This window comes from Citrobacter sp. CRE-46, assembly GCF_059615875.1.
In genome coordinates this window covers 5054852-5170194 of record NZ_CM184341.1, presented here as the reverse complement: position 1 = coordinate 5170194, position 115343 = coordinate 5054852, and the positions used below count along the sequence as shown (strand labels likewise).

Below are 115343 nucleotides of genomic sequence, written 5' to 3'. Positions count from 1 at the left end.
ATCGAGTGGCCGATATAGGTCTCGATTGCAGGTAAATTCAGCGCGTATTCTTCGCAGGCCAGGCTGATAGAGTGACCGCTTGCGCCAGCACGACCCGTACGACCGATACGGTGAACGTAATCTTCACAGTCATCCGGCAGGTCATAGTTAAAGACGTGCGTTACGGCTGGGATATGCAGGCCACGCGCGGCCACGTCAGTCGCAACGAGAATGTCGAGATCGCCACGGGTGAACTCATCCAGGATACGCAGGCGTTTTTTCTGCGCCACGTCACCGGTCAGCAGGCCGACGCGATGGCCATCCGCAGCGAGGCTGCCCCAGATATCTTCACAACGATGCTTGGTGTTAGCAAAGACGATGGCGCGATCTGGCCACTCTTCTTCAATCAGCGTTTGCAATAAACGCATTTTTTCTTCGTTGGAAGGATAGAAGAGTTCTTCTTTGATGCGGTGACCTGTCTTCTGCTCCGGTTCGACTTCCACATACTCAGCGTTATTCATTTGTTCGAACGCCAGTTCGCGGACGCGATAAGAGAGGGTTGCAGAAAACAGCATGTTCAGACGTTGGGTGGTTGGCGGCATACGACGGAACAGCCAACGGATATCTTTAATAAAGCCCAGATCGTACATACGATCGGCTTCATCCAGCACCACGACCTGAATCGCGCCCAGGTTAATGTGGTTCTGCTTTGCATAGTCAATGAGACGACCGGTGGTGCCGATAAGAATATCGACGCCGCTTTCCAGCACTTTCAGCTGTTTGTCGTAACCGTCGCCGCCATAAGCCAGGCCTAATTTCAGACCGGTGGTCTGTGCCAGCGGCTCGGCATCGGCGTGGATTTGCACGGCTAACTCACGCGTTGGCGCCATAATTAACGCACGCGGTTGGTTCACCTTGCGATCGGTAATCGCGGGATGAGAGAGAAGATAATGAAACGTTGACGTCAGGAACGCCATCGTTTTTCCGGTACCGGTTTGCGCCTGCCCTGCAACATCACGACCTGCCAGCGTTAGCGGCAGCGCGAGGGCCTGAATGGGCGTGCAGTTATGAAACCCTTTATTTTCAAGGGCTTCTATCACCTTTGGGTGCAGGGCGAAGTCGGAAAACTTCTGTTCTGTTAAATGTGTTTTGCTCATAGTGTGGTAGAATATCAGCTTACTATTGCTTTACGAAAGCGTATCCGGTGAAATAAAGTCAACCTTTAGTTGGTTAATGCTACACCAACAGCCTACACCAACACGCCAGGCTTATTCCTGTGGAGTTATATATGAGCGATAAAATTATTCACCTGACTGACGACAGTTTTGACACGGATGTACTCAAAGCGGACGGAGCGATCCTTGTTGATTTCTGGGCAGAGTGGTGCGGTCCGTGCAAAATGATCGCTCCGATTCTGGATGAAATCGCTGACGAATATCAGGGCAAATTGACGGTTGCTAAACTGAACATTGACCAAAACCCAGGCACCGCGCCGAAGTATGGTATTCGTGGTATCCCGACCCTGCTGTTGTTTAAAAACGGCGAAGTAGCGGCGACTAAAGTCGGCGCACTGTCCAAAGGTCAGTTGAAAGAATTCCTCGACGCGAATTTGGCGTAAGGAAGTCTCATGATCGGGCGACCATACTTCGAATTGATTCGGATGACTGGACGCCCGACTTGAGTCGTGCTAAGTTAGTGTTGACTTCGTATTAAACATACCTTATTAAGTTTGAATCTGGTTATATCCCATACTTCCCGTAGTTTCTCGCGCGAGAAGTGGACAGATTCAGGGCCTTATCACTCAATCCGTCTTGTCGTTTCAGTTCTGCGTACTTTCCTGTGACCAGACAGCGAACAGACATGAGTCGATGGCCGTAAACAGGCATGGATGACCCTGCCATACCATTCACAACATTAAGTTCGAGATTTACCCCAAGTTTAAGAACTCACACCATTATGAATCTTACCGAATTAAAGAATACGCCGGTTTCTGAGCTGATCACTCTCGGCGAAAATATGGGCCTTGAAAACCTGGCTCGTATGCGCAAGCAGGACATTATTTTTGCCATCCTGAAGCAGCACGCAAAGAGTGGCGAGGATATCTTTGGTGACGGTGTGCTGGAGATATTGCAGGACGGATTTGGTTTCCTCCGCTCTGCAGACAGCTCCTACCTCGCCGGTCCTGATGACATCTACGTTTCTCCCAGCCAAATCCGCCGTTTCAACCTCCGCACTGGTGATACCATTTCTGGTAAGATTCGCCCGCCGAAAGAAGGTGAACGCTACTTTGCGCTGTTGAAAGTTAACGAAGTTAACTACGACAAACCAGAAAACGCCCGTAACAAAATCCTCTTTGAGAACTTAACCCCGCTGCACGCAAACTCTCGTCTGCGTATGGAACGTGGTAACGGTTCTACTGAAGACTTAACGGCGCGCGTACTGGATCTGGCATCGCCGATCGGTCGTGGTCAGCGCGGTCTGATCGTCGCTCCGCCGAAAGCGGGTAAAACCATGCTGCTGCAGAACATCGCGCAGAGCATTGCTTACAATCATCCAGACTGTGTGCTGATGGTGCTGCTGATTGACGAACGTCCGGAAGAAGTAACCGAGATGCAGCGTCTGGTGAAAGGTGAAGTTGTTGCGTCTACTTTTGACGAACCCGCCTCCCGTCACGTTCAGGTTGCGGAAATGGTCATCGAGAAGGCGAAGCGTCTGGTTGAACACAAGAAAGACGTTATCATTCTGCTTGACTCCATCACCCGTCTGGCGCGTGCTTATAACACCGTAGTTCCGGCTTCCGGTAAAGTTCTGACTGGTGGTGTTGACGCTAACGCCCTGCACCGTCCGAAACGTTTCTTCGGTGCTGCGCGTAACGTGGAAGAGGGCGGCAGCCTGACCATCATCGCGACTGCGCTGATCGATACCGGCTCTAAAATGGATGAAGTTATCTACGAAGAGTTTAAAGGTACAGGCAACATGGAACTGCACCTCTCTCGTAAGATTGCTGAAAAACGCGTCTTCCCGGCTATCGACTACAACCGTTCCGGTACCCGTAAAGAAGAGTTGCTCACCACCCAGGAAGAGCTGCAGAAAATGTGGATCCTGCGCAAAATCATCCATCCGATGGGTGAAATCGACGCGATGGAATTCCTCATTAATAAGCTGGCGATGACCAAGACCAACGACGACTTCTTCGATATGATGAAGCGTTCCTGATTCTGGCATCATCTGAAAACGCCACGTTTTTACGTGGCGTTTTGCTTTTACGATTCATCCTAATGTTTGGTCAGATAAAATTGTCAATATTATCGGCGTCATGGATTGTCACATTGTGCGGCATGACCTACAAAAGGTAGGAAGTGTAATGTTTTAGCTGCTCTCTTCAAGGGGGCGTCTTAACGCATTATACTTTAAGGAAATGATATATGCTGAGAACACATACACTGTGAATCTACTTGCTGCTTTCTCTGAGCTAGTTAGTATTTTTTTATTCACAACCATTTTTATTTTTTTGGCGCGAAAAGTAGCCATAAAAATAGGTTTAGTGGATAAGCCAAACTTCCGCAAACGTCACCAAGGGATTATTCCTTTAGTGGGCGGGATTTCTGTGTTTGCAGGGATCAATTTTATGTTTGGTCTTTCGGATTATTACATTCCCCATGCCTCGTTATACCTCTTTTGTGCAAGTGTGCTGGTGTTTGTTGGCGCGCTTGACGATCGTTTTGATATCAGCGTAAAAATTCGGGCAGTCGTTCAGGCGGCGATTGCTATTGTGATGATGGTAAAAGGTGAGCTTTACCTAAGTAGCCTGGGGTATATTTTTGGCCCGTGGGAGTTGTTGTTGGGTCCCTTTGGTTATTTTCTCACCCTTTTTGCCGTCTGGGCGGCGATTAACGCCTTTAATATGGTTGATGGCATTGATGGCTTGTTAGGCGGGCTATCCAGCGTCTCATTCGCCGCGATGGGGTTTATCCTGTGGTTCGATGGTCAGACAAGCCTGGCTATCTGGTGTTTTGCCATGATTGCCGCCATCCTGCCTTACATCATGCTGAATCTGGGCATTCTTGGACGCCGCTATAAAGTCTTTATGGGCGATGCGGGGAGTACGCTGATTGGCTTTACAGTAATTTGGATCCTGCTGGAGACCACACAAGGTGCAACACACCCTATTAGCCCGGTCACTGCACTGTGGATTATCGCCATTCCGTTAATGGATATGGTGGCGATTATGTATCGTCGTTTACGTAAAGGCATGAGTCCTTTCTCGGCAGATCGCCAGCATATTCATCATTTAGTGATGCGCGCAGGGTTTACTTCCCGACAGGCATTTGTTCTGATCACGCTGGCTGCAGCGATTCTGGCCTCTATCGGCGTACTGGCTGAATATTTTCGTTTAGTCCCTGAATGGGCCATGTTGGTGCTCTTTTTACTGGCATTCGGTCTTTACGGTTACTGTATTAAGCGGGCATGGAAGGTGGCGAGATTTATTAAGCGTGTTAAGCGCAGGCTGCGAAGGCACCGCGAAGGCAAACCAAACTTAACCAAGTGAATTGAGGATGCGATGACACAACCATTACCGGGGGAACACGCCGTGAGCGCAGAAAATGAACTGGATATCCGTGGGTTGTTTCGTGCCTTATGGGCAGGGAAAGTGTGGATTATTGGTATCGCGCTTGCCTTTGCGATAGTCGCTCTCGCCTATACATTTTTTGCACGTCAGGAGTGGAGTGCTACGGCGATTTCAGACAAGCCAACGGTTAATATGTTGGGCGGTTACTACTCTCAACAGCAGTTTTTGCGTAACCTGGATATTAAGGCCAGCCTCGCATCTGCGGACCAGCCGTCGGTAATGGACGAAGCCTATAAAGAATTCATCATGCAGCTCGCCTCCTGGGATACGCGTCGTGAATTCTGGCAGCAGACTGATTACTATAAGCAGCGTATGGTGGGTAACAGTAAAGCCGATGCGGCGATGCTGGATGAACTGATTGGTAACATCCAGTTTATGCCTGGCGATGCGTTACGTAATACCAATGACAGTGTGAAGCTGATTGCGGAGACGGCTCCTGATGCCAACAATCTACTGCGTCAGTACGTCGCCTTTGCCAGTCAGCGCGCGGCGCATCATCTGAACGAAGAGTTAAAAGGGGCCTGGGCTGCACGCACTGTGCAGATGAAGGCGCAGGTTAAACGCCAGGAAGAAGTGGCGAAATCACTATTCTCCCGCCGTGTTCACAACATTGAGCAGGCACTCAAAATTGCCGAACAGCATAACATTTCGCGTACCTCCACTGATGTTCCTGCTGATGAGTTGCCGGATTCTGAACTGTTCTTACTTGGACGTCCTATGCTGCAGGCGCGACTTGAAAACTTGCAGTCTGTTGGTCCGGACTTTGATCTGGACTACTTCCAAAACCGAGCCATGCTGAACACACTGAACGTTGGGCCAACTCTGGATCCGCGTTTTCAGACCTATCGTTATCTGCGTACGCCGGAAGAGCCAGTAAAACGTGACAGCCCTCGCCGTGCCTTCCTGATGATTATGTGGGGCATTGTTGGGGCTCTGATTGGTGCTGGCGTCGCGTTAACCCGTCGCCGCGCGATTTAGCAATACCGTTGCAGTGAGGGGCTGGGCCCTCACTGCCAATCCGAAGAGAATCGATGTGAAAGTACTGACTGTATTTGGCACGCGACCGGAGGCTATAAAAATGGCACCTCTGGTTCATGCGTTGGCAAAAGATCCTGATTTTGAGGCAAAAGTTTGCGTCACAGCGCAGCATCGGGAGATGCTCGATCAGGTGTTGAACCTCTTTTCCATAGTACCTGACTACGATCTCAATATTATGCAGCCAGGTCAGGGGCTAACAGAAATTACCTGCCGAATTCTTGAAGGGTTAAAGCCAATTCTGGCTGATTTCAAACCTGATGTGGTGCTGGTTCACGGTGATACCACGACCACTATTGCTACCAGTTTGGCTGCGTTCTATCAGCGCATCCCGGTGGGGCATGTCGAGGCGGGGTTACGTACTGGCGATCTTTACTCTCCCTGGCCGGAAGAGGCGAACCGTACGCTGACCGGGCGTCTGGCTATGTATCATTTTGCGCCGACAGAAAACTCGCGGCAAAATTTGTTACGGGAAGCTATTCCTGATAATCGTATTTTCGTCACGGGCAATACGGTTATTGATGCGTTGATCTGGGTACGCGACCGCGTACTGGCGAGTGATGCATTGCGGGCTGAACTGGCAGAACATTACCCTTTCCTCAACGCTGACAAAAAGATGATACTGGTGACCGGTCATCGTCGGGAAAGCTTCGGTCGCGGCTTTGAAAACATTTGCCACGCACTGGCGGAAATTGCCGCGGCTAATCAGAATGTGCAGATTGTCTATCCGGTACACCTGAATCCTAACGTCAGCGAGCCGGTCAACCGCATCCTGGGGCACGTTGAAAACGTGATTCTGATTGAACCGCAGGACTACATGCCGTTTGTCTGGCTGATGAATCACGCATGGCTGATCCTGACCGATTCCGGCGGGATTCAGGAAGAAGCCCCATCCCTGGGGAAACCTGTGCTGGTGATGCGTGAAACAACGGAACGGCCTGAAGCTATTACCGCAGGCACTGTACGTCTGGTGGGGACTGACCCACAGCGTATCGTAGAAGAAGTCACGCGTTTGCTGCATGACGACAATGAATATCAGACCATGAGCCGTGCCCATAACCCATATGGTGACGGGCTGGCGTGTGGCCGCATTTTACACGCGTTAAAAAATAATCGGGTATCGCTATGAGTTTTACGACCATTTCTGTCATTGGGCTGGGTTATATCGGACTGCCAACGGCGGCTGCCTTTGCTTCCCGTCAAAAACATGTAATTGGCGTAGATATAAATCAACATGCAGTGGATACCATTAATCGCGGCGAAATTCACATTGTTGAGCCCGATCTGGCCGCTGTGGTGAAAACGGCGGTCGAAAACGGATTTCTTCGTGCAACCACCACTCCCGTAGACGCTGATGCGTATCTGATTGCTGTGCCTACCCCGTTCAAGGGAGAGCATGAACCCGATATGGTCTACGTTGAAGCTGCGGCGAAGTCTCTTGCGCCGGTGCTGAAAAAAGGCGCATTAGTGATACTTGAATCGACGTCACCTGTCGGGGCAACTGAACAGATGGCCGCATGGCTTGCAGAAATGCGGCCTGATCTGACTTTCCCGCAGCAGGTCGGTGAACAGGCCGATGTGAATATTGCGTATTGTCCGGAGCGCGTGCTGCCAGGCCAGGTCATGGTCGAACTGATTAAAAACGACCGCGTGATCGGCGGGATGACCGCCGTCTGCTCCGCGCGTGCCAGTGAGTTGTATAACATCTTCCTTGAGGGCGAATGTGTCGTGACCAACGCCCGCACCGCGGAAATGTGCAAGCTGACTGAGAATAGCTTCCGCGACGTTAATATCGCCTTTGCGAATGAATTATCGCTAATTTGCGCCGATCAGGGGATTAACGTCTGGGAACTGATTCGCCTGGCAAACCGTCATCCGCGAGTCAATATTCTGCAACCAGGACCTGGCGTTGGTGGACACTGTATCGCGGTCGATCCGTGGTTTATCGTGTCGCAGAACCCGCAGCAGGCGAAACTGATCCGTACCGCACGCGAAGTTAATGATGGTAAGCCCCATTGGGTCGTCGAGCGGGTAAAAGCCGCTGTGGCCGACTGTCTGGCAGATACCAACAAACGGGCCAGTGAAGTGAAAATCGCCTGCTTTGGTTTGGCTTTTAAACCGAATATTGATGATTTACGTGAAAGCCCGGCGATGGGAATTGCGCAAAGCATCGCGCATTGGCACAAAGGTGAAATGCTGGTGGTGGAACCGAATATCCATCAACTGCCGAAAAAACTGGACGGCATTTGCCAACTGGCGACATTGGACGATGCGCTGGCAAGCGCCGATGTGCTGGTCATGCTGGTCGACCATAATGAATTTAAAGCCATTAAAGGCGATGCGGTTCTTCAGCAGTACATCGTTGATACCAAAGGGGTCTGGCGGTGACAATTCGCGCCAGTATTGAGCCGCTTAGCTGGGAAAATACGTTTTTTGGCGTGAATAGCGCCATTATACGTTTTGACCAACACGCGCCGGTTCTGACGGTGGATGCGTTACGTCCCTGGTCGCGGGTACAGGCAAAAATTGCTGCCGCAAATACCCATGAATTGGATGCCTTGCAGCGGTTGGGTTTCTCACTGGTCGAAGGCGAAGTGGATTTTGTACTGCCAGTGACGTGTGCCAGCGGCAACTCTGACGCGCAGATCGCGCAAACTACGGATATCCCGGCATTACGCTGCCTGGCAGAACAGGCATTCGCGCAAAGTCGTTTTCGCGCTCCGTGGTACGCCGCAGATGCCAGTTCACGTTTTTATGCGCAGTGGATTGAAAATGCGGTGCTGGGGACGTTCGATCATCAATGCCTCGTTTTACGCACGCCGACAGGTGAAATTCGTGGTTATGTCTCGCTGCGTGAACTGAATGCGACCGAGGCGCGAATAGGCCTACTGGCTGGGCGTGGCGCGGGTGAAGAACTAATGCTGGCTGCGCTTTGCTGGGCGCAGGCCCGCGGTAAAACAATATTGCGCGTGGCAACCCAAATGGGCAACACCGCCGCGCTTAAACGTTACATACACAGTGGTGCGAATGTAGAAAGCACCGCGTATTGGTTATACAGGTGACACGATGATTCCATTTAATGCACCGCCGGTGGTGGGAACTGAACTCGATTACATGCAGTCTGCGATGAACAGCGGCAAACTGTGTGGCGACGGCGGCTTTACCCGTCGCTGTCAGCAGTGGCTGGAGCAGCATTTTGGCAGCGAGAAAGTTCTGTTGACGCCATCTTGTACCGCATCGCTTGAGATGGCGGCATTGCTGTTGGACATTCAGCCCGGCGATGAAATCATCATGCCGAGCTACACATTTGTCTCCACGGCTAATGCATTCGTTTTACGCGGGGCGAAAATCGTCTTTGTTGATATCCGTCCGGATACCATGAACATTGACGAAATGCTGATTGAAGCGGCGATCACCGACAAAACCCGCGCTATTGTGCCGGTACATTACGCGGGCGTGGCCTGCGAAATGGATACCATTATGGCGCTGGCCAGCAAACATAACCTGTATGTGGTCGAAGATGCGGCTCAGGGCGTGATGTCGACCTACAAAGGCCGGGCGCTGGGGACAATTGGTCACATCGGCTGCTTTAGCTTCCATGAGACTAAAAACTATACCGCAGGCGGTGAAGGCGGCGCGACGCTGATCAATGATGAAAAATTAGTCGAACGTGCCGAGATTATTCGTGAAAAAGGGACAAATCGTAGTCAATTTTTCCGTGGCCAGGTAGATAAGTATACCTGGCGCGATATCGGCTCCAGCTATCTGATGTCCGATCTGCAGGCTGCCTATTTGTGGGCGCAACTGGAAGCGGCCGACCGTATTAACCAGCAGCGTCTGGCGCTGTGGCAGAATTACTATGATGCCCTCGAACCGCTGGCGCGTGCCGGACGTATTGAGCTGCCTGCTGTCCCGGAAAACTGCGTGCAGAATGCCCATATGTTTTATATCAAGCTGCGCGATATCGACGATCGCACCGCGTTGATTAATTTCCTCAAAGAAGCCGAAATTATGGCGGTGTTCCACTATATTCCGCTGCATGATTGCCCGGCTGGCGATAAATTTGGCGAGTTTGCCGGTGTTGATCGTTACACCACCAAAGAGAGCGAGCGTCTGCTGCGTTTACCGCTGTTCTATAACCTGTCACCGGTTAACCAGCGAACGGTAATTTCGACCTTACTCAATTACTTCTCCTGATATGTCGCTTGCTAAAGCGTCCTTATGGACGGCGGCCAGTACGCTGGTAAAAATTGGAGCGGGTTTGCTGGTGGTGAAACTATTGGCCGTCTCCTTTGGCCCGGCAGGTGTGGGCCAGGCGGGTAATTTTCGCCAAATGGTCACCGTGCTGGGCGTGTTGGCGGGAGCAGGCATTTTCAACGGCGTCACGAAATACGTTGCGCAGCACCATGACGATCCGGCCCGGCTCCGTAAGGTGGTCGGTACATCTTCCGCAATGGTGCTGGGATTCTCTACGCTGATGGCGGCGGTTTTTCTGCTGGCGGCCGCGCCGATCAGTCAGGGGTTGTTTGGCCATACGCATTATCAGGGGCTGGTTCGACTGGTTGCGCTGGTGCAGATGGGCATCGCCTGGGCTAACCTGCTGCTGGCGCTGATGAAAGGCTTCCGCGATGCGGCAGGCAACGCGCTGTCGCTGATTGTGGGTAGCCTGGTTGGCGTAGTGGCTTACTATGGCTGCTATCGTCTGGGGGGCTATGAAGGCGCCTTGCTGGGCCTGGCTCTGGTGCCTGCGCTGGTCGTTATCCCTGCCATTATTATGCTGCTTAAGCGTGGAACTATTCCGCTGCATTACCTGAAGCCCTCGTGGGACAATGGTCTGGCAGGGCAGTTAAGCAAGTTTACGCTGATGGCGCTGATTACCTCTGTTACGCTGCCTGTGGCATACGTGATGATGCGAAACCTGCTGGCGGCACAGTACAGCTGGGATGATGTGGGGATCTGGCAGGGGGTCAGCAGTATCTCCGATGCGTATCTGCAATTTATTACCGCCTCATTCAGCGTTTACTTGCTGCCGACGTTGTCGCGGCTGACAGAAAAGCATGACATTACCCGCGAGGTCATTAAGTCGCTGAAGTTCGTGCTGCCGGCGGTTGCCGCCGCGAGCTTTACCGTTTGGCTATTGCGTGATTTTGCGATCTGGCTGCTCTTTTCCGCAAAATTTACCGCCATGCGCGACCTGTTTGCCTGGCAACTGGTCGGCGATGTACTGAAAGTTGGCGCCTACGTTTTTGGTTATCTGGTGATCGCGAAAGCGTCGCTGCGGTTTTATATTCTGGCTGAAATTAGCCAGTTCATGTTATTGACGGCGTTTGCCCACTGGCTGATCCCGGCACATGGTGCTCTGGGCGCAGCGCAGGCGTATATGGCAACATACATCGTCTATTTTTCTCTTTGTTGTGGCGTGTTTTTACTCTGGCGTAGGCGGGCATGACTGTACTGATTCACGTTCTGGGATCGGATATCCCTCACCATAACCACACCGTGCTGCGGTTTTTTAACGATTCGCTGGCTGCGACGGGCGAGCACGCGCGCACGTTTATGGTTGCAGGCCAGGATGCTGGGTTCAGTGAGAGCTGCCCGGCGTTATCGCTGAGTTTCTACGACGGAAAAAAGGCGCTGGCCCGGGCGGTTATTGCGAAGGCGAAAGCGGATCGCCAACAGCGCTTCTTCTTTCATGGTCAGTTCAACACCAGCCTGTGGCTGGCGCTGCTGAGCGGGGGAATTAAACCGGAGCAGTTTTACTGGCACATCTGGGGCGCGGATTTATATGAAGTTTCCAGTGGGCTGAAATTCCGCCTGTTTTACCCGATTCGTCGCATGGCGCAGAATCGCGTGGGCTGCGTGTTTGCTACGCGAGGCGATTTACGTTATTTCGCTGGGCAGCATCCGCACGTTCGCGGCGAACTGCTCTATTTCCCAACGCGGATGGATCCCTCGCTCAATAATATGAGCAGTGAAAGCCAGCGCAGCGGTAAGATGACGGTGTTGGTTGGCAACTCTGGCGATCGCAGCAATGAGCATATTGCCGCGCTACGTGCTGTTCACCAGCAGTTTGGTGACACGGTGAATGTGATAGTGCCGATGGGGTATCCTGCCAATAATACGGCCTATATCGACGAGGTGCGTCAGGCGGGTCTGGCATTATTTAGCGCGGATAATTTGCAAATATTGAGTGAAAAACTGGAGTTTGATGCCTATCTGGCACTATTGCGTCAGTGCGATCTGGGCTACTTTATTTTTGCCCGTCAGCAAGGGATCGGCACCTTATGTTTGTTGATCCAGGCCGGTATCCCGTGCGTGCTCAACCGTGAAAATCCTTTCTGGCAGGATATGGCAGAGCAAAATATCCCGGTTCTGTTTACGACAGATCAACTCAATGAAGGTCTCGTACGTGAAGCGCAGCGGCAACTGGCGTTGGTAGATAAAAATACGATCACCTTCTTTAGCCCGAATTATCTGCAGCCGTGGCATAACGCGCTGCGCATTGCTTCAGGAGAAACTAAATGAGCCTGATGCAATTCAGCGGACTGCTGGTGGTCTGGCTGCTCTCCACTTTGTTTATCGCCACGCTGACCTGGTTTGAATTCCGCCGCGTGCGTTTTAACTTCAACGTCTTTTTCTCGTTGCTGTTTTTGCTAACGTTCTTCTTCGGATTCCCGCTGACCAGCATCCTGGTGTTTCGTTTTGATGTGGCGGTAGCGCCCCCGGAGATCCTGCTGCAGGCTTTGCTGTCAGCCGCTTGCTTCTATGCCGTTTACTACGTGACGTATAAAACGCGTTTACGTAAGCGCGTAGAGGATAAGCCGCGCAGGCCGCTATTTACCATCAATCGCGTTGAAGCCCATTTAACCTGGGTTATTCTGATGGCGATTGCGTTGGTGAGCGTGGGCGTCTTCTTTATGCACAATGGGTTCCTGCTGTTCAGACTGCAATCCTACAGCCAGATTTTTTCCAGTGAAGTCTCTGGCGTGGCGTTAAAGCGCTTCTTCTACTTCTTCATTCCGGCGATGCTGGTGGTCTACTTTCTGCGTCAGGATAGCAAAGCGTGGCTGTTCTTCCTGGTAAGCACCGTCGCGTTTGGCTTGTTGACCTATATGATTGTCGGCGGAACGCGCGCCAATATTATTATCGCGTTTGCCATCTTCCTGTTTATCGGCATTATTCGCGGTTGGATTTCGCTGTGGATGCTGGCCGCCGCAGGCGTGTTGGGCATCGTCGGTATGTTCTGGCTGGCGCTGAAACGCTACGGGATGAACGTGAGCGGTGACGAGGCGTTCTATACGTTCCTGTACCTGACGCGTGATACTTTCTCGCCGTGGGAAAACCTGGCGCTGTTGCTGCAGAACTACCACAATATTGAGTTCCAGGGGCTGGCGCCGATCGTCCGTGATTTCTACGTCTTTATCCCCACCTGGCTGTGGCCCGGGCGGCCGAGTATCGTTCTCAATTCCGCGAACTACTTTACCTGGGAAGTGTTGAACAACCACTCGGGGCTGGCGATTTCACCCACTTTAATTGGTTCGCTGGTGGTGATGGGCGGGGCACTGTTTATACCGTTAGGCGCGATTGTCGTCGGGTTAATTATTAAATGGTTCGACTGGCTATATGAATTAGGTAACCGCGAAACCAATCGCTACAAGGCGGCCATTTTGCACAGTTTCTGTTTTGGCGCCATTTTCAATATGATCGTTTTGGCACGTGAAGGACTGGATTCGTTTGTCTCGCGAGTGGTCTTTTTCCTCGTGATTTTTGGCGTTTGTCTGCTGGTGGCAAAACTGCTGTTCTGGCTATTCGATAGCGCGGGACTTATCCATAAACGAATTAAATCGCTGCCCCGGACACAGATTGAAGGATCGTAATGACGGATAACACAACTGCGCCACTCTATTCGCTGCGCGGACTACAACTGATTGGCTGGCGCGATATGCAACACGCGCTAAATTACCTGTTTGCCGAAGGACGCCTCAGGCCTGGGACGCTGGTGGCTATCAATGCCGAGAAAATGCTGACGGCAGAAGATAACCCTGAAGTGCGGGATCTGATTAACGCCGCTGAGTTCAAATATGCGGATGGTATTAGCGTGGTGCGTTCGGTGCGTAAAAAATTCCCGCAGGCTCAGATTTCACGCGTAGCGGGGGCCGATCTCTGGGAAGCGCTAATGGCGAGAGCCGGGCAGGAGGGAACGCCGGTTTTCCTGATTGGCGGCAAGCCTGAGGTTTTGGCGCAAACCGAAGCCAAATTGCGTGCGCAGTGGCATGTGAACATTGTGGGTAGCCAGGACGGTTATTTTACGCCGGAGCAGCGTCAGGCATTGTTTGAACGTATCCACGCCAGCGGTGCGCAAATTGTGACGGTAGCGATGGGATCACCGAAGCAAGAAATTTTTATGCGTGATTGCCGGAAGATCCACCCTGAAGCGCTGTATATGGGGGTAGGGGGGACCTACGACGTCTTTACCGGTCACGTTAAGCGTGCGCCTAAACTCTGGCAAAATCTGGGGCTGGAGTGGCTGTATCGCTTACTGTCACAGCCGAGCCGTATCACCCGTCAACTTCGTTTGTTGCGCTATCTCCGCTGGCACTATACCGGCAACCTCTGATGCTCTCTCCTCTGATAAGTAGCGTGATCTGCTAATCACGCTACTTATTCACAACATAATCGCTGCTTTCTCGCACAATCTATTCATTTTTTGAATGCTTTAATTGCCATTTAAGCGATTTTAGGAAACCATTCGCAACAATCATTACAGTGCCGTGGTGTTTTTGGCGCCAACCGTTAAGCGGTCGGTGCCGTATGGCCTGTTATGGAATAACAAGATGTACCCATAACGAGAACCGGTAATACCGGACAGCATGCAAACACATCAAGAGGATTTATGGCCGAGAACAAACCTGAGCTACAGCGTGGGCTGGAGGCTCGTCACATCGAATTAATTGCCCTTGGAGGCACTATTGGCGTCGGACTGTTTATGGGTGCCGCCAGTACCCTGAAATGGGCGGGGCCTTCGGTCCTGCTGGCGTATATCGTCGCGGGGCTGTTCGTCTTTTTCATTATGCGTTCCATGGGGGAGATGTTATTCCTCGAGCCGGTTGCCGGTTCATTCGCGGTTTACGCGCACCGTTACATGAGCCCCTTCTTTGGCTATCTTACCGCCTGGTCATACTGGTTTATGTGGATGGCGGTAGGGATATCAGAGATTACCGCCATCGGGGTGTACGTACAGTTCTGGTTCCCGGAAATGGCGCAATGGATACCCGCCCTGATTGCTGTCGGGCTGGTTGCGCTGGCAAACCTCGCCGCGGTTCGCCTGTATGGTGAAATTGAATTCTGGTTTGCCATGATCAAAGTGACCACCATCATTGTGATGATCGTTATTGGGTTAGGGGTCATTTTCTTCGGCTTTGGCAATGGTGGCCAGGCGATTGGCTTTGGCAACCTGACCGACCACGGCGGCTTCTTTGCCGGCGGCTGGAAGGGCTTTCTGACGGCATTGTGTATTGTCGTGGCTTCCTACCAGGGCGTAGAGCTGATCGGCATTACTGCGGGTGAGGCGAAGAACCCCCAGGTCACGCTGCGTAGCGCGGTGGGGAAGGTGCTGTGGCGTATCCTGATTTTCTACGTCGGCGCGATCTTTGTTATCGTCACTATTTTCCCGTGGAACGAGATTGGCAGCAACGGCAGCCCGTTTGTTCTCACCTTTGCCAAGATTGGTATTACCGCCGCGGCAGGAATTATTAACTTTGTGGTCCTGACGGCGGCGCTGTCTGGCTGTAACAGCGGCATGTACAGCTGTGGGCGTATGCTCTACGCGCTGGCAAAGAATCGCCAGCTACCAGCCGTTGTTGGAAAAGTCTCTCGCCATGGCGTGCCGGTTGCCGGTGTAGCGATTTCTATCGCGATCCTGCTGATTGGTTCGTGCCTGAACTACATCATTCCCAATCCGCAACGGGTGTTCGTTTATGTCTATAGTGCCAGCGTGTTGCCGGGGATGGTGCCGTGGTTTGTGATCCTGATAAGCCAGTTGCGTTTCCGTCAGGCGCATAAAGCGGCGATCGCCAGTCATCCTTTCCGCTCGATTCTGTTCCCGTGGGCGAATTATTTGACGATGGCGTTCCTGATTTGCGTATTAATCGGTATGTACTTTAATGAAGATACCCGAATGTCGCTGTTTGTTGGGATTATCTTCTTACTGGCTGTGACGCTCATTTATAAGGTTTTTGGTCTGAATCGTCATGGCACAGCCCATAAATTGCGGGAATAAGCGACAAAACGCACAAACCATGACCAAACGATAATTTATTTTAAAAAAGCACTAGACAGAAGACCGAGACCTCCGTAATATCCAGCCCCGCAACGGCGCTAAGCGCCCGTAGCTCAGCTGGATAGAGCGCTGCCCTCCGGAGGCAGAGGTCTCAGGTTCGAATCCTGTCGGGCGCACCATTTAGTTAGGTGCCGGAGCTGCGGTGGTTTTAATACCGCGTAAAAGATTTGCAGTGGTGGCTATAGCTCAGTTGGTAGAGCCCTGGATTGTGATTCCAGTTGTCGTGGGTTCGAATCCCATTAGCCACCCCATTAATTTAAAGTTGTGAAATGCGAAGGTGGCGGAATTGGTAGACGCGCTAGCTTCAGGTGTTAGTGTCCTTAGGATGTGGGGGTTCGAGTCCCCCCCCTCGCACCACGACTTAAAGAATTGAACTAAAAATTCAAAAAGCAGTAAAACGGCGAGTAGCGCAGCTTGGTAGCGCAACTGGTTTGGGACCAGTGGGTCGGAGGTTCGAATCCTCTCTCGCCGACCAATTTTGAACCCCGCTTCGGCGGGGTTTTTTGTTTTCTGATTTTCCCTCCTCAGCCCTTATTCCCGCGAATTACCTGATGTCTTAAAAAGTTCGAATCCATAGTTTTTGCAGTGCAATCGTGGCATGCGTTGTGCAATAATATACGGGTAGATGCTCATTCCATCTCTTATGTTCGCCATCAGGCCTCATAAACTCGGGAATGATGCAGAGCCGTTTACGGTGCTTATCGTCCACAGACAGATGTCGCTCATGCCTCATCAAACACCATGGACATAACGTTGAGTGAAGCACCCATTATGTTGTCATACAGACCTGTTTAACGCCTGCTCCTTACCGAGCGGGCGTTTTTTTATGCATATACACGTCATCCTTCAAGCTGCCTCTTTGTTGACTACGTCTGCTCACCCCAGTCACTTACTTATGTAAGCTCTTGGGGATTCCCAGACTTGCCGCCTTGATGCATCTTGAATGATTTTGTGTATACAATTGCCCGGTAAGCGAAGCGCCACCGGGCAAGAGGGAATTACTGCGGGGGATTGTTGTTCTGCAGCGTCAACATCAGGCCATCACGGCGCATGGTGGCGGCTTCTTCCGGCTGATGCAGTCTGTCCAGCGCGTCAGCAAGCCAGGCGTAGTCGTAGGCGTCCGGGCGCTGTTTGAGCGCAGCACGGAAGGCGAGCGTGGCTTCCTGCCATTCACCATGCTTCATTAACGATTGCCCCAGCGTGCTCCACAGCAACGGGCGATCGCCAACGGCCTTAATCTGCTGGCGAAGCACTTTTTCTATCTGTTCCGGGTTGTTGGTTTTCAGGCGCGGGATCGGCAGCACCAGACGGTCGTCATACTGACGTTTCAGACCGTCAATGATGACCTGCTGCGCCGTATCGTGATCGTCGCACTCAATCAGATGTTCAGCCATCGCGACCTGCAGGGCAACCTGATGACGGGTTTTACGGTTCTGGTTTTTCCACCACGTACGTAGCCCCTCACTGCCCTGATCGGCGCGAACCTGATCCATCAGACCCACCCATGCCTGTTGTTCCAGCATTGCGCGGTGCTCTTCATCACCCACATGCGCTTTAGCCATAGTTGGAATGATATCCAGTAACGAACTCCATGCGCCGGTGCGAATGTAGGCTTGCTCAGCCAGACGCAGCACTTCCGGATGACGCGGCGTCACCTCCAGCAGCTTATCTACGCTGTGGCGCGCGGCGTGATTTTCATTACGCGCCAGTTGCAGACGAACGCGAGCGATTTCTACCGGGATCGTATCATTCCCGGCCAGTTCAGCTGCACGCTCAAGGTGTTGATTCGCGCGCGCTTCATCGCCACGTTGCTGGGCCGCTTCTGCCGCCAGCAGGTAATTCACTACCGGTTGTTCAGCATGATCGGCGTTTTTCGACATCAGCTTTTCAACCTGCTGATAATCGCCTTCCGCCAGTTTGAGCAGCGCTTGTTCAGTCTGCTTGCGGGCGCGGCGACGTTTACGGCCGACAAACCATCCGCGGGTATGCGCGCCGGTGCGGAAAATTCGGCGCAGCAGCCATTCAATCGCAAACAGGACGACCATCGCGACGATCAGGATGATCACCAGGCCCGTCACGCTGGTTTCAATGTTGTAATTATCGGTTTGGATCAGCACGTAGCCCTGATGACCGGCAATCATTGGACCAACGACGATCCCGGCAATCAACAGTACAAAGAGTAATAATACTTTTAGCATCATTATTCTCCTTGCGGCGCAGTTGCCGGGGTGTCTGCCGAAGGAGCAGGAGCGGCGGCAACCGGCGCTGTGACAGGCTGCGCCAGTAAATTACGCACGCGGGTCTGCATTAATTTGTCGAGAATAGCCTGGCTCTGCAGTGTTTCTGGCACATCCATACTGATGCTTTGTTGGCTCAGCTGGTCTACCTCTTCCAGGAAAGCTTTGGTGGTTGCATCGTCGGTGTCGTAGTAGGCGCGTACCCAGGTAGAGACATTTTCCAGCGCCTGGCGGTATGTCTCTTCCTGATGACGCGGTACGGCCTGGGCGGCTACTAACAGGCGAGAACGAATGTTCTCACGTAAGTAAACGTCCTGGTTCGGCGCCAGCAGCGGGACGGCGGTTTCATCTCGACGGCGAACAGTGATAAAGCTGTCCATAAAATTCTGCCAGCTTTTTTGCAGGTTGACGCGCCATTCACTAATTGAGCTGGACAGCTCGCTGCTGTCGGAGTCCATCGGTGAATCGTCGGTGTCGTTGTCGGCCAGACGCAGGTTATCAATCTGGTTAGAGAGCTGATTCACTTTCAGGATAATGCCGTCATAGTCGACCTGAGTTACCGCGGAGAGGCTCGCGATGTCGTCAGTAATCGCGCGACGGGCGGCAATTAAGCTCGGGTCGTTCATATCCGCCAGACTGGCGTCGGCGCTTTTCAGCAGCGCCGCAGCGGTGGTAACGTCCTGATCGCTCCATAATTTACGACCAGCCAGTTTTACCAGAAAATCAGCCTGCGCCAGCAGCCATGTCCCAGCATCGCTGCCGGAGATAGTGGCGACTTTTTGCTGTACTTCATCAAGCTGTTTGACCAGCGCGGCTTGCTGGCGAGTGGCTTCATCAAGCTGCGTTGCCTGCTGTTTAATGATGCCTTCCAGCTCAGCTTTTTGGCTTTCTTGCGCTTTTTGCAGCGCCGTCAGCTGGTTCGCCAGCGCATCGCTGGTTGCCGTCTGCGTTGTTGCCTGCTGTTTCCCCCAGCCATACAGACCCACACCTGCTGCCAGCGCAATAGCAATCGCCACCGCGCTCAGAATCAGCGCCGTGCTGTTGTTACCCTTTTTTTCAGTATTGTCTGGCTGTGCTGTGGTTTCCACGGCCTCCCTAGTCTCTTCAACCACGGCGGAGGATTTTTCTTGTTCCGTCATTATGGCATCCCATTATGAGAGTTATTGTAATGCGCGTAGTAGCGCATCGTTGTCGGCGTTATCAGCGACCTTAATATCTTGCCAGCCCAGTTCCCGGGCGAGGTGCGCCAGACGCTCACTGACGACCAGCAGCCGACAGCGTAGTAACCAGTGCTCACGATACCACTGCGGAATGAGCGACCAGAGCTGTTGTAACATCTCACCGCTGGTGACCACCACCGTGGTCACGCCGCGAGATTGCCAGCGCATTGCTTCTTCCGCACCATCGTAATTTTTTGCACTGCGTTGATAACATTCACAAAAATCAACATCGGCTCCGCGCGCCGTCAGGGTCTCACCTATCAGTTCCCGACCGCCGTTACCGCGTAAAATAAGCGCGCGTTTTCCCGCAATATTTTGTAATTCAGGTAATTGTAGCAAGACTTCGCTGATTTCCCGATCCAGAGGATAGTGAATATTGCAGCCGCTAACAGTATGCAGCGCCAGCGCCGTTGTGCGGCCAATGGCAAAATAATGCGGAAGGGAAGGCCAGCTTTTCCCTTGTTGCTGAAGTTCGGCATCGGCAAAGGTGACAGCGTGCTGCGAGAGGGCAAAAACCAGATCGTTATCCGTCAGCGCCGACAGTCGGGAGGCGAGTGTTGCCAGTTCCCGACCCGGGGAAAACTCGATGAGCGGAAAACTCCAGGCCACCTGCCCCAGTGTGCGCAGACGGCTCACTAACTCTTCCCCTGCGGGAGACGGGCGGGTGACCAGAATACTCATGCGGGTGCTTCTCCGTTATAAACTTCAGCCAGAATGGCGCGCGCACCATTCTCCAGGAGCTCTTCTGCCAGAGAGATGCCCATCTGTTCAGCATCCTGCGCGGCACCGCGACGTTCCCCGCATACCATCTGCGATCCGTCAGGCGCGCCGACCAGCGCGCGTAGCCAAATCTCACCGTTGATGAGTTCGGCATAACTGCCGATAGGCACCTGACATCCCCCTTCGAGGCGAGTGTTCATGGCGCGTTCGGCTGTTACGCGTAGCGCGGTCTCTTCGTGGTTGAGCGGCGCTAACAACGCCTGAGTACGCATATCGTCCAGTCGGCACTCTATGCCGACGGCGCCTTGCCCGACTGCGGGCAGGGAGACTTCCGGCGGCAGTGCGGTACGGACTCGCGACTCAAGCCCTAAACGTTTTAACCCGGCGACCGCCAGAATAATGGCGTCATAATCGCCGTTATCCAATTTGCCGAGACGCGTACCGACGTTGCCGCGCAGCGAACGGATGACGAGATCCGGGCGACGCTTTGCCAACTGGCACTGGCGACGCAAACTGGATGTCCCGACAATACTACCTGCGGGAAGGTCATCCAACGTGTTGTACTTATTTGAGACGAAAGCATCACGCGGATCCTCTCGCTCGCAAATGGTGACCAGTCCAAGACCGTCAGGGAATTCAACCGGCACATCCTTCATGGAATGCACGGCGATATCGGCGCGTTTTTCCAGCAGCGCGACTTCCAGCTCTTTAACAAACAACCCTTTCCCTCCGACCTTTGCCAGCGGGGTATCAAGGATCACATCGCCACGGGTTACCATAGGAACCAGTTCCACGATCAGACCGGGGTGATTTGCCATTAAGGCGTCTTTGACATAATGTGCCTGCCAGAGCGCAAGGGGGCTTTGGCGTGTGGCAATTCTCAAAACATTGTCTAACATGCTTGTTACCGTCATTATCAATCATTGACCATCCTAACATCCTTATCAAAGGGATGTCAGCGTTACGCTCAAACGTAAGTGAGAGGAAAAGCTGCTGCATCATCAGTGGCAGTGAATAATGACGAGAAACCTTCCGACCGTATGAAGGAATTTACACGTAACGAACGGTGCTACACTTGTATGTAGCGCATCTTTCTTTACGGTCAATGAGCAAGGTGTTAAATTGATCACGTTTTAGACCATTTTTTCGGCTGTACCGCACAAAAAAATACGGGCGAAAAACAGGTAACGGTTATTTTTGACATACGGTTTATCCGAATTGATGACAATTATTGTGAGCGCTTGCGCCGCAGTAATCGACAACATGACGGATAGCAACATCAGGCGATACGTCTTGTACCTCTATATTGAGACTCTGAAACAGAGACTGGATGCCATAAATCAACTGCGTGTGGATCGCGCGCTTGCTGCCATGGGACCTGCTTTCCAGCAGGTATACAGTCTGCTGCCGACATTATTGCACTACCACCACCCTCTGATGCCGGGTTACCTCGATGGTAACGTTCCCAAAGGCATATGCTTTTACACGCCTGATGAAACCCAACGCCACTACCTCAACGAACTCGAACTGTACCGCGGTATGTCACCGCAGGAACCTCCCAAGGGCGAACTGCCGATCACCGGCGTCTACTCAATGGGCAGCACCTCTTCGGTAGGGCAAAGCTGTTCTTCCGACCTCGATATCTGGGTCTGCCACCAATCCTGGCTGGATAGCGAAGAGCGCCAGCTGTTGCAGCGTAAATGTAGCCTGCTCGAAAGCTGGGCCGCTTCGCTGGGCGTGGAAGTCAGTTTCTTCCTGATTGATGAAAACCGTTTCCGTCACAATGAAAGCGGCAGTCTTGGTGGTGAAGACTGTGGCTCGACGCAGCATATCCTGTTGCTTGATGAATTCTATCGCACCGCTGTGCGCCTCGCGGGCAAACGTATTCTGTGGAATATGGTGCCGGGCGACGAAGAAGAGCATTACGACGATTACGTCATGAAGCTCTACGCGCAGGGCGTATTAACGCCAAACGAATGGCTGGATCTCGGCGGACTCAGTTCGCTCTCCGCCGAAGAGTACTTTGGTGCCAGCCTCTGGCAGTTGTACAAAAGTATCGATTCCCCGTACAAAGCGGTGCTGAAGACGCTGCTGCTGGAAGCCTACTCCTGGGAATATCCCAATCCTCGCCTGTTGGCGAAAGACATTAAACAGCGCCTGCACGATGGCGAGATCGTCTCTTTTGGTCTCGATCCCTACTGCATGATGCTGGAGCGTGTGACCGAATATCTCACGGCGATCGAAGACCCGACGCGCCTGGATTTAGTGCGTCGATGTTTCTACTTAAAAGTGTGTGAGAAACTGAGCCGCGAGCGCGCCTGCGTGGGCTGGCGTCGTGAAGTATTAAGCCAGTTAGTGCAAGAATGGGGCTGGGACGAAGCCCGTCTGACAATGCTGGATAACCGCGCTAACTGGAAGATTGATCAGGTACGTGAAGCGCATAACGAACTGCTTGATGCGATGATGCAGAGCTATCGTAATCTGATCCGCTTTGCGCGGCGCAATAACCTTAGCGTTAGCGCCAGTCCGCAGGATATCGGCGTGCTGACCCGTAAGCTGTATGCCGCGTTTGAAGCGTTGCCGGGTAAGGTAACGCTGGTGAACCCGCAAATATCTCCGGACCTCTCAGAACCGAACCTGACCTTTATCCATGTGCCGCCGGGCCGCGCCAATCGTTCGGGTTGGTATCTCTACAACCGCGCGCCAAATATGGATTCGATCATCAGCCATCAGCCACTGGAATATAACCGCTACCTTAACAAGCTGGTGGCGTGGGCCTGGTTCAACGGTCTGCTGACATCGCGTACGCATTTGTTTATTAAGGGCAACGGTATTGTCGATTTGCCGAAGCTGCAGGAGATGGTCGCCGATGTATCGCACCACTTCCCGCTGCGCCTGCCGGCACCAACGCCGAAAGCGCTCTACAGCCCGTGCGAAATTCGCCATCTGGCGATTATCGTTAACCTTGAATATGACCCGACGACTGCATTCCGTAATCAGGTGGTGCATTTTGATTTCCGTAAGTTGGACGTCTTCAGCTTTGGCGAAGAGCAAAATTGCCTGGTAGGGAGCGTCGACCTGCTGTACCGCAACTCGTGGAATGAAGTACGTACGCTGCACTTCAACGGCGAGCAGGCGATGATTGAAGCGTTAAAAACGATTCTGGGCAAAATGCACCAGGATGCCGCGCCGCCGGATAGCGTCGAAGTGTTCTGCTACAGCCAGCATCTGCGTGGGTTAATCCGTACCCGCGTGCAGCAACTGGTTTCTGAGTGTATCGAGCTGCGCCTTTCCAGTACCCGCCAGGAAACCGGGCGTTTCAAAGCGCTGCGCGTGTCTGGTCAGACGTGGGGACTGTTCTTCGAGCGTCTGAACGTATCGGTACAGAAACTGGAAAACGCCATCGAATTCTATGGGGCGATTTCACACAACAAACTGCACGGCCTTTCCGTCCAGGTTGAAACGAACCACGTGAAACTCCCGTCGGTGGTGGACGGTTTTGCCAGTGAAGGGATCATTCAGTTCTTTTTCGAAGAAACGGGCGATGAGCAGGGCTTTAATATTTATATCCTGGATGAGAGTAACCGCGCGGAGGTGTATCACCACTGCGAGGGAAGCAAAGAAGAGCTGGTACGTGATGTCAGCCGCTTCTATTCATCGTCGCACGATCGCTTTACCTACGGCTCCAGCTTCATCAACTTTAACCTGCCGCAGTTCTATCAGATTGTGAAAACCGACGGACGTGCGCAGGTGATTCCGTTCCGTACCCAGCCGCTCAACCCAGTCCCGCCAGCTAATCAGGATAACGACACGCCGATGTTGCAGCAGTATTTCTCCTGAGGCTTTTCGCCCGGTGGCGGCTACGCCTTACCGGGCCTACTGTAGGCCGGATAAGCAAAGCGTATCCGGCAAAAAATCAACGGAAGCTCACCTCTTCACCCGACTGCTGCGTTGCCGCCTGCTCCAGCAAATCCCAGAACGTTTCGCCGCTACGGTCGCAGATCCACTCGTCGCCTTTCAGGTCAAAGTGGTAGCCGCCTTGTTTGGTTGCCAGCCACACCTGGTGCAGCGGCTCCTGACGGTTAATAATGATTTTGCTGCCGTTTTCGAAGCTGATGGTCAGCACGCCGCCGTTGATCTCACAATCGATATCGCTGTCGCCGTCCCAGTCATCCAGACGCTCCTCAATGGTCATCCACAGGGTGTCGGCAAGGCGATGAAATTCACTGTCGTTCATTTTCTTATCCTGTTTTTCGTGATGACGGCAGTATAACCTGAAACAAAACGCGTTGCAGATTACAGGCTAACTCTTGCTTTTACGCCTTCTCCTGCGATGATAGAAAACAGAAAGCATGAACTTTACAGGCAATCCATAATGAAAAACGTGTTAAAGCCACTCGCTGTCATTTTAACTCTGTTCAGCCTGACGGGCTGTGGGCTAAAAGGCCCGCTCTATTTCCCGCCAGCAGATAAAACCGCGCCGCCTCCGACCAAGAGCGTTCAGCCGCAATCGCAATCCACCACGCCTGAGAAAAACGATCGTGGGATTAGCGACGGCCCTTCTCAGGTGAATTACTGACGGCAGGAATAGATTTACATTTCTGTACCCGCGTGAACGGAGTGAATGATGCAATTCTCTAAAATGCATGGCCTTGGCAACGATTTTATGGTCGTCGACGCGGTAACGCAGAATGTCTTTTTCTCACCAGAGCTGATCCGCCGCCTGTCCGACAGGCATCTCGGCGTTGGGTTTGATCAGTTGCTGGTGGTTGAACCTCCGTATGATCCGGAGCTGGATTTCCACTACCGTATTTTTAATGCCGACGGCAGTGAAGTGTCACAGTGTGGCAATGGCGCCCGTTGTTTTGCTCGCTTTGTTCGCCTGAAAGGGCTGACCAATAAACGTGATATTCGCGTCAGTACCGCGAATGGTCGTATGGTGTTAACCGTAACCGACGACGAACTGGTGCGGGTGAATATGGGGGAACCCAACTTTGAACCTTCGCAGGTTCCGTTTCGCGCCAACAAAGCAGAGAAGACCTATATTATGCGCGCGGCCGAACAGACAATATTGTGCGGCGTGGTTTCAATGGGGAACCCGCACTGCGTGATTCAGGTTGATGATGTTGATACGGCCACGGTGGAAACGCTGGGACCGGTGCTGGAAAGCCACGAACGCTTTCCTGAACGCGCCAACATCGGCTTTATGCAGGTGGTAAAGCGCGAGCATATCCGGCTGCGCGTCTACGAGCGCGGGGCGGGCGAAACGCAGGCCTGCGGCAGCGGAGCGTGCGCCGCTGTTGCGGTAGGTATTCAGCAGGGCCTGCTGGCAGAAGAGGTGAGGGTGGAGTTACCTGGCGGTCGACTTGATATCGCCTGGAAAGGTCCGGGTCATCCGCTGTATATGACTGGCCCGGCGGCACATGTCTACGACGGATTTATTCACTTATGAAGCAACCAGGGGAAGAACTACAGGAAACGCTCATGGAGCTCGACGATCGGGCGGTCGTCGATTACCTGCAACGTAATCCTGAGTTTTTTATCCGTAATGCCCGGGCAGTTGAAGCGATGCGCGTCCCACACCCTGTGCGGGGCACGATCTCTTTAGTTGAATGGCATATGGCGCGGGCACGTAATCATATTAATGTGCTTGAAGAGAACATGGCGTTATTGATGGAACAAGCCAACGCCAATGAAAGCCTGTTCTATCGTCTGCTAAATCTGCAAAGTCGCCTGGTGTCGGCCAGCAGTCTTGACGATATGCTGATGCGATTTCATCGCTGGGCGCGTGAGCTGGGGCTGGCCGGCGCGACGGTGCGTCTGTTTCCGGACCGGTGGCGACTTGGCGCGCCATCCAAATTTACGCATCTGGCATTAAGCCGTCAGGCCTTTGAACCGTTGCGTATTCAGCGTCTGGGGCAGTCGCAGCACTATCTTGGGCCACTCAATGGTCCGGAATTGCTGGTTATGATGCCGGAGGCGAAAGCGATAGGCTCGGTGGCGATGTCGATGCTGGGGCAAGATGGTTCCCTGGGCGTGATGCTGTTCAGCAGCCGTGACGTTAACCATTACCAGCAGGGGCAAGGTACACAATTACTGCAAGAAATCTCGCTGATGTTGCCGGAGCTGCTGGAGCGCTGGATTGAACGCGTATGACCGATTCACCCCTTTCTCAGGATGTGGCGCGCTTTTTGCGCTATCTGGGCGTTGAGCGCCAGCTTAGCCCGATCACGCGACTCAATTATCAGCGTCAGCTTGATGCCATCATCGCGTTAGCCGGAGAAACCGGTCTGCAAAGCTGGCAACAATGTGACGCTGCAATGGTACGCAGCTTTGCTGTGCGCAGCCGTCGAAAAGGGCTGGGAGCGGCGAGTCTGGCATTGCGTCTCTCCGCACTACGCAGTTTCTTCGACTGGCTGGTTAATCAGGGCGAGCTGAAAGCCAACCCGGCAAAAAGCGTTTCCGCGCCGAAAGCGCCACGCCACTTACCTAAAAATATCGACGTCGATGATGTTAATCGTCTGCTGGATATCGATCTCAACGATCCCCTTGCCGTGCGCGACCGGGCGATGCTGGAAGTGATGTACGGCGCGGGACTGCGTTTATCTGAACTGGTTGGGCTGGATATTAAACATCTCGATCTCGACACCGGCGAAGTGTGGGTGATGGGCAAGGGGAGTAAAGAACGTCGTCTGCCGATCGGCCGCAATGCGGTGGCGTGGATTGAGCACTGGCTGGATCTGCGCGGTTTATTTGGCGGGGATGACGATGCGTTGTTCCTGTCTAAACTGGGCAAGCGCATCTCTGCGCGTAACGTGCAGAAACGCTTTGCGGAATGGGGTATCAAACAGGGGCTGAACAGCCACGTCCATCCCCACAAATTGCGCCACTCTTTTGCGACGCATATGCTGGAGTCGAGCGGCGATCTGCGCGGAGTGCAGGAGTTATTGGGTCATGCCAATCTCTCCACTACTCAAATCTATACCCATCTTGATTTTCAACACCTGGCTTCAGTGTACGATGCGGCGCATCCGCGCGCCAAACGGGGGAAATAATGCGTTTTTACCGGCCTTTGGGGCGTATTTCTGCGCTCACCTTTGACCTTGATGACACCCTTTACGATAACCGTCCCGTTATCACACGCACCGAGCAGGAAGCGCTCGCGTTTGTACAGAATTATCATCCGGCGTTGAATTCGCTGCAAAATAGCGACCTGCAGCGCTTACGTCAGGCCGTTCGTGACGCCGAGCCGGAAATCTACCACGACGTTACCCAATGGCGTCACCGCGCCGTAGAACGCGCTATGCTGGAGGCTGGTCTGTCAGCGGCAGAAGCCTTGATGGGGGCGAATGCGGCGATGATGAATTTCGCCAAATGGCGTAGCCGCATTGATGTTCCGCAGGCGACGCATGACACGCTGAAGGCGCTGGCCCGCAAATGGCCGCTGGTGGCGATCACCAATGGTAACGCGCAGCCGGAACTGTTTGGTCTGGGTGATTATTTTGAGTTTGTGCTGCGCGCCGGTCCCGACGGGCGCTCAAAACCGTTCAGCGACATGTACGCGCTGGCGGCGGAAAAACTGAAAATGCCGGTAGGTGAAATTCTGCATGTGGGTGATGACCTGACGACAGACGTTGCAGGCGCTATTCGTTGTGGTATGCAGGCTTGCTGGATCAAACCGGAAAATGCCGACCTGATGCAAACCGCAGACAGCCGTTTGCTGCCGCATATTGAAATTTCACAGTTGGCATCTCTGACCTCGCTGATATAATCACCAGCAGAACTCTGTATATATACCCAGCTTTTTGGCGGATGGCGCTACGCTTCTCCGCCTTACCTACTTTTACGCGGCGGTGCCAATGGACGTTTCTTACCTGCTCGACAGCCTTAATGATAAACAGCGTGAAGCGGTGGCCGCGCCACGCAGCAACATGCTGGTTCTGGCAGGCGCGGGGAGTGGTAAAACTCGCGTACTGGTGCACCGTATCGCCTGGTTACTGACGGTAGAGAACAACTCGCCGTACTCCATTATGGCGGTGACCTTTACCAACAAAGCGGCGGCGGAAATGCGCCACCGTATTGGTCAGATCATGGGAACCAGCCAGGGCGGAATGTGGGTGGGGACCTTTCACGGCCTGGCGCACCGTCTGTTGCGCGCGCACCATATGGATGCCAACCTGCCGCAGGATTTCCAGATCCTCGACAGCGAGGACCAACTGCGTTTGCTCAAGCGCCTGATCAAAGCGATGAACCTTGACGAAAAGCAGTGGCCGCCGCGTCAGGCAATGTGGTTTATCAACAGCCAGAAAGATGAAGGGCTGCGCCCGCACCATCTGCAAAGCTACGGCAACCCGGTCGAACAGACCTGGCAGAAGGTCTATCAGGCTTATCAGGAAGCCTGCGATCGCGCGGGGCTGGTGGATTTCGCCGAACTGCTGCTGCGCGCCCATGAACTGTGGCTCAACAAGCCGCACATTCTGCAGCACTACCGCGAACGCTTTACCAATATCCTGGTGGACGAATTCCAGGATACCAACAACATTCAGTACGCCTGGATCCGTCTGCTGGCGGGCGACACCGGCAAGGTGATGATCGTGGGCGATGATGACCAGTCGATCTACGGCTGGCGCGGCGCGCAGGTGGAGAACATTCAGCGCTTCCTCAATGATTTCCCGGGCGCAGAAACCATTCGTCTGGAGCAGAACTACCGTTCGACCAACAATATTCTTAGCGCAGCTAACGCCCTGATTGAAAATAACAACGGGCGCCTGGGTAAAAAACTGTGGACCGACGGCGTCGACGGCGAGCCGATCTCGCTGTATTGCGCCTTCAACGAACTTGATGAAGCGCGCTTCGTGGTCAATCGCATTAAAACCTGGCAGGACAACGGCGGCGCGCTGGAACAGTGCGCGATTCTGTATCGTAGCAACGCCCAGTCACGCGTGTTGGAAGAAGCCTTACTACAGGCCAGCATGCCGTATCGTATCTATGGCGGTATGCGCTTCTTTGAACGTCAGGAAATTAAAGACGCGCTCTCCTACCTGCGCCTGATCGCTAACCGCAATGACGATGCCGCGTTTGAGCGTGTGGTGAATACGCCAACGCGCGGGATTGGCGATCGTACTTTAGATGTCGTGCGCCAGACTTCCCGTGACCGCCAGCTAACGTTGTGGCAGGCCTGTCGTGAACTGCTGCAGGAAAAAGCCCTGGCCGGTCGAGCCGCCAGCGCCTTACAGCGCTTTATGGAACTGATTGACGCGCTGGCGCAAGAGACCGCCGATATGCCGCTGCACGTGCAGACTGACCGGGTGATTAAAGATTCCGGCCTGCGCATGATGTACGAGCAGGAAAAAGGCGAGAAAGGTCAGACGCGTATCGAAAACTTAGACGAACTGGTGACGGCAACGCGCCAGTTCAGCTACAACGAAGAAGACGAAGACTTAATGCCGCTGCAGGCGTTCCTCTCCCACGCCGCGCTGGAAGCAGGCGAAGGGCAAGCGGATACCTGGCAGGACGCGGTACAGCTGATGACCCTGCACTCGGCGAAAGGGCTGGAGTTCCCGCAGGTATTTATTGTGGGTATGGAAGAAGGCATGTTCCCGAGCCAGATGTCGCTGGATGAAGGCGGCCGTCTCGAAGAAGAACGTCGCCTGGCCTATGTTGGCGTCACCCGCGCGATGCAGAAACTGACGCTCACCTACGCCGAAACGCGTCGTTTGTACGGTAAAGAGGTTTACCATCGTCCGTCGCGCTTTATCGGCGAACTGCCGGAAGCGTGCGTTGAAGAGGTGCGTCTGCGCGCCACGGTTAGCCGTCCGGTGAGCCATCAGCGGATGGGCACGCCAATGGCGGAAAACGATACCGGCTACAAACTTGGCCAGCGGGTACGCCACGCGAAGTTCGGCGAGGGCACCATCGTCAACCTCGAAGGTAGCGGTGAGCACAGTCGTTTGCAGGTCGCGTTCCAGGGGCAGGGCATTAAATGGCTGGTGGCGGCTTACGCCAGACTGGAAACGGTATGATCGCCTGATGTCGTTGCGCTTATCAGATCTACTGACCGGGTAACATTTTGATTTGTAGGCCGGATAAGGCGAAGCCGCCATTCGGCTATCTGCCGGTTAATATTCTGAAATCATAGATAAATAATTCCCCTCTGCTAACCTTTTTGTATAAGGGGAAATTATTACTTTTTCGCCATCCGTTGCGTGTTGACGTCAAAATTTTGCTGGCGTAACATGCGCGCACGATTACGCTAAGAGGACATTCGCCTTGGACACACCCAGTAGATACTGGCTCATTATCCTGTCATCCAGGATCAACTCCTAAGGCTATCCCTTTTTGCTGATAGCCTTCGCGGTTGTCAGCGACCTTCTGTTTTTTCCCGTCGCGCTGAGTCAGGCTGTTTAATGGTCTGAAACCCAATTTGTTTCTGTGTGCCCTCCGAACTGTCCGATAATTTTTTGCATTGGGAGTCCCGGTCATGCTGAGCGCATTTCAACTGGAAAACAATCGTTTAACTCGCCTTGAGGCAGACGAGATCGAGCACCTGGCCAGTTCGGTTTGGGTCGATTTAGTCGAGCCGGATGACGAAGAACGAAACCGTGTGCAAAAGGACTTGGGCCAGAATCTGGCCACGCGCCCTGAACTGGAAGACATCGAAGCATCCGCACGTTTTTTTGAAGACGAGGATGGACTGCACATTCACTCCTTCTTTTTCTATGAAGACGCCGACGATCACGCGGGTAACTCAACCGTCGCATTTACCATTCGCGAAGGCCGCCTGTTTACCCTGCGCGAACGCGAACTGCCGGCGTTTCGTCTGTATCGCATGCGTGCGCGTAACCAGGCGATGGTGGATGGTAACGCCTACGAGCTGCTACTCGATCTGTTCGAAACCAAAATTGAACAGTTGGCGGATGAGATTGAAAACATCTATAGCGACCTGGAAAAACTCAGCCGTGTGATCATGGAAGGGCGTCAGGGCGATGAGTATGACGAAGCGCTTTCCACGCTGGCGGAACAGGAAGATATCGGCTGGAAGGTACGCCTGTGTCTGATGGATACCCAGCGCGCACTGAACTTTCTGGTGCGTAAAGCGCGTCTGCCGGGTGGTCAACTGGAGCAGGCGCGTGAGATCCTGCGCGATATCGAGTCTCTGCTGCCGCATAACGAATCGCTGTTCCAGAAGGTTAACTTCCTGATGCAGGCGGCGATGGGCTTTATCAATATTGAGCAGAACCGCATCATCAAGATCTTCTCGGTGGTCTCGGTGGTATTTCTGCCGCCGACGCTGGTGGCTTCCAGCTACGGCATGAACTTTGAATTCATGCCGGAACTGCACTGGAGCTTCGGTTATCCTGGCGCGATTGTCTTTATGATGCTCGCAGGTCTGGCGCCGTATCTGTACTTTAAACGTAAGAACTGGCTTTAATGGCGGTGTCTTATCAGGCCTACAGATCCCGTAGGCCTGATAAGCGTAGCGCCATCAGGCAAAAAGCCTTCACATCCCCATACGCGTTCTGCGTTGCGTATAAATCGCATCCATCACGAAAATCGCCAGCGCCACCCAGATAAAGGCGAACGTCACCATTTTATCCGCTCCCGGCACTTCACCGTAAAAGGTGATCGCCAGCAGGAACATCAACGTGGGTCCGATATACTGGAAGAAACCCAGTGTGGAAAGACGCAGACGTGTCGCTGCGCCGGTAAAGCACAGCAGCGGAATGGTGGTCACGATACCGGCGGCAATCAGTAGCAGATTGAGTGACATCGGGTTTTGCCCCATATGGCTGGTTGGGCTATCCGCAATGCCAAACAGGTAGATAGCGGCAACGGGTAAGAGCCACAGGGTTTCAATCAACATGCCGGTTTGCGCTTCAACGGCAATCTTCTTACGCACCAGACCATAAAAAGCAAAGCTGAACGCCAGTCCCAGCGCGATTATCGGCAATGAGCCGAAGGTCCACAGCTGTACCAGTACGCCGCAGGCGGCTAACAGTACCGCCAACCACTGCATGCGACGAAAGCGCTCGCCGAGGAAAAGCATTCCCAGCACGATATTCACTAGCGGGTTAATAAAATAGCCGAGACTGGCTTCCAGCATATGGTGATTATTGACCGCCCAAATGAACAGCAGCCAGTTTCCGCCGATGAGCACCGCAGAGAGCGCCAGCAGGAAGATCTTCTTTGGCGTTTGTAGCAGCGTTTTAACACCCGACCACTGGCGGCTGATGCTCATCAGCACCACCATAAAGAAAAATGACCAGATGACGCGGTGCGTCAGGATCTCATCCGCCGGGACATAGTAAATCAGCTTGAAGTAGGCGGGAGCGATACCCCAAATAAAATAGGCAGCCAGAGCGAGTAACACGCCCTGCCGCGTTTGTTTAGCATCCATCGGGAAAACTCATTGCAGAAATGTAACAGCAGTTTACCTTTTTTTAAGCGCTTACCCCACCATATAAGTGGCGGTTGCGCTGGCGATATAGAGCTGTTCTTCGTTATGCAGTTCAACACGCGCAACGGCTACTTTATTACCCGCCCGCAGCAGGCTGCTGGTGGCGGTAAAGCGATTCCCTCTCCCCGGGCGCAGGTAATCAACCCGTAAATCGATGGTGCCCATACGTGACATTCGCTGACGCAGTTCGTCCTCACTGATCGTTTCGTGACGGGTTAGCGTACTGCCTACACACACCAGTCCGGCGGCGACGTCGAGTGCTGAGGCGATCACTCCGCCGTGCAGAATGCTTTGCGCCCAGTTACCGACCATCATCGGTTGATTATTAAACGCTAATTGCGCAAATTCTTTTTCATAGCGTTCCAGTTCCAGCCCCAGCGCACGGTTAAACGGCATATGATAAACAAACATTTCACCCACTAACTTCAGGGCTTCTTCAGCGGTCAGTACAGCAGACATACGATCTTAATACCTTATTGGTTAATGAAATGTTGATATTATGCTTATTATTTGTTGTTTTCTACTTTAGGACGGGATAACTAACGAGGAACGAGCTAAGTATGTAGAATGCTTGTCAGAAAATTATACAATTCATCAATATTTTGGTTCAGGAGAACATTACCGATGCGGGCGATTCTGGGATGGTTACTACCAGCAGTCATGCTGCCGTTGACCGCGTATGCGCAGGAAGCGACAGTAAAAGAGATTCATGATGCACCAGCAGTTCGGGGCAGTATCATCGCTAATATGCTGCAAGAGCATGACAACCCTTTCACGCTTTACCCTTATGACACCAACTACCTTATCTACACCAATACCAGCGACATGAACAAAGAGGCGATCAGCAGCTATAGCTGGTCGGACAATGCGCGCAAAGATGAGGTGAAGTTTCAGCTAAGCCTGGCGTTTCCCCTTTGGCGAGGAATATTGGGTCCGAACTCGGTTCTTGGCGGTTCCTATACGCAGAAATCCTGGTGGCAGCTTTCGAACAGTGAAGAATCTTCACCGTTTCGCGAAACCAACTACGAGCCGCAGTTGTTCCTTGGTTTCGCCACCGACTATCGCTTTGCCGGGTGGACGCTACGTGATGTCGAAATGGGTTATAACCATGATTCCAACGGGCGCTCCGACCCCACTTCACGTAGCTGGAACCGCCTGTATACCCGCCTGATGGCAGAAAACGGCAACTGGCTGGTGGAAGTAAAGCCGTGGTACGTCATTGGCAGTACCGATGATAACCCCGACATCACCAAATACATGGGCTATTATCAGCTGAAAATGGGGTATCACCTGGGCGACGCCGTTATCAGCGTGAAAGGTCAGTACAACTGGAACACCGGCTACGGCGGCGCAGAGTTAGGGGCAAGCTATCCTATTACGAAGCATGTTCGTCTCTACACCCAGGTCTACAGTGGTTACGGAGAATCGCTGATTGACTACAACTTCAATCAGACCCGTGTTGGCGTGGGTGTAATGCTTAACGATATCTTCTGACAGATATTGAGAGTATTTTAATCATTGCAGTTTCTTTCTCAGGCGCTGAAAATAGCGCCTGTTTTTATTTCAGGTTAATGGGGTTAATGTGGCGCAGGCGGAAGTGTTGAATCTGGAAATGGGCGCTAAACAGGTTTTACAGGAAACCTTTGGCTACCAACAGTTTCGCCCAGGCCAGGAAGAAATCATCGACACCGTGCTCTCTGGTCGCGACTGTCTGGTCGTTATGCCCACCGGTGGCGGCAAATCCCTGTGCTATCAAATTCCCGCATTATTACTCAACGGACTCACCGTTGTTGTTTCGCCGCTGATTTCCCTGATGAAAGACCAGGTCGATCAACTGCTGGCCAACGGCGTGGCGGCGGCGTGCCTGAACTCCACCCAAAGTCGTGAACAGCAGCTTGAGGTGATGGCCGGCTGCCGCAGCGGGCAGGTTCGCTTGCTGTATATTGCCCCTGAGCGCCTGATGCTGGATAACTTCCTTGAGCATCTTGGGCACTGGAATCCGGTGCTGCTGGCGGTGGATGAAGCGCACTGTATTTCGCAGTGGGGGCATGACTTCCGCCCTGAATACGCCGCGCTGGGCCAACTGCGTCAGCGTTTCCCAACGCTGCCGTTTGTGGCGTTAACCGCGACCGCGGATGAAACCACCCGGCTGGATATCGTGCGCCTGCTGGGCCTCAACGATCCGTTAATTCAGATCAGCAGCTTTGATCGGCCGAATATTCGCTACATGCTGATGGAGAAGTTTAAGCCGCTCGATCAACTGATGCGCTACGTGCAAGAACAACGCGGTAAATCCGGCATTATTTACTGTAACAGCCGCGCCAAAGTCGAAGACACCGCTGCGCGCCTGCAAAGCCGCGGCATCAGCGCCGGGGCTTATCATGCCGGGCTGGAAAACAGCGTGCGCGCCGAGGTGCAGGAAAAATTCCAGCGCGATGACCTGCAAATTGTGGTGGCGACCGTAGCGTTCGGCATGGGGATCAACAAACCTAACGTGCGCTTCGTGGTGCATTTTGATATCCCGCGCAACATTGAGTCCTATTATCAGGAAACCGGTCGTGCCGGGCGTGATGGCCTGCCGGCGGAAGCGATGCTGTTTTACGATCCGGCTGATATGGCGTGGCTCCGCCGTTGCCTCGAAGAGAAACCTGCCGGACAACTGCTGGATATCGAACGCCATAAGCTCAATGCGATGGGGGCGTTTGCCGAGGCGCAAACCTGTCGTCGTCTGGTTCTGCTGAATTATTTTGGCGAGGGGCGTCAGGAGCCGTGTGGTAACTGCGATATCTGTCTCGATCCGCCAAAACAGTACGACGGCTTAAACGATGCGCAGATTGCGCTTTCCACGATTGGCCGGGTCAATCAGCGCTTTGGTATGGGATATGTGGTGGAGGTTCTGCGCGGAGCGAATAATCAGCGTATCCGCGAGTTGGGCCACGATAAACTCAAGGTTTATGGCATGGGGCGCGATAAAAGCCATGAACACTGGGTGAGCGTAATTCGCCAGCTTATCCATCTTGGGCTGGTGACGCAAAATATCGCGCAGCATTCCGCACTGCAGATGACCGATGCCGCGCGTCCGGTTCTGCGCGGCGAAGTCCCGTTGCAGCTTGCGGTACCGCGAATCGTGGCGCTGAAACCGCGCGCTATGCAGAAATCCTTCGGCGGCAATTACGATCGCAAACTGTTTGCCAAATTGCGTAAGCTGCGTAAAGCCATTGCCGATGAAGAGAATATCCCGCCGTATGTGGTGTTCAACGACGCCACGTTGATTGAAATGGCCGAGCAGATGCCGGTTTCGCCGAGCGAAATGCTGAGCGTCAACGGCGTGGGAATGCGTAAACTTGAACGTTTTGGCAAAGAGTTTATGGCACTTATTCGCGCCCACGTCGATGGTGACGACGAAGAGTAGTCAGCCAGGCAAAAAAGTGCCAGGATGGTGACTCACTGAACTATTTCCCCGCGAGTCATTTTTATGTTAACGCTATTTTTTACCGTTGCGTTGGTGCATATCGTTGCGCTGATGAGTCCCGGTCCCGATTTCTTCTTTGTTTCTCAAACGGCCGTTAGCCGTTCGCGCAAAGAAGCCATGATGGGCGTGCTGGGTATTACCTGTGGCGTCATGGTCTGGGCTGGCGTGGCGCTGCTTGGCCTGCATCTGATTATCGAAAAAATGGCCTGGCTGCACACCATTATCATGGTGGGCGGCGGCCTGTATCTGTGCTGGATGGGTTACCAGATGCTGCGCGGCGCGTTTAAAAAACAGGACGTAGCGGCCCCTGCCCCACAGGTTGAACTGGCGCAGAGCGGACGCAGCTTTTTAAAAGGCCTGTTGACCAACCTCGCCAACCCGAAAGCGATTATCTATTTTGGCTCCGTGTTCTCATTGTTTGTTGGCGATAGTGTAGGAACGGGCGCGCGTTGGGGCATTTTCGCGCTGATCATCGTGGAAACGCTGGCGTGGTTTACCGTGGTTGCCAGCCTGTTTGCATTACCGAAAATGCGTCGCGGCTATCAACGTCTGGCGAAGTGGATCGATGGCTTTGCCGGCGCGCTGTTCGCGGGTTTCGGTATCCATCTGATCATTTCGCGCTAAGCTTCCTTCATGCCGGATAAGCGCTAACGCCATCCGGCACCGTTATCAGGCATGCCTTGCCGACGCAAGCAGGGCGCCTATCAGCATAAACAGTGAACCAAACACTTTGTTCAGCGCTTTCATTTGCTTTGGCCCCTTAATCCAGCCAGCAATGCGCGTAGCCAGCGTCGCGTAACCGATCATCACAATAATATCGACCACAATGGTCGTGATGCCAAGCACCACATACTGCATCAACTGCGGTTCCTGCGGCAGGATAAACTGCGGGAACAGGGCGGCAAGAAAAACAATGCTTTTGGGGTTGGTCAGATTAACAAAGACCGCGCGTTTGAACAGGCGGCTGCGCGATTGCGTATTCGCCATGGTGTTCAGATCGATAGCGCCCGCCGCCCGCCATTGCTGAATTCCTAGCCAAATCAGGTAAGCCGCGCCCGCCCACTTCAGCACTTCAAACGCGATCGCTGAACGTGAAAATAGCGTTCCCAGCCCTACGCCAACCAAAACGATATGAATGCCCAGTCCGGTCTGTAGACCCGCAATCGATGCGCTGGCACCGCGATAACCGTGGCTGATGGCGGTGGTCATGGTGTTGATTGCGCCAGAGCCTGGAGACAGGCTCAAAATAATAGAGGTCAGCAGGTAGGCGAACCACCATTCAAAGGTCATGAGAAACTCCCGGATTGTCTATTTTTATGCCACAATACGCTACTGTCGGTACGTTGTATCAGACATGGCAAAAAAAACGATTTTACTTGGTCAACGAGGCTGGATACCCGATGTTTCAGCAGCAAAAAGACTGGGAAACAAGAGAAAACGCGTTTGCTGCTTTTTCCATGGGACCACTGACAGATTTCTGGCGTCAGCGGGAAGAAGCGGAGTTTACGGGCGTAGATAATGTCCCCGTACATTTTGTGCGCTTTCACGCAGAGAAAAACGATCGCGTCATCGTCGTCTGTCCTGGACGCATTGAAAGCTATGTAAAATACGCTGAACTGGCGTACGACCTGTTTCATTCTGGTTTTGACGTTCTCATTATCGATCACCGTGGCCAGGGGCGTTCCGGCCGTATGCTTTCGGATCCGCATCGCGGTCATGTGGATAACTTTAATGACTATGTCGACGATTTAACCGCTTTCTGGCAGCAGGAAGTGTCACCCGGTCCGTGGAGAAAACGCTATATACTGGCGCATTCTATGGGCGGGGCGATTGCCACGTTGTTTCTGCAGCGTCACCCGAATCAGTGTGATGCCATTGCGCTTTGCGCGCCGATGTTTGGTATTGTGATGCGCTTTCCCGACTGGATGGTGCGTCAAATTCTGGACTGGGCTGAAGGGCATCCACGGATCCGCGAGGGTTATGCCATGGGGACCGGGCGCTGGCGGGCGCTGCCATTCGGGATGAATGCGGTAACCCACAGTCGACAGCGCTATCGGCGCAATCTGCGTTTCTATGCCGATGAACCTCGGCTGCGCGTGGGCGGTCCCACTTACCACTGGGTACGTGAAGGTATTCTGGCGGGTGAACAGGTCCTGGCCGGGGCGGGAGATGACGCGACGCCAACATTGCTTATCCAGGCCGAAGAAGAGCGTTTGGTTGATAACCGTATGCACGATCGCTTTTGTGAACTCCGCGCTGCAGCGGGCCATCCTGTAGAGGGAGGTCAGCCGCTTGTCATCAAAGGCGCGTACCATGAGATCCTTTTTGAAAAGGACGCAATGCGCTCAGTCGCGCTTAACGCTATTGTCGAATTTTTCGACAAGCATAACTCATCCAGCGGAAACCGCTTTGCCTAGAGGTTTAATTTTCTTATGTATCAGGTTGTTGCGTCTGATTTAGACGGTACGCTGCTTTCCCCCGACCATACGTTGTCCCCTTATGCCAAAGAGACACTGAAATTATTGACCGCACGTGGCGTTAACTTCGTGTTTGCGACTGGCCGTCATCATGTTGATGTGGGGCAAATTCGCGATAACCTTGGCATTAAAACCTACATGATCACATCCAACGGCGCGCGCGTGCACGATTCTGCCGGGAATCTGGTGTTTACCCATAACCTGGATCGCGACATTGCCAGCGACCTGTTCGGCGTGGTAAATGCAAATCCGGACATCGTAACCAACGTTTATCGTGATGATGAATGGTTTATGAATCGACATCGCCCGGACGAAATGCGCTTCTTTAAAGAAGCGGTATTTAACTATTCTCTGTTTGAACCTGCGCTACTGGAGCCTGAAGGCGTCAGCAAAGTGTTTTTTACCACCGATTCTCATGAAAGACTGCTGCCGCTGGAGCAGGCGATTAACGCCCGCTGGGGCGATCGCGTCAACGTCAGCTTCTCTACGCTTACCTGTCTGGAAGTTATGGCTGGCGGCGTGTCGAAAGGTCATGCGCTGGAAGCGGTGGCGAAAGCGATGGGCTACAGCCTGCAGGACTGCATCGCTTTCGGCGATGGCATGAACGATGCGGAAATGCTCTCCATGGCTGGTAAAGGCTGCATCATGGGCAACGCGCACCAACGCCTGAAAGATCTTCATCCGGAACTGGACGTGATTGGACTCAACGCCGATGATGCCGTGCCGCACTATCTGCGTAAACTCTTTTTGCAGTAACGTCATCGTTTGTTAGTTGACCAGTTGTCAACTAAAAACTTCGCTACAATGGGTGTACCTTTTGTTAAGAGACATCCATTGTGGCGTTACTCATCATTACCACAATTCTGTGGGCCTTTTCCTTTAGCCTGTTTGGCGAGTACCTTGCCGGTCATGTCGATAGCTATTTTGCGGTGCTGGTGCGTGTTGGGCTGGCGGCGCTGGTGTTCCTGCCATTTTTACGCACCCGTGGGCACAGCGTAAAAACGATCGCGCTGTATATGCTGGTAGGGGCCATGCAGCTTGGCATTATGTATATGCTGAGTTTTCACGCCTATCTGTACCTGACGGTTTCAGAACTGCTGCTCTTTACCGTACTGACGCCGCTCTACATTACGCTGATTTATGATCTCATGAGCGGACGTCGTCTGCGCTGGAGTTACGCCTTCAGTGCGTTGCTGGCGGTGATCGGTGCGGGGATCATTCGTTACGACCAGGTGACCAGCCACTTCTGGACCGGCCTGCTGCTGGTACAGCTATCCAATATCAGCTTTGCCATTGGCATGGTGGGCTACAAGCGTCTGATGGAAACACGGCCAATGCCGCAGCACAACGCCTTCGCCTGGTTTTACATGGGGGCATTTATGGTGGCGATAGTGGCCTGGTTCATGCTGGGTAACGCGCAGAAAATGCCTGCAACTACGCTACAGTGGGGCATCCTGGTGTTTCTTGGCGTGGCGGCCTCCGGCATCGGTTACTTTATGTGGAACTATGGCGCGACGCAGGTGGATGCGGGTACGCTGGGCATCATGAACAATATGCATGTGCCGGCCGGGCTGCTGGTTAACCTGGCTATCTGGCATCAACAGCCTCACTGGCCGAGCTTCATCATTGGTGCGGCTGTGATAGTGGCCTCACTGTGGGTACATCGAAAGTGGGTCGTTCCGCACTCCGCACAAACGGTAGGTGATCGCAGGCGTGATTCCGCGCTGAGCGAATAAACGCTTCCGTGACCGGCTGCCGTTGCTCGCCATCGCGCACGGCGGCGTACAGTCGGCTCCACAATCCATCACCCAGGGTTTTGGTTACCACCAGACCCTGGCGCTCAAAACTCTCCACCACCCAGTGTGGTAAAGCCGCGATACCCATTTTGGCTGCAACCATCTGAATCAGCAGCAGGGTGTTATCCACGCTCTTCAGCGACGGGCTAACGCCCGCAGGCTGCAGGAAATGCCGCCAGACATCCAGCCGACTCCGTTGTACCGGATAAATAAGCAGCGTCTCGCTGGCTAAATCCTCCGGGGTGATTTGCGTTTTGCTGGCCAGCGGATGGTCCGGCGCCAGGACCAGGCGTACTTCAAAATCAAACATCGGCGAGTAGTGCAATCCGCTGCGCGGCAGAATGTCGGAGGTCAACACCAGATCCAATTCATCCTGCTGTAGCGCAGGTTGCGGATCGAACGTCACGCCGGATTTAAAGTCCATTTCCACCTGCGGCCAGTTGGCACGAAAATTCTCCAGCGCGGGCGTCAGCCATTGGATACAGCTGTGGCATTCAATCGCGATGCGTAGCCGGGTTTGCTGCGGTTCGTTGCAGGCCTGCAGCGCGCGACCGATTTGCGGCAACACCTGGTTTGCCAACTGCAGCAAAATTTCGCCCTGCGGCGTAAAGCGCAGAGGCTGACTTTTACGGATAAAAAGACGAAAGCCGAGGCGTTGCTCCAGATCGCTGAACTGGTGAGAAAGGGCGGATTGGGTCTGATGCAACGTCGCCGCTGCGGCTGCCAGCGAACCACTATTCCGCAACGCCTGGAGCGTTTTCAGGTGTTTAATCTCGATCATGAAAGTCCTTCACTTCGGCATGAACAAATTGCGCTTGAGGAATATACAGTAACCGCCAATTATGGATGTGTAAACATCTGGATGGCTAAAATCCTTCGTCTTTTAAATTTATGGTGCGTTGGCTTCGTTTCCTCACCCCAGTCACTTACTTCAGTAAGCTCCTGGGGATGAGCAAACTTGCCGCCTTCCCTAAATTCAAAATCCATAGGATTTACATATAATTAGAGGAAGAAAAATGACAATATTGAATCACACCCTCGGTTTCCCTCGCGTTGGCCTGCGTCGCGAGCTGAAAAAAGCGCAAGAAAGCTACTGGGCGGGAAATTCTTCCCGTGAGGAATTGCTGGCCGTTGGCCGCGAGCTACGCGCCCGCCACTGGGATCAGCAGAAGCAGGCGGGCATTGACCTGCTGCCGGTGGGCGATTTTGCCTGGTACGATCACGTGCTAACCACCAGCCTGCTGCTCGGTAACGTTCCAGCGCGTCATCAAAATAAAGACGGCTCGGTTGATATCGATACCTTATTCCGCATTGGTCGTGGTCGCGCCCCGACGGGCGAGCCAGCGGCGGCGGCAGAAATGACCAAATGGTTTAACACCAACTATCACTACATGGTGCCGGAGTTCACCAAAGGTCAGCAGTTCAAACTGACCTGGACCCAACTGCTGGATGAAGTGGACGAAGCGCTGGCGCTCGGCCACAAGGTGAAGCCTGTACTGCTTGGGCCGGTAACTTACCTGTGGCTGGGGAAAGTGAAGGGCGAACAGTTTGATCGCCTGACCCTGCTCAACGACATTCTGCCGGTTTACCAGCAGGTGCTGGCCGAGCTGGCGAAACGCGGTATTGAGTGGGTACAGATTGATGAACCCGCGCTGGTACTGGAGCTGCCGCAGGTTTGGCTGAACGCCTTCAAACCCGCGTATGACGCGCTGGCAGGGCAGGTAAAATTACTGCTGACCACTTATTTTGAAGGCGTAACGCCGAACCTGGATACCATTACCGCGCTGCCGGTGCAGGGTCTGCACGTTGATTTCGTTCATGGCAAAGATGACGTTGCCGGGCTGCACCAACGCCTGCCTGCCGACTGGCTGCTGTCAGCCGGTTTGGTAAACGGTCGTAACGTCTGGCGCGCCGATCTCAGCGAAAAATATGCGCAAATTAAAGACATCGTCGGGAAACGTGCTCTGTGGGTGGCTTCTTCCTGCTCTCTGCTGCACAGCCCAATCGATCTCAGTGTGGAAACCCGCCTTGATGCCGAAGTGAAGAGCTGGTTTGCCTTCGCGCTGCAAAAGTGCGGCGAGCTGGCGCTGCTGCGCGATGCCCTGAACAGCGGCGATACGGCGGCAATTGTGGAATGGAGCGCACCGATCCAGGCGCGTCGTCACTCTACCCGCGTACACAACGCCGCAGTGGAAAAACGTCTGGCGGCGATCACCGCGCAAGACAGCCAGCGCGCCAACGCTTACCCGGTTCGCGCCGAGGCGCAGCGTGCCCGCTTTAATCTACCGGCATGGCCGACCACTACGATCGGTTCATTCCCGCAAACCACCGAAATTCGCGGTCTGCGGCTGGATTTCAAAAAGGGCAACCTGGATGCTGGTCACTACCGCACCGGTATCGCCGAACATATAAAACAGGCGATCGTTGAACAGGAACGTCTGGGCCTCGATGTGCTGGTGCACGGTGAAGCCGAGCGTAATGACATGGTGGAATACTTTGGCGAGCATCTGGATGGTTTTGTCTTTACCCAGAACGGTTGGGTGCAGAGCTATGGTTCTCGCTGCGTGAAGCCGCCGGTGGTAATTGGCGACGTCAGCCGCCCGGAAGCGATCACCGTGGAGTGGGCGAAGTACGCGCAGTCGCTGACCGACAAGCCGGTAAAAGGTATGTTGACCGGTCCGGTGACCATTCTTTGCTGGTCATTCCCGCGTGAAGACGTGACGCGTGAAACCATCGCCAAGCAGATTGCGCTGGCGCTGCGTGATGAAGTGGCGGATCTGGAAGCGGCGGGTATCGGTATTATTCAGATTGATGAACCGGCGCTGCGCGAAGGTCTGCCGCTACGTCGCAGCGACTGGGCCGCGTATCTGGCGTGGGGGGTAGAAGCCTTCCGCATTAACGCGGCGGTGGCGAAGGATGAAACTCAGATCCACACCCACATGTGTTACTGCGAGTTCAACGACATCATGGATTCCATTGCGGCGCTGGACGCGGATGTGATCACCATTGAGACCTCACGCTCCGACATGGAGTTGCTGGAATCGTTTGAAGAGTTCGACTATCCGAATGAAATTGGGCCGGGTGTCTACGATATTCACTCGCCGAACGTCCCGAGCGTGGAGTGGATTGAGGCCCTGCTGAAGAAGGCGGAGCAGCGTATTCCGGCGGAGCGGCTGTGGGTGAACCCGGACTGCGGCCTGAAAACCCGAGGCTGGCCGGAAACCCGTGCCGCACTGGCGAATATGGTGAAGGCCGCGCAGAACTTGCGTCAGGCTTAAAAACAAAACGGAGGCTAACGCCTCCGTTTTGATGATCGGTTTACCTGGCGATACTTATTTCTTCTCGCCGTATTGCGCGAACCACTCCATCATTCTCTGCCAGCCATCTTTGGCGGACTCTTCGTGGTAGCTCGGGCGGTAATCGGCATTAAATGCATGCCCGGCATCGGGATAAACCACAATTTCCGCTTTTGCATTAGCGGCGCGTAGCGCCTGACGCATCGTTTCGACGGTAACCTGAGGAATACTGGTGTCCTGACCACCATAAAGCCCCAGAACAGGAGCGTTAAGATCGGTGGCGATATCAACGGGATGTTTCGGCGAGTTGAGGGTCTTATCGCCTACCAGTTTGCCATACCACGCTACCGCTGCTTTTAACTGCGGATTGTGCGCTGCATACAGCCAGGTGATGCGTCCACCCCAGCAAAAACCTGTGATCATTAATCGATGCGCGTCACCGCCGTTGCGGGAGGCCCAACTGGCGACGTGGTCCAGATCGGCTAGTACCTGAGCGTCAGGCACTTTGGCGACAAGGCCGCTGAGCAGCGTGGGGATATCGGCAAAGTCATTGGGATCGCCTTCGCGGAAATAGAGCTCTGGCGCGATAGCCAGATACCCTTCCAGGGCCAGACGGCGGCAAACGTCACGAATGTGTTCATGAATGCCAAAAATCTCCTGCACGACAATGACCACGGGCAGGGGGCCATCGGTCTGTTTTGGTCGTGCGTGATACGCTGGCATATCATCGCCTTGTGAAGGTATGGACGTTACACCGGCGATAATTGCGTTATCCGGTGTGTGAACCGTAGTAGACGTCGGTGGAGATACAGCAGGTGCAAAGCCAGATTGTCGTGTGGTCATGGTATTCTCCGTACCCTTAAATATTCAGCCAAAAAGCGCATTATTAACTATAGACATATGCAACGAACCACATTGCCTTAAACGGTCTATCTTTTGTGCAAGGCGTCCTTACATCACGTCATTTATGTGATGCGTATCACTATTTCATGGTAATCGAATGCAATTGATTTACATCATGGTGATGTCTGTCACGAAAATTTGTTTATGCCTTCGGTAAAGTGTGTTTTTGCTTCTTCTGACAAAACCGATTCACAGAGGAGTTTTTATGTCTAAGTCTGATGTTTTTCATCTCGGCCTCACTAAGAACGATTTACAAGGGGCCCAGCTCGCTATCGTCCCTGGCGACCCGGAGCGTGTGGAAAAGATCGCCGCGCTGATGGATAAGCCGGTTAAGCTGGCATCCCATCGCGAGTTCACGACCTGGCGTGCTGAGCTGGATGGTAAAGCCGTGATCGTTTGCTCTACCGGTATCGGCGGCCCGTCCACCTCTATTGCCGTAGAAGAACTGGCGCAACTGGGCATTCGTACCTTCCTGCGTATCGGTACGACTGGCGCAATTCAGCCGCACATCAATGTTGGCGACGTGCTGGTCACCACTGCGTCTGTCCGTCTGGATGGTGCAAGCCTGCACTTCGCGCCAATGGAATTCCCGGCCGTTGCCGACTTCGAGTGCACCACTGCGCTGGTGGAAGCGGCGAAATCTATCGGTGCGACTACCCACGTGGGCGTCACCGCGTCATCTGACACCTTCTACCCGGGCCAGGAGCGTTATGACACCTTCTCTGGTCGCGTAGTGAGTCGTTTCAAAGGCTCGATGGAAGAGTGGCAGTCCATGGGGGTCATGAACTACGAAATGGAATCCGCAACGTTGCTGACCATGTGTGCCAGCCAGGGCCTGCGTGCCGGTATGGTTGCTGGTGTTATCGTGAACCGTACTCAGCAAGAGATCCCCAATGCGGAAACGATGAAACAAACGGAAAGCCACGCGGTGAAAATCGTGGTGGAAGCTGCCCGCCGTTTACTGTAATTCTCACTTCTGTTCAAAAAGGCCGACGTGTTCGGCCTTTTTATTTTGCGTAGTGCCTCGCAGGAAATTCCTTTTAAACTGGACGTTTATACAGCACAATTCTATTTTGTGCGGGTAAGCCGTTGCTGTAAGGGGGCGTTGTGGATATTTCAATTATGATGAGTGCTGTGTTGGCGTTAGCCGCAGGGCTGCTGGTGGGGTGGCTGGCGACAAAAGCGCGGGCCGATCAGATCCGTGCCGACCTCATCGAAGAGCGACGTGAACTGGATATTGCGTTAAGCGCTGCCCGGCAACAACTCGCACAGGAAGCCCACTGGCGCGACGAGTGCGAGCTACTCAATAACGAATTACGCAGCCTGCACAGCATCAACACCTCTCTGGAAGCCGATCTCCGTGAAGTCACTACCCGGCTGGAAGCGACGCAGCAGCATGCGGAAGATAAAATCCGCCAGATGATCAACAGCGAACAGCGCCTGAGTGAACAGTTTGAAAACCTGGCGAACCGCATTTTTGAGCACAGCAACCGCCGCGTCGATGAGCAAAACCGCCAAAGCCTGAACAGCCTGCTGGCGCCGCTTCGTGAACAGCTGGACGGTTTTCGTCGTCAGGTTCAGGATAGCTTCGGCAAAGAGGCGCAGGAACGTCATACTCTGGCGCATGAAATTCGTAATCTTCAGCAACTGAACGCGCAGATGGCGCAGGAAGCGGTAAACCTGACGCGGGCGTTAAAAGGCGATAACAAAACGCAGGGCAACTGGGGGGAGGTGGTACTCACGCGGGTGCTTGAAGCCTCCGGTCTGCGTGAAGGTTATGAATACGAAACTCAGGTTAGCATTGAAAACGATGCCCGTTCGCGTATGCAGCCCGATGTCATTGTCCGGCTACCCCAGGGGAAAGATGTGGTGATCGACGCAAAAATGACGTTGGTTGCCTATGAGCGCTATTTTAACGCGGAAGATGAATATACCCGCGAGAGCGCGTTGCAGGAGCACATCGCCTCAGTGCGAAACCATATTCGTCTGCTGGGCCGAAAAGATTATCAACAGCTTCCCGGGCTGCGTTCGCTTGACTACGTGCTGATGTTTATTCCCGTCGAGCCTGCTTTTTTGCTGGCGCTGGACAGGCAACCTGAACTGATAACCGAGGCGCTTAAAAATAACATTATGCTGGTCAGCCCCACCACGTTGTTAGTGGCATTGCGCACGATCGCCAACCTGTGGCGCTACGAGCATCAGAGCCGTAATGCGCAACAAATTGCCGATCGGGCCAGTAAACTTTATGACAAGATGCGCTTGTTTGTGGATGATATGTCGGCGATTGGCCAAAGTCTGGATAAAGCCCAGGACAACTACCGACAAGCGATGAAAAAACTCTCTTCAGGCCGTGGAAACGTCCTGTCACAGGCAGAGGCGTTTCGCAGTTTAGGTGTGGAAATTAAGCGCGAGATAAATCCTGAGCTGGCTGAACAAGCCACTACGCAGGATGAAGAGTACCGCTTGCGCTCGGTCCCTGAGACGCAACAGGATGCGCCTTACCCTGATGACGAAGCGGTAAATCAGCAATCAAACTAGTCCGTTTGGGGTAGTTGAACGGGGTAGAAGGGTAGGGCAAATTGGCCCAATCTGTTACACTTCTTGAACATTTTTTGAATGAGCAGGCACTGAGATGGTGGATAATTCACAAGAAACGACGCACTTTGGCTTTCAGACCGTCGCTAAAGAGCAGAAAGCTGACATGGTGGCCCACGTTTTTCATTCTGTGGCCTCGAAATATGACGTTATGAATGACTTAATGTCATTTGGCATTCATCGTTTGTGGAAGCGCTTCACCATTGATTGCAGTGGCGTGCGTCGCGGTCAAACCGTTCTGGATTTGGCGGGCGGTACGGGCGACCTGACGGCGAAATTCTCTCGCATGGTGGGTGAAACCGGTAAAGTCGTACTGGCGGATATCAATGACTCAATGCTCAAAATGGGTCGCGAAAAGCTGCGTAATATCGGCGTAGTGGGTAACGTTGAGTACGTTCAGGCGAACGCGGAAGCACTGCCTTTCCCTGATAACACGTTTGACTGCATTACTATTTCTTTCGGTCTGCGCAACGTAACGGATAAAGACAAAGCTTTACGATCCATGTATCGCGTGTTGAAGCCGGGCGGACGTTTACTGGTGCTGGAGTTCTCCAAGCCGATTATCGAACCGCTGAGCAAGGCCTACGATGCTTATTCTTTCCATGTTCTGCCGCGCATCGGTTCCATGGTCGCAAGCGATGCGGACAGTTACCGCTATTTGGCGGAGTCTATTCGCATGCATCCCGATCAGGACACGCTAAAAGCAATGATGCAAGATGCCGGGTTCGAAAGCGTTGATTACTACAACCTGACGGCTGGTGTCGTTGCGCTGCATCGTGGTTACAAGTTCTGACAGGAGATTGGGGATGCCTTTAAAACCCTTAGTGACCGCAGGCGTTGAAAATCTGCTCAATACCTTTCTGTATCGTTCTCCTGCGCTGAAATCAGCCCGAACGCGTTTACAGAGCAAGGTGCTGCGTGTTGATCTTAAAGGATTTTCAACACCCTTAGTCCTGGTGTTTAGTGAGCGCCAGGTCGATGTGCTGGGGGCATGGGAAGGCGAAGCCGATTGCACAGTAATCACACATGCCAGCGTGTTGCCGAAATTACGCGACCGCCAGCAACTTACCACGCTTATTCGCAGCGGTGAGCTGGAGGTTCAGGGTGATATCCTGGTGGTGCAGAACTTTGTGGCGCTGGCCGATCTGGCTGAGTTTGATCCCGCAGAACTGTTAGCGCCCTATACCGGCGATATCGTCGCGGAGGGGGTCAGCAAAGTCTTGCGTGGCGGCGCGAAGTTCTTGCGCCATAACATTCAGCGCCAGCAGCGCTATGTAGCCGAAGCGATCACCGAAGAGTGGCGTATGGCTCCCGGCTCGCTCGAGGTTGCATGGTTTGCAGAAGAAACGGCAGCCGTTGAACGTGCGGTCGAATCTCTGGCCAAACGGCTGGAAAAACTGGAGGCCAAATGACGCCAGGTGAAGTACGGCGCCTTTATTTCATCATTCGCACTTTCTTAAGCTACGGTCTTGATGAACTCATCCCTAAAATGCGTATCACGCTGCCGCTTCGGTTGTGGCGTTACTCGCTGTTCTGGATGCCCAACCAACATAAAGACAAACCGCTGGGAGAAAGGCTGAGACTGGCTTTACAGGAGCTCGGCCCGGTGTGGATCAAATTTGGGCAAATGCTCTCTACCCGTCGTGACCTTTTCCCACCGCACATCGCCGATCAGCTTGCCCTATTGCAGGATCGCGTTGCCCCATTCGATGGGCAGCGAGCGAAAGAACAAATCGAAGAAGCCATGGGCGGGCTGCCCGTTGAGGAGTGGTTTGATGATTTTGAGATCACGCCGCTGGCATCCGCGTCTATTGCTCAGGTCCATACCGCACGACTGAAGTCCAATGGTAAAGAGGTGGTGATCAAAGTTATCCGCCCGGACATACTGCCGGTCATTAAAGCGGATTTAAAACTGATTTACCGCCTTGCGCGCTGGGTTCCTCGTCTGCTACCGGATGGCCGTCGTCTACGGCCAACAGAAGTGGTCCGCGAGTATGAAAAAACGTTGATTGATGAGCTGAACCTGCTGCGCGAATCGGCGAACGCAATTCAGCTGCGACGTAATTTTGAAGATAGCCCGATGCTGTACATCCCGGAAGTGTATTCCGACTATTGCAGTCAGAACATGATGGTGATGGAGCGCATATATGGTATCCCCGTATCGGATGTCGCAACGCTTGAGAAGAATGGCACCAACATGAAGTTGTTGGCTGAACGCGGCGTGCAGGTCTTCTTTACTCAGGTATTTCGCGACAGTTTTTTCCATGCGGACATGCATCCTGGGAATATTTTCGTGAGTTATGAGCACCCTGAAAACCCGAAATACATTGGTATTGATTGCGGGATTGTGGGTTCTTTAAATAAAGAAGATAAGCGCTATCTTGCTGAAAACTTTATTGCGTTCTTTAACCGAGACTACCGCAAAGTTGCCGAACTGCACGTGGATTCAGGTTGGGTTCCGCCTGATACCAACGTTGAAGAGTTTGAATTTGCAATCCGTACCGTGTGCGAGCCGATATTCGAAAAACCGCTGGCGGAGATTTCCTTTGGCCACGTGCTGTTGAATCTGTTTAACACCGCGCGTCGATTCAATATGGAAGTCCAGCCTCAGTTGGTTTTGCTCCAGAAGACGCTGCTGTACGTTGAAGGTGTCGGACGACAACTCTATCCGCAGTTAGATTTGTGGAAAACGGCCAAGCCGTTTCTCGAATCCTGGATTAAAGATCAGGTCGGTATTCCTGCGCTCGTCAGGGCATTTAAAGAAAAAGCTCCGTTCTGGGTCGAAAAAATGCCAGAAATACCTGAACTGGTGTATGACAGTTTGCGCCAGGGCAAATATTTACAGCACAGTGTTGATAAGATTGCCCGCGAGCTTCACGCGAATCATGTGCGTCAGGGACAATCCCGTTATTTATTGGGCATTGGCGCAACATTGTTGCTAAGTGGAACATTCCTGCTGGTAAGCCGCCCTGAGTGGGGGCTTATGCCGGGCTGGTTAATGGCGGGAGGCGTCATAGCCTGGATAATCGGCTGGCGCAAAATGCGCTGAATTTTTCATCGCCCAAGGCAGGCCGTGTAACGTATACTACGGCCTTATTAATTCATCATCTATGACAGAGGAACATGTATGGGTGGTATCAGTATTTGGCAGTTGTTGATCATTGCCGTCATCGTTGTACTGCTATTTGGCACCAAGAAACTCGGCTCCATCGGTTCCGATCTTGGCGCGTCTATTAAAGGCTTCAAAAAAGCGATGGGTGATGATGAACCTAAGCAAGATAAAACCAGCCAGGACGCTGATTTTACTGCTAAATCCATTACCGATAAGCAGGGCGAAGTGAAAAAGGAAGACGCCAAAAGCCAAGATAAAGAGCAGGTATAATCCGTGTTTGATATCGGTTTTAGCGAACTGTTATTGGTATTCGTGATCGGCCTCATTGTCCTGGGGCCGCAACGATTACCCGTGGCGGTAAAAACGGTTGCTGGCTGGGTTCGCGCTTTGCGTTCCCTTGCAACTACTGTTCAGAACGAACTGACCCAGGAGCTTAAGCTTCAGGAATTCCAGGACAGCCTGAAGAAAGTAGAGAAAGCGAGCCTGACAAATCTGACCCCGGAGCTGAAAGCATCAATGGATGAGCTGCGTGAAGCGGCGGAGTCGATGAAGCGTTCTTATAGCGTGCACGATCCTGAGAAAGCCAGCGATGAAGCGCACACTATCCATAATCCGGTGGTGAAAGACGGTGAAGCGCAGCGAGAAGGGGTCACCCCAGCTGCCGCTGAAAACCAGGCCAGTTCGCCGGAGCAAAAACCGGAATCCACGGGTGCTAAAACGCCAGAGCCGACGGAAAACACTTCCGCCACGTTGATGGATGCAGAAAAGAAAGCTGCCGCACCTGTTGTCGAATCCTCCCCCTCGTCGAGTGATAAACCGTAAACATGGCTGTAGAAGATACCCAACCGCTCATCACGCATCTTATTGAGCTGCGTAAGCGACTCCTGAACTGCATTATTGCTGTGTTCGTGATCTTTCTGGCATTGGTGTACTTTGCCAACGACATTTACCATATGGTTGCGGCGCCGTTGATCAAACAGATGCCGCAGGGCGCAACAATGATCGCCACCGATGTGGCCTCGCCGTTCTTTACCCCGATAAAGTTAACCTTCATGGTGTCGCTGATTCTGTCAGCGCCAGTGATCCTTTATCAGGTCTGGGCATTCATTGCGCCTGCTTTGTACAAACATGAACGTCGCCTGGTTGTGCCGTTGTTGGTCTCCAGTTCGTTATTGTTCTACATCGGTATGGCATTCGCCTATTTTGTCGTCTTCCCGTTGGCGTTTGGTTTCCTTGCCAATACGGCTCCGCAAGGCGTACAGGTATCGACAGACATTGCCAGCTATCTCAGTTTCGTAATGGCGCTGTTTATGGCTTTCGGTGTCTCTTTTGAGGTCCCTGTCGCCATTGTGCTGCTATGCTGGATGGGCATTACGACGCCTGAAGACTTACGCAAGAAACGCCCTTACGTTGTAGTGGGCGCATTTGTCGTCGGGATGCTATTGACCCCGCCTGATGTCTTCTCGCAAACGCTGTTGGCGATACCGATGTACTGCCTGTTCGAGGTGGGTGTGTTCTTCTCTCGATTCTATGTCGGTAAGCGACGTACGCGAGATGAGGATAACGAGGCTGAAGAAGCAAAAGAAGCTGAAGCCACCGAGAAAACTGAAGAATAAACGCAACCGCCCGTCAGGGCGGTTGTCATATGGGAGGAAGCATGTTTGATATTGGCGTTAATTTAACCAGTTCACAATTTGCGAAAGACCGGGATGAGGTCGTGGCGCGCGCCTTTGCTGCGGGCGTAAACGGAATGCTTCTGACCGGAACAAACCTGCACGAAAGCCAGCAGGCTTTAACGTTGGCGCAGCATTATCCGCATTGCTGGTCCACGGCTGGCGTGCACCCGCATGACAGCAGCCAATGGCAGTCCTCAACAGAAGCAGAAATTATTGCGCTGGCAAACCATTCACAGGTGGTCGCTATTGGTGAGTGCGGCCTGGATTTCAATCGCAATTTCTCCACGCCGCAGGAGCAGGAGCGTGCTTTTGTGGCACAACTGCGCATTGCTGCTGAACTGCAGATGCCGGTTTTCATGCATTGTCGGGACGCCCATGAGCGTTTTCTGACGTTACTGGAGCCATGGCTGGACAGCCTGCCCGGTGCGGTGCTGCACTGCTTTACAGGCTCGCGCCAGGAGATGCAGGACTGTGTAGACCGCGGTCTTTACATTGGTATCACCGGGTGGGTGTGTGATGAGCGCCGGGGCATGGAACTGCGTGAGCTGCTGCCCTTTATCCCGGTTGAGAGATTGCTGATCGAAACCGATGCGCCCTACTTACTTCCCCGGGATTTAACGCCTAAACCAGCGTCACGGCGCAATGAACCTGCACACCTACCCCATATTCTTGAGCGTATTGCCCATTGGCGCGGCGAGGATCCTCAATGGTTGTCAGCAACCATTGATGCGAACGTCAGAACGCTGTTTGAAGTGACTTTCTAAGGCGACTTAAATTTTTCGAAAGCCAGTGTTTTTCACGCTCTGCTTAACCTCTTTATTCAATAGGTTAAGCAGCAGCATGGAACGCGCTTCGCCATCAGGTTCGGTAAAGATCGCTTTCAACCCCTCAAACGCACCTTCGGTAATAATCACACTGTCCCCCGGATGAGGGGTTTCAGGGTCAACAATACCTTCAGGTTTATAGATGGAAAGTTGATGAATGACGGGAGAAGGAACGGTCGCCGGCGTCGCACCGAAACGGACGAAATGGCTGACACCACGCGTGGCATTGATGGTGGTGGTGTGGATCACTTCCGGGTCGAACTCGACAAACATATAATTAGGGAATAGGGGTTCACTGACTGTGGTCCGTTTACCGCGCACCATTTTTTCCAGGGTGATCATAGGCGTCAGGCAGTTCACCGCCTGTCTTTCCAGATGTTCCTGGGCTCGCTGAAGTTGCCCACGTTTGCAGTACAGTAAATACCAGGATTGCATAATAACTCTTATCCGCTTGTTCTGAGCGCCAGCATAGCAAAAGCCATGAGTTAAGTTAATTATACCCGCCGCAAAGCAGGCTGAAACCCAATGGGTATATACTCCCAGGCCTTATATGTATCGCCAGAGTTCACGCTAATTTAACAAAAATACAGCATCACAATGATGAACGCCGTATAATGAAGCGCTTACGAAGAGGCCACAATGGACGCCATGAAATATCACGATTTACGCGACTTCCTGACGCTGCTTGAACAGCAGGGCGAGCTCAAACGCATTTCGCTTGAGGTGGATCCCCATCTGGAGATCACTGAAATTGCCGATCGCACCTTGCGTGCCGGTGGGCCTGCGTTACTGTTTGAAAATCCTAAAGGCTATACAATGCCGGTGCTGTGTAACCTGTTTGGCACACCGAAGCGTGTGGCGATGGGGATGGGGCAAGAAGATGTCTCGGCGCTACGGGAAGTGGGTAAGCTGTTGGCGTTTTTGAAAGAGCCTGAGCCACCGAAAGGATTTCGCGATCTGTTCGATAAGCTGCCGCAGTTTAAGCAGGTGTTGAACATGCCGACTAAGCGGTTACGCGGCGCGCCTTGCCAGCAAAAAATCTATTCAGGCGATGAAGTCGACTTAAACCGTATTCCGATTATGACCTGCTGGCCAGAGGATGCTGCGCCGCTGATTACCTGGGGGCTGACCGTTACGCGCGGCCCGCATAAAGAGCGGCAGAATCTCGGTATCTATCGTCAGCAGCTGATTGGCAAAAACAAGCTCATTATGCGCTGGCTTTCCCATCGCGGCGGCGCGCTTGATTATCAGGAGTGGTGCGCGGCGCATCCTGGTGAACGGTTCCCGGTTTCTGTGGCCTTGGGAGCAGACCCGGCAACAATTCTGGGCGCTGTTACCCCTGTCCCGGATACATTATCTGAGTACGCATTTGCCGGGCTGTTGCGTGGCACCAAAACTGAAGTGGTCAAATGTATTTCCAACGATCTGGAAGTGCCTGCCAGTGCTGAAATTGTGCTGGAAGGCTATATCGAACCGGGTGAAATGGCCCCGGAAGGACCATATGGCGATCATACTGGTTACTACAATGAAGTAGATAGCTTCCCGGTCTTTACCGTCACGCACATTACTCAGCGTGAAGATGCAATTTATCACTCTACCTACACCGGACGCCCGCCGGATGAGCCCGCAGTGCTTGGCGTGGCTCTGAATGAAGTCTTTGTGCCTATTCTGCAAAAGCAGTTTCCGGAAATCGTCGACTTTTACCTGCCTCCGGAAGGCTGCTCATATCGCCTGGCCGTGGTAACGATGAAAAAACAGTACGCAGGTCATGCCAAACGCGTCATGATGGGTGTCTGGTCGTTTTTGCGTCAGTTTATGTATACCAAATTTGTTATTGTCTGCGATGATGACGTCAACGCACGCGACTGGAATGATGTGATTTGGGCGATTACGACGCGTATGGACCCGGCCCGGGATACTGTACTGGTAGAGAATACACCCATTGATTACCTGGATTTTGCCTCGCCGGTTTCCGGTCTTGGTTCAAAAATGGGGCTGGATGCCACCAATAAATGGCCGGGCGAAACCCAACGCGAATGGGGACGTCCGATAAAAAAAGATCCTGAAGTCACTGCACGTATTGACGCAATTTGGGATGAACTGGCCATCTTTAATGACGGCAAAAGCGCCTGAGGCGCGATCGTTTTGCCTATTGATCCGACAGAGAGAGCGCATGACAACCTTAAGCTGTAAAGTGACCTCGGTAGAAGCTATCACTGACACCGTATATCGCGTTCGTTTAGTGCCAGACGCGGCGTTTTCCTTTCGTGCCGGCCAGTATTTAATGGTCGTGATGGACGAACGAGATAAGCGCCCGTTCTCCATGGCATCTACGCCGGACGAGCAGGGGTTCATTGAACTGCACGTTGGCGCTTCTGAGCTAAATCTGTACGCCATGGCCGTGATGGACCGCATTCTGAAAGACCGGGAAATTAAGGTCGACATTCCGCATGGCGAAGCCTGGCTACGTGATGAGGACGAACGACCGTTGCTCCTGATTGCCGGTGGGACGGGATTCTCTTACGCGCGTTCCATTCTGCTTACCGCGCTGGCGCGCAATCCAAATCGCGATATCACTATTTACTGGGGCGGGCGCGAAGAGAAGCATCTCTACGATCTCTCTGAGCTGGAAGCGCTGTCAGTAAATCATCCGAATCTGCGCGTTGAGCCAGTGGTAGAACAGCCTGAAGAAGGCTGGCGTGGCCGTACGGGCACCGTATTAACGGCAGTATTACAGGATTACGGTACCCTGGCGGAACACGATATCTACATTGCCGGACGTTTTGAAATGGCTAAAATCGCGCGCGATCTGTTCTGCAATGAACGTAGTGCGCGTGAAGACCGCCTGTTTGGCGACGCGTTCGCGTTTATTTAAGCGCTGTGCGCCGGAGCCCTTCCGGCGCATTCATTACTCACCTTACTTCTACTACAGGGTGCAAGCCCGGTCTCGTTGCCTTTCTTTCCTCACCAGTTTTTAGTAAACATTTTTTGGCTATCTATTAATCATAAAAATAAGCTTTTGTGACGGAACTCTTTTTGTTTAGTAAACAAAGTTGGCAAGCTATGCAGCATCACATTACAAGGCGCAAACGAGGGAAAAACCATGAGGCTTGGCCTGGATATTGGCGGGACTAAAATCGAAGCGGTAGTGATTGATAATACGGGGGAAATTGTTTATCGCGAGCGATGCGCAACCCCAAAGCAGAGCTATGACGATTTTTTCCACGCCGTAACGGAGATGATTGCTAAGGCCAGGCAGGCCGTTAATCAGCCTTTCTCGGTTGGCGTTGGGGTGCCCGGTGCGGTGGATAGCGAAGGGTTAATCAAAAACTCCAACATTCTGGTGCTGAATCAGCAGAGCTTTGCGCAAGATCTTGAGCAAGCATTAGGGATGGCTGTGCCCGTCACCAACGATGCTAACTGCTTTACACTGTCAGAGGCGATGGACGGCAGCGGATATGGGCACAGCGTCGTTTTTGGCGTCATCCTCGGTACCGGTTGCGGCGGCGGTGTGTGTATCGATAACCGCCTGATTTCCGGTCCTAACGCCTGCGCAGGCGAGTGGGGGCATAATGCCTTGCCGCGTTATCATGAATCCCGGGATGGGGCCGCAGTGACATGCTATTGCGGACAGTTGAACTGTATCGAAAGCTTTATTTCCGGCAGCGGCCTGGAACGCCAGTATTTGAACCACACCGCGCAACATGCGGGTGTGCCACAAATTATGCGCCAGGTAGAATCGGGTGATGCAGATGCCTGTTTGTTATGGGAACGCTATTGCGATCAACTGGCGCGGGCGTTGGCAAGCGTGGTGAATACGCTCGATCCCGATGTGATTGTGTTGGGGGGCGGGGTATCTAATATCGATTTACTGTATTCTGGCTTGCAGGCGCGAGTAGCACAGTACGTATTTGGTAAACAGTGCCGTACACCGATCGTTCCGGCCAGACACGGCGACAGCAGCGGCGTACGTGGTGCCGCCTGGCTGGGGGCGCAACGAGCCTGCGTAGAATCAATGAGAGTGAAATGACGAAACCTGTACGTATCAGAGACATTGCCGAAGCATGTGGGGTCTCAGTTGGCGCTGTTTCCCGCGCCCTAAAAGGGCAGCCGGGGCTGCGTGAAGATACCCGGTTGCGCATTATTTCTGTGGCGCAGCAGCAGGGTTATGATTTTTCCCGCTTGCGCAGCGACAAGATCAAACGCGTCCTGTTTTTGCTGCATCGTCAGCACAATATCAGCCGCGCATTACCGTTTTACTCCCAACTGCTGTTAGGTATAGAAGATCTTTGTCGCGAGAATGGTATTGCGCTGAGCTTTCTGTCTATCGGTCCGGGTGATACGGTGAGTGAGCAGGTGCTGCTGCACCAGCCGGATGCGCTGATCTGCGCCGGATTTTTTGAGCCTGAATTGCTTGGGCTGCTGCAACAGATGAAACTGCCGCTGGTGCTGGTGGATCTCTGGGCGCCTGGCCTGCCTTGTGTCAATCCGGACAATACCCAGGGCGGCTATCTGGCCACGCAACACCTGATTGCACAAGGTCGCAACCGCATCGCGTTTCTTGCCAGTACACTTTCTCACTACAGTATTCGTCAGCGTGAGAAGGGCTATCGTCAGGCATTGTATGAAGCCCGGTTGCTGATGCCGCCAGAGTACGAAGCCATCGCGCCGCCGTTGCTCGATACCGAGCAATCTTTGGTAGAGGCGGTTAATGAGCTGCTCAGGTTGCCGGAGCCACCCGATGCCATTTTTGCCTATAACGATGCGGCAGCGATGGTTGTTCAAAGAGTGTGCGCGCAGCAGGGCATACGTATCCCGGAAGACCTTGCGCTGGTAGGGTTTGATGATATTGATGCTGCAGCCTGGTCACATCCGCCGCTGAGTACTATCGCGGTTGATAAGCAACAGCTGGGTCGGGAAGCGCTGCGTTTACTGTTGGAAGAGAAGCAGGAAGAGAATCTGCTGCTGCCGGTGCAGTTAGTGGTACGTGGTAGTTCAGGGAAATAAAAAACCCGCCCCTGACAGGCGGGAAGAACGGCAACTAAATTTTCTCTCTTCGCCATTGGCACCATAACTGTGTTGGCTGCGCTCATTCACCCGAATCACTTACTACACGTAAGCTCATCGGGATTCATTCACTTGCCGCCTTGTTCTGGCACCAATGCCTTTGAGATAACATTTCGTAGGCCGGGCAAGCGAAGCGCCCCCGGCGTGCCTTGATTAAACTCGCTCGAATACCGTCGCGATGCCCTGACCTAACCCGATACACATCGTCGCCAGACCAAACTGTACGTCTTTGCGTTCCATCAGATTGAGCAGGGTAGTGCTGATACGCGCACCGGAACAACCCAGCGGGTGACCCAATGCGATCGCCCCGCCGTTGAGGTTGATCTTCTCGTCGATCTGCTCCATCAGCCCCAGATCTTTAATACACGGCAGGATCTGGGCGGCAAAAGCTTCATTCATCTCAAACAAGCCGATGTCGCTGGTGGAGAGCCCCGCTTTTTTCAGCGCCAGCTTTGAAGCCGGAACCGGACCGTAACCCATGATGGAAGGGTCGCAGCCGACAACGGCCATTGAACGAATTCGGGCACGTGGCGTCAGACCCAGCTCACGGGCACGGCTTTCGCTCATGACCAGCATCGCGGCAGCACCATCGGAAAGCGCGGAAGAGGTACCGGCCGTCACCGTGCCGCTAACCGGATCGAATGCCGGGCGCAGGGTAGAAAGCGCTTCAACCGTGGTCTCCGGGCGGATAACTTCATCGTAGTTAAACTGCTTCAGCACGCCGTCTGCATCATGACCGCCAGTCGGGATGATTTCATTTTTAAATGCGCCAGACTGTGTAGCAGCCCAGGCGCGAGCGTGTGAACGTGCGGCGAAGGCATCCTGCATTTCACGGCTAATACCGTGCATGCGGGAGAGCATTTCCGCCGTCAGGCCCATCATCCCCGCGGCTTTCGCCACGTTGCGGCTCATACCCGGGTGGAAATCAACGCCGTGACTCATCGGCACATGGCCCATATGTTCCACGCCGCCAATCAGGCACGCCTGAGCATCGCCGGTCATGATCATGCGTGCTGCATCATGCAGCGCCTGCATGGATGAACCACACAGACGGTTAACGGTCACTGCCGGTACTGAATGTGGGATTTCCGCCAGTAGTGACGCGTTACGAGCGATATTGAAACCCTGCTCCAGCGTTTGCTGCACGCAGCCCCAGTAAATATCGTCAAGCGCGGATGGCTCCAGCGCCGGATTACGCGCCAGCAGGCTACGCATTAAATGTGCGGAGAGGTCTTCTGCCCGCACGTTACGAAACGCTCCCCCTTTTGAACGGCCCATCGGGGTACGGATCGCATCAACAATTACAACCTGTTCCATTGTGACTCCTTAAGCCGTTTTCAGGCTGCCAACCGGGCGGGCTGGCTCAACCTGGGGATAATACGGTTCGTTATGGCGCGCTTTATCACGCAGACCGGCCGGAACTTCATACAGTGGGCCAAGGTGCTGATACTGTTGGGCCATATCGAGATACTTCGCGCTGCCGAGCGTATCCAGCCAGCGGAACGCACCGCCGTGGAACGGAGGGAAGCCCAGGCCATACACCAGCGCCATATCGGCTTCTGCCGGGCTGGCGATAATGCCTTCTTCCAGACAACGCACCACTTCGTTGACCATTGGGATCATCATGCGGGCGATAATCTCGTCATCGCTGAAGTCGCGTTTCGGTTGGCTGACCTCTGCCAGCAGACCATCAACGGCGGCATCTTCTTCTTTCTTCGGCTTGCCCTTGTTGTCTTCTTTATAACGCCAGAACCCGAGACCGTTTTTCTGTCCGAAACGGTTAGCATCAAACAGGGCATCGATCGCATCGCGATAATCTTTCTGCATACGCTGTGGGAAGCCCGCAGACATCACCGCCTGTGCGTGATGCGCGGTATCAATCCCCACCACGTCCAGCAGATAAGCCGGACCCATCGGCCAGCCAAACTGTTTTTCCATCACTTTGTCGACTTTGCGGAAATCCGCTCCGTCGCGCAGCAACTGGCTGAAACCGGCAAAATAGGGGAACAGCACGCGGTTGACGAAGAAACCAGGGCAGTCGTTGACCACAATTGGCGTTTTGCCCATCTGGCTTGCCCAGGCGACAACCTTAGCGATGGTTTCATCTGAGCTTTTTTCGCCGCGAATGATCTCAACCAACGGCATGCGGTGCACCGGGTTAAAGAAGTGCATGCCACAGAAGTTTTCCGGGCGTTTGAGCACGCTGGCCAGTTCGTTGATTGGAATGGTTGAGGTGTTCGAAGCCAGTACGGTGTCCGGGCGTACCTTATCTTCGGTTTCCGCCAGTACCGCTTTTTTCACTTTCGGGTTTTCCACAACCGCTTCGACTACCACGTCCACACGCTCGAAGCCGCTATAGTCGAGGGTTGGATGGATAGTGGAAATCACGCCCGCCATTTTCAGGCCGTCAATTTTGCCGCGCTCGAGCTGTTTGTTCAGCAGCTTGGCCGCTTCGGTCATGCCCAGCGTTAATGATTTGTCGTTGATATCTTTCATCACAACCGGCACGCCTTTCCAGGCCGACTGGTAAGCGATACCGCCGCCCATAATCCCCGCGCCCAGCACCGCCGCTTGCTTTGGCGCCTCAATATTTTTGGTGAGCTTTTTGGCTTTGGCTTTCACGAACTGATCGTTAAGGAAGATCCCAACCAATGCGCGAGCTTCACTGGTGTGCGCCAGTGGAACAAAACTTTTATTTTCCAGGTTCAGCGCTTCTTCACGGCCAAAACGGGCTGCCGCCTCAATCGTTTTCACGGCAGTGATTGGTGCGGGATAATGCTTCCCGGCCGTCTGCGCCACCATACCTTTGGCGATAGTAAAGCTCATCGCCGCTTCAATTTTGCTGAGTTTCAACGGTTCCAGCTTCGGCTGGCGTTTGGCTCTCCAGTCGAGATCGCCGTTAATCGCCTGACGTAATATGGCGATCGCGCCATCAAGCAGTTTCTCGTGTTTCACGACGCCATCGACCAGGCCGATTTTCAGCGCCTGCTCAGCACCAACATCTTTACCCGCAGCAATGATTTCCAGCGCGCTGTCCGCGCCCAGCATACGTGGCATACGCACGGATCCGCCAAAGCCCGGCATAATGCCCAGCTTGGTTTCCGGCAGGCCGATGCGCAGGTCCGGCGTTGCCAGACGGTAATCGGTCGCCAGCACACACTCGCAGCCGCCGCCCAGCGCATAGCCATTTACCGCTGAGAGGGTCGGAACAGGTAGATCTTCCAGACGATTAAAGACGCTGTTGGCAAAATGCAGCCACTGGCTCAACTGTTCTTCAGGCACGAGGAACAATGAAAGGAATTCGGTGATATCGGCACCGACAATAAAGGCTGCTTTGTTAGAGCGCAGCAGCAGCCCTTTTAAATTCGGTTGTTTTTCCAGCACGTCAAGCGCATGGCCCAGGCTGGCAACGGTGGCCGTGTCGAGTTTATTGACCGAACCAGGGGCATCGAACACCAGTTCGGCGATGCCATCTTCCAGCCAGTCGAGGTACAGGGTGTCGCCTTTGTAAAGCATGTCAGTCTCCTGAATCCGCAAGGTGATCTGGTCATACCAGATGAATCGAAGTGTGTGTTTTATGTTAAAAAAATGCAAATGAATGATTAAAGAAATGACGATTTGATCACGCTCGGCAGAAATCACGCACTCACAAAGCGATGTGCTAAGATGCGGAGTCTTGAGGTCAAAAACAGAAGGATAGAAAATGGAATCACTGGCCGCACTCTATAAAAATCATATCGTTACCTTACAAGAGCGGGCGCGCGACGCGCTGGAACGCTTCAAGCTGGATGCGTTACTTATTCACTCTGGCGAACTTGTTAACGTCTTTCTTGACGACCATCCGTACCCGTTTAAGGTCAATCCGCAATTCAAAGCCTGGGTACCCGTAACGCAGGTCCCTAACTGCTGGTTGCTGGTGGATGGTGTGAATAAGCCAAAATTGTGGTTCTATCTGCCGGTCGACTACTGGCATAACGTTGAGCCGCTGCCGACCTCCTTCTGGACGGAAGAAATCGAGATCATCGCGCTGCCAAAAGCGGACGGTATCGGTAGCCAACTGCCAGCTGCTCGCGGCAATATCGGTTATATCGGTCCGGTTCCGGAACGTGCGTTGCAACTGGACATCGCGGCCAGCAACATCAACCCGAAAGGGGTGATCGACTACCTGCATTATTACCGCGCCTTTAAAACGGATTACGAACTGGCCTGTATGCGCGAAGCGCAGAAAATGGCGGTGAATGGACACCGTGCCGCGGAAGAAGCATTCCGTTCCGGGATGAGCGAGTTTGACATCAACCTGGCTTATCTGACCGCGACCGGTCACCGCGACACTGACGTGCCATACAGCAACATCGTTGCGCTTAATGAGCATGCGTCGGTTCTTCATTACACCAAACTGGATCATCAGGCGCCGTCTGAAATTCGCAGCTTCCTGCTGGACGCTGGTGCGGAATATAACGGCTATGCAGCAGACCTGACGCGTACCTGGTCGGCGAAAAGCGACAACGACTATGCGCATCTGGTGAAAGATGTTAACGACGAAGAGCTGGCGCTTATCGCTACCATGAAAGCAGGTACCAGCTACGTGGATTACCACATTCAGTTCCATCAGCGCATCGCGAAGCTGCTGCGTAAGCATCAAATCATCACCGATATGAGTGAAGAGGCGATGGTGGAAAACGATCTTACTGGACCGTTTATGCCGCACGGTATTGGTCACCCGTTGGGTCTGCAGGTGCATGATGTCGCTGGCTTTATGCAGGATGACAGCGGTACCCACCTTGCTGCCCCGTCGAAGTATCCTTACCTGCGCTGCACCCGTGTTCTGCAGCCGGGCATGGTTCTGACCATCGAACCGGGCATCTACTTTATTGAATCGCTGCTGGCGCCGTGGCGTGAAGGGCAGTTCAGCAAACACTTCAACTGGCAGAAAATTGAAGCTCTGAAACCGTTCGGCGGTATTCGTATTGAAGACAACGTGGTGGTCCACGAGAACAATATCGAGAACATGACGCGGGATTTAAAACTGGCGTAATGGACAGTTGGTTAATCCCTGCGGCGCCGGTTAGCGTCGTTGAAGAGATCAAAAAAAGCCGCTTTATTACGCTGCTCGCCCATACGGACGGCGTAGAAGCGGCGAAAGCATTCGTTGAGTCCGTCAAAACGGAACACCCGGACGCCCGCCACCATTGTGTGGCATGGGTGGCGGGTGCGCCGAATGACTCGCAGCAGTTGGGCTTTTCAGACGATGGCGAACCGGCGGGAACGGCAGGCAAGCCGATGCTCGCGCAACTGATGGGCAGCGGTGTCGGTGAGATTACCGCGGTGGTGGTGCGCTACTACGGCGGTATTCTTCTCGGTACGGGTGGGCTGGTAAAAGCCTACGGTGGCGGTGTGAATCAGGCGTTGCGTCAGTTAACGACACAGCGCAAGACGCCATTAACCGAATATACTTTGCAGTGTGAGTACGGTCAGCTGGCAGGCATAGAAGCTTTGCTGGGTCAGTTTGACGGTAAAGTCGTTGCCAGTGATTACCAGGCTTTTGTTCGGCTCAGGGTGGCGCTTCCTTATGCCAAAGTGGATGAATTTTCGGCAAAACTGGCGGATTTTAGTCGTGGTTCATTGCAATTGTTAGCGATTGAAGAATAATCCCCACCTCATTTTAAAGAACTAAGGAAGCGGTAGAGATGCATTTTCGCGCCATTACCCGAATCGTTGGACTACTGGTCATCTTATTCTCGGGAACAATGATTATCCCCGGACTGGTGGCGCTCATCTATCGTGATGGGGCAGGGCGTGCATTTACCCAAACTTTCTTCGTTGCTCTGGCGATCGGCTCCATGCTGTGGTGGCCGAACCGCAAAGAGAAAGGCGAGCTGAAATCTCGCGAAGGTTTTCTGATTGTCGTCTTGTTCTGGACCGTGCTGGGTAGCGTGGGTGCGCTGCCGTTCATCTTTGCGGAAAGCCCTAACCTGACGATTACCGATGCATTTTTTGAATCCTTTTCCGGATTGACCACCACCGGGGCAACAACGCTGGTGGGGCTGGATTCATTGCCACACGCTATCCTCTTTTATCGACAGATGCTGCAATGGTTCGGCGGGATGGGGATCATCGTGCTGGCGGTGGCTATTCTGCCTATTCTTGGCGTTGGGGGGATGCAGCTCTACCGGGCAGAAATGCCGGGGCCGCTGAAAGATAATAAAATGCGCCCGCGTATTGCCGAAACGGCGAAAACCCTGTGGCTTATCTATGTATTGCTGACGGTGGCATGTGCACTGGCGCTATGGTTTGCCGGGATGCCAGCGTTTGACGCCATTGGGCACAGCTTTGCCACGATTGCGATTGGCGGCTTTTCCACGCACGATGCCAGCGTGGGATATTTCGACAGTCCCACGATCAACACCATCATTGCTATCTTCTTGCTGATCTCCGGCTGTAACTATGGCCTGCACTTCTCTTTATTAAGCGGCCGTAGCCTGAAGGTCTACTGGCGCGATCCGGAATTTCGCATGTTCATCGGCGTGCAGTTGACGCTGGTGGCTGTCTGTACGCTGGTACTGTGGATACACAATACCTACGGTTCAGCGCTCACGACCATCAACCAGGCCTTTTTCCAGGTGGTATCAATGGCGACGACCGCCGGATTTACCACCGACAGCATTGCCCGCTGGCCGCTGTTCCTGCCGGTGCTGTTGTTGTGTTCTGCCTTTATCGGCGGCTGTGCCGGGTCTACGGGCGGTGGCTTGAAGGTGATTCGTATCCTGTTGCTGTTTAAGCAAGGTAACCGCGAGTTGAAACGTCTGGTTCACCCGAATGCTGTTTACAGTATCAAGCTGGGTAACCGTGCGCTGCCGGAGCGAATTCTTGAAGCCGTCTGGGGATTCTTTTCTGCCTATGCACTGGTCTTTATTATCAGTATGCTGGCGATTATTGCGACCGGTGTTGATGACTTCTCCGCGTTTGCCTCCGTGGTGGCGACGCTGAATAACCTCGGTCCTGGGCTGGGCGTTGTCGCCGACAACTTTGCCAGTATGAACCCCGTGGCGAAGTGGATCCTGATTGCCAATATGCTGTTTGGTCGTCTGGAGGTCTTTACTCTGCTGGTACTCTTTACCCCTACTTTCTGGCGTGAATAATGGAGTAACACGTGAAAACACTGATTCTTTTTTCTTCCCGGGACGGGCAAACGCGTGAAATCGCCGAGTATCTGGCTTCTGAACTCAAAGAGCTGGGCGTTTGGACGGATGTTGTTAATTTGCATCGCACCGCGGAGCCTGACTGGCAAAATTATGACAGCGTGGTGATTGGCGCCTCGATTCGCTATGGTCATTACCATGCCGCATTTCAGGAGTTTGTGAAAAAGCATGCCACGCGGCTGAATGCGATGCCGAGTGCGTTCTACTCCGTTAACCTGGTTGCCCGTAAACCGGAGAAGCGTACGCCGCAAACCAACAGCTATGCGCGTAAGTTCCTGATGAGTTCGCCGTGGCGGCCGGATCGCAGTGCGGTTATTGCCGGCGCTTTGCTGTATCCCCGCTATCGCTGGTATGACCGTGTGATGATCCAACTGATAATGAAGATGTCAGGCGGTGAAACGGATACGCATAAAGAAGTGGTGTATACCGATTGGGAACAGGTCGCGGGTTTTGCACGGGAAATTGCCCAATTAACCCACAAAACGTTGCCAAAATAAGCGCAAAGAATAAAAAATAATCACTCGGAAAATTATTTTAAATTTCCCCTTGTCAGCCTGAAATAACTCCCTATAATGCGCCTCCACTGACACGGAACAACGGATTACACGCCGCCGGGTCAGCGGAGAAAAGCGTAAATAAACGCTTGACTCTGAAGCGGGATAGCGTAATATGCACACCCCGCGCCGCTGAGAAAAAGCGAAGCGGCACTGCTCTTTAACAATTTATCAGACAATCTGTGTGGGCACTCGAAGATACGGATTCTTAACGTCGCAAGACGAAAAATGAATACCAAGTCTCTGAGTGAACACGTAATTCATTACGAAGTTTAATTCACGAGCATCAAACTTAAATTGAAGAGTTTGATCATGGCTCAGATTGAACGCTGGCGGCAGGCCTAACACATGCAAGTCGAACGGTAGCACAGAGAGCTTGCTCTCGGGTGACGAGTGGCGGACGGGTGAGTAATGTCTGGGAAACTGCCCGATGGAGGGGGATAACTACTGGAAACGGTAGCTAATACCGCATAATGTCGCAAGACCAAAGAGGGGGACCTTCGGGCCTCTTGCCATCGGATGTGCCCAGATGGGATTAGCTTGTAGGTGGGGTAACGGCTCACCTAGGCGACGATCCCTAGCTGGTCTGAGAGGATGACCAGCCACACTGGAACTGAGACACGGTCCAGACTCCTACGGGAGGCAGCAGTGGGGAATATTGCACAATGGGCGCAAGCCTGATGCAGCCATGCCGCGTGTATGAAGAAGGCCTTCGGGTTGTAAAGTACTTTCAGCGAGGAGGAAGGCGTTGTGGTTAATAACCACAGCGATTGACGTTACTCGCAGAAGAAGCACCGGCTAACTCCGTGCCAGCAGCCGCGGTAATACGGAGGGTGCAAGCGTTAATCGGAATTACTGGGCGTAAAGCGCACGCAGGCGGTCTGTCAAGTCGGATGTGAAATCCCCGGGCTCAACCTGGGAACTGCATCCGAAACTGGCAGGCTAGAGTCTTGTAGAGGGGGGTAGAATTCCAGGTGTAGCGGTGAAATGCGTAGAGATCTGGAGGAATACCGGTGGCGAAGGCGGCCCCCTGGACAAAGACTGACGCTCAGGTGCGAAAGCGTGGGGAGCAAACAGGATTAGATACCCTGGTAGTCCACGCCGTAAACGATGTCGACTTGGAGGTTGTGCCCTTGAGGCGTGGCTTCCGGAGCTAACGCGTTAAGTCGACCGCCTGGGGAGTACGGCCGCAAGGTTAAAACTCAAATGAATTGACGGGGGCCCGCACAAGCGGTGGAGCATGTGGTTTAATTCGATGCAACGCGAAGAACCTTACCTACTCTTGACATCCAGAGAACTTAGCAGAGATGCTTTGGTGCCTTCGGGAACTCTGAGACAGGTGCTGCATGGCTGTCGTCAGCTCGTGTTGTGAAATGTTGGGTTAAGTCCCGCAACGAGCGCAACCCTTATCCTTTGTTGCCAGCGATTCGGTCGGGAACTCAAAGGAGACTGCCAGTGATAAACTGGAGGAAGGTGGGGATGACGTCAAGTCATCATGGCCCTTACGAGTAGGGCTACACACGTGCTACAATGGCATATACAAAGAGAAGCGACCTCGCGAGAGCAAGCGGACCTCATAAAGTATGTCGTAGTCCGGATTGGAGTCTGCAACTCGACTCCATGAAGTCGGAATCGCTAGTAATCGTGGATCAGAATGCCACGGTGAATACGTTCCCGGGCCTTGTACACACCGCCCGTCACACCATGGGAGTGGGTTGCAAAAGAAGTAGGTAGCTTAACCTTCGGGAGGGCGCTTACCACTTTGTGATTCATGACTGGGGTGAAGTCGTAACAAGGTAACCGTAGGGGAACCTGCGGTTGGATCACCTCCTTACCTTAAAGAAACGTTCTTTGCAGTGCTCACACAGATTGTCTGATGAAAATTAGCAGTAAGAAAATCTCTGCAGGCTTGTAGCTCAGGTGGTTAGAGCGCACCCCTGATAAGGGTGAGGTCGGTGGTTCAAGTCCACTCAGGCCTACCAAATTCGCTCCCGTGCTGCGTTGTGAAATAACTCGCATACTGAAGTATGCTTCGTCATTCCACGCCTTGCCCGGAACCGAATTACGGTAATGAGATTTGACGTCGATGGGGCTATAGCTCAGCTGGGAGAGCGCCTGCTTTGCACGCAGGAGGTCTGCGGTTCGATCCCGCATAGCTCCACCATCTTTACTGCAACAACCCAAGAAAACTTCAGAGTGTACCTGAAAAGGTTCACTGCGAAGTTTTGCTCTTTAAAAATCTGGATCAAGCTGAAAATTGAAACGACACACTGTGTCTGTTCTCCGTAATAAGAACAGATAAAAGGTGTGTTCGAGTCTCTCAAATTTTCGCAATCAGAAGTGAAACATCTTCGGGTTGTGAGGTTAAGCGACTAAGCGTACACGGTGGATGCCCTGGCAGTCAGAGGCGATGAAGGACGTGCTAATCTGCGATAAGCGCCGGTAAGGTGATATGAACCGTTATAACCGGCGATTTCCGAATGGGGAAACCCAGTGTGATTCGTCACACTATCGTTAACTGAATACATAGGTTAACGAAGCGAACCGGGGGAACTGAAACATCTAAGTACCCCGAGGAAAAGAAATCAACCGAGATTCCCCCAGTAGCGGCGAGCGAACGGGGAGCAGCCCAGAGTCTGAATCAGCATGTGTGTTAGTGGAACGGTCTGGAAAGTCCGACGGTACAGGGTGATAGTCCCGTACACAAAAACGCATGTGCTGTGAACTCGAAGAGTAGGGCGGGACACGTGGTATCCTGTCTGAATATGGGGGGACCATCCTCCAAGGCTAAATACTCCTGACTGACCGATAGTGAACCAGTACCGTGAGGGAAAGGCGAAAAGAACCCCGGCGAGGGGAGTGAAAAAGAACCTGAAACCGTGTACGTACAAGCAGTGGGAGCACCTTCGGGTGTGACTGCGTACCTTTTGTATAATGGGTCAGCGACTTATATTCTGTAGCAAGGTTAACCGTATAGGGGAGCCGAAGGGAAACCGAGTCTTAACTGGGCGTTAAGTTGCAGGGTATAGACCCGAAACCCGGTGATCTAGCCATGGGCAGGTTGAAGGTTGGGTAACACTAACTGGAGGACCGAACCGACTAATGTTGAAAAATTAGCGGATGACTTGTGGCTGGGGGTGAAAGGCCAATCAAACCGGGAGATAGCTGGTTCTCCCCGAAAGCTATTTAGGTAGCGCCTCGTGAACTCATCTTCGGGGGTAGAGCACTGTTTCGGCTAGGGGGTCATCCCGACTTACCAACCCGATGCAAACTGCGAATACCGAAGAATGTTATCACGGGAGACACACGGCGGGTGCTAACGTCCGTCGTGAAGAGGGAAACAACCCAGACCGCCAGCTAAGGTCCCAAAGTCATGGTTAAGTGGGAAACGATGTGGGAAGGCACAGACAGCCAGGATGTTGGCTTAGAAGCAGCCATCATTTAAAGAAAGCGTAATAGCTCACTGGTCGAGTCGGCCTGCGCGGAAGATGTAACGGGGCTAAACCATGCACCGAAGCTGCGGCAGCGACACTATGTGTTGTTGGGTAGGGGAGCGTTCTGTAAGCCGTTGAAGGTGGCCTGTGAGGGCTGCTGGAGGTATCAGAAGTGCGAATGCTGACATAAGTAACGATAATGCGGGTGAAAAACCCGCACGCCGGAAGACCAAGGGTTCCTGTCCAACGTTAATCGGGGCAGGGTGAGTCGACCCCTAAGGCGAGGCCGAAAGGCGTAGTCGATGGGAAACAGGTTAATATTCCTGTACTTGGTGTTACTGCGAAGGGGGGACGGAGAAGGCTATGTTGGCCGGGCGACGGTTGTCCCGGTTTAAGCATGTAGGCGGAGGTTCCAGGTAAATCCGGTACCTTTTAACGCTGAGGTGTGATGACGAGGCACTACGGTGCTGAAGTGACAAATGCCCTGCTTCCAGGAAAAGCCTCTAAGCATCAGGTAACACGAAATCGTACCCCAAACCGACACAGGTGGTCAGGTAGAGAATACCAAGGCGCTTGAGAGAACTCGGGTGAAGGAACTAGGCAAAATGGTGCCGTAACTTCGGGAGAAGGCACGCTGATAGGTAGGTGAAGTGATTTACTCATGGAGCTGAAATCAGTCGAAGATACCAGCTGGCTGCAACTGTTTATTAAAAACACAGCACTGTGCAAACACGAAAGTGGACGTATACGGTGTGACGCCTGCCCGGTGCCGGAAGGTTAATTGATGGGGTTATCCGTAAGGAGAAGCTCTTGATCGAAGCCCCGGTAAACGGCGGCCGTAACTATAACGGTCCTAAGGTAGCGAAATTCCTTGTCGGGTAAGTTCCGACCTGCACGAATGGCGTAATGATGGCCAGGCTGTCTCCACCCGAGACTCAGTGAAATTGAACTCGCTGTGAAGATGCAGTGTACCCGCGGCAAGACGGAAAGACCCCGTGAACCTTTACTATAGCTTGACACTGAACACTGGTCCTTGATGTGTAGGATAGGTGGGAGGCTTTGAAGTGTGGACGCCAGTCTGCATGGAGCCGTCCTTGAAATACCACCCTTTAATGGCTGGTGTTCTAACGTGGGCCCGTAATCCGGGTTGCGGACAGTGTCTGGTGGGTAGTTTGACTGGGGCGGTCTCCTCCCAAAGAGTAACGGAGGAGCACGAAGGTTAGCTAATCCTGGTCGGACATCAGGAGGTTAGTGCAAAGGCATAAGCTAGCTTGACTGCGAGAGTGACGGCTCGAGCAGGTGCGAAAGCAGGTCTTAGTGATCCGGTGGTTCTGAATGGAAGGGCCATCGCTCAACGGATAAAAGGTACTCCGGGGATAACAGGCTGATACCGCCCAAGAGTTCATATCGACGGCGGTGTTTGGCACCTCGATGTCGGCTCATCACATCCTGGGGCTGAAGTAGGTCCCAAGGGTATGGCTGTTCGCCATTTAAAGTGGTACGCGAGCTGGGTTTAGAACGTCGTGAGACAGTTCGGTCCCTATCTGCCGTGGGCGCTGGAGAATTGAGGGGGGCTGCTCCTAGTACGAGAGGACCGGAGTGGACGCATCACTGGTGTTCGGGTTGTCATGCCAATGGCACTGCCCGGTAGCTAAATGCGGAAGAGATAAGTGCTGAAAGCATCTAAGCACGAAACTTGCCCCGAGATGAGTTCTCCCTGAGACCTAGAGTCTCCTGAAGGAACGTTGAAGACGACGACGTTGATAGGTCGGGTGTGTAAGTGTAGCGATACATTGAGCTAACCGATACTAATGAACCGTGAGGCTTAACCTTACAACGCCGAAGGTGTTTTGGCGAAAGACAGACATCAGTTTCAGCTTGATTACAGATGACATTAACCGGCGAAAAGCGGGTTAATAAACAGAATTTGCCTGGCGGCTGTAGCGCGGTGGTCCCACCTGACCCCATGCCGAACTCAGAAGTGAAACGCCGTAGCGCCGATGGTAGTGTGGGGTCTCCCCATGCGAGAGTAGGGAACTGCCAGGCATCAAATAAAGTGAAGAAGCCCATCCTGCCGGATGGGCTTTTTTGCGTCTGTGTGAAATGAACGTATTTTGTAGGCCTGATAAGCGCAGCGCATCAGGCACATTGCGGCTCCGTGGTTATCTTCTTACCCATTGCATAACAAAATCAGCAATTTGCTGTATATCATTAATATCTAATGATGGAACATCCACAGGTAACGGAACATCACTGGCAACCGCGATAACAAACTCATCCATCGCCAACTCTTCAGAACTATGCCCGCAGCCCTCGCGAAAAAGCAGGATCTTCGCAACAGGTTCATGCTTAAATCCCTCAACCAGTACCATATCCAACGTCGAAGCATCCATCCTGCTTACCAGATACACTAAATCCAGTTCGGGTTCTTCCGGTGTTTCTACCATTAACGCCCAACGTTGCTGACTGGCGACCAGTGTTTGTGCCGCCCCTGCCTTGCGCAGCTCATAGCTATCTTTGCCGGGCTTGTCGATATCCATATTATGGTGAGTATGCTTAATCAATCCGGGTCTAATACCTCTGGCGCGCAGCTCAGGGATCAGTTTCTTTAGCAGCGTGGTTTTTCCCGTACCGCTCCATGCCGCAATGGCAAGTAATGGGATCATGATTTTTCCTGCCATTTTGCGAGTTCTTCAGGTGTGTTCACGTTTACGAATGCATCTTTATGATCGCTGAAATCGACGGCATGACCGCCAGCCTGACGCATAAAAATCATGACGCGTCGTTCACCTGACTGAAGATAATCCTGTAGCAAGGGCTGCAAGGAACGGTGCATCAGGGCAATGGTCGGGTGATCTCTTTCCCCATCATGCACCCAGACGATTGGTGCAGCTTTGCGCTGCTCTTTTAAACGAGAGACCAGATCGTGAGGAATATAGGGCATATCGCACGGGCAGAACAAAAACCAGTCTCCCGCTTGCTGCAGGAATACCGACAGCATCCCGGCCAGTGGGCCAGGGAAATCGGCCAGGGCATCGGGAATCACTTTCAGGCCGCTTTGTTGGTAGATATCCCGGTGGCGATTGGCATTAACGACTACGGTTTCGACCTGCAAAGCGAGGGTATCGGCTACATGCCGCCAAAGCGGTTTACCGTCCAGCTCAAGCAAACCTTTATCCGTTCCGCCCATCCGTCTGGCCTTACCGCCCGCCAGCACAACCCCTGTTATTGCACTATCCAGAATCACTGATATCGCCTCTTTTAATGTGGGATTGACCCTGCTAACGTATCCGTATTGAGCCTAAGGAGCACAACCATGAAATGTAAACGCCTGAATGAAGTTATTGAACTCCTCCAGCCAGCCTGGCAGAAAGAACCCGATCTTAACCTGATGCAATTTTTACAGAAACTGGCGCAAGAGTCAGGTTTTGACGGTGAACTGGCGGATTTAACTGATGACATTCTGATCTATCACCTGAAAATGCGTGACTCGGCGAAAGACGCCGTCATCCCAGGTATTCAGAAAGATTATGAAGAAGATTTTAAAACAGCCCTTCTCCGCGCACGTGGCGTAATTAAAGAGTAAAAGCTTGTAATCGCCGCCACCGAAAGCGCTGCGAAATGATATCCTGAATCATTCGTAGTATTTTCCGGATGATGGGATGAACGACAACGCTTTTACTTTCCAGACGCTACACCCGGATACCATCATGGATGCGCTGTTTGAGCAGGGGATCCGGGTGGACTCCGGGCTTACCCCGCTTAACAGCTATGAAAACCGTGTCTATCAGTTTCAGGACGAAGACCGCAGACGCTTTGTCGTTAAGTTTTATCGCCCTGAGCGTTGGTCCGTCGATCAGATCCAGGAAGAGCACCAGTTTGCGCTGGAACTGGTGAGCGATGAAGTGCCGGTTGCTGCACCGCTGGTACTGAACGGCCAAACACTGTTAAGCCATCAGGGTTTTCATTATGCGATCTTCCCAAGCGTCGGCGGGCGCCAGTTTGAGGCAGATAACATCGATCAGATGGAGGCGGTTGGGCGCTATCTGGGGCGTATGCACCAGACTGGCGGCAAGCGTAATTTCGCTTTCCGTCCCACGATTGGCCTTGAAGAGTATCTGACCGAACCGCGTAAACTGTTTGAACAGGCCCAACTTATTCCTTCAGGGCAAAAAGCAGCCTTCCTGAAAGCAACGGATTCACTTATTACAGTAGTTTCCGAATGCTGGCATACGCGTTTTGCCACGTTACGCCTGCACGGTGATTGTCATGCCGGCAATATTCTGTGGCGTGACGGCCCAATGTTTGTCGATTTAGATGATGCCCGCAATGGTCCGGCTGTTCAGGATTTATGGATGCTCCTCAATGGTGATAAAGCTGAACAACGCATGCAGCTTGAAACCATTATCGAGGCTTATGAAGAGTTTAGTGAGTTCGACACGACAGAAATCGGACTGATCGAACCTTTACGTGCTATGCGTTTAGTTTATTATCTTGCATGGCTGATTCGACGTTGGGGTGACCCTGCGTTTCCAAAAAACTTCCCGTGGTTAACCGGGGAAGATTACTGGCATCGTCAGACCGCAACTTTTATTGAGCAGGCAAAAATTCTGCAAGAGCCCCCCTTACAATTAACGCCAATGTATTAATCGGAGAAACTTGAACATGAAAAAAATATGGCTGGCGCTGGCTGGTATGGTTTTAGCTTTTAGCGCATCTGCGGCGCAGTTCCAGGATGGCAAACAATACATCACTCTGGAAAAGCCTGTTGCGGGTGAACCGCAAGTGTTGGAGTTCTTCTCCTTCTACTGCCCGCATTGCTACCAGTTTGAAGAAGTGCTTCATGTGTCTGATAACGTGAAGAAAAAACTGCCGGAAGGCACTAAGATGACCAAATACCACGTCGAGTTTCTTGGGCCTTTGGGTAAAGATCTGACGCAGGCCTGGGCTGTTGCTATGGCACTTGGCGTTGAAGATAAGGTCACTGTTCCGCTGTTTGAAGGGGTTCAGAAAACCCAGACCGTTCAGTCTGTTGCAGATATCCGTAAAGTGTTTGTCGACGCGGGTATTAAAGGTGAAGACTACGATGCGGCATGGAACAGCTTTGTGGTGAAATCACTCGTGGCGCAGCAGGAAAAAGCGGCGGCTGATTTACAGCTGCAGGGCGTTCCGGCGATGTTCGTGAATGGTAAATACCAGGTAAACCCGCAAGGCATGGATACCAGCAGCATGGATATCTTTGTACAGCAGTATGCGGATACCGTGAAATTCCTGGTTAGTCAGAAGTAAAAGCGAAAGCCGGTCATTGACCGGCTTTTTTGTTTGTGGCTTTAATCGCATCTATTTGCGCGTCTTTCTCGCTCCAGAGCGTATTCAACCATAGCTGAAACCGACGCTTGAAACCTTTATCGTTCACGTAATCACCGTGCAACTCTTCTTGAATTTGCTCCAGGTTCACCCGCACGACAATACGCGTTAATTTGCCGCTCAGCATATCGTAGAAAGGGCGGCTGCTATTTTCCGGGTAGCACAACGTGACGTTCAGCAACTTATCAAACTGCGACCCCAGCACATTCAATGCCATAGCGATACCGGCCGCCTTAGGTGGGAGCAGGTTTTGATAGGGGGAGCGGGTTTGCTCACGTTTCTCGTTAGTAAAGCGTGAACCTTCGACAAAATTTACGATAGTTGTCGGGTGTACGCGAAACTTCTCGCAGGAACGACGCGTTGTTTCCACATCTTTACCGCGCCGTTCCGGATGACGGAGCAGATAGCCGCGTGAATAACGTTTCATAAACGGCATATCCAGCGCCCAGCAGGCCAGACCAATAAACGGCACCCAGGCCAGCTGTTGCTTGAGAAAATATTTATTCATCGGGATGTGCTTACGGAACAGAACGCAAAGCACAACGATATCGGCCCAGCTGTAATGATTACAAATGAGCAGATACCAGTTTTTTTTGCTAAGACCTTCCAGCCCTTCGACGTCCCACTTCAATCGTGGATTGAGGTGCAGAAGTAGCGCCAGACCTTCACACCAGCAATACATCATGAAATTACAGAAGATGGAAACCTTGCGCCAGACGACAGGAACAGGCAAAAGGAGTTTTACAACCCCGGCAAGGATGATCGGCACAGAACAAAAAATCGTGACCAATATGGTCAATACGATACTCAGCAACAGCGTTATCGCAGCGAGTATTCTTGTCATAATTAAATTATTCAAAAGGTTAGCCATAGACAGTGCGCTAAAGAGGCGCAAGGGGCTAATTTTATCAGAAAACGAACCAAATGATGGATCTTCCCTGAATAGAAAAAAAAGGAATATCTATCCACATCAGGAGACAAGCGATAAAAATGGGATAAAATGCTGTAAGTTTATTTAATTAATTGAAATATATGAAAAAATGTAATTGTTCAATAATTAACTTGCTATATTTAAAGCGCTGAAAATTATTTATTCACAAAGTTATCCACAGTTTGATTTGCGATCAAAGCAGAAGAACTGCAAAAGTTTTTCGACAAAAACGGCGAAAAACTCATGTTTTCATCCCGTCTGTGGCATCCTTTACCCATAATCTGATAAACAGGCACGGACATTATGGTTCAGATCCCAGAAAACCCACTTATCCTTGTAGATGGCTCATCTTACCTTTATCGCGCATATCACGCGTTTCCGCCGCTGACTAACAGCGCAGGAGAACCTACTGGTGCGATGTACGGTGTTCTCAACATGTTGCGTAGCTTGATTCTACAATATCAGCCGACCCATGCTGCTGTGGTATTCGACGCTAAGGGTAAAACCTTCCGTGATGAATTATTCGAGCATTACAAGTCACATCGTCCGCCAATGCCTGACGATCTGCGCGCGCAGATTGAACCTCTGCATGCGATGGTAAAAGCGATGGGGCTGCCATTACTGGCTGTTTCAGGCGTGGAAGCCGATGATGTTATCGGTACGCTGGCGCGTGAAGCGGAAAAGGTTGGTCGTCCGGTATTGATCAGTACCGGTGATAAAGACATGGCTCAGTTGGTGACACCGAACATCACCCTGATCAACACCATGACTAATACGATCCTCGGCCCGGATGAAGTGGTGAATAAGTATGGTGTGCCGCCTGAGCTGATCATTGATTTCCTGGCGCTGATGGGCGACTCCTCCGATAACATTCCAGGCGTTCCTGGCGTGGGTGAGAAAACGGCTCAGGCTCTGCTTCAGGGCTTGGGGGGGCTGGATACCCTTTATGCTGAATCTGACAAAATTGCGGGTCTGACTTTCCGTGGTGCGAAAACCATGGCGGGCAAGCTTGAGCAAAATAAAGAGGTGGCGTACCTCTCTTATCAATTAGCGACCATTAAAACGGATGTTGAGCTGGAGTTAACCTGCGAGCAACTGGAAGTGAAGCAGCCCGCAACAGATGAACTGCTTGGTCTGTTTAAACAGTACGAATTTAAGCGTTGGGCTGCAGACGTAGAATCCGGTAAATGGCTACAGGCGAAAGGAACGAAGCCAGCGGCTAAACCGCAGGAAACAATCGTCGTCGAGGCTACGCCGGAAGAACCTGCGACGGCTCTTTCCTACGATAATTACGTGACGATTCTGGATGAAGCGACGCTGGAAGAGTGGATCGCGAAGCTGAAAAAAGCGCCCGTCTTCGCCTTTGATACAGAAACTGATAGCCTGGACAATATCTCCGCGAATCTGGTTGGACTGTCTTTTGCCATTGAACCGGGCGTGGCGGCGTATGTTCCTGTTGCCCATGACTACCTGGACGCCCCCGATCAGATCGCGCGCGACCGTGCGCTGGCGCTGCTAAAGCCGCTATTGGAAGATGAGAACGCGCACAAAGTCGGGCAAAACCTGAAGTACGATCGCGGCATCCTGGCGAATTATGGCATCGAGCTGCGCGGCATCACCTTTGACACCATGCTCGAATCCTACATTCTTAACAGCGTCGCTGGACGACACGATATGGACAGCCTGTCGGACCGCTGGCTGAAACATAAAACCATTACCTTTGAAGAGATTGCCGGAAAAGGCAAAAACCAGCTGACCTTTAACCAGATAGCGCTGGAAGAGGCCGGTCGTTACGCTGCGGAAGACGCCGACGTTACGCTACAGCTGCATCTGAAGATGTGGCCAGAATTGCAGCAGCATAAAGGGCCGCTGAACGTCTTTGAAAATATTGATATGCCGCTGGTGCCGGTTTTGTCTCGCGTTGAGCGCAACGGTGTGAAAATCGATCCGGCTGTTCTGCACAAGCATTCAGAAGAGCTGACGCTGCGTTTGAACGAGCTGGAGCAAAAAGCGCACGAGATTGCCGGCGAAGCGTTTAACCTCTCTTCCACCAAGCAACTGCAAACCATCCTGTTTGAAAAGCAGGGCATTAAGCCGCTGAAGAAAACGCCTGGCGGCGCGCCATCAACGTCGGAAGAGGTACTGGAAGAGCTTGCGTTGGATTACCCATTGCCGAAAGTGATCCTGGAATATCGCGGGTTAGCAAAACTGAAGTCGACCTATACGGACAAGCTTCCGTTGATGATTAACAAGAAAACCGGGCGCGTACATACCTCCTATCATCAGGCTGTTACCGCGACCGGGCGCTTGTCTTCAACGGATCCGAACCTGCAAAACATCCCGGTACGTAATGATGAAGGTCGTCGTATTCGCCGGGCGTTTATTGCACCGGAAGACTACGTGATTGTTTCCGCGGACTACTCGCAGATTGAACTACGTATCATGGCGCACCTCTCGCGTGATAAAGGCTTGCTTACCGCATTTGCCGAAGGGAAAGATATTCACCGCGCAACGGCCGCTGAAGTCTTTGGCTTACCGCTGGATTCAGTAACTAACGAACAACGCCGCAGCGCGAAAGCTATCAACTTCGGTCTGATCTACGGGATGAGCGCCTTTGGTCTTGCTCGCCAGTTAAATATTCCGCGCAAGGAAGCACAGAAGTACATGGATCTCTACTTCGAACGCTATCCTGGCGTGCTGGAATATATGGAACGCACGCGTGCACAGGCAAAAGAGCAGGGTTACGTTGAAACGCTGGAAGGTCGTCGCCTCTATTTGCCGGATATTAAATCCAGTAATGGCGCTCGTCGCGCGGGTGCTGAACGTGCCGCAATCAACGCCCCGATGCAAGGTACTGCCGCAGACATTATTAAGCGAGCCATGATAGCCGTAGACGGATGGCTGCAAACCGAGCAACCGCGCGTGCGCATGATCATGCAAGTTCACGATGAACTGGTGTTTGAAGTGCACAAAGATGACCTGGAAAGTGTGTCGAAAAAGATCCATCAACTGATGGAAAACGAGACCCAGATTGACGTGCCGCTATTAGTGGAAGTCGGTAGTGGTGAAAACTGGGATCAGGCGCACTAAGGGGTGACTGAATAACGGCCTTTTTTCGTAACTAAGCAACATAAGATAGAACTTTTTGTGATGTCCATTAGAATTCCCTATGTAAGGAATGAAAAAAAATTACAAAAAGTGCTTTCTGAGCTGCTCAAAAAAGAGTAAAGTTATTCTCGTAGGGTACAGAGGTAAGATGTTCTATCTTTCAGACCTTTTACTTCACGTAATCGGATTTGGCTGAATATTTTAGCCGCCCCAGTCAGTAATGACTGGGGCGTTTTTTATTGTGCGCAAGAAAAGTTTCGCTCACGCCGTAGGCCGGATAAGACGCGCAGCGACGCCATCCGGCATAGCGGGAGATTATTCCCCGTCCTGAATCTCTTCAACCGGTGCCAGTTCACTAAACCAGCTATCCAGCTTCTGACGCAGTTTGTCTACGCCCATTTTTTTCAGTGATGAAAAGGCTTCTACCTGCACATCGCCATTAAATGCCAGCACGGCTTCACGTACCATATTCAGTTGAGCTTTGCGCGCGCCGCTGGCCAGCTTGTCTGCTTTGGTCAGCAGCACCAGAACCTGAACGTTGCTCTCTACCGCCCATAGGATCATCTGCTGGTCCAGATCTTTAAGCGGGTGACGAATATCCATTAACACGACCAGGCCTTGCAGGCTCTGACGTTTTTCCAGATATTCCGCCAGTGCGCGCTGCCATTTGCGCTTCATCTCTTCCGGCACTTCGGCGTAACCGTACCCCGGCAGGTCAACCAGACGTTTGCCGTCAACGACTTCAAACAGGTTGATGAGCTGAGTACGGCCCGGTGTTTTAGATGTACGCGCCAGACTCTTTTGATTAGTCAGGGTATTTAGCGCACTGGATTTGCCTGCGTTGGAACGGCCAGCAAAAGCCACTTCGATTCCGGTATCGGAAGGTAAGTGGCGAATATCAGGCGCACTCATCACAAAATGCGTCTGTTGATAATTCAAGTTAGTCAAAGCGGTCCTCTCCATCAATCAAGGCTTTGCAGCGATTATACCTGAACACCAGCAAAAGGCTGGTTTTTCGACGCGTAGCCAGTGTAAGTAAAAACCACTCACTTTGTGAGACATTGCCGATAGTATCTATACGAGATGACAGAGTAAAAAATGACATAGCCTAAATGAATCATAGCGTTACGGTTAGGCAGTATTCTTAAAATCCGAAATTGTTACCTTGGTTACTTGTACGTTTAAGCCAAAACGGTAAAGTAGTGCCCATAGCGAGGAAGCTGACAGGATAGACGACTCAGGATGAGGGTCAGGAGCGCCAGGAGGCGAAGACACAGGATTGTCAGGAAGACAAACGTCCGGAGACGTTAGTAAAAGGAAATGGAAACAACACGGAATGTTTCAGGCTAAGGGAAAAACAGGGTGTGTTGATAGCCAACAGGGATAGTAGAGCCCGTAAGGGTTGAGAGTCAGGAAAAAAGGCGACAGATTACTCTGTCGCCTTTTTTCTTTATTTCTGCTAGATTCCGGCGCAAATATATACTGAATAAAAACAGCCAAAGACGAATCATGATGAAACCAACTTCTACACCACGCGGTAAAGGTCCTGCAAAAGCGCGTCGTAAAACACGCGAAGAAATTAACCAGGAAGCTCGCGACCGTAAGCGCCAGAAAAAACACCGTGGTCATGCGGCGGGTAGCCGTGCGTCCGGAAGCGATGGCGCATCTGGTGGCGGAAAGCAAAATAAGCAACAAGATCCTCGTATTGGCAGTAAAACCCCCATTCCATTGGGCGTGACCGAAAAAGTCACCAAACAGCACAAACCGAAGAGTGAGAAACCTATGCTTTCACCACAGGCTGAGTTGGATTTACTGGAAACGGATGAGCGCCTGGATGCGCTGTTGGAACGTCTTGAAGCAGGAGAAACCCTGAGTGCGGAAGATCAGACCTGGGTTGATGCCAAGCTGGATCGCATTGATGAGCTGATGCAAAAGCTGGGTCTCTCTTACGATGATGAGGAAGACGAGGAAGAAGAAGAAAAACAGGAAGACATGATGCGCCTGCTGAAAGGCGGCAACTAACGGTTTTACACCGTGGGTCTTCCCGTCCTGCTTATAACCCTTCCGGTTATATGTTATCTGGTGTGGTTATTCGTTAAACTACAGCGGTTGTCGCGGCGACAGAAGTGGCTGCGCAACCGGCTTATTACTCGCACAGGGGTTAAGCCGGTACGCCGTACCCGCCAGAGACGCCATCGGAAGGAGTGAGCATGTCAGAGCAGCTAATAGACTGGGACCTGGCCCTGATCCAGAAATATAACTATTCCGGGCCACGATATACCTCGTACCCAACCGCGCTGGAGTTTTCTGAAGACTACGGCGCCGAGGCGTTTTTAAACGCTGTGGCGCGTTACCCTGAGCGTCCGCTCTCGTTGTACGTTCACATCCCGTTCTGCCATAAACTGTGTTACTTCTGCGGCTGCAACAAGGTTGTGACGCGTCAGCAGCATAAAGCCGATCAATACCTCGATGTGTTAGAACAAGAGATCATTCATCGCGCACCGCTGTTTGCCGGACGCCATGTCAGCCAACTGCACTGGGGCGGCGGCACGCCAACGTACCTGAATAAAGCGCAAATCAGCCGTTTGATGTCGTTGCTGCGTGGCAACTTCAACTTTAATGCGGACGCGGAAATCTCGATCGAAGTTGATCCACGTGAAATTGAGCTGGATGTACTCGATCACTTACGTGCTGAAGGTTTTAATCGCCTGAGCATGGGCGTACAGGATTTCAATAAAGAAGTTCAGCGTCTGGTTAACCGTGAGCAGGATGAAGAATTTATCTTTGCGCTGCTGAATCATGCGCGGGAGATTGGCTTTACCTCGACGAACATCGATCTGATTTATGGCCTGCCAAAACAGACGCCGGAGAGCTTTGCCTTTACCCTGAAACGTGTGGCTGAGCTGAATCCAGACCGATTGAGCGTTTTTAACTACGCGCATTTGCCAACGCTGTTTGCTGCTCAGCGCAAAATCAAAGATGCCGATCTGCCCAGCGCGCAACAGAAGCTGGATATCCTGCAGGAGACCATCTCGTCACTGACCGAAACCGGTTATCAGTTCATTGGCATGGATCACTTTGCTCGCCCGGATGACGAACTGGCGATTGCTCAACGCAAAGGTGTGCTGCATCGTAATTTCCAGGGGTATACCACCCAAGGGGATACCGATCTTTTGGGGATGGGCGTATCGGCCATCAGTATGATTGGCGACAACTACGCGCAGAACCAAAAAGAGCTGAAGCGCTATTATCAGCAGGTAGACGAGCAGGGGAACGCGTTATGGCGTGGAATTGCGCTGACCCGCGATGACTGTATTCGTCGGGATGTGATTAAGCTGCTGATCTGCAACTTCCGCCTCGACTATGCCGCCGTGGAACAGCAATGGGATCTGAATTTTGCTGACTATTTTGCCGAAGACCTGAAACTGCTGGCGCCGCTGGCGAAGGATGGGCTGGTGGATGTGAATGAGAAGGGGATTCAGGTTACGCCTAAGGGCCGCCTGCTGATTCGGAATATTTGCATGTGCTTTGATGCCTATCTGCGCCAGAAAGCGCGGATGCAGCAGTTCTCACGCGTCATTTAGCCGGGTTGCCCGGTGGCGCTGCGCTTACCGGGCCTACGAAATATCAATACGTAGGTCGGGTAAGCGCAGCGCCACCCGACAAACCCACTAGCTGAACAGTCCAACCAGCGCCGCGCACAGCACTGCGGCAACCGCAGTTTGTGGCGTATGGCTTTCGACCGCACCGCTCGACAGCAGATTAATCATTGATTCCAGCATGATGACTTCTCCCCGTTAGCCGGGCACGATCATACTTAACTCATCGGAACAGTAAAGCGCAAAATAGCAGCTATTTGCGCTCAATTATCAATCTTTACACAGCGACCGATCGTCACTCCATTCCGAGTTCTTTTAACTTACGCGTCAAGGTATTACGGCCCCAGCCGAGCAAACGCGCTGCTTCCTGTTTATGCCCCTGGGTATGACGCAGCGCAGTGGTCAACAGCGTGCGTTCCATCTCTGGTTGAGCTTCAGAAAGCAAGTTTTGATGACCGGAACGTAATGCCCGGTCTGCCCACTGCGCTAACAGCGTTGCCCAACTGTCCGGCTGCATAGTGGACGGCGCGTCTGGCACGCTGGTTTCAAAAAGCTCGGTCGGCAAGTCCTGAATCAATACTTCCTGTCCGGCAGCCATGACGGTTAACCAGCGGCAGGTGTTTTCAAGCTGGCGTACATTGCCCGGCCAGGCCAGACGCGTAAGCGCTGCCTCGGTTTCGGGATGTAATTGCTTGGCTTCCACCCCCAGCTCGCGGGCCGCTTCCTGCAGGAAATGACGTGCCAGGCGAGGGATGTCTTCCCGACGTTCACGCAGCGGGGGCAAATGAACGCGTATGACGTTCAGGCGGTGGAATAAATCCTCACGGAATTTGCCTTCCTGTACGCGCAGTTCCAGATTCTGATGCGTGGCGGCGATGATGCGTACATCCACTTTCACCGGCGCATAACCGCCCACACGGTAAAACTGTCCATCGGCTAATACGCGCAATAAACGCGTTTGCACGTCCAGCGGCATATCGCCGATTTCGTCGAGGAACAGCGTACCACCGTCAGCCTGCTCAAAACGCCCCTGACGAATGGTATTTGCCCCGGTAAACGCCCCTTTCTCATGACCGAACAGTTCAGACTCGATCAAATCTTTCGGGATAGCCGCCATGTTCAGCGCGATAAACGGCGCTTTGACGCGTGGGCTGTGGCGGTGTAGGGCATGAGCGACCAGCTCTTTACCAGTCCCGGACTCACCATTAATCAATACGCTGATTGAAGAACGCGAAAGCCGGCCAATAATGCGAAAAACATCCTGCATCGCCGGCGCTTCGCCAATGATGTCGGTCGTTGGACCGTGGATTTGTACATTACGCGGCTGCTGCTGTTCCTGATAATGACTGATGGCGCGTTCGACCAGCGCCACAGCTTCGTCAATATCAAAAGGTTTGGGCAGATAATCAAACGCCCCTTGCTGGTAGGCGCTGACGGCGGCATCCAGATCGGAATGCGCCGTCATTATGATGACCGGAAGCATCGGATGACGCTGTTTGATCTGTTTTAACAGGGTCAGACCATCCATACCCGGCATGCGAATGTCTGACAACAGCACGTCCGGTGTTTTGCTGGCCAGTGCATCCAGTACCTCTTTACCGCTTTCAAATGCGGTACAGCTCAGACCAGCTCCTGCGAGCGCACGTTCTAGCACCCAACGGATGGAACTATCGTCATCAACGACCCAGACTATTCCTCGTTGCATAAACGTCACCTTTATTTCCTGATAGGCAGGTAAACCGAGAACTCGGTATGACCCGGCCAACTGGTAAATTCAATTTTGCCGGAATGCTGATCAATTAAATTACGGGCGATGGATAATCCAAGGCCGGTACCGCCCTCGCGACCGCTGACCATTGGGTAGAACAGCGTGTCCTGCAAATGAGGGGGAATACCCGGGCCGTTATCCTCAACATCGATCCGCGCCGCCAGACGGTAACGCACGCCGTGCAGCGTGAGCTGAAACGCAGTGCGGGTACGCAGGACGATCTCGCCGCCTTCCGGCCCTAACGCTTGCAGGGCATTGCGCACGATATTCAGCAGGACCTGTTCTATCTGGTCCGGGTCGTGCAATAACTCAGGCAGGCTCGGATCGTAATCACGAATTAGCGTAACGTTTTCTGGCACTTCCATCGAAACCAGCGCCACCACACGCTCCGCCACTTTGTGAATACTTTCCGTGATATGCATGCCCGGTTGTTGCGGTCCTAACAGACGGTCGACCAGATTACGCAGGCGGTCGGCCTGCTCAATAATAACTTTGGTATATTCGGTCAGCGCCGGGTCCGGGAGCGCTTTACTGAGAAGCTGCGCCGCGCCGCGTAAACCGCCCAACGGGTTTTTAATTTCATGCGCCAGACCGCGTACCAGATCGCGGGCGGCAATTTGCTGGGCATGCTGGAGCTGTTCCTGACTCAGACGGCGCTGGTTATCCATTGGCGCCATCTCCAGCAGGATAAGCCCATCAGGCAGCCTCTGGGCGGTGACAGAGAGGATATGCGAGTGGCTGTCTATCACCAGCGTCACTTCGTTATCCGTAAAGCCCTGACCAGCTTCCAGGCTCTCACGCATCAGTCCGATGTTTAACGAAAAATAACTCAACAGATCGGGCAGCGGTGTACCAAACAGTTTGCGGGAGCTTTGGGCGAGCAGTTGTTGCGCCGCCGGGTTGGCGTAATGTATCGACAGCTCATCGTCGACGAGTAAGATGCTATTGATTAAAGAATTGAGGATCTGCCCAGCATCGGGCAGCGTGCCGGTTGCCATTCAGCAGTCTCCTGAAAAGTGTTGCACCATTTTAGTGCATTATAGCTTTTTATGGATAAAAAGCGCGAGAAAGCAGGTTGTGAGTGGAGAAAAAAGCCCATCCTGGGATGGGCTACAGATTGCTGACAAACCGTGATGCCGGATGGCGGCTTCGCCTTATCCGGCCTACAAGGTGGTTGCCCGGTAGGTCCGATAAGGTTGCGCCATCGGGCATCGTAATGTTTGCCATCAACCTCAAACCTGTCAGAAACAGGCTAAAGTTTCCACGGCAACTCAAACGATTAAACGCTGTAGTACAGCTCAAACTCTACCGGGTGCGGCGTCATGCGCACACGGTCATCTTCTTCACGACGCAGCGCAATGTACGCATCGATCGCTTCATTGGTGAACACGCCGCCTGCAGTCAGGAACTCGCGGTCCAGATCCAGTTCTTTCAGTGCTTCTTCCAGAGAACCTGCAACCTGTGGGATCTCCTTCGCTTCTTCAGGCGGCAGGTCGTACAGGTTTTTGTCCATCGCTTCACCCGGGTGGATCTTGTTCTTAATACCGTCAAGACCCGCCATCAGCAGCGCGGCGAAGCACAGGTACGGGTTAGCAGCCGGGTCCGGGAAGCGCACTTCGATACGACGCGCTTTCGGAGAAGCCACTACCGGAATACGGATAGAAGCAGAACGGTTACGGGCAGAGTAAGCCAGCATTACCGGCGCTTCGTAACCCGGGACCAGACGCTTGTAGGAGTTGGTAGTCGGGTTCGCAAGGGCGTTGATCGCTTTAGCGTGTTTGATAACGCCGCCGATGTAGTACAGCGCCTGCTCAGACAGACCCGCATATTTGTCACCGGAGAACAGGTTTACGCCGTTCTTGGACAGGGACATGTGGCAGTGCATGCCGGAACCGTTATCGCCAAACATTGGTTTTGGCATAAAGGTCGCGGTTTTACCGAAACGGTGAGCGACGTTGTGAACCACATATTTGTAGATCTGAATTTCGTCCGCTTTTTTGGTCATGGTGTTGAAGCGGGTCGCGATTTCGTTCTGACCAGCAGTCGCTACTTCGTGGTGATGCGCTTCAACGACCAGGCCCATTTCTTCCATGATCAGACACATGGTAGAACGGATGTCCTGAGAAGAATCTACCGGAGGAACCGGGAAGTAACCGCCTTTCACGCCCGGACGGTGACCTTTGTTACCACCTTCGTATTTGGTGGAGGAGTTCCATGCGCCTTCGATATCATCGATAGCCACGTGGGAACCGGAAATGGACGCGCCGAAACGGATGTCGTCAAACAGGAAGAACTCTGGCTCTGGCCCGAACAGAACGGTGTCTGCGATGCCGGTAGAACGCAGGTACTCTTCAGCGCGTTTAGCGATGGAGCGCGGGTCGCGGTCGTAGCCCTGCAGCGTACCGGGTTCCAGGATATCACAACGGATGATCAGGGTGGACTCTTCATAGAACGGGTCAATGAGTGCAGTAGACGCATCTGGCATCAGAACCATGTCTGATTCGTTAATGCCTTTCCAGCCACCGATTGAGGAGCCGTCAAACATTTTGCCTTCTTCAAAGAATTCGGCATTTACCTGATGAGCAGGAATAGTGACGTGCTGTTCTTTACCTTTAGTATCAGTGAAGCGCAAATCAACAAACTTCACTTCGTGTTCGTTCAGCATCGTCAAAACGTGTTCAGCGGACATACTTACTCTCCCGGATTGGTCATGGTCGTCGTGGTAACGAAGTCTTCAATTCTGCAAAAAATTGGCCGTGTCGCCGTAAAAAAGATAAAGCGAAATCTGTGCCAACTTTTAAATTGCCCCTAAAAGGCGTTATCATGCGCACTATCGTGCAAAGGGGCTGCACCATGAAGGATGTATTGCACCATTATAGTGCTTTAATGTGAACATTAAGCACCATATTGGTGCAACACACCTCAGATTACCCCTTTTAACGCTCCGTGAATGTGATCACAAAGAAACTCTGCAATACTTGTTTGCGGAGGATGTTTGTGATCCTGTTTTGTACTGCGATTAATCCGTGTACAATAACGCGCTATTTCTAAAATGCCTGAGGCAAAGTTGTGATCGAAAATTTGCGTAACATCGCCATCATCGCGCACGTAGACCATGGTAAAACGACCCTGGTAGACAAGCTGCTCCAACAATCCGGTACGTTCGATGCACGTGCTGAAACCCAAGAGCGCGTGATGGACTCCAACGATTTGGAGAAAGAGCGTGGGATTACCATCCTCGCTAAAAACACCGCTATCAAATGGAATGACTACCGTATCAACATCGTTGACACCCCGGGGCACGCCGACTTCGGTGGTGAAGTTGAACGTGTAATGTCCATGGTCGACTCCGTGCTGCTGGTGGTGGATGCAATGGATGGTCCGATGCCGCAGACGCGCTTCGTGACCAAAAAAGCCTTTGCCCATGGCCTGAAGCCAATTGTTGTTATCAACAAAGTTGACCGTCCTGGCGCGCGCCCTGACTGGGTTGTTGATCAGGTATTCGACCTGTTCGTTAACCTCGACGCTACCGACGAACAGCTGGACTTCCCGATCGTTTACGCTTCCGCGCTGAACGGTATCGCAGGTCTGGATCACGAAGATATGGCGGAAGACATGACTCCGCTGTATCAGACCATCGTTGATCGCGTACCGGCTCCGAACGTAGACCTTGACGGCCCGCTGCAGATGCAAATCTCTCAGCTGGACTACAACAACTACGTTGGCGTTATCGGTATCGGCCGCATCAAACGCGGTAAAGTTAAACCGAACCAGCAGATCACTATCATTGATAGCGAAGGCAAAACCCGCAACGGTAAAGTCGGTAAAGTTCTGACCCACCTGGGTCTGGAACGTATCGAGAGTGATATTGCCGAAGCAGGCGATATCATCGCGATCACCGGTCTGGGCGAACTGAACATCTCCGACACCATCTGCGACCCGCAGAATGTCGAAGCGCTGCCGGCTCTGTCCGTTGATGAACCGACCGTAACCATGTTCTTCTGCGTAAACACCTCTCCGTTCTGTGGTAAAGAAGGTAAATATGTTACCTCTCGTCAGATCCTTGACCGCCTGAACAAAGAGCTGGTGCACAACGTTGCGCTGCGCGTTGAAGAAACCGAAGATGCGGATGCGTTCCGTGTTTCCGGTCGTGGTGAGCTGCACCTGTCTGTTCTGATCGAAAACATGCGTCGTGAAGGTTTCGAAATGGCGGTTTCCCGTCCGAAAGTTATCTTCCGCGAAATCGATGGCCGTAAACAAGAGCCGTTCGAAAACGTAACGCTGGACGTTGAAGAGCAGCATCAGGGTTCTGTGATGCAGGCTCTGGGTGAGCGTAAAGGCGATCTGAAAAACATGAATCCAGATGGCAAAGGCCGCGTACGTCTTGACTACGTGATCCCAAGCCGTGGTCTGATCGGCTTCCGTTCAGAATTCATGACCATGACCTCCGGTACCGGTCTGCTGTATTCCACCTTCAGCCACTACGACGACGTTCGTGCGGGTGATGTGGGTCAGCGTCAGAACGGCGTACTGATCTCCAACGGCCAGGGTAAAGCAGTTGCGTTCGCACTGTTCAGCCTGCAGGACCGCGGTAAGCTGTTCCTGGGTCACGGTGCTGAAGTTTACGAAGGCCAGATCATCGGTATTCACAGCCGCTCTAACGACCTGACCGTAAACTGCCTGACCGGTAAGAAACTGACCAACATGCGTGCGTCCGGTACTGACGAAGCAACGGTTCTGGTTCCGCCGGTTAAGATGACTCTGGAGCAGGCTCTGGAATTCATCGATGACGACGAACTGGTAGAAGTGACTCCAACCTCTATCCGTATCCGTAAGCGTCACCTGACTGAAAACGATCGTCGCCGTGCAATGCGTGGCGCGAAAGAAGAGTAATTAACGCTCTTTCTCAGGTAAGCATAAAAAAGCCGCTGGTTATCAGCGGCTTTTTTTTATCTCGGGAGCATCAGAAGAAATACTTTGCCCCAATACGAATCTGATTTTGCTCGCGATGATAAGGTTCCACATTGCGATCTAACCAGCGTAACTCCAGATAGGGTAGCCAGTGTTCATTGATACGATACTTAAAGGTATTTGTAATTTCCCAGTGATGATCTTTTCCGTTACTGCTGTTGAAGTCATTGACTCGTATAAAATAGTGCGGCTCAAAGGTATAGGAAAACTTATCGGTGATAGTAAAATTCCAGTAGTTACCTATTTCATAGGTATCGTTATTATCCTGATCACCGTTTAGGTCGGTTGAACTGTAGTTATTATGGTTATAACGATTACGCACGGTAAGATTAAACCACGGGGTAAATTTATAGTTAACATCCAGGTAGGCAGCGCCACCGGAACCCGTACTCTTATCGTTGATCAACCCGCCGGGCTGGATAGTTAATTTATCCGTCGGTTTAAATAAAGGATACCAACCTTCTATTTCGTTATAGCCGTGTTTTAACTCATCCTTGCGTTGCATGGTGTAGGTGTTGGTGAGCATGATACCTGCGCCCATATCGGAGTTATAGCCAACGCGCATCATCACTTCTATCTGATCGGATGCCAGATTATATGCCTCGCGGTTCTCGACATAGGCGCCTGCAAAAACAGAAGTAGACATAACAGAGGATAAGAGAATTATTGTTGTTAACTTTTTCATAATAAATCCATTTTTTAAGCGTAGGGAGGCCGCCATCCATTAAGATGGAATAAGCGGCAATTATTTTTATACGTTTACAGCAGAGGTATTATTTTTAGTGGTAACCGGATCCGCTTGAGCGTTGTTTTTCTTCCGTTGGCTGATTTCCTCAATAATAAAAGCAAAACGCGTTTCATTGAGTTTATAAAATAAACCCATCGTGAATGCAGCGATAATAGCCAGCCCGCAAGGCCACAGAAAAATAAGCTGACGCAGGCCAAGCAGGGTGGCATCGCTCTGGGTTATGTTGGGAATATAACCGATTTGCGTCAGCATGATGCCTGGCAGGAAGCCCGCGAGCGCAGCGGAAATTTTGCGAGAAAAGGTATAACCCGTATACACCGAACCTTCCGCGCGGATCCCCGTTTTCCATTCGCCATAATCGACCGTATCCGGAACCAACGCCCAGTTCAGGCTGTTGACGAATGCTGTCCCGAAGAAGGCCATACAGGAGAATGTTACGAACAAAAATGACGTACTGCCCCAGAAAAAGTTCAGAACATCACCGACAGCCCATAATGCCAAACCGCCGAGATAAACCTGCTTTTTACCGAAGCGTTTCACAGTCGCGGGAACCAACAGTACGCCGACCAGAATGCATCCCATGCTGAAAAAACCCATCCACGACAGCAGATGAATATCATTGAGCACGTACTGGGTGTAATACACCTGGATTGCCAGTTTGATGTTGAATGCGGCCAGTGTACACAGGTTGGCGACACACAGCACCAGCAGCGGGGGATTACGGAAAATGGCACAGAATGATTTGAGAATGCTGGGCTTATGGTGATCTGGCACGATTTCGATATAACGTTCTTTCACACCGCTAAAGCACCACCACATGCTGAACAGCCCGCAGACTGAAAAGAGCAATGCGGCAATCAGATAACCCAATGAGGGGGAACTGACAAACAGCGCCTGAATCGGCATAAAGCCAACGGTACACAATAGCAGGCCCATGGTTGCACCGCCCTGACGCCAGGCGGCGAGCTGAGCGCGTTCATGTGGGTTTTTCGTGATAGCAGGCACCATCGCGCCGTAGGAGCAGTTCATCAGGCTATAGAACAGACCAAACAGCATAAACAGCACCGTCGCCAGCCCGGTTTTCACCGTGAGCGTAAAATCTGTTGCTAAAAACTGCGCGCTGGCAACGATTGCGACAGGGAATGACGCATATAAAATAAAGGGTCTGAATTTTCCTTTTGTGCCAATATTTCGCCTGGAGTCCAGCAATACACCGGTCAGCATATCGGTAAAGGCGGTGAAGAACTTCGCCACCAGAAAGATAATCCCACCGTAATATGCAGGCATCCCTAGTTCATCGGTATAAAATTTAAGCAGATACAGCGTGCCGATACACAGCATCAAATTTGAGCCGAAGTCACCCACTCCGTAGGCGAATTTTTCACGCAGGCTCAGTTTTAGCGTTAGCGGATCATGAAAAGACATAATCGCTCCTCAATAGCGCCCCGTAGAGCGCTATTCATTATTATCAAACGGGTTGTTTACGTGCTTCTATCTCTTCAACGATGCGGACATACATCTTTTCGTTGAGATTGTAGAAACAGCCCATTGCCACGATGGTGATAACTGCCAGGGCACACGGATAAATAAAGATAAGCTGCCGCAAACCTTCGACCGTGCTCGCAGATTGCACCACGTTGGGGACGTAGCCGATTTGCGTCAGCATCCAGCCAGGGAAGAAGCCTGCCAGCGCCTGTGAAACTTTACGGAAGAAGGTGAAGCCAGTGTATACCGTGCCTTCAGAGCGTACGCCGGTACGCCATTCGCCATATTCCACCGTATCGGAGACCAGCGCCCAGTTCAGACTATTAACGAAGGCTGAGCCGAAGAACGCCAGACAAGAGAAGGCGACAAAGCTGACTGAGCCACCGCCAAGGAAGTAGTTAAGCAGATCGCCCGCTTGACGTTAAATGCGCCCAGCGTACAAAGGTTGGCAATGCACAGAATAAATAGCGGGCGGTTACCGGCGATGGCGCGGAAGGATTGCAGCAATCCCGGTTTTTGCGCGGCATCCACGGGTTTCACTTCCACGTAGCGTTCTTTTACACCGGCATAGCACAACCACATGAATAACAGGCCAAACAGCGAAAACAACGTGGCTGCGAAAATATAAGCCAGCTGTGAATTGCCTTCGATCAGGTTCATTACCGGTACAAAGCCGACGGTGCACAGCAGCAGCCCGAGAGTTGCGCCTCCTTGTCGCCAGGCGGCCAGCGACGCGCGTTCGTCCGGGTTTTTCGTGATTGCAGGCACCATCGCGCCGTAAGAGCAGTTCATCATGCTGAAGAACAGCCCGTACAGCATAAACAGCACCGTTGCCATGACCGTTTTACCGGTGACTTCAAACGGTGTACCGACAAAGTTGGCAATCGCCAGCAAGGTAACCGGAAATGCGGCATAAAGGACGAATGGACGGAATTTTCCTTTCGGGCCGATTTTGCGGCGCGAATCGAGCATAATCCCGGTGCCCATATCGGTAAACGCGGTAAAAAACTTGGCGATAAGGAAAATGATACCGCCATAAGTTCCCGGTAAACCAAGGACATCAGTATAAAACTTGAGTAAATAGAGCGTACCAATGTCCAGCAGGATATTGGAGCCTAAATCACCCATCCCATAGGCGAGTTTTTCTTTGAACGGCAAGCGTAGGGTTGCCGGATTAGAGGAAGTCTGACTCATTATTATTCTCCATGTGCCCGCGAGTTGCCCCGCGGGCGAGCCGTGTTAGATGTTGCGTAAAGTGGCAAACAGTGATGCCCATTCACTCTTCGCGCGATAAAACACCGGAGGCTGGCCAATAGGCGCATCCACGGTAATTTCACCCCCCTGGTAAGTTTCCCCGGTCCAGACGTTGATCCAGCTATCCTCTGGCAGATACAGCGTCCAGTCGCTGCGTCCCTGTTCGTGAACTGGCGCTACCAGCAAATCTTGTCCCAGCAGGTACTGATACTTCAGGGTGTAAGTACGCGCATCGTCTTCGTAATGCAGGAACAGCGGGCGCATCACCGGCAGACCGGTGGCGCTGTTTTGCGCGACGGCCTGTTTGAGATACGGCTTCAGGGTGGTGAAGACGGTGGTCATGCGGGCAAAGTGGGCAATGGTTTCTACATCGCCATCAAACTGCCAGTTATCGCCCGGGCGGTTACCTTCATGGGTGCGCATCATCGGGGTGAAGGCGCTGAAATCACACCAGCGTAGCAACAGCTCTTTGCTGCGTTTCATGTCAAACAACGTGGTGTAACCACCGATATCGCTGTGGTGCAGACCGTGGCCGGTCATCGCCAGCGACAGCGCGGCAGGAACGACCGAGGCCAGACCATCGTCGAGGCTCCAGTCAACGTTCTGATCGCCCGCCCACATCATGGTGGAGTATTTCTGGCTGCCGGTGTAGCCCGCACGCATAAAGAACAGGATCTCGCCGAGCTTGCCGGTCTCCTGTAGCGCTTCGTAGTTACATTTCGCCCACAGTGCGGGCCACGCGTTATGCATAATTTCGGCGCTGACGCCGTTGTGCAGGTAAGTGTCGGTTGGCAGGTATTCGCCAAAGTCGGCCATCCAGCCGCCGCAGCCCAGCGCGATCATGTTCTTTTTGATCACTTCTTTGAACCTGCCGTAAGCTTCGGGGTTGGTCAGATCGACTACGCCGCCATAAAACTCGCCGAACTCAACCAGATAGTCATCGCCAGAAGCATCTTTCGCCAGATAACCGTGTTTGGCTGCTTCAGCGCAGAGATCTTTGTCGCTGGCGACGTACGGGTTGATATAGGAGAGGAACTGCACGCCTTCTTCTTTCCACTGCTTAATACGACTGTCCAGTTGCGGGTAGTTGTCGCTGTTCCATTTCCAGTTCCACATCACGCGTTTACCAAAGGAGGTCATGCGGATCCCGGACCAGTCCTGTGCCCAGATGCCGTTAACTTTCACGCCAGCGTTACGCATGGTGTCCAGTTTGTTCTGGCAAATCTCAGTCCCGCCCTGAATGCCCAGCGTGACGCCGTCGTAAATCCAGTCCGGCAGCTCCGGCTGGCGGCCTAACAATGCGGTTAATTTCTCCAGCAGGGAGATGTACGTGTCAGCGCACTCAAAGCGCAGGGTGGTTTTATCCTCCCACAACGCCAGTTCGTGATACTCCGGCGCGCTGAAGTCGAAATTCATATAGCAGCTGTTATCAACGTGGCAATAATACTTCTGCGTACTGACAAAGGTGGGTTGTGGGAAGAAGGTCCAGTAGTAGTCACCGCCAGCATTTTCTTTGCAGTCGGCCTGCCAGGTGACATAGCTTTTTTTGTTGCGGCCCACGCCCTGTTCGCTGGTCCACAGTGGGAATGGCTTACCGCGCAAATCGAAATAAGAGAACTGTTCGCCGCAGCCGTAAATATGGTCGTCTGGGTTAGCGGCCAGACGCAGCCAGATACGGTTATGGCTGCGTTCCTCGTTATGAAGGTCGAGCTTCAAACGACCCTGTTCATCGGTAGAGATGTGCAGCGTGGCGTTGATAGTATTACCGCGGCTGAAATCTACCCGCCAGCCTTCAGGAGACTCGCTTACCGTGGCGTCGGTCAGGGCAATCTTCTCATTGAGCTTGTCTTTAATGCTGAAGTTACCGCGGAACATATCAATGTCGGCAACGCCAGCGCCAATCCACAGGCAAGGGGTCTCTGCGCTGTGACGTAAGATCGGGCGCTGGTGGTACGTCAGTGTAAATCCATTTTGTAACGTCGTCAGTTCTAATGCGGTGGACCGTTGTTGTAGCGAATTCATTTTCGTCTCCGTAAAAATAGGGTATTTCGGTAATTTGTCGGAAATCTGTTATTCACTGCCGATTAAAAAATGCATTTGATGCGTTTCTCCGGGCGCGAGATGAATCAGGCTAATCCCGGAGTTAAAGGCGTCGGGCGGGCAGGTCATCGGTTCTACCGCCAGGCCGCGGCGTGCTAATTTTTCGCCGGTATACACCTGCAGCCAGGGCTGGTGGCTGCGCAGGTATGTGGATATCTTTTGTGTTGGGCAGGTCAGTCTGACTTCCCACTCAGCCTCAGGCTGCAAGCTCCTGAATGTATGATCGAGAGTGGTTTGCGCGATTAAGCGCGGCGTTGTGAAATTGCGTTCATCACACATTTCTGCACTCATCGGGAGCGTTAATTCGCAGCTATCGATGGGTTGCAAATTGCAGGTCAGGTAGGGATGTGCTCCCGCGCCATACGGTGCAGTTTCATCGCCCACATTCTGGGTACGAATTAAGACGTGCAGTCCGCGGGGAGCATCCAGCCGGTAAATCACCTCTGAATACAGCGCGAAGGGATAACCATAAGAAGGCGGTAGAAAAATCGTCAGCGACACTTCCGTGTTCGACAGTTGGTTAATCTGCCAGTCGCGCCAGGCCAGTAATCCATGAATGGCGGTATGCGAAACAGGGTCGTTAACGGCAAGCTGATAGGTCTTGCCGTTATGTTGATAGCAGCCGTCTGCAACGCGGTTTGGCCAGGGAATTAACACTTTTCCCAAATGCGCCAGCGGCATCTCTTCCGGCTTATGTGGAATAACGACGTGACGCCCACGGTGCGTCAATTCTGCTAACCCAGCGCCAACCGTGACGATTTTCGCCTGGTAATGGCCAGCCTGAAGATGAAGGGTTTTTCCACCGCTATGCATGACTGCTCACCTCGTGACTTATTTGGCGTTGATGTCCAGCAGACCGGCTGCCACCGCCGGAGCAAGACCCGGAGCCAGCGGCAAACGTGGGATCACGAGGCAGTGCAGCAGATGGTAAATATCCTGCTTACCGTCCCAGACTTTGGTAGTTACCTTGTTATCGGTATCCAGCTCCTGCCACCATGAACCGGTCTCGTAGTCCATCAGATACGTGATGCAGTAATCCCACCACTTCTGATACCAGGCTTCGTACTGGCTGTCGCCAGTGAGGGTGTAGAGGGCGTAAGCGGTGCCCATGGCCTCGACTATCGGCCAACGCACTCTTTCACGCACGATGGGTTTTCCGTCCCAGTCCACCGAGTAGACAAAGCCGTCTGCGCCGTCCGGCGCCCAGGCATCGCGGATAGTGGCGTGGAACAGACCCTTGGCATCTTCCAGCAACCAGGCGGGAGGCGTTTCAAAGCGGGCCTCCAGCGCGGCATGCAGATGCAACATCAGGCGGCCCCATTCGATCCAGTGGCCCGGCGTGCCGCCGTAGGCGCGGAAACGATGCGCTGGATTATCTTTGTTGTAATCGCGGATTGGGTTCCACTGTGAATCGAAGTGTTCGTTGACGCGATACTCCCCGCTGCGAGCCACGTCGTGAATAATTACCGATGCGATACGTAGCGCGCGATCAAGCCATTTGCGGTCATGGGTAACGTCATAAACGATCAGGAAGGCTTCAACCGCGTGCATGTTGGCGTTGCCGCCGCGGTAATCTTCCGTCTGGCTGAAGGCTTCGTCCCAGGACTCCAGACACATCTGCTCATCTTCGCTCCAGAAGTACTTCTCAATCACTTCGATAGCGTCATCCAGCAATTGTCTGGCCTGTGGATGCCCGGTAGTGACCGCGCTGGCTGCACCAAGCAAGACGAAGAAATGCTGATAGCCCTGTTTGGAGGCATCCATCACGCCTTCGTCATTTACGCAGGCGTACCAGCCTCCGTAACGTGTGTCGCGTAGCGCGCCATTCAGCGCTTTAATTCCGTGATCGACTAGCTGATATGCGCCGGGGCGACCCATGGATGCGGCAACGGAGTAAACGTGCAGCATGCGGGCGGTGATCCACAGATGTGTTCCCATATCCGCTCTGACCTGACCACTATTTCCCAGCCAGCCAAAACCGGTAGGAACAGCAGCATTTTTACCAAAGTTAAAAATGCGGTCAGTTTCCTGCTCCAGCCAGCGATTGTGGCTTAAGGTGTTAAACCATTTCATGTTTTGATCCTCGATTAACGGCGGGCCATCATTTCGTCGACGATATCGCCCAGACGCTGCAACTTAGGTGCGGAAACGTCGCGCAGCATCAGTTCGGTGTCCGGCAGGCCAATAACTGATGACCAGACAGCACGCCCGGCCAGGAAGCCGGATGCGCCAGCGATCATCGCCACACTGACCGCGCGTGGGAACAATTTTTCATCCACACCAGAGGAGAGGATGACCCACGGCATGTTGATGTTTTCATGCAGACGCTGAGAGGCGCTGAGCAATTCCTGTTGGGTCCCTTTGCCGTACAGCGGCATCTCGACCTTGTAGAGATCGGCACCGCTATCGCCCAGCTCTTTCGCGGCATCGATAATGGCCTGTTCGCGATCGAACTTATCGCCACGACGCGGTGGACGAACAACCGGCTCAATGATGCTCAGCAGACCATTGGAATGGCATAGCTCATTGAATTCTTTGACCATATCCAGACGCTGCTGGGCATCTTCATCACTACGCCACAGCACCAGCAGTTTGAGAGCCTTGGCGCCATCTTGCTTCACGGCCTGTGGATTAATTTTTTTATCAATCACCACGCTATCGACCGGAATGCCATTACCCGGAATAAAGTCATCAGCGGCAACAATCATGGCGCAGCTTTTGGCAACCGCGTTTTGCTCTACGACCTGGCGGTAGCAGAACTGCTGATCGACCAGAATGGCGGATGCATAGGGAGAAAGGATCTTCGCCGCATTGACTTTGAAGTCGGTCAGCACGCTGTCATTGATCGGGGATTTTGCACCCGCTGCGGCAAACATTAAGCGCATGGCTTCGCGCTGATCGACCGCCAGCATGGCAAAACCGCCGGAAGCGCGGGTGATATCTTTCAGGGTGTACTTCGTCATTGTTCAGTCCTTACTTATCTGTGTGTTTATTTAGCCCGGCGGATGCGCGAATCTGTTCAAGAATTGCGGTCCAGTCTTCCCGGCCACGGCCAGCGGCGCGTGCCTGGTTATAGACTTCGCGGGAGGCGGCGCCGAGCGGCATCGGCACATGCAGAAGGTTTGCGACATCCAGCGCGATGCCAAGATCTTTGTGAGCTAAATCGATCATGAAGGCGGGAGAAAGATCGCCTTTCAGCACTTTGTTCGGCCAGGAGGTAGTGAAATGGCCTTTTCCGGCAGGGGTGCCGCTCATTACCTTCAGAGCCACATCGAAGGAGAGACCGAGCGCTTCGCACAACACGGCTGCTTCGGCTGAGAGGGCGTTCAGCGCGATACTCATGTAATTGTTGATGAGCTTCACGCGGATCCCCATGCCGGGCCCCCCTGCGTTGATCAGCTCATTCCCCATCGCCATCAGCACCGGTGTGGCGCGTTCCACCTGTTCTGGCGTTCCGCCCGCCAGCAGCAGCAGCGTTCCCGCGATGGCGTGATCGGAGGTGCGTCCAACCGGGCAATCCATCATGTCAAAGCCTTTGGCACGCATATCGGTAATCAGTTTGTCGGTTTGCAGCGGGTGAATGGTGGACATATCAATCACCAACGCCTGCGGGGAGAGGCTTTCGCAGATGCCCTGTTCGCCGAACAGTACGCTGCGCACCAGATCGCCGTTGGGGAGCATAGTGATGACAAATTCCGCCCCTTTTGCTGCCTGAGCCGGGCTGCTGGCAGGCTGTGCACCTTTTTCCACCAGGCGCTGAACGGCATCCGGGTTAACGTCAAAGACGCTGAGTTGATGGCCCAGCTTCAGCAAGTTGCTCGCCATGGGGGAACCCATCTGACCTAATCCGATAAATGCTATAACTGCCATAACGTTCTCCTGAGACGTGGATGTCATTTTTTGTCATTTAAGGTCGTTTGTTTTTGTCTGTTTTTGATCGTATTTGTAATTTATGGTCAAAAAATTGACAGCCGTCACTTTTTAAACATTTTGTGAAATTAAAATGATCCCATCTTGAAACGCCTAAGGAATGACCATGATTCGTATTGCTTGTGTAGGGATTGCCGTAATGGATCGCATCTATTACGTAGAGGGGTTACCGACTGAAGGGGGGAAATATGTGGCGAAGCGTTATACGGAAGTGGGCGGCGGGCCTGCGGCAACGGCCGCTGTGGCTGCAGCGAAACTGGGGGCGCAGGTGGATTTTATTGGCCGTGTGGGCGACGATGACACCGGAAATAGCCTGCTGGCGGAGCTGGAATCCTTGGGGGTGAATACCCGCTACACCCGACGCTACGTGGGGGCGCAATCCTCCCAATCGGCAATTCTGGTTGATGCACAAGGGGAACGAATTATCGTTAACTATCCCAGCCCAGATTTACTGCATGACGCTGACTGGCTCAATGAGATCGATTTTTCCCAGTGGGATGTGGTGTTGGCGGATGTTCGCTGGCACGAGGGGACTAAACAGGCGTTCACACTGGCACGCCGGGCGGGAGTCATGACGGTATTGGATGGCGATGTAACGCCGCAGGATATCCGTGAGCTGGTGACGTTAAGCGATCATGCTGCGTTCTCTGAACCAGGTCTGGCGCGTATGACCGGGATAAACGATCCACTGGTAGGACTGAAAAAAGCAAAAACGCTCACAAATGGACATGTCTATGTGACAAGGGGCAGTGACGGTTGCGACTGGATAGAAAATAATACTTTGCAGCATCAATCTGGTTTTACCGTTGACGTTGTTGACACCACCGGGGCCGGAGATGTTTTTCACGGTGCGATCGCATTCAGTCTGGCCAACGGAAATACTCCGGAAGACGCTGTCAGGTTCGCCAGTGGTGTTGCGGCGCTTAAATGCACGCGCCCGGGAGGACGAGCCGGAATCCCTGACTGTGATCAAACCCGATCTTTTCTGTCACTTTTTGTATAAAATGCCAGGGCAATGGTTTTTCGAGGAAATTTCATGAGTCTTACCGAACTGACCGGTAATCCGCGACACGATCAGCTACTGATGCTGATTAGCGAGCGCGGTTATATGAATATTGATGAGCTGGCCAGCCTGCTGGATGTGTCCACGCAGACCGTGCGTCGAGATATTCGTAAACTCAGCGAGCAGGGATTAATTACGCGTCATCATGGTGGCGCGGGCAGAGCCTCCAGCGTGGTGAATACGGCGTTCGAGCAGCGTGAAGTCTCGTGGACGGAAGAGAAAAAGGCCATCGCCGAAGCGGTGGCCGACTACATTCCTGATGGGTCAACGGTGTTTATTACTATTGGCACCACCGTTGAGCAGGTGGCGCGGGCGCTGTTAAACCATAATCATTTGCGCATTATCACCAACAGCCTGCGTGTGGCGCACATTCTGTATAACAATCCACGTTTTGAAGTTATGGTGCCAGGTGGAACGTTACGCCCGCATAACAGTGGCATTATCGGTCCTTCCGCCACGGCATTTGTCGCTGATTTTCGCGCTGATTACCTGGTAACCAGCGTGGGGGCGATCGAAAGCGATGGTGCGCTGCTGGAGTTTGATGTCAACGAGGCCAGCGTCGTGAAAACGATGATGGCCCATTCAAGGCATATTCTGCTGGCTGCGGATCATACGAAATACACGGCTTCTGCCGCGGTAGAGATTGGCAATGTGTCTCAGGTGACCGCGTTGTTTACCGATGAATACCCTGGTCCCGCATTGCATAATTTACTCCAGTCTCAGCAGGTGGAAATTGTGCAGGTGAGTCCGTCACAGGATGATGCTCAGGTCGGGTAATTCTCTCCAATGATGGCTCGATAAATTCGCAGCCATCATTCGCGCATAGTCAAACTTCTCCTTTCCCGCTACAGTTATTCATCCACGGCGAATAAGGAGAAGGGCATGCTCTATATCTTTGATTTGGGTAATGTGATTGTCGATATCGACTTCAATCGCGTGTTAGGCACATGGAGCGATCTGAGCCGTGTACCGCTAGCTTCGCTAAAGCAAAGTTTCAGTATGGGCGAGGCTTTTCACCAGCATGAGCGAGGTGAAATAACCGATGAAGCGTTTGCTGAGGCACTATGCCACGAGATGGCGCTGCCGCTAAGCTACGAGCAATTTTCCCACGGCTGGCAGGCGGTTTTTGTCGCGTTACGCCCAGAGGTTATCGATATCATGCACAAACTGCGGGAGCAGGGGCATCGGGTAGTCGTCTTGTCGAATACCAACCGTCTGCACACAACGTTTTGGCCGGATGAATACCCCGAGATCCGTCAGGCTGCTGACCATATTTATCTTTCCCAGGATTTGGGCATGCGTAAACCGGAAGCGCGGATTTACCAGCATGTCCTGCAGGCTGAAGGTTTTTCTGCGCACGATGCGGTCTTTTTTGACGATAACGCCGATAATATTGAAGGGGCTAACCGGTTAGGTATTACCAGTATCCAGGTCATCGATAAAGCGACCATTCCTGACTATTTCGCGAAGTTGTTATGCTAAAAAATGTTCAGCAACAAGCCAGGCATCATACGCGGCCCGTACGAGCCTGGCTGAAGCTGCTATGGCAGCGCATTGATGAGGACAACATGACGACGTTGGCAGGAAATCTTGCCTACGTTTCATTGCTTTCATTAGTACCGCTTATTGCCGTCGTTTTTGCGCTTTTCGCCGCATTTCCGATGTTTTCCGACGTCAGTATTCAGTTACGTCATTTTATTTTTGCGAACTTTATCCCGGCGACGGGAGACGTCATCCAACGTTATATCGAACAGTTTGTCGCCAACTCGAACAAAATGACCGCCGTCGGGGCATGTGGGCTGATTGTGACGGCGTTATTACTGATGTATTCCATTGATAACGCGCTGAATACTATCTGGCGTAGTAAGCGCACTCGGCCCAAAGTTTACTCTTTTGCCGTTTACTGGATGATTTTAACGCTGGGACCTCTACTGGCGGGGGCCAGCCTGGCGATCAGCTCTTATCTGTTGTCATTGCGCTGGGCCAGCGATCTCAACACGGTGATTGATAACATTCTGCGTATTTTCCCGCTGGTGCTTTCCTGGCTTTCATTCTGGCTGCTTTATAGCATCGTGCCGACCACGCGCGTACCTAACAGGGATGCGGTTATTGGCGCCTTTGTAGCCGCCGTATTGTTCGAGGCCGGAAAGAAAGGATTTGCGCTCTATATCACGATGTTCCCGTCTTATCAGCTCATTTACGGTGTTCTTGCGGTGATCCCCATTTTATTTGTCTGGGTGTACTGGACGTGGTGTATCGTCTTGCTAGGCGCGGAAATAACTGTCACTCTCGGGGAATACCGCAAACTTAAACAAGCCGCAGAACAAGAAGAAGCAGAGCAACCATGATTGCATTAATTCAGCGCGTAACCCGTGCCAGCGTCACCGTGGAGGGCGAGGTGACGGGTGAAATTGGCCCAGGACTTTTGGTCCTGTTAGGTGTCGAAAGGGATGATGACGAACAAAAAGCGAACCGCCTGTGCGAACGCGTACTCGGCTATCGAATCTTTAGCGATGCCGAAGGCAAAATGAACCTGAATGTGCAGCAGTCAGGCGGCAGCGTGCTGGTGGTCTCGCAATTTACGTTGGCGGCAGATACTGAGCGCGGTATGCGCCCGGGCTTTTCAAAAGGCGCCGCGCCCGATCGGGCAGAAGCGCTGTATGAGTACTTTGTTGAGCGTTGCCGCCAACAGGAAATGAATACGCAAACCGGTCGATTCGCTGCGGATATGCAGGTTTCGCTGGTTAATGATGGCCCCGTGACGTTCTGGTTACAAGTATGAACCAGCTACCGGTGTGGCCGCGGGCAACAAGAGAGAGTACAGCTATGTATCACCTTCGAGTACCGCAAACAGAAGAAGAGTTGGAGCGTTACTACCAGTTTCGCTGGGAGATGCTGCGTAAACCGTTGCACCAGCCAAAAGGCTCCGAACGGGATGCCTGGGACGCAATGGCGCATCACCAGATGGTGGTGGACGAAGAGGGGAATCTGGTCGCGGTAGGACGTCTGTATATCAATGCGGATAACGAAGCCTCCATACGCTTTATGGCTGTTGACCCTTCCGTGCAGGAGAAAGGACTGGGTACGCTGATGGCGATGACCCTGGAATCTGTAGCGCGTCAGGAAGGGGTAAAGCGCGTAACTTGTAGCGCCCGTGAAGATGCGGTCGAATTTTTCGCCAAACTGGGGTTTGTGAGCCAGGGAGAGATCACCACACCGCAAACCACGCCGGTGCGCCACTTTTTGATGATTAAGCCCATCGCTACATTGGACGATATTCTCCATCGCGGCGACTGGTGCGGACAGTTACAGCAAGCCTGGTACGAACATATTCCCTTGAGTGAGAAAATGGGCGTGCGTATTCAACAGTATACCGGGCAGAAATTTATTACGACGATGCCCGAGACGGGGAATCAGAATCCGCACCATACTCTGTTTGCCGGGAGCCTGTTTTCTCTGGCCACGTTAACGGGGTGGGGGCTGATCTGGCTGATGCTGCGCGAACGTCATCTGGGGGGAACCATTATCCTTGCCGATGCACATATCCGCTACAGCAGGCCGATCACCGGGAAGCCTACCGCCATCGCCGACCTGGGCTCGCTGAGTGGCGATCTCGACCGTCTGGCGAGAGGGCGTAAGGCGCGTGTGAAGATGCAGGTCGAGGTATTTGGCGATGACTCGCCAGGCGTCGTGTTTGAAGGCACGTATATTGTCCTACCCGCGAAACCGTTTGGCGCGTATGAAGAGGGCGGGAATGAGGAAGAGTAGCTCCTCTAGCTGAAATGTAATATTGGGTTCATTTGCTGATGTAAAATGCGGATTATGAGAATGCCATAATCCGCATTTTGATAAAAAATCGCATGTTGTCGATGATTGTATTGACGGGTACCTTCCTTAATCTCAGAACGGTTGCGCCCCATCAAAGCGTTTTTCTCTAACAGTAAAAAAAGCTGTTCCATCTCAGTAGTGTATTTATCTGCCTGTTGATAACCGAATTTTCTCCAGGTGTATTCATAGATAGATTCAAAGTCTTCGACTGCCTGATTAGAGAGTTTATACATTCAGGCTGCGCTTTTTCCTTTGCGCGACCTCCTGTAGAGTCAGGTCGCTTGTGCCGCTGTGTATCCCATCCTCCAGCGCGTCGCGTAATGCGCTATTTCGCAATTCTTGTTCCTCCAGTAAACGTAATGCCGAACGGACAACTTCGCTGGTGGAACCATAGCGCCCACTTTCAATCATTTCGTTAACAAAACGATCGAGATGCTCGCCAATTGTAATGCTGGTAGTTCTGGGCATAGGTTTGTCCTCTGTGTTATCTATTCACACAAGATAGCACCCGTGGACGAAAATATGAACAAACTTACTGACCAAGCCGCCAGGCCATATCCCGCATGGCGCTTCGTGCCGCCTGGCTCACGCCTCCGAGCTGGAAAAAGCCATGAATGACACCGAGATAGCGCTGGCAAGTGCATTCCACACCCTGTTCCTGGAACCGTTGATACAGGGCCTCGCCTTCATCGCGCAGTGGGTCGAATTCGGCAGTAATGATGTGCGTGGGTGGCAGACCGGTGAAGTCTTCACGCCAGAGCGGACTGGCTTCAGGATGCAGTGGATCGGTTTGCGGCATATACATCTCGTAGCCTGAAAGCAGCGTGTCACGCGTGATAATGTAATCCTGCCCGTTACGGGCGTAGCTCTCAAATCTGGCGGTGGCGTCCAGCATGGGATAGATCAGCATCAGCTGTGCAGGTTGCCATTGACGGGCGGCTTTCAGGCGTAGCGCGGTGACCAGCGCCAGATGCCCGCCCGCGCTGTCACCGGCAAGCGTAATGTTCGCGCGGTCTATCCCCAGTTTATGGGCATATTTCCAGATAGTATTGGCTCCGGCTTCGGCATCGTTATGGGCTGCCGGGAAGGTGTGCTCTGGCGCAAGGCGGTACTGCACCGCAATTACGCGACAGCCGCTGTAAAAAGCTAACTGCCTTAGCTGGTTATCGTGAGTAGCAAAACCACCGCTGACAAAGCAGCCGCCGTGATAATAGATAACACAGGGTAGCTTTCCCATGGTGTCCCGTGGCGAAACCACGCGAAACGTCATGGCATCGAGTTCAATATCTTCAACCTGGACGCGGGTTTCTGTTTCCCCTGCCAGCATCGTACTGGCGATGTAGTTTGCTCTCCGGTCATCAATATTCTGCTTACGAGAAGAGGGGCGCCCCACCGCGATAAATTCCTCCACTAACTGCGCAATCCCGCTTTCCAGTGCCATTTTTATTCCCTTTTCTGTATGGATATACAGTTTTATAACCCGATTCGGTACGAATGAAAATGGAAAAATTGGGCTGCGTACGATTCTGGAAAGCGGCTCGCACATTAAATACCATCATTGGTTTCTGCGGTTTGAATTCTGTATTGTGAGAAAAACGCACTATACGCCATTGACGTATAGTCAATTTCTATTAATATAGTCCAATGGCGTACTGAAATGTTATTCATAGAAACGGAAATCTTCACTGAAGACGTCAAAAAATTACTGGATGATGATGAATACCGTAGATTACAGATATTCCTTGCGATTCAGCCCGATTGCGGCGATCTGATACAAGAAACGGGGGGCCTGAGAAAGGTTCGCTGGAGAGCGCGAGGGAAAGGAAAACGTGGCGGTGTGAGGATTATCTACTTTCATCAAATCAGACAATCACAAATTCGATTGTTGCTGATTTATCAGAAAGGGATCAAGGATGATCTGACTCCACAAGAAAAAGTACTGCTGCGGATGTTGAATGAGGGGTGGTAAATGGATAAGGCACTATTTGAGCGATTAACTCAAAGTATGGTTCAGATGAATGAGATTGCTGAAGGAACGCGGCAACCTTCCCGCACCTTTCATATCGACGCCATGAAAATAAAGGAAATCCGCCAGTCATCGGGATTATCACAGACCCGTTTCGCAGATTTGATATCGGTAAGTGTGGATACGTTGCGAAATTGGGAACAGGGGCGTCGTTCACCGACCGGTCCAGCAAAAGCGTTGTTACGCGCCATTGCCAACGATCCAAAACATGTCATTCAGGCGCTAAGATAACCCCCGGCAGCCAGGTTCACTTACCGAGGGAAGATCTTAAAACTTACTCCCCTTCACCCGGGAACAGGAACGGGTTGATGGAGCTGCGGGCAAAGCCTTCTTGCTCCATGTGGGCGTCCAGCATCAGTGACGCGAGGTCGTCGGCCACGGCCTCGACTTTCGGGTCTTTTTCCTGGTAGAGAATCTTCAGGTAAGTCCCGCAGTCGCCGCAGCTTTCCGCTTTAATTGCCGCCTGCTCGTTATCCAGCGACCAGTAGTTCAAATCGCGGCTCTGTTCGCAGTTGCTGCACTTCACGCGCACCACGTGCCATTCGGTTTCGCACAGGTTGCAGTGCAAATAACGTAGTCCCTGCGTTGTGCCGATTTGCACCACGCTGGAGACCGGCATCGAACCGCATACCGGACAGAACTGGCGTTGTTCGCCGTACTCAGCGCGCGCTTTGCCGGGGATCAGGCTTGCCATCTGTGCCCAGTAGAGCGACAGCGCAGCCCAAATAAACGGGGCTTTGTCGCTGCTGACGGAGGCAAAATCTGAGGCAAACAGCGCGCTGGCCATCAGCTCCAGTTCCTGCTCAGAGGCTTTTTCCAGATTCTCGATTACGGCCAGTGCAGGGCCGCTCATCTCCGGCTTCAGCTCAGCAATTAGCGATTGCAGCAGTTTTTGCCAATGTTTGTCGCGTGGCAGGACGTGGATATCCAGCGGCGGCTTGCCCTGATCGTTCGCTTCTTTGATACGAGCGGTCAGATCCATCTGCAGCGGATGATCGTACAGTACCACTTCTTGTGCGTGGGCGATCAGCGCGGCAAAGCGCAGATAATCGCCCAGCGGGTTGTTTTCGGCCAGCTCGCGCAGACGTTCAGCACGGCGGTTATACAAATTTTTGAGTCTGGGGAACAATAACGGCGGAATCATATCCGCCGTGCGTTTCTCGCTCGAACCCAGCTCATCTTGCGGGATTATGCGAATACTCATTCAGATGATTTTTCCTGTTTCTGGCGGACTTCACGGTACCAGCGCGGATGATGTTTCTTCGCCCACGATTTAGTAACCCATCCCTCCACCATCGCGGTAATGGTGCCTTTCACCCAAAGGGCGGCGTAAATGTGCACCATGATAACCACAATTAACGCTACTGCGGCAAATGAATGCAGCATTAACGCGAATCGGATCACCGGGATTGAGAAAGCAGGCGCAAAATACGGACGCCAGATGATCACTCCGCTCACCAGTAACAGCACCAGGAAGATAATCGCCGCCCAGAATACGCATTTCTGGCCGAAGTTATAACGTCCCGTGTCACCTACTTCCTCGTTGACGACAATCTTACGAATATTCTTCGCCCAAAAGATATCATCCCGATTGATTAGATTATGGTGCCAGTAACGGAAAAACATGATGATAAACGAGGCAAACATGATCACGCCGACAAACGGGTGCACAATTCGCGCCAGTTGCGGCGTGCCCATGATGTGCATCAGCCAGTTAAAAGACGGGAAGAGAAAACCCATCCCGCTCACTGCCGCCAGAATAAAGCAGAAGGCGGTTACCCAGTGGTTGATGCGTTCCGGCGCCGTGTAGCGCACGATGGTGTCACGTCGTTTCATTTGCGCACCTCGTCTTTCTCTTCATGCAGATTGTCTTCTTCCTCTTCCGCACGGTTTGGACCCACACCGACGTAGTGGAAGATACTGGCCGCAAACGTCGCTGCGAAGCCGACCGCTGCCAACGGTTTCCAGATGCCTTTCCAGAACTTCACGGTGGCGCTGATTTCCGGGTTCTCCGGCAGACCGTGGTACAGATTCGGCTTGTCGGCATGGTGCAATACGTACATCACATGCGTACCGCCAACGCCTGCCGGATCGTACAGGCCCGCGTTTTCGTAGCCACGCGTTTTCAGTTCCGCCACGCGCTCACCGGCCAGCGTTTTCATCGACTCTTTGGTGCCGAAATGAATCGCCCCGGTTGGGCAAGTTTTCACGCAGGCCGGTTCTTGCCCGACCACCACACGGTCGACGCACAGCGTACATTTGTAGACGCGGTTGTCTTCCGGGTTGAGGCGCGGCACATCGAACGGACAGCCAGCAATGCAGTAGCCGCAGCCGATGCACTGCTCGGACTGGAAGTCGACGATGCCGTTGGCATACTGAATGATTGCGCCTTCAGCCGGGCATGCCTTCAGGCAGCCTGGATCGGCGCAGTGCATACAGCCATCCTTGCGGATCAGCCACTCAAGTTTGTCGTTCTGTTCCACTTCCGAGAAGCGCATCACCGTCCAGGATTTGGCGGTCAAATCAGCCGGGTTATCGTACACCCCAACGTTGTTGCCCACTTCATCACGGATGTCGTTCCACTCGGAACACGCAACCTGACAGGCTTTACAGCCGATGCAGGTCGTGACGTCGATAAGTTTCGCCACCTCTTCCTGGTGATCCCGCGCCTGAGGCGCGGGGGTGAAACCGTTAGTGGCGGATCGACGAATGATGTCTTGCGATTGATAAGCCATAGGTCGTCTCCGTTACACCTTTTCCACGTTCACGAGGAAGGACTTAAATTCCGGCGTCTGCGTGTTCGCATCACCGACGAATGGCGTTAACGTGTTAGCGATAAAGCCTTTTTTCGCCACACCTTCGTAGCCCCAGTGAATCGGAATACCGATGGTATCGATATCCTTACCGTTGGCCTGTAGCGTACGAATACGTTTGGTCACCACTGCTTTGGCCTTGATGTAGCCGCGGTTAGAGGAAACTTTAACGGTATCGCCATGGGAGATGCCGAGCTTATTCGCCAGCTTCTCGCCAATTTCCACAAACTGCTCCGGCTGGGCGATGGCGTTCAGCAACGCATGCTTGGTCCAGTAGTGGAAGTGCTCGGTCAGACGATAGGTTGTACCGACATACGGGAACTTATCCGCTTTACCCAGCGCTTCCGCGTCACCTTTAAAGATACGCGCGGCAGGGTTAGAGATAACGTTCGGGTGCAGCGGGTTAGTGCCGAGCGGCGTTTCAAACGGCTCGTAGTGTTCCGGGAATGGTCCTTCCGCCATCTTATCAATAGCAAACAGGCGTCCCATCCCTTCCGGCTGCATGATGAACGGCCCAACGTCAGTACCCGGTGCGGCGGCGCTATAGTCTGGAATATCCATCCCGCTCCATTTCGCGCCATCCCATTTCAGGATCTGACGTTTTGGATCCCACGGATTCCCCTGCGGGTCTGCGGAAGCACGGTTATAAAGAATGCGGCGGTTAAGCGGCCATGCCCAGGCCCAACCCAGCGTATTGCCAAGGCCCGACGGGTCGGCGTTATCGCGTCGCGCCATCATATTACCTTCCGGCGTCCAGCTACCGGCAAAAATCCAGCAGCCGCTGGAGGTCGTGCCGTCATCACGCAGTTGGGCGAACGAGCTGAGCTGTTGGCCTTTCTTGACGATTACCGCGCCGGTTGCCGGGTCGATAATATCAGCCAGCGCTTTCCCGTTGCTCTCCATCGCCACTTCTTCCGAAGCCGGTTCATGCGGTGTGGAGTAGTTCCAGGTCATGCTCAGCACCTGTTCCGGGTTCGCGCCACCTTGTTCGGCATACATCTTGCGCAGACGCAGGAAGATACCGGCGAGGATTTCGCCATCGGTTGCGGCAATCCCTGGGGCATCCGCGCCTTTCCAGTGCCACTGCAGCCAGCGACCAGAGTTGACGATCGAACCGTTCTCTTCGGCAAAGCAGGTGGACGGCAGACGGAATACTTCGGTCTGGATTTTCGACGGATCAACATCGTTCGACTCACCATGGTTCTGCCAGAAGGTGGAGGTTTCCGTGTTGAGCGGGTCGATAGTGATCAGATACTTCAGTTTGGACAGTGAAGCCACGACCTTGTTTTTGTTCGGGAATGAGGCGACCGGGTTAAAGCCCTGGCAGATATAGCCATTCACTTTGCCCTGGTTCATCATCTCGAAGTACTGCAGGACGTCGTACCCTTTATCCCACTTCGGCAGCCAGTCGAAGCCCCAGCTGTTTTCCGCTGTCGCTTTATCGCCAAAGAAGGCTTTCATCATCGAAACGAAGAATTTCGGGTAATTGCCCCAATAGTTTACCTGGCCTTCCAGCAGCGGTTTTGGCGTGTTGGCGGCAAGGTAGGTTTGCAGGTCGGTCTGTTTTTCGCTTGGCAGCGTCAGATAACCCGGCAGACTCTGTGACAGCAGACCAAGATCGGTCAGTCCCTGAATGTTGGAGTGACCACGCAGGGCGTTAACGCCGCCGCCGGCCATGCCCATATTGCCGAGGAGCAACTGGATCATCGCCATCGTACGGATGTTTTGCGCACCCACGGAGTGTTGCGTCCAGCCCAGCGCGTACAGGAACGATGCGGTTTTGTCTTTGGCGCTGGTTTCTGCAATGTATTCACAGACCTTCAGGAAATCGGCCTTCGGCGTACCGCAGATATTCTCTACGACCTCCGGCGTATAGCGGGAGACGTGCTGTTTGAGCAGGTTCCATACACAGCGCGGATGTTGCAGAGTCACATCGCGTTTGGCGAAGCCGTTTTCATCCAGCTCATAGTTCCAACTGGTTTTGTCATACTTGCGTTTGTCCGCGTCGTAGCCGGTAAACAGGCCATCTTCGAAGCCATAATCCTCACGCACGATCAGGCTGGCGTTGGTATAGGCCTCGGTATATTCGCGGTTGAATTTTTCGTTATTCAGCAGGTACAGCATGACGCCTGACAGGAAGGCAATGTCAGTACCGGAACGAATGGGGGCATAGAAATCAGCCACCGCTGCGGTGCGCGTAAAGCGAGGATCAATGACAATCAGCTTGGCGCCGTTGTGAATTTTCGCTTCCATCGCCCAGCGGAACCCGACCGGGTGAGCTTCAGCGGCGTTACCGCCCATCACCACAACGAGGTTGGCGTTTTTAATGTCGACCCAGTGGTTGGTCATCGCACCGCGACCAAATGTTGGAGCAAGACTTGCTACCGTTGGTCCGTGTCAGACACGCGCCTGGTTGTCGACCGCGAGCATACCCAGCGCGCGGGAGAATTTTTGCGTCAAATAGCCGGTTTCGTTACTGGAAGCGGATGCACACAGCATCCCGGTAGAAAGCCAGCGGTTAACGGTTACGCCTTCGGCGTTTTGTGCAACGTAGTTAGCGTCGCGGTCTTCTTTCATCAGCTTAGCGATGCGGTCGAATGCCTCATCCCAGCTAATTTGCTGCCACTTATCTGAGCCTGGTGCGCGGTATTCCGGGAATTTCAAACGGCTTTCAGAGTGGATGAAGTCCACAAGACCTGCGCCTTTCGGGCACAGCGCGCCGCGGTTCACCGGGTGATCCGGGTCCCCTTCAATATGGAAGATGGATGCTTTGGCGTTTTTTGCTCCGTCACCGAGGCTGTACATTAACAGCCCACAGCCAACGGAACAGTAGGTGCAGGTGTTACGGGTTTCGCGGGTGCGCAGCAGTTTATATTGCCGTGTTTCCGCGAGCGCTACACCGGGTGCAAAGCCCAGTGCTGCTGCCGTGGTGCCTGCCATACCGCCAGCGCAGATCTTAAAGAACTGCCTTCTGCTGACCTGCATGGTTTGCTCCTTGTTTCGACATTGTCACATTCCCTTCGCATTTCTGCCATGCCAACGCGTGGGAAGTGGTTGTTATTTTTCTTTGCGGACGGGACCGCAAAGGTCCAGAATTGGGTGAATTTCCCTCCGTCCAGGAGGGATTTGTAAAGAATACCACAATGTTGGTATGCGTGTTCCAATATGGTTAAAAGAAAGTGAATAAGATTATTCAAGAAAACATTAAGAATGTGACATCTCCGACAGGATCGCGCCAATTGACGCTCTGGAAGCGCGAGGATTTGCAACATCCTCAGCCTGATGAGGTCGCTGAAGAAGTGCCTGTTGCGCTGGTCTATAACGGAATTTCACATGTGGTGATGATGGCGTCACCGAAAGATCTTGAGCATTTCGCGATGGGTTTTTCACTTTCTGAAGGCATTATTGAGTCCCCGCAAGATATTTACGGGATGGACGTGGTTCCTTCCTGCAACGGATTAGAAGTTCAGATTGAGCTATCCAGCCGCCGTTTTATGGGGTTGAAGGAGCGTCGTCGCGCACTGGCTGGTCGCACCGGTTGTGGCGTTTGCGGCGTGGAGCAGCTCAATGACATCGGCAAACCGGTCCAGCCTCTGGCATTTACCCAGACATTTGATCTGACGCTCCTCGATAACGCCTTAAGGCATCTCCATGATTACCAGCCCGTGGGGCAACTGACCGGCTGCACGCACGCGGCGGCATGGGTACAGCTTTCAGGTCATCTGGCAGGTGGACATGAAGACGTTGGGCGTCATGTCGCGCTGGATAAACTGCTGGGGCGTCGGGCGCTCGAAGGGGAAACCTGGCAACAGGGCGCGGTATTAGTTTCCAGCCGCGCCAGCTACGAGATGGTGCAGAAGTCGGCAATGTGCGGCGTGGAGATTTTGTTTGCCGTTTCTGCGGCGACAACGCTCGCGGTGGAAGTTGCCGAACGCTGTAACCTGACGCTGGTGGGTTTTTGCAAACCAGGCAGGGCGACAATCTATACGCATCCGGAGCGTCTGATCGCGAAGTGACGCCACCAGGCGGCCAGGATACTGCCTGAAAATGCCAGTTCCATTATTACGGCAACGGGCGAGCCGACAATCACATTGTTCAGTAGCCAACACAGACTGCCGCACAATGTGTATCCGCGTAGTTTCCCACTGCGTTTTTGAAACGACGCAAAGGTCATCAGCAGGCTTCCCATCAGCGGCAAAATGCTCGACAGGTTTTGCCAAAGATAAACGCTACACAGCAGCGACCCCAGCATAAAACCCCACATAGCCCAGCGGTGAAACGTGACGATGGCCGTCGCGTAGCGGCATGCGGCGATGACCATTAACCCAGCCGCAGCATCTTGATCCAAAAGGGAGAAATGGATAGCGAGCAGGGAAGTTGAGGTGGTGAGCAGAGATAAGGTGATGGCCCGGCGTTGAAAATGAAAAGCGGAAATATCCAGCAAGAAGCTGATACCGGCCAGAATCTGAGAGAGAAGAAATGCGTTCATAATGTGCGCCAACCGTTGCAGAGTGGCGGGACAATACTCGACGCATTCACATAAGGCGTTAGCTTTTGTTAAGGCGCTGGCGAATACGAGACAGGCTAACGGGATTAATACCGATATAGTTGGCGAGATCGCGCTGAGTGAGCTGCGACTCCCAGTCCGGGAAGTGTGTTTGTACATACCGGTAGCGCTGCTCTGGGGTATTGAGCAGTAGCATTTGCTCTTTTTTCTCTTTGTAGATCAATTGCTGAATCAGTAGCTGGGTCTTAATATCCTGATTTTCCGGCGCATCCAGCAAAGCCAAAGAAATTTCGCTGGTTTCTCCTGCGGTAATCATTTGCAGACTGTAATCAGCAGGCGTTTTGGTCAGCCAGTTCAGGTACAGAAAGCAGTACTCCCCGGCAAAGTAGAACTCTTTAACCCGTTCTGAGCCATGTGGAGAGTGGTAAACCGCGCGAGCAACGCCTTGATGCAGAACGTATATCTTGTTTTGAGGCTCACCCTGGCGATGCAACCAGGCACCCGCGGGTTGTCGCTTTTTTCGACAGCCTGACAACAATGTTTGCTTGTGTTCAATTGACATTTTATTACTCAAATAATTTGAATAAGATTGGCAAATCCTTCCGCTTTTAGTTGTGTGATGAGATGGCTATTATTTATCACATCAAGGCACGGTGCCTTACTCAAACAACTAAGTTAAAGGGTTTATATCATGAAAAGCATCAAAACTTTTGTCGCAGTTATCGCTCTGGCTACTTCTTTCGGTTCATTCGCTGCTCAGACTGTTACCGCAACGGGTTCTACGCTGGAAAGTGCTGAAGCAAGCATTGCCGCTCAGGCTGAACGTGCAGGCGCCAGCGATTATAAAATCACCCAGGCTTACACCGGTAACCGCGTGCACATGACCGCTGAACTGCTGAAATAAGATACCTCAGTACTGTAGAAAGAGCGCCTTTGAGGCGCTTTTTTAGTTTATGCCCGCCATCCTCAACAGCGCGGTCACCACAGCGGCGGCAACGATCACCACGATCAGCGGCATTTTGCGCCAGGCGAGAAAGACCGCGAAGCCAACCCCAAGAACACGCGCCATTCCAGCAAAGTGTTCACCTTCATAAAAGGTGGTTGCCAGCGCGACGGAAAACAGCAATACCGTTGCGGCATCAGAAAGCAGGGCCTGCGAGCGTTCCGAGAACGCTAAACGACTCCCCAGTTTTGCTCCGCCTAAACGCATTAAATACGTTCCCAGAGATAATATGGCGATACCAACGATAAACAGCGTCATGTTGCCCATTATTTTTTCCTCGTCAGTAAACCAAACAGTGAGAGCAGTACCGGCAGGCCCACCGGCGCGAAAGGTATAGATGCGAGCGACAGCGCGGCACCGCTACAGGCGCGGATCAGCGTGGTCCGATTTTTAAAGGCCGGAACCACTAACGCCAGCAAAATAGCCGGGAAAACGGCATCCAGACCGATGGTTTCCGGGGCCGGGAGCAGTTTACCGACACCTGCGCCAATCAGCGTGCCAATTGGCCAGAAAATGGCGACGCCCAGGCCGCATAGCCAGTAGGCGGCTTTACGCTGTTCCGGCGTTTTTTGCGACAGGCCGAACACTACGCTTTCGTCGTTCATGATATGGCAGCCGAGGAAACTGGCGGCCCGGGAGCCCACCAGGTCACGCACCGTGACGCCAAACGGCACGTGCCGGGCGTTCACCAGTAAACCGGCAGCCGCCGCCGCCAGTGGGTTACCGCCGCTGGCGACGATGCCGATAAACATAAACTCGGACGCGCCTGCCAGTACCGTAATTGAAAGCACAAACGGTACCCACAGCGGGAAACCGTAAGCCATCGCCAGCGAGCCATATGACATGCCGACAACGCCGACGGCCAGACAGACGAGAAATATTGCTTTCAGCGTGTCGCCTTTGAGACAGGAAAAATAATGTTTCATACCATTTTAGCCATATCGAACGAATTTCCATTATAATGAACGCAACCATTTAGCTTTACAAGTCGAACGATTTGTTCGATATAAAAAACAGGGAGTCGTGAATGACCCAGCCCATCAGTATGATCGCGAAAAGCCTGGTGCGTGAACGTCAGCGCACCGGTTTGTCACTGGCAGAGATTGCCCGCCGCGCGGGGATTGCAAAATCGACGCTCTCACAGTTGGAAGCAGGAAATGGCAACCCTAGTCTGGAAACGCTGTGGTCGCTGTGTGTGGCGTTGGATATCCCTTTTGCGCGCCTGCTGGAACCGCAGGAGCAAAAAACGCAGGTAATTCGCCGCGGCGAAGGGACAAAAGTGGTGGCGGAGCAGGCCCACTACCAGGCCATTTTACTGGCCGCCTGCCCACCGGGCGCGCGGCGGGATATCTATTTGCTGCTGACGCAGCCGGGCGCGGATCGTATTTCACAGCCGCATCCACCGGGATCAGTTGAACATATTATCGTGACGCAAGGTAAGGCGATGGTGGGATTGACGGAAGCGCCGGAAGAGTTAGGTGAGGGTGACTACATTTGTTACCCCGCCGATCGGGCGCATATCTTTAAAGCGCTGGAGCCGGATACTCAGGCGATTCTGGTTTCAGAGCAGAACTAACTGCTATGTTGCGTTGTGCCGGATGCGGCGCTTAGCGCCTTATCCGGCCTACAAGATTATTGCAGATAAAACACTTCTTTTAGCTCTGTGCTGACCGGGCTGTTGTCCGGGTTGGCTGGCATCACGTCACGCATATGTTTCCACCAACGCTGGCAAACGTCGGTGCTGGCAACGGCATTCCAGCGCTCCTCGGACTCAATCTCCACGGTGGCGAACAGCAGATTACGCTCCTGATCGAGATAAA

The 115343-nt window shown here is 52.8% G+C and carries 107 protein-coding genes, 6 tRNA genes, 3 rRNA genes and 2 pseudogenes (2 of these 118 running past the window's edge); 76 read left to right on the top strand and 42 right to left on the bottom strand.

Going from position 1 to position 115343, the window contains the following annotated elements:
• Positions 1–1136: the 5' portion of an ATP-dependent RNA helicase RhlB gene (gene rhlB, locus AC534G_RS25060; RefSeq protein ID WP_110496376.1), read on the bottom strand. Its footprint begins 133 nt before the window's first position; only the first 1136 of its 1269 coding nucleotides appear in the window; its start codon is at positions 1134–1136; its stop codon lies off the left edge, out of view.
• Positions 1137–1267: 131 nt separating this feature from the next.
• On the opposite strand from rhlB, the gene trxA reads away from it, so the two are divergent.
• The 18 genes from trxA (at position 1268) to AC534G_RS24970 (ending at position 16458) form a co-directional block, all read left to right on the top strand.
• The gene (trxA, locus tag AC534G_RS25055; protein WP_001280776.1) at positions 1268–1597 is read left to right on the top strand and encodes a thioredoxin TrxA; all 330 of its coding nucleotides are present in this window, start codon (positions 1268–1270) and stop codon (positions 1595–1597) included.
• Between the two features lie 158 nt (positions 1598–1755).
• Positions 1756–1857, top strand: a complete 102-nt coding sequence (locus tag AC534G_RS25050) for a rho operon leader peptide (RefSeq protein WP_110496374.1) — start codon at positions 1756–1758, stop codon at positions 1855–1857.
• Between the two features lie 78 nt (positions 1858–1935).
• Positions 1936–3195 (top strand): transcription termination factor Rho, encoded by a 1260-nt coding sequence (rho, locus tag AC534G_RS25045; protein WP_002437993.1) that lies wholly within the window; start codon positions 1936–1938, stop codon positions 3193–3195.
• Between the two features lie 202 nt (positions 3196–3397).
• Entirely contained in the window at positions 3398–4528 is a 1131-nt protein-coding gene (wecA, locus tag AC534G_RS25040; RefSeq protein ID WP_201745949.1) for a UDP-N-acetylglucosamine--undecaprenyl-phosphate N-acetylglucosaminephosphotransferase, read from the top strand.
• Between the two features lie 12 nt (positions 4529–4540).
• Entirely contained in the window at positions 4541–5587 is a 1047-nt protein-coding gene (wzzE, locus tag AC534G_RS25035; protein ID WP_085049768.1) for an ECA polysaccharide chain length modulation protein, read from the top strand.
• A 55-nt stretch (positions 5588–5642) separates the two neighbouring features.
• The gene (gene wecB / locus AC534G_RS25030; protein ID WP_110496372.1) at positions 5643–6773 is read left to right on the top strand and encodes a non-hydrolyzing UDP-N-acetylglucosamine 2-epimerase; all 1131 of its coding nucleotides are present in this window, start codon (positions 5643–5645) and stop codon (positions 6771–6773) included.
• Entirely contained in the window at positions 6770–8032 is a 1263-nt protein-coding gene (wecC, locus tag AC534G_RS25025; RefSeq protein WP_038634559.1) for a UDP-N-acetyl-D-mannosamine dehydrogenase, read from the top strand. Before wecB ends, wecC begins: the two co-directional genes overlap by 4 nt.
• Positions 8029–8706 (top strand): dTDP-4-amino-4,6-dideoxy-D-galactose acyltransferase, encoded by a 678-nt coding sequence (rffC, locus tag AC534G_RS25020; protein ID WP_110496370.1) that lies wholly within the window; start codon positions 8029–8031, stop codon positions 8704–8706. The genes wecC and rffC overlap by 4 nt, the downstream gene beginning before the upstream one ends.
• A 4-nt stretch (positions 8707–8710) precedes the next feature.
• Entirely contained in the window at positions 8711–9841 is a 1131-nt protein-coding gene (gene rffA / locus AC534G_RS25015) for a dTDP-4-amino-4,6-dideoxygalactose transaminase (protein ID WP_110496368.1), read from the top strand.
• Between the two features lies 1 nt (position 9842).
• On the top strand, positions 9843–11093 hold the full coding sequence (wzxE, locus tag AC534G_RS25010) for a lipid III flippase WzxE (RefSeq protein ID WP_038634544.1): 1251 nt from the start codon (positions 9843–9845) through the stop codon (positions 11091–11093).
• Positions 11090–12169: a TDP-N-acetylfucosamine:lipid II N-acetylfucosaminyltransferase gene (locus tag AC534G_RS25005; protein WP_110496367.1), complete on the top strand. Its 1080-nt coding sequence runs from the start codon at positions 11090–11092 to the stop codon at positions 12167–12169. Before wzxE ends, AC534G_RS25005 begins: the two co-directional genes overlap by 4 nt.
• A complete protein-coding gene (gene wzyE, locus AC534G_RS25000) occupies positions 12166–13521 on the top strand; it encodes an ECA oligosaccharide polymerase (protein WP_038634539.1) in 1356 nt (451 codons plus the stop codon). The genes AC534G_RS25005 and wzyE overlap by 4 nt, the downstream gene beginning before the upstream one ends.
• Entirely contained in the window at positions 13521–14261 is a 741-nt protein-coding gene (wecG, locus tag AC534G_RS24995) for a lipopolysaccharide N-acetylmannosaminouronosyltransferase (protein WP_069325088.1), read from the top strand. Before wzyE ends, wecG begins: the two co-directional genes overlap by 1 nt.
• 276 nt (positions 14262–14537) lie before the next feature.
• Complete coding sequence (gene thrP / locus AC534G_RS24990) at positions 14538–15923, top strand: bifunctional threonine/serine APC transporter ThrP (protein WP_038634533.1); 1386 nt, start codon at positions 14538–14540, stop codon at positions 15921–15923.
• Positions 15924–16025: 102 nt separating this feature from the next.
• A tRNA-Arg gene (locus AC534G_RS24985) sits at positions 16026–16102 on the top strand.
• 56 nt (positions 16103–16158) lie between these two features.
• A tRNA-His gene (locus tag AC534G_RS24980) sits at positions 16159–16234 on the top strand.
• A 20-nt stretch (positions 16235–16254) separates the two neighbouring features.
• A tRNA-Leu gene (locus tag AC534G_RS24975) sits at positions 16255–16340 on the top strand.
• A gap of 41 nt (positions 16341–16381) precedes the next feature.
• A tRNA-Pro gene (locus AC534G_RS24970) sits at positions 16382–16458 on the top strand.
• Between the two features lie 523 nt (positions 16459–16981).
• On the opposite strand, the gene hemY is transcribed toward AC534G_RS24970, so the two are convergent.
• The 4 genes from hemY to hemC are packed head-to-tail and all read right to left on the bottom strand — an operon-like array spanning position 16982 to position 21059.
• Positions 16982–18181, bottom strand: coding sequence for a protoheme IX biogenesis protein HemY (gene hemY / locus AC534G_RS24965; RefSeq protein WP_110496365.1), 1200 nt, complete (start codon positions 18179–18181; stop codon positions 16982–16984).
• A 2-nt stretch (positions 18182–18183) separates the two neighbouring features.
• On the bottom strand, positions 18184–19359 hold the full coding sequence (gene hemX / locus AC534G_RS24960) for a uroporphyrinogen-III C-methyltransferase (RefSeq protein ID WP_110496363.1): 1176 nt from the start codon (positions 19357–19359) through the stop codon (positions 18184–18186).
• A gap of 21 nt (positions 19360–19380) precedes the next feature.
• Entirely contained in the window at positions 19381–20121 is a 741-nt protein-coding gene (hemD, locus tag AC534G_RS24955) for a uroporphyrinogen-III synthase (protein ID WP_042314019.1), read from the bottom strand.
• Positions 20118–21059 carry a hydroxymethylbilane synthase gene (gene hemC, locus AC534G_RS24950; RefSeq protein WP_038634520.1) on the bottom strand — a complete coding sequence of 314 codons (942 nt, stop codon included), beginning with the start codon at positions 21057–21059 and terminating at the stop codon, positions 20118–20120. Before hemC ends, hemD begins: the two co-directional genes overlap by 4 nt.
• 394 nt (positions 21060–21453) lie before the next feature.
• Here hemC and cyaA point away from each other — a divergent pair, with 394 nt between their 5' ends.
• Entirely contained in the window at positions 21454–24000 is a 2547-nt protein-coding gene (gene cyaA, locus AC534G_RS24945) for a class I adenylate cyclase (protein WP_038634518.1), read from the top strand.
• Between the two features lie 76 nt (positions 24001–24076).
• On the opposite strand, the gene cyaY is transcribed toward cyaA, so the two are convergent.
• Complete coding sequence (gene cyaY / locus AC534G_RS24940) at positions 24077–24397, bottom strand: iron donor protein CyaY (protein ID WP_038634515.1); 321 nt, start codon at positions 24395–24397, stop codon at positions 24077–24079.
• Positions 24398–24535: 138 nt separating this feature from the next.
• On the opposite strand from cyaY, the gene lptM reads away from it, so the two are divergent.
• From lptM to corA, 8 genes are all read left to right on the top strand, one after another.
• Positions 24536–24739 (top strand): LPS translocon maturation chaperone LptM, encoded by a 204-nt coding sequence (gene lptM, locus AC534G_RS24935; RefSeq protein ID WP_032940199.1) that lies wholly within the window; start codon positions 24536–24538, stop codon positions 24737–24739.
• A 48-nt stretch (positions 24740–24787) separates the two neighbouring features.
• Positions 24788–25612, top strand: coding sequence for a diaminopimelate epimerase (dapF, locus tag AC534G_RS24930; RefSeq protein WP_038634512.1), 825 nt, complete (start codon positions 24788–24790; stop codon positions 25610–25612).
• Positions 25609–26316 (top strand): DUF484 domain-containing protein, encoded by a 708-nt coding sequence (locus tag AC534G_RS24925; protein WP_038634510.1) that lies wholly within the window; start codon positions 25609–25611, stop codon positions 26314–26316. Before dapF ends, AC534G_RS24925 begins: the two co-directional genes overlap by 4 nt.
• Positions 26313–27215: a tyrosine recombinase XerC gene (xerC, locus tag AC534G_RS24920; RefSeq protein WP_110496361.1), complete on the top strand. Its 903-nt coding sequence runs from the start codon at positions 26313–26315 to the stop codon at positions 27213–27215. Before AC534G_RS24925 ends, xerC begins: the two co-directional genes overlap by 4 nt.
• The gene (yigB, locus tag AC534G_RS24915; RefSeq protein ID WP_069325085.1) at positions 27215–27931 is read left to right on the top strand and encodes a 5-amino-6-(5-phospho-D-ribitylamino)uracil phosphatase YigB; all 717 of its coding nucleotides are present in this window, start codon (positions 27215–27217) and stop codon (positions 27929–27931) included. The genes xerC and yigB overlap by 1 nt, the downstream gene beginning before the upstream one ends.
• An 88-nt stretch (positions 27932–28019) precedes the next feature.
• A complete protein-coding gene (gene uvrD, locus AC534G_RS24910; protein ID WP_038634502.1) occupies positions 28020–30182 on the top strand; it encodes a DNA helicase II in 2163 nt (720 codons plus the stop codon).
• A 247-nt stretch (positions 30183–30429) separates the two neighbouring features.
• Positions 30430–30486, top strand: a complete 57-nt coding sequence (ysgD, locus tag AC534G_RS24905; protein ID WP_212723238.1) for a YsgD/CorL family protein — start codon at positions 30430–30432, stop codon at positions 30484–30486.
• Positions 30487–30640: 154 nt separating this feature from the next.
• Positions 30641–31591 (top strand): magnesium/cobalt transporter CorA, encoded by a 951-nt coding sequence (gene corA, locus AC534G_RS24900; protein WP_038634499.1) that lies wholly within the window; start codon positions 30641–30643, stop codon positions 31589–31591.
• 69 nt (positions 31592–31660) lie between these two features.
• On the opposite strand, the gene rarD is transcribed toward corA, so the two are convergent.
• Both rarD and yigI read right to left on the bottom strand, forming a co-directional pair.
• Entirely contained in the window at positions 31661–32557 is an 897-nt protein-coding gene (rarD, locus tag AC534G_RS24895) for an EamA family transporter RarD (RefSeq protein WP_038634496.1), read from the bottom strand.
• Between the two features lie 51 nt (positions 32558–32608).
• Entirely contained in the window at positions 32609–33076 is a 468-nt protein-coding gene (gene yigI, locus AC534G_RS24890) for an acyl-CoA thioesterase YigI (RefSeq protein WP_003017917.1), read from the bottom strand.
• Between the two features lie 165 nt (positions 33077–33241).
• Between yigI and pldA the strand changes: the two genes are divergently transcribed.
• From pldA to rhtC, 3 genes are all read left to right on the top strand, one after another.
• A complete protein-coding gene (pldA, locus tag AC534G_RS24885) occupies positions 33242–34111 on the top strand; it encodes a phospholipase A (RefSeq protein WP_038634493.1) in 870 nt (289 codons plus the stop codon).
• An 88-nt stretch (positions 34112–34199) separates the two neighbouring features.
• Positions 34200–36029, top strand: a complete 1830-nt coding sequence (recQ, locus tag AC534G_RS24880) for an ATP-dependent DNA helicase RecQ (protein ID WP_038634489.1) — start codon at positions 34200–34202, stop codon at positions 36027–36029.
• Between the two features lie 63 nt (positions 36030–36092).
• Entirely contained in the window at positions 36093–36713 is a 621-nt protein-coding gene (gene rhtC / locus AC534G_RS24875) for a threonine export protein RhtC (protein ID WP_038634488.1), read from the top strand.
• A gap of 45 nt (positions 36714–36758) precedes the next feature.
• On the opposite strand, the gene rhtB is transcribed toward rhtC, so the two are convergent.
• Positions 36759–37379, bottom strand: coding sequence for a homoserine/homoserine lactone efflux protein (gene rhtB / locus AC534G_RS24870; protein ID WP_061381045.1), 621 nt, complete (start codon positions 37377–37379; stop codon positions 36759–36761).
• 110 nt (positions 37380–37489) lie between these two features.
• Here rhtB and pldB point away from each other — a divergent pair, with 110 nt between their 5' ends.
• The 3 genes from pldB (at position 37490) to AC534G_RS24855 (ending at position 40302) form a co-directional block, all read left to right on the top strand.
• A complete protein-coding gene (gene pldB / locus AC534G_RS24865; protein ID WP_038634482.1) occupies positions 37490–38506 on the top strand; it encodes a lysophospholipase L2 in 1017 nt (338 codons plus the stop codon).
• 15 nt (positions 38507–38521) lie between these two features.
• Positions 38522–39322, top strand: coding sequence for a sugar/pyridoxal phosphate phosphatase YigL (gene yigL, locus AC534G_RS24860; protein WP_038634479.1), 801 nt, complete (start codon positions 38522–38524; stop codon positions 39320–39322).
• A gap of 80 nt (positions 39323–39402) precedes the next feature.
• Positions 39403–40302, top strand: coding sequence for a carboxylate/amino acid/amine transporter (locus AC534G_RS24855; RefSeq protein WP_110496359.1), 900 nt, complete (start codon positions 39403–39405; stop codon positions 40300–40302).
• Here AC534G_RS24855 and metR read toward each other — a convergent pair.
• Positions 40190–41143, bottom strand: coding sequence for an HTH-type transcriptional regulator MetR (gene metR, locus AC534G_RS24850; protein ID WP_038634477.1), 954 nt, complete (start codon positions 41141–41143; stop codon positions 40190–40192). The genes AC534G_RS24855 and metR overlap by 113 nt on opposite strands.
• A gap of 235 nt (positions 41144–41378) precedes the next feature.
• Between metR and metE the strand changes: the two genes are divergently transcribed.
• Complete coding sequence (gene metE / locus AC534G_RS24845) at positions 41379–43640, top strand: 5-methyltetrahydropteroyltriglutamate--homocysteine S-methyltransferase (protein ID WP_110496357.1); 2262 nt, start codon at positions 41379–41381, stop codon at positions 43638–43640.
• A 54-nt stretch (positions 43641–43694) separates the two neighbouring features.
• Here metE and AC534G_RS24840 read toward each other — a convergent pair whose 3' ends face one another.
• Positions 43695–44501: a dienelactone hydrolase family protein gene (locus AC534G_RS24840; protein WP_110496355.1), complete on the bottom strand. Its 807-nt coding sequence runs from the start codon at positions 44499–44501 to the stop codon at positions 43695–43697.
• Between the two features lie 265 nt (positions 44502–44766).
• Between AC534G_RS24840 and udp the strand changes: the two genes are divergently transcribed.
• From udp to tatD, 9 genes are all read left to right on the top strand, one after another.
• The gene (gene udp / locus AC534G_RS24835; protein ID WP_006686084.1) at positions 44767–45528 is read left to right on the top strand and encodes a uridine phosphorylase; all 762 of its coding nucleotides are present in this window, start codon (positions 44767–44769) and stop codon (positions 45526–45528) included.
• Positions 45529–45668: 140 nt separating this feature from the next.
• On the top strand, positions 45669–47099 hold the full coding sequence (gene rmuC / locus AC534G_RS24830; RefSeq protein ID WP_087856731.1) for a DNA recombination protein RmuC: 1431 nt from the start codon (positions 45669–45671) through the stop codon (positions 47097–47099).
• A gap of 94 nt (positions 47100–47193) precedes the next feature.
• Positions 47194–47949, top strand: a complete 756-nt coding sequence (gene ubiE, locus AC534G_RS24825; protein ID WP_003017897.1) for a bifunctional demethylmenaquinone methyltransferase/2-methoxy-6-polyprenyl-1,4-benzoquinol methylase UbiE — start codon at positions 47194–47196, stop codon at positions 47947–47949.
• A 13-nt stretch (positions 47950–47962) separates the two neighbouring features.
• Entirely contained in the window at positions 47963–48568 is a 606-nt protein-coding gene (ubiJ, locus tag AC534G_RS24820) for a ubiquinone biosynthesis protein UbiJ (RefSeq protein ID WP_110496353.1), read from the top strand.
• Positions 48565–50205, top strand: a complete 1641-nt coding sequence (gene ubiB / locus AC534G_RS24815; RefSeq protein ID WP_069325080.1) for a ubiquinone biosynthesis regulatory protein kinase UbiB — start codon at positions 48565–48567, stop codon at positions 50203–50205. The genes ubiJ and ubiB overlap by 4 nt, the downstream gene beginning before the upstream one ends.
• Positions 50206–50283: 78 nt before the next feature.
• The gene (tatA, locus tag AC534G_RS24810; protein ID WP_003017888.1) at positions 50284–50538 is read left to right on the top strand and encodes a Sec-independent protein translocase subunit TatA; all 255 of its coding nucleotides are present in this window, start codon (positions 50284–50286) and stop codon (positions 50536–50538) included.
• A 3-nt stretch (positions 50539–50541) separates the two neighbouring features.
• Positions 50542–51090: a Sec-independent protein translocase protein TatB gene (gene tatB, locus AC534G_RS24805; protein ID WP_085049780.1), complete on the top strand. Its 549-nt coding sequence runs from the start codon at positions 50542–50544 to the stop codon at positions 51088–51090.
• 2 nt (positions 51091–51092) lie between these two features.
• Positions 51093–51884, top strand: a complete 792-nt coding sequence (gene tatC / locus AC534G_RS24800) for a Sec-independent protein translocase subunit TatC (protein ID WP_038634459.1) — start codon at positions 51093–51095, stop codon at positions 51882–51884.
• A 41-nt stretch (positions 51885–51925) separates the two neighbouring features.
• The gene (tatD, locus tag AC534G_RS24795) at positions 51926–52708 is read left to right on the top strand and encodes a 3'-5' ssDNA/RNA exonuclease TatD (protein ID WP_038634456.1); all 783 of its coding nucleotides are present in this window, start codon (positions 51926–51928) and stop codon (positions 52706–52708) included.
• A 6-nt stretch (positions 52709–52714) separates the two neighbouring features.
• Here the strand turns inward: tatD and rfaH are convergent, their stop codons facing one another.
• Complete coding sequence (gene rfaH, locus AC534G_RS24790; RefSeq protein ID WP_038634455.1) at positions 52715–53203, bottom strand: transcription/translation regulatory transformer protein RfaH; 489 nt, start codon at positions 53201–53203, stop codon at positions 52715–52717.
• Positions 53204–53407: 204 nt separating this feature from the next.
• Here rfaH and ubiD point away from each other — a divergent pair, with 204 nt between their 5' ends.
• From ubiD to AC534G_RS24770, 4 genes are all read left to right on the top strand, one after another.
• Positions 53408–54901: a 4-hydroxy-3-polyprenylbenzoate decarboxylase gene (ubiD, locus tag AC534G_RS24785; protein ID WP_069325078.1), complete on the top strand. Its 1494-nt coding sequence runs from the start codon at positions 53408–53410 to the stop codon at positions 54899–54901.
• Between the two features lie 40 nt (positions 54902–54941).
• Positions 54942–55643, top strand: coding sequence for an NAD(P)H-flavin reductase (fre, locus tag AC534G_RS24780; protein WP_038634448.1), 702 nt, complete (start codon positions 54942–54944; stop codon positions 55641–55643).
• A 228-nt stretch (positions 55644–55871) separates the two neighbouring features.
• Positions 55872–56798: an ROK family protein gene (locus AC534G_RS24775; protein WP_110496351.1), complete on the top strand. Its 927-nt coding sequence runs from the start codon at positions 55872–55874 to the stop codon at positions 56796–56798.
• A complete protein-coding gene (locus AC534G_RS24770) occupies positions 56795–57775 on the top strand; it encodes a LacI family DNA-binding transcriptional regulator (RefSeq protein WP_110496349.1) in 981 nt (326 codons plus the stop codon). The genes AC534G_RS24775 and AC534G_RS24770 overlap by 4 nt, the downstream gene beginning before the upstream one ends.
• A 213-nt stretch (positions 57776–57988) precedes the next feature.
• On the opposite strand, the gene fadA is transcribed toward AC534G_RS24770, so the two are convergent.
• Positions 57989–59152 carry an acetyl-CoA C-acyltransferase FadA gene (fadA, locus tag AC534G_RS24765; RefSeq protein WP_038634440.1) on the bottom strand — a complete coding sequence of 388 codons (1164 nt, stop codon included), beginning with the start codon at positions 59150–59152 and terminating at the stop codon, positions 57989–57991.
• Positions 59153–59161: 9 nt separating this feature from the next.
• Positions 59162–61351 carry a fatty acid oxidation complex subunit alpha FadB gene (gene fadB, locus AC534G_RS24760; RefSeq protein ID WP_085049784.1) on the bottom strand — a complete coding sequence of 730 codons (2190 nt, stop codon included), beginning with the start codon at positions 61349–61351 and terminating at the stop codon, positions 59162–59164.
• 187 nt (positions 61352–61538) lie between these two features.
• Between fadB and pepQ the strand changes: the two genes are divergently transcribed.
• The 9 genes from pepQ (at position 61539) to rrf (ending at position 71068) form a co-directional block, all read left to right on the top strand.
• Complete coding sequence (pepQ, locus tag AC534G_RS24755) at positions 61539–62870, top strand: Xaa-Pro dipeptidase (RefSeq protein ID WP_038634435.1); 1332 nt, start codon at positions 61539–61541, stop codon at positions 62868–62870.
• On the top strand, positions 62870–63484 hold the full coding sequence (locus tag AC534G_RS24750; RefSeq protein WP_085049785.1) for an IMPACT family protein: 615 nt from the start codon (positions 62870–62872) through the stop codon (positions 63482–63484). Before pepQ ends, AC534G_RS24750 begins: the two co-directional genes overlap by 1 nt.
• A gap of 38 nt (positions 63485–63522) precedes the next feature.
• Complete coding sequence (gene trkH / locus AC534G_RS24745) at positions 63523–64974, top strand: Trk system potassium transporter TrkH (RefSeq protein WP_003017848.1); 1452 nt, start codon at positions 63523–63525, stop codon at positions 64972–64974.
• 11 nt (positions 64975–64985) lie between these two features.
• Positions 64986–65531 (top strand): menaquinone-dependent protoporphyrinogen IX dehydrogenase, encoded by a 546-nt coding sequence (gene hemG / locus AC534G_RS24740; RefSeq protein WP_038634428.1) that lies wholly within the window; start codon positions 64986–64988, stop codon positions 65529–65531.
• A 351-nt stretch (positions 65532–65882) separates the two neighbouring features.
• Positions 65883–67422: ribosomal RNA gene (locus AC534G_RS24735) — 16S ribosomal RNA — on the top strand.
• A gap of 71 nt (positions 67423–67493) precedes the next feature.
• Positions 67494–67570: transfer RNA gene (locus AC534G_RS24730), tRNA-Ile, on the top strand.
• Positions 67571–67676: 106 nt separating this feature from the next.
• A tRNA-Ala gene (locus AC534G_RS24725) sits at positions 67677–67752 on the top strand.
• 198 nt (positions 67753–67950) lie between these two features.
• Positions 67951–70855 (top strand): 23S ribosomal RNA (locus tag AC534G_RS24720).
• A gap of 97 nt (positions 70856–70952) precedes the next feature.
• A 5S ribosomal RNA gene (gene rrf / locus AC534G_RS24715) occupies positions 70953–71068 on the top strand.
• The 16S, 23S and 5S rRNA genes sit together here with 2 tRNA genes alongside, the layout of an rRNA operon.
• 116 nt (positions 71069–71184) lie before the next feature.
• Here rrf and mobB read toward each other — a convergent pair.
• Together mobB and mobA are read right to left on the bottom strand one after the other, a co-directional pair.
• Positions 71185–71688, bottom strand: coding sequence for a molybdopterin-guanine dinucleotide biosynthesis protein MobB (mobB, locus tag AC534G_RS24710; RefSeq protein ID WP_110496347.1), 504 nt, complete (start codon positions 71686–71688; stop codon positions 71185–71187).
• A complete protein-coding gene (gene mobA / locus AC534G_RS24705) occupies positions 71685–72212 on the bottom strand; it encodes a molybdenum cofactor guanylyltransferase MobA (protein WP_233593238.1) in 528 nt (175 codons plus the stop codon). The genes mobB and mobA overlap by 4 nt, the downstream gene beginning before the upstream one ends.
• Positions 72213–72338: 126 nt before the next feature.
• Between mobA and AC534G_RS24700 the strand changes: the two genes are divergently transcribed.
• The 3 genes from AC534G_RS24700 to dsbA all read left to right on the top strand — a co-directional run bounded on the left by AC534G_RS24700 (position 72339) and on the right by dsbA (position 74311).
• Positions 72339–72608, top strand: coding sequence for a YihD family protein (locus AC534G_RS24700; RefSeq protein WP_003028616.1), 270 nt, complete (start codon positions 72339–72341; stop codon positions 72606–72608).
• 76 nt (positions 72609–72684) lie between these two features.
• Positions 72685–73671, top strand: coding sequence for a serine/threonine protein kinase (locus tag AC534G_RS24695; protein ID WP_061382604.1), 987 nt, complete (start codon positions 72685–72687; stop codon positions 73669–73671).
• A 16-nt stretch (positions 73672–73687) separates the two neighbouring features.
• The gene (gene dsbA / locus AC534G_RS24690; RefSeq protein ID WP_038635827.1) at positions 73688–74311 is read left to right on the top strand and encodes a thiol:disulfide interchange protein DsbA; all 624 of its coding nucleotides are present in this window, start codon (positions 73688–73690) and stop codon (positions 74309–74311) included.
• A gap of 13 nt (positions 74312–74324) precedes the next feature.
• Here the strand turns inward: dsbA and yihG are convergent, their stop codons facing one another.
• Positions 74325–75260, bottom strand: a complete 936-nt coding sequence (gene yihG / locus AC534G_RS24685) for a 1-acylglycerol-3-phosphate O-acyltransferase, YihG family (RefSeq protein WP_038635830.1) — start codon at positions 75258–75260, stop codon at positions 74325–74327.
• A 363-nt stretch (positions 75261–75623) separates the two neighbouring features.
• Between yihG and polA the strand changes: the two genes are divergently transcribed.
• Positions 75624–78410: a DNA polymerase I gene (gene polA / locus AC534G_RS24680; protein ID WP_110496344.1), complete on the top strand. Its 2787-nt coding sequence runs from the start codon at positions 75624–75626 to the stop codon at positions 78408–78410.
• 166 nt (positions 78411–78576) lie between these two features.
• Positions 78577–78624: a small protein SpfP gene (gene spfP, locus AC534G_RS24675; protein WP_071892919.1), complete on the top strand. Its 48-nt coding sequence runs from the start codon at positions 78577–78579 to the stop codon at positions 78622–78624.
• A gap of 119 nt (positions 78625–78743) precedes the next feature.
• Here spfP and yihA read toward each other — a convergent pair whose 3' ends face one another.
• Positions 78744–79376, bottom strand: a complete 633-nt coding sequence (gene yihA / locus AC534G_RS24670; RefSeq protein ID WP_069324898.1) for a ribosome biogenesis GTP-binding protein YihA/YsxC — start codon at positions 79374–79376, stop codon at positions 78744–78746.
• Between the two features lie 209 nt (positions 79377–79585).
• On the opposite strand from yihA, the pseudogene AC534G_RS24665 reads away from it, so the two are divergent.
• The 3 genes and pseudogenes from AC534G_RS24665 to hemN all read left to right on the top strand — a co-directional run bounded on the left by AC534G_RS24665 (position 79586) and on the right by hemN (position 82012).
• Positions 79586–79834 (top strand): annotated as a pseudogene (locus AC534G_RS24665) (hypothetical protein).
• Positions 79835–79937: 103 nt separating this feature from the next.
• Positions 79938–80450, top strand: coding sequence for a Der GTPase-activating protein YihI (yihI, locus tag AC534G_RS24660; protein ID WP_038635839.1), 513 nt, complete (start codon positions 79938–79940; stop codon positions 80448–80450).
• 188 nt (positions 80451–80638) lie between these two features.
• Positions 80639–82012, top strand: coding sequence for an oxygen-independent coproporphyrinogen III oxidase (hemN, locus tag AC534G_RS24655; RefSeq protein WP_038635842.1), 1374 nt, complete (start codon positions 80639–80641; stop codon positions 82010–82012).
• An 87-nt stretch (positions 82013–82099) separates the two neighbouring features.
• On the opposite strand, the gene AC534G_RS24650 is transcribed toward hemN, so the two are convergent.
• The 4 genes from AC534G_RS24650 to glnA all read right to left on the bottom strand — a co-directional run bounded on the left by AC534G_RS24650 (position 82100) and on the right by glnA (position 86484).
• Complete coding sequence (locus tag AC534G_RS24650; protein WP_003028631.1) at positions 82100–82210, bottom strand: YshB family small membrane protein; 111 nt, start codon at positions 82208–82210, stop codon at positions 82100–82102.
• A 112-nt stretch (positions 82211–82322) separates the two neighbouring features.
• Entirely contained in the window at positions 82323–83732 is a 1410-nt protein-coding gene (gene glnG / locus AC534G_RS24645) for a nitrogen regulation protein NR(I) (protein WP_038642954.1), read from the bottom strand.
• A gap of 11 nt (positions 83733–83743) precedes the next feature.
• Complete coding sequence (gene glnL / locus AC534G_RS24640; protein WP_038635845.1) at positions 83744–84793, bottom strand: nitrogen regulation protein NR(II); 1050 nt, start codon at positions 84791–84793, stop codon at positions 83744–83746.
• A 281-nt stretch (positions 84794–85074) separates the two neighbouring features.
• Positions 85075–86484 (bottom strand): glutamate--ammonia ligase, encoded by a 1410-nt coding sequence (glnA, locus tag AC534G_RS24635; protein ID WP_038635848.1) that lies wholly within the window; start codon positions 86482–86484, stop codon positions 85075–85077.
• A 380-nt stretch (positions 86485–86864) separates the two neighbouring features.
• Between glnA and typA the strand changes: the two genes are divergently transcribed.
• Positions 86865–88688: a ribosome-dependent GTPase TypA gene (gene typA / locus AC534G_RS24630; RefSeq protein WP_003028641.1), complete on the top strand. Its 1824-nt coding sequence runs from the start codon at positions 86865–86867 to the stop codon at positions 88686–88688.
• A 70-nt stretch (positions 88689–88758) separates the two neighbouring features.
• Here typA and ompL read toward each other — a convergent pair whose 3' ends face one another.
• The 8 genes and pseudogenes from ompL to yihU form a co-directional block, all read right to left on the bottom strand.
• Positions 88759–89451 (bottom strand): porin OmpL, encoded by a 693-nt coding sequence (gene ompL / locus AC534G_RS24625; protein ID WP_085049701.1) that lies wholly within the window; start codon positions 89449–89451, stop codon positions 88759–88761.
• A gap of 66 nt (positions 89452–89517) precedes the next feature.
• The gene (locus AC534G_RS24620) at positions 89518–90939 is read right to left on the bottom strand and encodes an MFS transporter (RefSeq protein ID WP_110496341.1); all 1422 of its coding nucleotides are present in this window, start codon (positions 90937–90939) and stop codon (positions 89518–89520) included.
• A 43-nt stretch (positions 90940–90982) separates the two neighbouring features.
• Positions 90983–92193, bottom strand: a pseudogene (locus AC534G_RS24615) (glycoside-pentoside-hexuronide (GPH):cation symporter).
• Between the two features lie 45 nt (positions 92194–92238).
• Positions 92239–94275: an alpha-glucosidase gene (locus tag AC534G_RS24610; RefSeq protein WP_110496340.1), complete on the bottom strand. Its 2037-nt coding sequence runs from the start codon at positions 94273–94275 to the stop codon at positions 92239–92241.
• A gap of 48 nt (positions 94276–94323) precedes the next feature.
• Positions 94324–95166, bottom strand: a complete 843-nt coding sequence (locus tag AC534G_RS24605; RefSeq protein ID WP_069324894.1) for an aldose-1-epimerase — start codon at positions 95164–95166, stop codon at positions 94324–94326.
• An 18-nt stretch (positions 95167–95184) separates the two neighbouring features.
• Complete coding sequence (gene yihS / locus AC534G_RS24600) at positions 95185–96426, bottom strand: sulfoquinovose isomerase (protein ID WP_016155169.1); 1242 nt, start codon at positions 96424–96426, stop codon at positions 95185–95187.
• 14 nt (positions 96427–96440) lie between these two features.
• Positions 96441–97316 carry a sulfofructosephosphate aldolase gene (gene yihT, locus AC534G_RS24595; RefSeq protein WP_110496338.1) on the bottom strand — a complete coding sequence of 292 codons (876 nt, stop codon included), beginning with the start codon at positions 97314–97316 and terminating at the stop codon, positions 96441–96443.
• A 10-nt stretch (positions 97317–97326) separates the two neighbouring features.
• Positions 97327–98223, bottom strand: coding sequence for a sulfolactaldehyde 3-reductase (gene yihU, locus AC534G_RS24590; RefSeq protein ID WP_110496336.1), 897 nt, complete (start codon positions 98221–98223; stop codon positions 97327–97329).
• A 166-nt stretch (positions 98224–98389) separates the two neighbouring features.
• Between yihU and AC534G_RS24585 the strand changes: the two genes are divergently transcribed.
• The 6 genes from AC534G_RS24585 to fabY all read left to right on the top strand — a co-directional run bounded on the left by AC534G_RS24585 (position 98390) and on the right by fabY (position 103114).
• Entirely contained in the window at positions 98390–99286 is an 897-nt protein-coding gene (locus tag AC534G_RS24585; protein ID WP_038635874.1) for a sugar kinase, read from the top strand.
• 33 nt (positions 99287–99319) lie between these two features.
• Positions 99320–100123 carry a DeoR/GlpR family DNA-binding transcription regulator gene (locus AC534G_RS24580; protein WP_038635877.1) on the top strand — a complete coding sequence of 268 codons (804 nt, stop codon included), beginning with the start codon at positions 99320–99322 and terminating at the stop codon, positions 100121–100123.
• A 105-nt stretch (positions 100124–100228) separates the two neighbouring features.
• Positions 100229–100828 carry a glucose-1-phosphatase gene (gene yihX, locus AC534G_RS24575; protein WP_038635879.1) on the top strand — a complete coding sequence of 200 codons (600 nt, stop codon included), beginning with the start codon at positions 100229–100231 and terminating at the stop codon, positions 100826–100828.
• On the top strand, positions 100822–101694 hold the full coding sequence (locus AC534G_RS24570) for a virulence factor BrkB family protein (protein ID WP_110496334.1): 873 nt from the start codon (positions 100822–100824) through the stop codon (positions 101692–101694). Before yihX ends, AC534G_RS24570 begins: the two co-directional genes overlap by 7 nt.
• Positions 101691–102128, top strand: coding sequence for a D-aminoacyl-tRNA deacylase (gene dtd / locus AC534G_RS24565; RefSeq protein WP_003825289.1), 438 nt, complete (start codon positions 101691–101693; stop codon positions 102126–102128). Before AC534G_RS24570 ends, dtd begins: the two co-directional genes overlap by 4 nt.
• Before the next feature lie 44 nt (positions 102129–102172).
• Positions 102173–103114, top strand: coding sequence for a fatty acid biosynthesis protein FabY (fabY, locus tag AC534G_RS24560; protein WP_032940213.1), 942 nt, complete (start codon positions 102173–102175; stop codon positions 103112–103114).
• Between the two features lie 5 nt (positions 103115–103119).
• Here fabY and AC534G_RS24555 read toward each other — a convergent pair whose 3' ends face one another.
• The 3 genes from AC534G_RS24555 to AC534G_RS24545 all read right to left on the bottom strand — a co-directional run bounded on the left by AC534G_RS24555 (position 103120) and on the right by AC534G_RS24545 (position 104615).
• Positions 103120–103407, bottom strand: a complete 288-nt coding sequence (locus tag AC534G_RS24555) for a type II toxin-antitoxin system RelE/ParE family toxin (protein ID WP_085049709.1) — start codon at positions 103405–103407, stop codon at positions 103120–103122.
• Positions 103400–103642 (bottom strand): type II toxin-antitoxin system ParD family antitoxin, encoded by a 243-nt coding sequence (locus AC534G_RS24550; protein WP_069324888.1) that lies wholly within the window; start codon positions 103640–103642, stop codon positions 103400–103402. The genes AC534G_RS24555 and AC534G_RS24550 overlap by 8 nt, the downstream gene beginning before the upstream one ends.
• 64 nt (positions 103643–103706) lie before the next feature.
• Positions 103707–104615, bottom strand: a complete 909-nt coding sequence (locus AC534G_RS24545; RefSeq protein ID WP_110496332.1) for an alpha/beta hydrolase — start codon at positions 104613–104615, stop codon at positions 103707–103709.
• Positions 104616–104831: 216 nt separating this feature from the next.
• Here AC534G_RS24545 and AC534G_RS24540 point away from each other — a divergent pair, with 216 nt between their 5' ends.
• Positions 104832–105143, top strand: a complete 312-nt coding sequence (locus AC534G_RS24540) for a type II toxin-antitoxin system RelE/ParE family toxin (protein ID WP_110496330.1) — start codon at positions 104832–104834, stop codon at positions 105141–105143.
• Positions 105144–105431, top strand: coding sequence for a NadS family protein (nadS, locus tag AC534G_RS24535; RefSeq protein ID WP_038635893.1), 288 nt, complete (start codon positions 105144–105146; stop codon positions 105429–105431).
• A 43-nt stretch (positions 105432–105474) separates the two neighbouring features.
• Here the strand turns inward: nadS and fdhE are convergent, their stop codons facing one another.
• Genes fdhE through fdnG form a run of 4 tightly spaced genes read right to left on the bottom strand, consistent with a single transcriptional unit; the run spans position 105475 to position 110998 of the window.
• Positions 105475–106404 carry a formate dehydrogenase accessory protein FdhE gene (fdhE, locus tag AC534G_RS24530; RefSeq protein WP_006686145.1) on the bottom strand — a complete coding sequence of 310 codons (930 nt, stop codon included), beginning with the start codon at positions 106402–106404 and terminating at the stop codon, positions 105475–105477.
• Complete coding sequence (gene fdoI / locus AC534G_RS24525) at positions 106401–107036, bottom strand: formate dehydrogenase cytochrome b556 subunit (protein WP_038635897.1); 636 nt, start codon at positions 107034–107036, stop codon at positions 106401–106403. Before fdoI ends, fdhE begins: the two co-directional genes overlap by 4 nt.
• Positions 107033–107935, bottom strand: coding sequence for a formate dehydrogenase O subunit beta (gene fdoH / locus AC534G_RS24520; RefSeq protein WP_003028691.1), 903 nt, complete (start codon positions 107933–107935; stop codon positions 107033–107035). The genes fdoI and fdoH overlap by 4 nt, the downstream gene beginning before the upstream one ends.
• A gap of 12 nt (positions 107936–107947) precedes the next feature.
• The gene (gene fdnG, locus AC534G_RS24515; RefSeq protein WP_137350704.1) at positions 107948–110998 is read right to left on the bottom strand and encodes a formate dehydrogenase-N subunit alpha; all 3051 of its coding nucleotides are present in this window, start codon (positions 110996–110998) and stop codon (positions 107948–107950) included.
• Positions 110999–111192: 194 nt separating this feature from the next.
• Here fdnG and fdhD point away from each other — a divergent pair, with 194 nt between their 5' ends.
• A complete protein-coding gene (gene fdhD, locus AC534G_RS24510; protein ID WP_110496328.1) occupies positions 111193–112029 on the top strand; it encodes a formate dehydrogenase accessory sulfurtransferase FdhD in 837 nt (278 codons plus the stop codon).
• On the opposite strand, the gene AC534G_RS24505 is transcribed toward fdhD, so the two are convergent.
• Positions 111996–112502, bottom strand: a complete 507-nt coding sequence (locus AC534G_RS24505) for a YgjV family protein (protein WP_085049713.1) — start codon at positions 112500–112502, stop codon at positions 111996–111998. The genes fdhD and AC534G_RS24505 overlap by 34 nt on opposite strands.
• Positions 112503–112560: 58 nt before the next feature.
• Positions 112561–113082 carry a Crp/Fnr family transcriptional regulator gene (locus AC534G_RS24500; protein ID WP_110496326.1) on the bottom strand — a complete coding sequence of 174 codons (522 nt, stop codon included), beginning with the start codon at positions 113080–113082 and terminating at the stop codon, positions 112561–112563.
• 129 nt (positions 113083–113211) lie between these two features.
• On the opposite strand from AC534G_RS24500, the gene AC534G_RS24495 reads away from it, so the two are divergent.
• Complete coding sequence (locus AC534G_RS24495; RefSeq protein WP_038635907.1) at positions 113212–113424, top strand: YdgH/BhsA/McbA family protein; 213 nt, start codon at positions 113212–113214, stop codon at positions 113422–113424.
• Positions 113425–113466: 42 nt separating this feature from the next.
• On the opposite strand, the gene AC534G_RS24490 is transcribed toward AC534G_RS24495, so the two are convergent.
• Together AC534G_RS24490 and AC534G_RS24485 are read right to left on the bottom strand one after the other, a co-directional pair.
• On the bottom strand, positions 113467–113790 hold the full coding sequence (locus AC534G_RS24490; RefSeq protein ID WP_038635909.1) for an AzlD domain-containing protein: 324 nt from the start codon (positions 113788–113790) through the stop codon (positions 113467–113469).
• Positions 113790–114449 (bottom strand): AzlC family ABC transporter permease, encoded by a 660-nt coding sequence (locus AC534G_RS24485; RefSeq protein ID WP_038635911.1) that lies wholly within the window; start codon positions 114447–114449, stop codon positions 113790–113792. The genes AC534G_RS24490 and AC534G_RS24485 overlap by 1 nt, the downstream gene beginning before the upstream one ends.
• Before the next feature lie 101 nt (positions 114450–114550).
• Between AC534G_RS24485 and AC534G_RS24480 the strand changes: the two genes are divergently transcribed.
• Positions 114551–115099 (top strand): helix-turn-helix domain-containing protein, encoded by a 549-nt coding sequence (locus AC534G_RS24480; RefSeq protein WP_003825255.1) that lies wholly within the window; start codon positions 114551–114553, stop codon positions 115097–115099.
• Between the two features lie 56 nt (positions 115100–115155).
• Here AC534G_RS24480 and rhaM read toward each other — a convergent pair whose 3' ends face one another.
• A protein-coding gene (gene rhaM, locus AC534G_RS24475; protein ID WP_110496324.1) for an L-rhamnose mutarotase crosses the window boundary here: on the bottom strand, positions 115156–115343 show its 3' portion. It continues 127 nt past the right edge of the window; 188 of the gene's 315 nt are visible here — the last part of the coding sequence; its start codon lies beyond the right edge, outside the window; its stop codon occupies positions 115156–115158.

Coding starts and splice junctions, on each gene's coding strand:
- trxA (WP_001280776.1), top strand. CDS start 1,268: ATGAGCGATAAAATTATTCACCTGACTGACGACAGTTTTGACACGGAT.
- rho (WP_002437993.1), top strand. CDS start 1,936: ATGAATCTTACCGAATTAAAGAATACGCCGGTTTCTGAGCTGATCACT.
- wecA (WP_201745949.1), top strand. CDS start 3,398: ATGATATATGCTGAGAACACATACACTGTGAATCTACTTGCTGCTTTC.
- wzzE (WP_085049768.1), top strand. CDS start 4,541: ATGACACAACCATTACCGGGGGAACACGCCGTGAGCGCAGAAAATGAA.
- wecC (WP_038634559.1), top strand. CDS start 6,770: ATGAGTTTTACGACCATTTCTGTCATTGGGCTGGGTTATATCGGACTG.
- rffA (WP_110496368.1), top strand. CDS start 8,711: ATGATTCCATTTAATGCACCGCCGGTGGTGGGAACTGAACTCGATTAC.
- wzxE (WP_038634544.1), top strand. CDS start 9,843: ATGTCGCTTGCTAAAGCGTCCTTATGGACGGCGGCCAGTACGCTGGTA.
- AC534G_RS25005 (WP_110496367.1), top strand. CDS start 11,090: ATGACTGTACTGATTCACGTTCTGGGATCGGATATCCCTCACCATAAC.
- wzyE (WP_038634539.1), top strand. CDS start 12,166: ATGAGCCTGATGCAATTCAGCGGACTGCTGGTGGTCTGGCTGCTCTCC.
- wecG (WP_069325088.1), top strand. CDS start 13,521: ATGACGGATAACACAACTGCGCCACTCTATTCGCTGCGCGGACTACAA.
- thrP (WP_038634533.1), top strand. CDS start 14,538: ATGGCCGAGAACAAACCTGAGCTACAGCGTGGGCTGGAGGCTCGTCAC.
- hemY (WP_110496365.1), bottom strand. CDS start 18,181: ATGCTAAAAGTATTATTACTCTTTGTACTGTTGATTGCCGGGATCGTC.
- hemX (WP_110496363.1), bottom strand. CDS start 19,359: ATGACGGAACAAGAAAAATCCTCCGCCGTGGTTGAAGAGACTAGGGAG.
- hemD (WP_042314019.1), bottom strand. CDS start 20,121: ATGAGTATTCTGGTCACCCGCCCGTCTCCCGCAGGGGAAGAGTTAGTG.
- hemC (WP_038634520.1), bottom strand. CDS start 21,059: ATGTTAGACAATGTTTTGAGAATTGCCACACGCCAAAGCCCCCTTGCG.
- cyaY (WP_038634515.1), bottom strand. CDS start 24,397: ATGAACGACAGTGAATTTCATCGCCTTGCCGACACCCTGTGGATGACC.
- lptM (WP_032940199.1), top strand. CDS start 24,536: ATGAAAAACGTGTTAAAGCCACTCGCTGTCATTTTAACTCTGTTCAGC.
- dapF (WP_038634512.1), top strand. CDS start 24,788: ATGCAATTCTCTAAAATGCATGGCCTTGGCAACGATTTTATGGTCGTC.
- AC534G_RS24925 (WP_038634510.1), top strand. CDS start 25,609: ATGAAGCAACCAGGGGAAGAACTACAGGAAACGCTCATGGAGCTCGAC.
- xerC (WP_110496361.1), top strand. CDS start 26,313: ATGACCGATTCACCCCTTTCTCAGGATGTGGCGCGCTTTTTGCGCTAT.
- yigB (WP_069325085.1), top strand. CDS start 27,215: ATGCGTTTTTACCGGCCTTTGGGGCGTATTTCTGCGCTCACCTTTGAC.
- uvrD (WP_038634502.1), top strand. CDS start 28,020: ATGGACGTTTCTTACCTGCTCGACAGCCTTAATGATAAACAGCGTGAA.
- corA (WP_038634499.1), top strand. CDS start 30,641: ATGCTGAGCGCATTTCAACTGGAAAACAATCGTTTAACTCGCCTTGAG.
- rarD (WP_038634496.1), bottom strand. CDS start 32,557: ATGGATGCTAAACAAACGCGGCAGGGCGTGTTACTCGCTCTGGCTGCC.
- yigI (WP_003017917.1), bottom strand. CDS start 33,076: ATGTCTGCTGTACTGACCGCTGAAGAAGCCCTGAAGTTAGTGGGTGAA.
- pldA (WP_038634493.1), top strand. CDS start 33,242: ATGCGGGCGATTCTGGGATGGTTACTACCAGCAGTCATGCTGCCGTTG.
- rhtC (WP_038634488.1), top strand. CDS start 36,093: ATGTTAACGCTATTTTTTACCGTTGCGTTGGTGCATATCGTTGCGCTG.
- rhtB (WP_061381045.1), bottom strand. CDS start 37,379: ATGACCTTTGAATGGTGGTTCGCCTACCTGCTGACCTCTATTATTTTG.
- pldB (WP_038634482.1), top strand. CDS start 37,490: ATGTTTCAGCAGCAAAAAGACTGGGAAACAAGAGAAAACGCGTTTGCT.
- yigL (WP_038634479.1), top strand. CDS start 38,522: ATGTATCAGGTTGTTGCGTCTGATTTAGACGGTACGCTGCTTTCCCCC.
- metR (WP_038634477.1), bottom strand. CDS start 41,143: ATGATCGAGATTAAACACCTGAAAACGCTCCAGGCGTTGCGGAATAGT.
- metE (WP_110496357.1), top strand. CDS start 41,379: ATGACAATATTGAATCACACCCTCGGTTTCCCTCGCGTTGGCCTGCGT.
- AC534G_RS24840 (WP_110496355.1), bottom strand. CDS start 44,501: ATGACCACACGACAATCTGGCTTTGCACCTGCTGTATCTCCACCGACG.
- udp (WP_006686084.1), top strand. CDS start 44,767: ATGTCTAAGTCTGATGTTTTTCATCTCGGCCTCACTAAGAACGATTTA.
- ubiE (WP_003017897.1), top strand. CDS start 47,194: ATGGTGGATAATTCACAAGAAACGACGCACTTTGGCTTTCAGACCGTC.
- ubiJ (WP_110496353.1), top strand. CDS start 47,963: ATGCCTTTAAAACCCTTAGTGACCGCAGGCGTTGAAAATCTGCTCAAT.
- ubiB (WP_069325080.1), top strand. CDS start 48,565: ATGACGCCAGGTGAAGTACGGCGCCTTTATTTCATCATTCGCACTTTC.
- tatA (WP_003017888.1), top strand. CDS start 50,284: ATGGGTGGTATCAGTATTTGGCAGTTGTTGATCATTGCCGTCATCGTT.
- tatC (WP_038634459.1), top strand. CDS start 51,093: ATGGCTGTAGAAGATACCCAACCGCTCATCACGCATCTTATTGAGCTG.
- tatD (WP_038634456.1), top strand. CDS start 51,926: ATGTTTGATATTGGCGTTAATTTAACCAGTTCACAATTTGCGAAAGAC.
- rfaH (WP_038634455.1), bottom strand. CDS start 53,203: ATGCAATCCTGGTATTTACTGTACTGCAAACGTGGGCAACTTCAGCGA.
- ubiD (WP_069325078.1), top strand. CDS start 53,408: ATGGACGCCATGAAATATCACGATTTACGCGACTTCCTGACGCTGCTT.
- fre (WP_038634448.1), top strand. CDS start 54,942: ATGACAACCTTAAGCTGTAAAGTGACCTCGGTAGAAGCTATCACTGAC.
- AC534G_RS24775 (WP_110496351.1), top strand. CDS start 55,872: ATGAGGCTTGGCCTGGATATTGGCGGGACTAAAATCGAAGCGGTAGTG.
- AC534G_RS24770 (WP_110496349.1), top strand. CDS start 56,795: ATGACGAAACCTGTACGTATCAGAGACATTGCCGAAGCATGTGGGGTC.
- fadA (WP_038634440.1), bottom strand. CDS start 59,152: ATGGAACAGGTTGTAATTGTTGATGCGATCCGTACCCCGATGGGCCGT.
- fadB (WP_085049784.1), bottom strand. CDS start 61,351: ATGCTTTACAAAGGCGACACCCTGTACCTCGACTGGCTGGAAGATGGC.
- pepQ (WP_038634435.1), top strand. CDS start 61,539: ATGGAATCACTGGCCGCACTCTATAAAAATCATATCGTTACCTTACAA.
- AC534G_RS24750 (WP_085049785.1), top strand. CDS start 62,870: ATGGACAGTTGGTTAATCCCTGCGGCGCCGGTTAGCGTCGTTGAAGAG.
- trkH (WP_003017848.1), top strand. CDS start 63,523: ATGCATTTTCGCGCCATTACCCGAATCGTTGGACTACTGGTCATCTTA.
- mobB (WP_110496347.1), bottom strand. CDS start 71,688: ATGATCCCATTACTTGCCATTGCGGCATGGAGCGGTACGGGAAAAACC.
- mobA (WP_233593238.1), bottom strand. CDS start 72,212: ATGGGCGGAACGGATAAAGGTTTGCTTGAGCTGGACGGTAAACCGCTT.
- AC534G_RS24700 (WP_003028616.1), top strand. CDS start 72,339: ATGAAATGTAAACGCCTGAATGAAGTTATTGAACTCCTCCAGCCAGCC.
- AC534G_RS24695 (WP_061382604.1), top strand. CDS start 72,685: ATGAACGACAACGCTTTTACTTTCCAGACGCTACACCCGGATACCATC.
- dsbA (WP_038635827.1), top strand. CDS start 73,688: ATGAAAAAAATATGGCTGGCGCTGGCTGGTATGGTTTTAGCTTTTAGC.
- yihG (WP_038635830.1), bottom strand. CDS start 75,260: ATGGCTAACCTTTTGAATAATTTAATTATGACAAGAATACTCGCTGCG.
- polA (WP_110496344.1), top strand. CDS start 75,624: ATGGTTCAGATCCCAGAAAACCCACTTATCCTTGTAGATGGCTCATCT.
- yihI (WP_038635839.1), top strand. CDS start 79,938: ATGATGAAACCAACTTCTACACCACGCGGTAAAGGTCCTGCAAAAGCG.
- hemN (WP_038635842.1), top strand. CDS start 80,639: ATGTCAGAGCAGCTAATAGACTGGGACCTGGCCCTGATCCAGAAATAT.
- AC534G_RS24650 (WP_003028631.1), bottom strand. CDS start 82,210: ATGCTGGAATCAATGATTAATCTGCTGTCGAGCGGTGCGGTCGAAAGC.
- glnG (WP_038642954.1), bottom strand. CDS start 83,732: ATGCAACGAGGAATAGTCTGGGTCGTTGATGACGATAGTTCCATCCGT.
- glnL (WP_038635845.1), bottom strand. CDS start 84,793: ATGGCAACCGGCACGCTGCCCGATGCTGGGCAGATCCTCAATTCTTTA.
- glnA (WP_038635848.1), bottom strand. CDS start 86,484: ATGTCCGCTGAACACGTTTTGACGATGCTGAACGAACACGAAGTGAAG.
- ompL (WP_085049701.1), bottom strand. CDS start 89,451: ATGAAAAAGTTAACAACAATAATTCTCTTATCCTCTGTTATGTCTACT.
- AC534G_RS24620 (WP_110496341.1), bottom strand. CDS start 90,939: ATGTCTTTTCATGATCCGCTAACGCTAAAACTGAGCCTGCGTGAAAAA.
- AC534G_RS24610 (WP_110496340.1), bottom strand. CDS start 94,275: ATGAATTCGCTACAACAACGGTCCACCGCATTAGAACTGACGACGTTA.
- AC534G_RS24605 (WP_069324894.1), bottom strand. CDS start 95,166: ATGCATAGCGGTGGAAAAACCCTTCATCTTCAGGCTGGCCATTACCAG.
- yihS (WP_016155169.1), bottom strand. CDS start 96,426: ATGAAATGGTTTAACACCTTAAGCCACAATCGCTGGCTGGAGCAGGAA.
- yihT (WP_110496338.1), bottom strand. CDS start 97,316: ATGACGAAGTACACCCTGAAAGATATCACCCGCGCTTCCGGCGGTTTT.
- yihU (WP_110496336.1), bottom strand. CDS start 98,223: ATGGCAGTTATAGCATTTATCGGATTAGGTCAGATGGGTTCCCCCATG.
- AC534G_RS24585 (WP_038635874.1), top strand. CDS start 98,390: ATGATTCGTATTGCTTGTGTAGGGATTGCCGTAATGGATCGCATCTAT.
- AC534G_RS24580 (WP_038635877.1), top strand. CDS start 99,320: ATGAGTCTTACCGAACTGACCGGTAATCCGCGACACGATCAGCTACTG.
- yihX (WP_038635879.1), top strand. CDS start 100,229: ATGCTCTATATCTTTGATTTGGGTAATGTGATTGTCGATATCGACTTC.
- AC534G_RS24570 (WP_110496334.1), top strand. CDS start 100,822: ATGCTAAAAAATGTTCAGCAACAAGCCAGGCATCATACGCGGCCCGTA.
- dtd (WP_003825289.1), top strand. CDS start 101,691: ATGATTGCATTAATTCAGCGCGTAACCCGTGCCAGCGTCACCGTGGAG.
- fabY (WP_032940213.1), top strand. CDS start 102,173: ATGTATCACCTTCGAGTACCGCAAACAGAAGAAGAGTTGGAGCGTTAC.
- AC534G_RS24555 (WP_085049709.1), bottom strand. CDS start 103,407: ATGTATAAACTCTCTAATCAGGCAGTCGAAGACTTTGAATCTATCTAT.
- AC534G_RS24550 (WP_069324888.1), bottom strand. CDS start 103,642: ATGCCCAGAACTACCAGCATTACAATTGGCGAGCATCTCGATCGTTTT.
- AC534G_RS24545 (WP_110496332.1), bottom strand. CDS start 104,615: ATGGCACTGGAAAGCGGGATTGCGCAGTTAGTGGAGGAATTTATCGCG.
- AC534G_RS24540 (WP_110496330.1), top strand. CDS start 104,832: ATGTTATTCATAGAAACGGAAATCTTCACTGAAGACGTCAAAAAATTA.
- nadS (WP_038635893.1), top strand. CDS start 105,144: ATGGATAAGGCACTATTTGAGCGATTAACTCAAAGTATGGTTCAGATG.
- fdhE (WP_006686145.1), bottom strand. CDS start 106,404: ATGAGTATTCGCATAATCCCGCAAGATGAGCTGGGTTCGAGCGAGAAA.
- fdoI (WP_038635897.1), bottom strand. CDS start 107,036: ATGAAACGACGTGACACCATCGTGCGCTACACGGCGCCGGAACGCATC.
- fdoH (WP_003028691.1), bottom strand. CDS start 107,935: ATGGCTTATCAATCGCAAGACATCATTCGTCGATCCGCCACTAACGGT.
- AC534G_RS24505 (WP_085049713.1), bottom strand. CDS start 112,502: ATGAACGCATTTCTTCTCTCTCAGATTCTGGCCGGTATCAGCTTCTTG.
- AC534G_RS24500 (WP_110496326.1), bottom strand. CDS start 113,082: ATGTCAATTGAACACAAGCAAACATTGTTGTCAGGCTGTCGAAAAAAG.
- AC534G_RS24495 (WP_038635907.1), top strand. CDS start 113,212: ATGAAAAGCATCAAAACTTTTGTCGCAGTTATCGCTCTGGCTACTTCT.
- AC534G_RS24490 (WP_038635909.1), bottom strand. CDS start 113,790: ATGGGCAACATGACGCTGTTTATCGTTGGTATCGCCATATTATCTCTG.
- AC534G_RS24485 (WP_038635911.1), bottom strand. CDS start 114,449: ATGAAACATTATTTTTCCTGTCTCAAAGGCGACACGCTGAAAGCAATA.
- AC534G_RS24480 (WP_003825255.1), top strand. CDS start 114,551: ATGACCCAGCCCATCAGTATGATCGCGAAAAGCCTGGTGCGTGAACGT.